At 56.4% G+C, this 115,343-nt stretch carries 98 protein-coding genes and 2 pseudogenes; 65 read left to right on the forward strand and 35 right to left on the reverse strand.

All coding sequences use genetic code 11. The annotated features are described in order from the left end of the window. The first annotated feature begins 119 nt into the window (after positions 1-119). The 5 genes from leuO to cra all read left to right on the forward strand — a co-directional run bounded on the left by leuO (position 120) and on the right by cra (position 7,090). Positions 120-1,067 (forward strand): transcriptional regulator LeuO, encoded by a 948-nt coding sequence (gene leuO / locus ACGS9J_RS18385; RefSeq protein ID WP_442232254.1) that lies wholly within the window; start codon positions 120-122, stop codon positions 1,065-1,067. Between the two features lie 462 nt (positions 1,068-1,529). After that, complete coding sequence (locus tag ACGS9J_RS18390; RefSeq protein ID WP_442232255.1) at positions 1,530-3,332, forward strand: AMP-dependent synthetase/ligase; 1,803 nt, start codon at positions 1,530-1,532, stop codon at positions 3,330-3,332. Between the two features lie 323 nt (positions 3,333-3,655). Continuing rightward, complete coding sequence (gene ilvI / locus ACGS9J_RS18395) at positions 3,656-5,374, forward strand: acetolactate synthase 3 large subunit (protein ID WP_442232256.1); 1,719 nt, start codon at positions 3,656-3,658, stop codon at positions 5,372-5,374. Between the two features lie 2 nt (positions 5,375-5,376). Beyond that, the gene (ilvN, locus tag ACGS9J_RS18400) at positions 5,377-5,868 is read left to right on the forward strand and encodes an acetolactate synthase small subunit (protein ID WP_004932806.1); all 492 of its coding nucleotides are present in this window, start codon (positions 5,377-5,379) and stop codon (positions 5,866-5,868) included. Between the two features lie 217 nt (positions 5,869-6,085). Then, positions 6,086-7,090, forward strand: coding sequence for a catabolite repressor/activator (gene cra, locus ACGS9J_RS18405; RefSeq protein WP_085120221.1), 1,005 nt, complete (start codon positions 6,086-6,088; stop codon positions 7,088-7,090). Positions 7,091-7,134: 44 nt separating this feature from the next. Here cra and ACGS9J_RS18410 read toward each other — a convergent pair whose 3' ends face one another. After that, positions 7,135-7,575: an L-alanine exporter AlaE gene (locus ACGS9J_RS18410; protein WP_442232257.1), complete on the reverse strand. Its 441-nt coding sequence runs from the start codon at positions 7,573-7,575 to the stop codon at positions 7,135-7,137. An 871-nt stretch (positions 7,576-8,446) separates the two neighbouring features. Here ACGS9J_RS18410 and mraZ point away from each other — a divergent pair. The 16 genes from mraZ (at position 8,447) to lpxC (ending at position 26,297) form a co-directional block, all read left to right on the forward strand. Then, positions 8,447-8,905, forward strand: a complete 459-nt coding sequence (mraZ, locus tag ACGS9J_RS18415) for a division/cell wall cluster transcriptional repressor MraZ (RefSeq protein ID WP_041414198.1) — start codon at positions 8,447-8,449, stop codon at positions 8,903-8,905. 2 nt (positions 8,906-8,907) lie between these two features. Then, positions 8,908-9,849 carry a 16S rRNA (cytosine(1402)-N(4))-methyltransferase RsmH gene (gene rsmH / locus ACGS9J_RS18420; RefSeq protein WP_442232258.1) on the forward strand — a complete coding sequence of 314 codons (942 nt, stop codon included), beginning with the start codon at positions 8,908-8,910 and terminating at the stop codon, positions 9,847-9,849. After that, positions 9,846-10,166 carry a cell division protein FtsL gene (gene ftsL / locus ACGS9J_RS18425; protein ID WP_012005204.1) on the forward strand — a complete coding sequence of 107 codons (321 nt, stop codon included), beginning with the start codon at positions 9,846-9,848 and terminating at the stop codon, positions 10,164-10,166. The genes rsmH and ftsL overlap by 4 nt, the downstream gene beginning before the upstream one ends. 42 nt (positions 10,167-10,208) lie before the next feature. Beyond that, on the forward strand, positions 10,209-11,972 hold the full coding sequence (locus tag ACGS9J_RS18430; RefSeq protein ID WP_442232259.1) for a peptidoglycan glycosyltransferase FtsI: 1,764 nt from the start codon (positions 10,209-10,211) through the stop codon (positions 11,970-11,972). Beyond that, positions 11,959-13,446, forward strand: a complete 1,488-nt coding sequence (gene murE / locus ACGS9J_RS18435; RefSeq protein WP_442232260.1) for a UDP-N-acetylmuramoyl-L-alanyl-D-glutamate--2,6-diaminopimelate ligase — start codon at positions 11,959-11,961, stop codon at positions 13,444-13,446. The genes ACGS9J_RS18430 and murE overlap by 14 nt, the downstream gene beginning before the upstream one ends. Beyond that, positions 13,443-14,804, forward strand: coding sequence for a UDP-N-acetylmuramoyl-tripeptide--D-alanyl-D-alanine ligase (gene murF, locus ACGS9J_RS18440; protein WP_442232261.1), 1,362 nt, complete (start codon positions 13,443-13,445; stop codon positions 14,802-14,804). Before murE ends, murF begins: the two co-directional genes overlap by 4 nt. Next, entirely contained in the window at positions 14,798-15,880 is a 1,083-nt protein-coding gene (mraY, locus tag ACGS9J_RS18445; protein ID WP_442232262.1) for a phospho-N-acetylmuramoyl-pentapeptide-transferase, read from the forward strand. Before murF ends, mraY begins: the two co-directional genes overlap by 7 nt. A gap of 2 nt (positions 15,881-15,882) precedes the next feature. After that, positions 15,883-17,202 (forward strand): UDP-N-acetylmuramoyl-L-alanine--D-glutamate ligase, encoded by a 1,320-nt coding sequence (murD, locus tag ACGS9J_RS18450; protein ID WP_442232263.1) that lies wholly within the window; start codon positions 15,883-15,885, stop codon positions 17,200-17,202. Continuing rightward, positions 17,199-18,401, forward strand: a complete 1,203-nt coding sequence (gene ftsW / locus ACGS9J_RS18455) for a cell division protein FtsW (RefSeq protein WP_442232264.1) — start codon at positions 17,199-17,201, stop codon at positions 18,399-18,401. The genes murD and ftsW overlap by 4 nt, the downstream gene beginning before the upstream one ends. A 3-nt stretch (positions 18,402-18,404) precedes the next feature. Continuing rightward, positions 18,405-19,469 carry an undecaprenyldiphospho-muramoylpentapeptide beta-N-acetylglucosaminyltransferase gene (gene murG, locus ACGS9J_RS18460; protein ID WP_442232265.1) on the forward strand — a complete coding sequence of 355 codons (1,065 nt, stop codon included), beginning with the start codon at positions 18,405-18,407 and terminating at the stop codon, positions 19,467-19,469. An 83-nt stretch (positions 19,470-19,552) separates the two neighbouring features. After that, a complete protein-coding gene (murC, locus tag ACGS9J_RS18465) occupies positions 19,553-21,031 on the forward strand; it encodes a UDP-N-acetylmuramate--L-alanine ligase (protein ID WP_442232266.1) in 1,479 nt (492 codons plus the stop codon). Beyond that, complete coding sequence (locus ACGS9J_RS18470) at positions 21,021-21,941, forward strand: D-alanine--D-alanine ligase (RefSeq protein ID WP_442232267.1); 921 nt, start codon at positions 21,021-21,023, stop codon at positions 21,939-21,941. Before murC ends, ACGS9J_RS18470 begins: the two co-directional genes overlap by 11 nt. Position 21,942: 1 nt before the next feature. Next, entirely contained in the window at positions 21,943-22,794 is an 852-nt protein-coding gene (gene ftsQ, locus ACGS9J_RS18475) for a cell division protein FtsQ (protein WP_442232268.1), read from the forward strand. Continuing rightward, positions 22,791-24,047 carry a cell division protein FtsA gene (ftsA, locus tag ACGS9J_RS18480; protein WP_004950148.1) on the forward strand — a complete coding sequence of 419 codons (1,257 nt, stop codon included), beginning with the start codon at positions 22,791-22,793 and terminating at the stop codon, positions 24,045-24,047. Before ftsQ ends, ftsA begins: the two co-directional genes overlap by 4 nt. A 74-nt stretch (positions 24,048-24,121) precedes the next feature. Further along, positions 24,122-25,276 (forward strand): cell division protein FtsZ, encoded by a 1,155-nt coding sequence (gene ftsZ / locus ACGS9J_RS18485; RefSeq protein WP_004950150.1) that lies wholly within the window; start codon positions 24,122-24,124, stop codon positions 25,274-25,276. Positions 25,277-25,379: 103 nt separating this feature from the next. Next, positions 25,380-26,297 carry a UDP-3-O-acyl-N-acetylglucosamine deacetylase gene (gene lpxC, locus ACGS9J_RS18490; RefSeq protein WP_442232269.1) on the forward strand — a complete coding sequence of 306 codons (918 nt, stop codon included), beginning with the start codon at positions 25,380-25,382 and terminating at the stop codon, positions 26,295-26,297. 14 nt (positions 26,298-26,311) lie between these two features. Here the strand turns inward: lpxC and ACGS9J_RS18495 are convergent, their stop codons facing one another. After that, positions 26,312-26,836, reverse strand: coding sequence for a DUF721 domain-containing protein (locus ACGS9J_RS18495; RefSeq protein ID WP_442232270.1), 525 nt, complete (start codon positions 26,834-26,836; stop codon positions 26,312-26,314). Positions 26,837-26,862: 26 nt separating this feature from the next. Here ACGS9J_RS18495 and secM point away from each other — a divergent pair, with 26 nt between their 5' ends. The 3 genes from secM (at position 26,863) to mutT (ending at position 30,701) form a co-directional block, all read left to right on the forward strand. Beyond that, positions 26,863-27,396, forward strand: coding sequence for a secA translation cis-regulator SecM (gene secM / locus ACGS9J_RS18500; protein WP_442232271.1), 534 nt, complete (start codon positions 26,863-26,865; stop codon positions 27,394-27,396). 87 nt (positions 27,397-27,483) lie between these two features. After that, complete coding sequence (secA, locus tag ACGS9J_RS18505; protein ID WP_442232272.1) at positions 27,484-30,195, forward strand: preprotein translocase subunit SecA; 2,712 nt, start codon at positions 27,484-27,486, stop codon at positions 30,193-30,195. Between the two features lie 101 nt (positions 30,196-30,296). After that, positions 30,297-30,701: an 8-oxo-dGTP diphosphatase MutT gene (mutT, locus tag ACGS9J_RS18510; protein ID WP_442232273.1), complete on the forward strand. Its 405-nt coding sequence runs from the start codon at positions 30,297-30,299 to the stop codon at positions 30,699-30,701. Positions 30,702-30,742: 41 nt separating this feature from the next. Here mutT and yacG read toward each other — a convergent pair whose 3' ends face one another. From yacG to coaE, 3 genes are read right to left on the reverse strand one after another with little or no spacing between them, the layout of a single operon-like run. Then, the gene (gene yacG, locus ACGS9J_RS18515) at positions 30,743-30,937 is read right to left on the reverse strand and encodes a DNA gyrase inhibitor YacG (protein ID WP_442232274.1); all 195 of its coding nucleotides are present in this window, start codon (positions 30,935-30,937) and stop codon (positions 30,743-30,745) included. 50 nt (positions 30,938-30,987) lie between these two features. Further along, entirely contained in the window at positions 30,988-31,740 is a 753-nt protein-coding gene (gene zapD / locus ACGS9J_RS18520; protein ID WP_442232275.1) for a cell division protein ZapD, read from the reverse strand. 5 nt (positions 31,741-31,745) lie between these two features. After that, a complete protein-coding gene (coaE, locus tag ACGS9J_RS18525) occupies positions 31,746-32,360 on the reverse strand; it encodes a dephospho-CoA kinase (RefSeq protein WP_442232276.1) in 615 nt (204 codons plus the stop codon). Between the two features lie 374 nt (positions 32,361-32,734). Between coaE and ACGS9J_RS18530 the strand changes: the two genes are divergently transcribed. After that, the gene (locus ACGS9J_RS18530; protein ID WP_442232277.1) at positions 32,735-33,778 is read left to right on the forward strand and encodes a GMP reductase; all 1,044 of its coding nucleotides are present in this window, start codon (positions 32,735-32,737) and stop codon (positions 33,776-33,778) included. 68 nt (positions 33,779-33,846) lie between these two features. Here ACGS9J_RS18530 and hofC read toward each other — a convergent pair whose 3' ends face one another. The 4 genes from hofC to nadC all read right to left on the reverse strand — a co-directional run bounded on the left by hofC (position 33,847) and on the right by nadC (position 38,027). Then, positions 33,847-35,046, reverse strand: a complete 1,200-nt coding sequence (gene hofC, locus ACGS9J_RS18535; protein ID WP_442232278.1) for a protein transport protein HofC — start codon at positions 35,044-35,046, stop codon at positions 33,847-33,849. Beyond that, positions 35,043-36,491 carry a type II secretion system protein GspE gene (gene gspE, locus ACGS9J_RS18540; RefSeq protein ID WP_442232279.1) on the reverse strand — a complete coding sequence of 483 codons (1,449 nt, stop codon included), beginning with the start codon at positions 36,489-36,491 and terminating at the stop codon, positions 35,043-35,045. The genes hofC and gspE overlap by 4 nt, the downstream gene beginning before the upstream one ends. Continuing rightward, entirely contained in the window at positions 36,488-36,937 is a 450-nt protein-coding gene (gene ppdD, locus ACGS9J_RS18545) for a prepilin peptidase-dependent pilin (protein WP_442232280.1), read from the reverse strand. The genes gspE and ppdD overlap by 4 nt, the downstream gene beginning before the upstream one ends. 199 nt (positions 36,938-37,136) lie before the next feature. Continuing rightward, complete coding sequence (gene nadC / locus ACGS9J_RS18550) at positions 37,137-38,027, reverse strand: carboxylating nicotinate-nucleotide diphosphorylase (RefSeq protein ID WP_442232281.1); 891 nt, start codon at positions 38,025-38,027, stop codon at positions 37,137-37,139. 85 nt (positions 38,028-38,112) lie between these two features. Here nadC and ampD point away from each other — a divergent pair, with 85 nt between their 5' ends. After that, on the forward strand, positions 38,113-38,709 hold the full coding sequence (gene ampD / locus ACGS9J_RS18555; RefSeq protein ID WP_442232282.1) for a 1,6-anhydro-N-acetylmuramyl-L-alanine amidase AmpD: 597 nt from the start codon (positions 38,113-38,115) through the stop codon (positions 38,707-38,709). Then, the gene (ampE, locus tag ACGS9J_RS18560) at positions 38,709-39,563 is read left to right on the forward strand and encodes a beta-lactamase regulator AmpE (protein WP_442232283.1); all 855 of its coding nucleotides are present in this window, start codon (positions 38,709-38,711) and stop codon (positions 39,561-39,563) included. The genes ampD and ampE overlap by 1 nt, the downstream gene beginning before the upstream one ends. 60 nt (positions 39,564-39,623) lie before the next feature. On the opposite strand, the gene hemL is transcribed toward ampE, so the two are convergent. Next, complete coding sequence (gene hemL, locus ACGS9J_RS18565) at positions 39,624-40,913, reverse strand: glutamate-1-semialdehyde 2,1-aminomutase (RefSeq protein ID WP_442232284.1); 1,290 nt, start codon at positions 40,911-40,913, stop codon at positions 39,624-39,626. 179 nt (positions 40,914-41,092) lie between these two features. On the opposite strand from hemL, the gene clcA reads away from it, so the two are divergent. After that, the gene (gene clcA / locus ACGS9J_RS18570; RefSeq protein ID WP_442232285.1) at positions 41,093-42,532 is read left to right on the forward strand and encodes a H(+)/Cl(-) exchange transporter ClcA; all 1,440 of its coding nucleotides are present in this window, start codon (positions 41,093-41,095) and stop codon (positions 42,530-42,532) included. A gap of 89 nt (positions 42,533-42,621) precedes the next feature. After that, positions 42,622-42,966 carry an iron-sulfur cluster insertion protein ErpA gene (gene erpA, locus ACGS9J_RS18575; RefSeq protein ID WP_442232286.1) on the forward strand — a complete coding sequence of 115 codons (345 nt, stop codon included), beginning with the start codon at positions 42,622-42,624 and terminating at the stop codon, positions 42,964-42,966. A 162-nt stretch (positions 42,967-43,128) separates the two neighbouring features. Here the strand turns inward: erpA and ACGS9J_RS18580 are convergent, their stop codons facing one another. Genes ACGS9J_RS18580 through mtnN form a run of 3 tightly spaced genes read right to left on the reverse strand, consistent with a single transcriptional unit; the run spans position 43,129 to position 45,252 of the window. Continuing rightward, positions 43,129-43,743: a TRIC cation channel family protein gene (locus tag ACGS9J_RS18580; protein ID WP_442232287.1), complete on the reverse strand. Its 615-nt coding sequence runs from the start codon at positions 43,741-43,743 to the stop codon at positions 43,129-43,131. Then, positions 43,743-44,549 (reverse strand): vitamin B12 ABC transporter substrate-binding protein BtuF, encoded by an 807-nt coding sequence (gene btuF / locus ACGS9J_RS18585; RefSeq protein ID WP_442232288.1) that lies wholly within the window; start codon positions 44,547-44,549, stop codon positions 43,743-43,745. Before btuF ends, ACGS9J_RS18580 begins: the two co-directional genes overlap by 1 nt. Position 44,550: 1 nt before the next feature. After that, on the reverse strand, positions 44,551-45,252 hold the full coding sequence (gene mtnN / locus ACGS9J_RS18590) for a 5'-methylthioadenosine/S-adenosylhomocysteine nucleosidase (protein ID WP_020825234.1): 702 nt from the start codon (positions 45,250-45,252) through the stop codon (positions 44,551-44,553). 129 nt (positions 45,253-45,381) lie between these two features. Between mtnN and dgt the strand changes: the two genes are divergently transcribed. From dgt to ACGS9J_RS18605, 3 genes are all read left to right on the forward strand, one after another. Further along, the gene (gene dgt, locus ACGS9J_RS18595; RefSeq protein ID WP_442232289.1) at positions 45,382-46,899 is read left to right on the forward strand and encodes a dGTPase; all 1,518 of its coding nucleotides are present in this window, start codon (positions 45,382-45,384) and stop codon (positions 46,897-46,899) included. Between the two features lie 191 nt (positions 46,900-47,090). Next, complete coding sequence (gene degP, locus ACGS9J_RS18600; RefSeq protein ID WP_442232290.1) at positions 47,091-48,521, forward strand: serine endoprotease DegP; 1,431 nt, start codon at positions 47,091-47,093, stop codon at positions 48,519-48,521. 185 nt (positions 48,522-48,706) lie between these two features. After that, complete coding sequence (locus ACGS9J_RS18605; RefSeq protein ID WP_442232291.1) at positions 48,707-49,864, forward strand: CdaR family transcriptional regulator; 1,158 nt, start codon at positions 48,707-48,709, stop codon at positions 49,862-49,864. Positions 49,865-49,868: 4 nt separating this feature from the next. Here the strand turns inward: ACGS9J_RS18605 and garD are convergent, their stop codons facing one another. After that, on the reverse strand, positions 49,869-51,434 hold the full coding sequence (gene garD / locus ACGS9J_RS18610; protein ID WP_442232292.1) for a galactarate dehydratase: 1,566 nt from the start codon (positions 51,432-51,434) through the stop codon (positions 49,869-49,871). Between the two features lie 471 nt (positions 51,435-51,905). On the opposite strand from garD, the gene ACGS9J_RS18615 reads away from it, so the two are divergent. The 6 genes from ACGS9J_RS18615 to ACGS9J_RS18640 all read left to right on the forward strand — a co-directional run bounded on the left by ACGS9J_RS18615 (position 51,906) and on the right by ACGS9J_RS18640 (position 58,903). Then, a complete protein-coding gene (locus ACGS9J_RS18615) occupies positions 51,906-53,252 on the forward strand; it encodes an MFS transporter (RefSeq protein ID WP_442232293.1) in 1,347 nt (448 codons plus the stop codon). Between the two features lie 9 nt (positions 53,253-53,261). Next, a complete protein-coding gene (locus ACGS9J_RS18620; RefSeq protein WP_442232294.1) occupies positions 53,262-54,599 on the forward strand; it encodes an enolase C-terminal domain-like protein in 1,338 nt (445 codons plus the stop codon). Between the two features lie 20 nt (positions 54,600-54,619). Then, positions 54,620-55,960: a glucarate dehydratase gene (gudD, locus tag ACGS9J_RS18625; protein ID WP_442232295.1), complete on the forward strand. Its 1,341-nt coding sequence runs from the start codon at positions 54,620-54,622 to the stop codon at positions 55,958-55,960. Between the two features lie 41 nt (positions 55,961-56,001). Then, positions 56,002-56,772: a 2-dehydro-3-deoxyglucarate aldolase gene (gene garL / locus ACGS9J_RS18630; protein ID WP_442232296.1), complete on the forward strand. Its 771-nt coding sequence runs from the start codon at positions 56,002-56,004 to the stop codon at positions 56,770-56,772. Next, positions 56,666-57,688 (forward strand): 2-hydroxy-3-oxopropionate reductase, encoded by a 1,023-nt coding sequence (gene garR, locus ACGS9J_RS18635; protein ID WP_442232297.1) that lies wholly within the window; start codon positions 56,666-56,668, stop codon positions 57,686-57,688. Before garL ends, garR begins: the two co-directional genes overlap by 107 nt. A gap of 75 nt (positions 57,689-57,763) precedes the next feature. Then, the gene (locus tag ACGS9J_RS18640; protein WP_442232298.1) at positions 57,764-58,903 is read left to right on the forward strand and encodes a glycerate kinase; all 1,140 of its coding nucleotides are present in this window, start codon (positions 57,764-57,766) and stop codon (positions 58,901-58,903) included. Between the two features lie 37 nt (positions 58,904-58,940). On the opposite strand, the gene barA is transcribed toward ACGS9J_RS18640, so the two are convergent. Then, positions 58,941-61,676 carry a two-component sensor histidine kinase BarA gene (barA, locus tag ACGS9J_RS18645; RefSeq protein WP_442232299.1) on the reverse strand — a complete coding sequence of 912 codons (2,736 nt, stop codon included), beginning with the start codon at positions 61,674-61,676 and terminating at the stop codon, positions 58,941-58,943. A 200-nt stretch (positions 61,677-61,876) separates the two neighbouring features. Here barA and rlmD point away from each other — a divergent pair. From rlmD to ACGS9J_RS18685, 8 genes and pseudogenes are all read left to right on the forward strand, one after another. After that, a pseudogene (gene rlmD, locus ACGS9J_RS18650) lies at positions 61,877-62,596 on the forward strand (23S rRNA (uracil(1939)-C(5))-methyltransferase RlmD); the annotation flags it as partial. Between the two features lie 12 nt (positions 62,597-62,608). Next, entirely contained in the window at positions 62,609-64,840 is a 2,232-nt protein-coding gene (gene relA, locus ACGS9J_RS18655) for a GTP diphosphokinase (RefSeq protein ID WP_442232300.1), read from the forward strand. A gap of 162 nt (positions 64,841-65,002) precedes the next feature. Beyond that, on the forward strand, positions 65,003-65,797 hold the full coding sequence (gene mazG, locus ACGS9J_RS18660; protein ID WP_442232301.1) for a nucleoside triphosphate pyrophosphohydrolase: 795 nt from the start codon (positions 65,003-65,005) through the stop codon (positions 65,795-65,797). 375 nt (positions 65,798-66,172) lie between these two features. Beyond that, a complete protein-coding gene (gene pyrG, locus ACGS9J_RS18665; protein WP_020825241.1) occupies positions 66,173-67,810 on the forward strand; it encodes a glutamine hydrolyzing CTP synthase in 1,638 nt (545 codons plus the stop codon). A gap of 81 nt (positions 67,811-67,891) precedes the next feature. After that, a complete protein-coding gene (gene eno, locus ACGS9J_RS18670; RefSeq protein WP_442232302.1) occupies positions 67,892-69,187 on the forward strand; it encodes a phosphopyruvate hydratase in 1,296 nt (431 codons plus the stop codon). A 307-nt stretch (positions 69,188-69,494) separates the two neighbouring features. Beyond that, complete coding sequence (locus tag ACGS9J_RS18675; RefSeq protein ID WP_442232303.1) at positions 69,495-70,685, forward strand: NAD(P)/FAD-dependent oxidoreductase; 1,191 nt, start codon at positions 69,495-69,497, stop codon at positions 70,683-70,685. A 10-nt stretch (positions 70,686-70,695) separates the two neighbouring features. Then, positions 70,696-71,076, forward strand: coding sequence for a hypothetical protein (locus ACGS9J_RS18680; RefSeq protein WP_442232304.1), 381 nt, complete (start codon positions 70,696-70,698; stop codon positions 71,074-71,076). Positions 71,077-71,113: 37 nt separating this feature from the next. Further along, positions 71,114-72,304, forward strand: a complete 1,191-nt coding sequence (locus ACGS9J_RS18685; RefSeq protein WP_442232305.1) for a methionine gamma-lyase — start codon at positions 71,114-71,116, stop codon at positions 72,302-72,304. A 36-nt stretch (positions 72,305-72,340) separates the two neighbouring features. Here ACGS9J_RS18685 and ACGS9J_RS18690 read toward each other — a convergent pair whose 3' ends face one another. The 8 genes from ACGS9J_RS18690 to ACGS9J_RS18725 form a co-directional block, all read right to left on the reverse strand. Continuing rightward, entirely contained in the window at positions 72,341-73,864 is a 1,524-nt protein-coding gene (locus ACGS9J_RS18690; protein ID WP_442232306.1) for an HAL/PAL/TAL family ammonia-lyase, read from the reverse strand. Between the two features lie 10 nt (positions 73,865-73,874). After that, on the reverse strand, positions 73,875-74,732 hold the full coding sequence (locus ACGS9J_RS18695; RefSeq protein WP_442232307.1) for a quaternary amine ABC transporter ATP-binding protein: 858 nt from the start codon (positions 74,730-74,732) through the stop codon (positions 73,875-73,877). A gap of 5 nt (positions 74,733-74,737) precedes the next feature. Then, the gene (locus ACGS9J_RS18700; RefSeq protein ID WP_442232308.1) at positions 74,738-75,583 is read right to left on the reverse strand and encodes an ABC transporter permease; all 846 of its coding nucleotides are present in this window, start codon (positions 75,581-75,583) and stop codon (positions 74,738-74,740) included. A gap of 68 nt (positions 75,584-75,651) precedes the next feature. Further along, positions 75,652-76,617, reverse strand: coding sequence for an ABC transporter substrate-binding protein (locus ACGS9J_RS18705; protein ID WP_442232309.1), 966 nt, complete (start codon positions 76,615-76,617; stop codon positions 75,652-75,654). 52 nt (positions 76,618-76,669) lie between these two features. Beyond that, complete coding sequence (locus tag ACGS9J_RS18710; RefSeq protein ID WP_442232310.1) at positions 76,670-78,061, reverse strand: amino acid permease; 1,392 nt, start codon at positions 78,059-78,061, stop codon at positions 76,670-76,672. Between the two features lie 100 nt (positions 78,062-78,161). After that, positions 78,162-79,697 (reverse strand): histidine ammonia-lyase, encoded by a 1,536-nt coding sequence (gene hutH / locus ACGS9J_RS18715; protein WP_442232311.1) that lies wholly within the window; start codon positions 79,695-79,697, stop codon positions 78,162-78,164. Further along, on the reverse strand, positions 79,694-81,385 hold the full coding sequence (hutU, locus tag ACGS9J_RS18720) for a urocanate hydratase (protein WP_442232312.1): 1,692 nt from the start codon (positions 81,383-81,385) through the stop codon (positions 79,694-79,696). The genes hutH and hutU overlap by 4 nt, the downstream gene beginning before the upstream one ends. Positions 81,386-81,848: 463 nt before the next feature. Beyond that, positions 81,849-83,195 (reverse strand): MFS transporter, encoded by a 1,347-nt coding sequence (locus ACGS9J_RS18725; RefSeq protein ID WP_442232313.1) that lies wholly within the window; start codon positions 83,193-83,195, stop codon positions 81,849-81,851. 321 nt (positions 83,196-83,516) lie between these two features. Here ACGS9J_RS18725 and queE point away from each other — a divergent pair, with 321 nt between their 5' ends. Beyond that, positions 83,517-84,188 carry a 7-carboxy-7-deazaguanine synthase QueE gene (queE, locus tag ACGS9J_RS18730; protein ID WP_442232314.1) on the forward strand — a complete coding sequence of 224 codons (672 nt, stop codon included), beginning with the start codon at positions 83,517-83,519 and terminating at the stop codon, positions 84,186-84,188. A gap of 29 nt (positions 84,189-84,217) precedes the next feature. Here the strand turns inward: queE and queD are convergent, their stop codons facing one another. Then, positions 84,218-84,577 (reverse strand): 6-carboxytetrahydropterin synthase QueD, encoded by a 360-nt coding sequence (gene queD / locus ACGS9J_RS18735; protein WP_020825254.1) that lies wholly within the window; start codon positions 84,575-84,577, stop codon positions 84,218-84,220. A 437-nt stretch (positions 84,578-85,014) separates the two neighbouring features. Between queD and cysJ the strand changes: the two genes are divergently transcribed. The 3 genes from cysJ (at position 85,015) to ACGS9J_RS18750 (ending at position 89,334) form a co-directional block, all read left to right on the forward strand. Continuing rightward, positions 85,015-86,814 (forward strand): NADPH-dependent assimilatory sulfite reductase flavoprotein subunit, encoded by a 1,800-nt coding sequence (gene cysJ, locus ACGS9J_RS18740; protein ID WP_442232315.1) that lies wholly within the window; start codon positions 85,015-85,017, stop codon positions 86,812-86,814. After that, on the forward strand, positions 86,814-88,529 hold the full coding sequence (gene cysI, locus ACGS9J_RS18745; protein ID WP_442232316.1) for an assimilatory sulfite reductase (NADPH) hemoprotein subunit: 1,716 nt from the start codon (positions 86,814-86,816) through the stop codon (positions 88,527-88,529). The genes cysJ and cysI overlap by 1 nt, the downstream gene beginning before the upstream one ends. Before the next feature lie 70 nt (positions 88,530-88,599). Continuing rightward, the gene (locus ACGS9J_RS18750) at positions 88,600-89,334 is read left to right on the forward strand and encodes a phosphoadenylyl-sulfate reductase (RefSeq protein WP_020825257.1); all 735 of its coding nucleotides are present in this window, start codon (positions 88,600-88,602) and stop codon (positions 89,332-89,334) included. Between the two features lie 43 nt (positions 89,335-89,377). Here the strand turns inward: ACGS9J_RS18750 and ACGS9J_RS18755 are convergent, their stop codons facing one another. The 3 genes from ACGS9J_RS18755 to ACGS9J_RS18765 form a co-directional block, all read right to left on the reverse strand. After that, positions 89,378-89,707, reverse strand: a complete 330-nt coding sequence (locus ACGS9J_RS18755) for a type II toxin-antitoxin system RelE/ParE family toxin (RefSeq protein WP_442232317.1) — start codon at positions 89,705-89,707, stop codon at positions 89,378-89,380. 11 nt (positions 89,708-89,718) lie between these two features. Then, positions 89,719-89,994: a hypothetical protein gene (locus ACGS9J_RS18760; protein ID WP_442232318.1), complete on the reverse strand. Its 276-nt coding sequence runs from the start codon at positions 89,992-89,994 to the stop codon at positions 89,719-89,721. A 93-nt stretch (positions 89,995-90,087) separates the two neighbouring features. Next, entirely contained in the window at positions 90,088-91,164 is a 1,077-nt protein-coding gene (locus ACGS9J_RS18765) for an aminopeptidase (protein WP_442232319.1), read from the reverse strand. Positions 91,165-91,438: 274 nt separating this feature from the next. Here ACGS9J_RS18765 and ACGS9J_RS18770 point away from each other — a divergent pair, with 274 nt between their 5' ends. The 6 genes from ACGS9J_RS18770 (at position 91,439) to ACGS9J_RS18795 (ending at position 96,741) form a co-directional block, all read left to right on the forward strand. Continuing rightward, on the forward strand, positions 91,439-91,732 hold the full coding sequence (locus ACGS9J_RS18770; RefSeq protein WP_442232320.1) for a hypothetical protein: 294 nt from the start codon (positions 91,439-91,441) through the stop codon (positions 91,730-91,732). Between the two features lie 187 nt (positions 91,733-91,919). Beyond that, positions 91,920-93,350, forward strand: a complete 1,431-nt coding sequence (cysG, locus tag ACGS9J_RS18775) for a siroheme synthase CysG (protein ID WP_442232321.1) — start codon at positions 91,920-91,922, stop codon at positions 93,348-93,350. A 9-nt stretch (positions 93,351-93,359) separates the two neighbouring features. Beyond that, a complete protein-coding gene (gene cysD, locus ACGS9J_RS18780) occupies positions 93,360-94,268 on the forward strand; it encodes a sulfate adenylyltransferase subunit CysD (RefSeq protein ID WP_020825260.1) in 909 nt (302 codons plus the stop codon). Between the two features lie 11 nt (positions 94,269-94,279). Then, a complete protein-coding gene (cysN, locus tag ACGS9J_RS18785) occupies positions 94,280-95,707 on the forward strand; it encodes a sulfate adenylyltransferase subunit CysN (protein ID WP_442232322.1) in 1,428 nt (475 codons plus the stop codon). 1 nt (position 95,708) lies between these two features. Next, entirely contained in the window at positions 95,709-96,338 is a 630-nt protein-coding gene (gene cysC / locus ACGS9J_RS18790; RefSeq protein WP_442232323.1) for an adenylyl-sulfate kinase, read from the forward strand. A gap of 85 nt (positions 96,339-96,423) precedes the next feature. Continuing rightward, complete coding sequence (locus tag ACGS9J_RS18795) at positions 96,424-96,741, forward strand: DUF3561 family protein (RefSeq protein ID WP_037424725.1); 318 nt, start codon at positions 96,424-96,426, stop codon at positions 96,739-96,741. Between the two features lie 53 nt (positions 96,742-96,794). On the opposite strand, the gene ACGS9J_RS18800 is transcribed toward ACGS9J_RS18795, so the two are convergent. The 3 genes from ACGS9J_RS18800 to ACGS9J_RS18810 form a co-directional block, all read right to left on the reverse strand. After that, positions 96,795-97,517: an amino acid ABC transporter ATP-binding protein gene (locus tag ACGS9J_RS18800; protein ID WP_442232324.1), complete on the reverse strand. Its 723-nt coding sequence runs from the start codon at positions 97,515-97,517 to the stop codon at positions 96,795-96,797. Beyond that, on the reverse strand, positions 97,501-98,220 hold the full coding sequence (locus tag ACGS9J_RS18805) for an amino acid ABC transporter permease (protein ID WP_442232347.1): 720 nt from the start codon (positions 98,218-98,220) through the stop codon (positions 97,501-97,503). Before ACGS9J_RS18805 ends, ACGS9J_RS18800 begins: the two co-directional genes overlap by 17 nt. Positions 98,221-98,333: 113 nt before the next feature. Then, a complete protein-coding gene (locus ACGS9J_RS18810) occupies positions 98,334-99,104 on the reverse strand; it encodes a basic amino acid ABC transporter substrate-binding protein (RefSeq protein WP_442232325.1) in 771 nt (256 codons plus the stop codon). Positions 99,105-99,510: 406 nt separating this feature from the next. Here ACGS9J_RS18810 and ftsB point away from each other — a divergent pair, with 406 nt between their 5' ends. The 8 genes from ftsB to rpoS all read left to right on the forward strand — a co-directional run bounded on the left by ftsB (position 99,511) and on the right by rpoS (position 106,080). Further along, complete coding sequence (gene ftsB, locus ACGS9J_RS18815) at positions 99,511-99,831, forward strand: cell division protein FtsB (protein ID WP_442232326.1); 321 nt, start codon at positions 99,511-99,513, stop codon at positions 99,829-99,831. A 3-nt stretch (positions 99,832-99,834) separates the two neighbouring features. Beyond that, entirely contained in the window at positions 99,835-100,542 is a 708-nt protein-coding gene (gene ispD, locus ACGS9J_RS18820) for a 2-C-methyl-D-erythritol 4-phosphate cytidylyltransferase (protein ID WP_442232327.1), read from the forward strand. Between the two features lie 10 nt (positions 100,543-100,552). Further along, entirely contained in the window at positions 100,553-101,026 is a 474-nt protein-coding gene (gene ispF / locus ACGS9J_RS18825; RefSeq protein WP_006317702.1) for a 2-C-methyl-D-erythritol 2,4-cyclodiphosphate synthase, read from the forward strand. A 4-nt stretch (positions 101,027-101,030) separates the two neighbouring features. Continuing rightward, positions 101,031-102,077, forward strand: a complete 1,047-nt coding sequence (gene truD, locus ACGS9J_RS18830) for a tRNA pseudouridine(13) synthase TruD (protein ID WP_442232328.1) — start codon at positions 101,031-101,033, stop codon at positions 102,075-102,077. 256 nt (positions 102,078-102,333) lie between these two features. Next, positions 102,334-103,095: a 5'/3'-nucleotidase SurE gene (gene surE, locus ACGS9J_RS18835; protein WP_442232329.1), complete on the forward strand. Its 762-nt coding sequence runs from the start codon at positions 102,334-102,336 to the stop codon at positions 103,093-103,095. Beyond that, complete coding sequence (locus ACGS9J_RS18840) at positions 103,089-103,715, forward strand: protein-L-isoaspartate(D-aspartate) O-methyltransferase (RefSeq protein ID WP_442232330.1); 627 nt, start codon at positions 103,089-103,091, stop codon at positions 103,713-103,715. Before surE ends, ACGS9J_RS18840 begins: the two co-directional genes overlap by 7 nt. A 325-nt stretch (positions 103,716-104,040) precedes the next feature. Continuing rightward, on the forward strand, positions 104,041-105,027 hold the full coding sequence (nlpD, locus tag ACGS9J_RS18845) for a murein hydrolase activator NlpD (RefSeq protein WP_442232331.1): 987 nt from the start codon (positions 104,041-104,043) through the stop codon (positions 105,025-105,027). Between the two features lie 54 nt (positions 105,028-105,081). Further along, entirely contained in the window at positions 105,082-106,080 is a 999-nt protein-coding gene (rpoS, locus tag ACGS9J_RS18850; protein ID WP_044554227.1) for an RNA polymerase sigma factor RpoS, read from the forward strand. Positions 106,081-106,281: 201 nt separating this feature from the next. Here rpoS and glsA read toward each other — a convergent pair whose 3' ends face one another. Beyond that, positions 106,282-107,286: a glutaminase A gene (gene glsA, locus ACGS9J_RS18855; protein WP_442232332.1), complete on the reverse strand. Its 1,005-nt coding sequence runs from the start codon at positions 107,284-107,286 to the stop codon at positions 106,282-106,284. Between the two features lie 459 nt (positions 107,287-107,745). Beyond that, positions 107,746-110,307 carry a DNA mismatch repair protein MutS gene (gene mutS, locus ACGS9J_RS18860; RefSeq protein ID WP_442232333.1) on the reverse strand — a complete coding sequence of 854 codons (2,562 nt, stop codon included), beginning with the start codon at positions 110,305-110,307 and terminating at the stop codon, positions 107,746-107,748. Between the two features lie 158 nt (positions 110,308-110,465). On the opposite strand from mutS, the pseudogene ACGS9J_RS18865 reads away from it, so the two are divergent. Continuing rightward, positions 110,466-110,825: pseudogene (locus ACGS9J_RS18865) on the forward strand (integrase); the annotation flags it as partial. A gap of 107 nt (positions 110,826-110,932) precedes the next feature. On the opposite strand, the gene ACGS9J_RS18870 reads toward ACGS9J_RS18865, so the two are convergent. From ACGS9J_RS18870 to dalD, 3 genes are all read right to left on the reverse strand, one after another. Further along, entirely contained in the window at positions 110,933-112,228 is a 1,296-nt protein-coding gene (locus ACGS9J_RS18870; RefSeq protein WP_442232334.1) for an MFS transporter, read from the reverse strand. A gap of 83 nt (positions 112,229-112,311) precedes the next feature. Further along, positions 112,312-113,775, reverse strand: a complete 1,464-nt coding sequence (xylB, locus tag ACGS9J_RS18875; protein ID WP_442232335.1) for a xylulokinase — start codon at positions 113,773-113,775, stop codon at positions 112,312-112,314. 11 nt (positions 113,776-113,786) lie between these two features. Beyond that, on the reverse strand, positions 113,787-115,184 hold the full coding sequence (dalD, locus tag ACGS9J_RS18880; RefSeq protein ID WP_442232336.1) for a D-arabinitol 4-dehydrogenase: 1,398 nt from the start codon (positions 115,182-115,184) through the stop codon (positions 113,787-113,789). Positions 115,185-115,343 lie beyond the last annotated feature (159 nt).

Here is a 115,343-nt window from a genome sequence, read left to right on the forward strand (position 1 = left end):
TCCGGTTTTAAAGGAACGGAGTGCGAGATAACTCATTCGGCCCGCACAATTAATACCATGATTTTTGTTTTTTGATTGTGCCTGGCGAATGATCTACACAGGACTCAGTGGAGTGGGATATGTCGGAATACAATTCAGAAGTTGTCATTGATAAAGAGGTCGGTGATATTCATTTGCGCAGTGTCGATCTGAATTTACTCACCGTGTTTGACGCGGTTATGCAGATGCAAAATATTACCCGTGCGGCGGGTTTTTTGGGGATGTCACAACCGGCAGTGAGTAATGCCGTTGCGCGTTTGAAACTGATGTTTAACGATGAGCTGTTCGTACGTTGTGGACGTGGTATTCAGCCTACGACACGAGCCAGGCAGCTGTTTGGGCCGGTCAGACAGGCGCTGCAGTTAGTGCAAAACGAGTTGCCCGGGGCAGAGTTCGAACCCTTTACCAGTGAACGCGTTTTCTCCATCGCCATCTGCAGTCCGCTTGATTTGCGCTTGGGGGCCGAAATAATCAATCACTTGAAAGACATCGCTCCACAGACCCAGTTAAAAATAAAATCCTATATAAGCAATAATATCGATAATCAATTACGCTATCAGGAAGTCGAGTTTGTGATTGGTTATGCCTGCTTTGAGCCGGCAGAGTTTAAAAGCGTACCGCTGTTTGAAGATGATTTGGTATTGGTTGCTGCCAGGAAACATCCTGGAATGGAACAATGCATCACGCTTGAACAAATTATGGCAGAGCAACATGCTGTGGTTTCACTGGAAAGTTTTTACTCTTTTAGTAAACCTTACTATAGAGAAGAAACGATGCAGCGCGTCATTGCTCAGCAATGCACGGATTTATACAGTGTATTGAATATAGTTTCCAATACCAACATGATCGCCATTGTTCCTGCGTGGTTGGCCCGGCAGCAGTCCGAGGTATTACAATTGCAATTCATGCCATTACCCTGGAATGAAAACAAGGCCACCTGTTACCTGTCTTGGCATGAATCGGCAGAACGTGATAAGGGACATCAATGGATGAAAACCCTGCTTGGTCAGTCTGATATGCCAGAATAAAGCAGTCTATTATTACCCCCGTGGTGGTAGTGTCGCATTGGGGGGTAATTTGTACTGCCGATTTATTAGGAATTATCTCGGGGTTATCTAAGGGTTATCTTTATTTAAGCATTCTAAATTAACCCGATTCGAATAAGCCCGACAGTTTCATTAAAAATTGTCGATATGAAATTATATCCTGAAATGTTATTCGTCCCTGGTTTTTATCTCTGTTTTTTAGCCGGCCTCTCTGCCCCCGCATTTTGTGACCTGGGTAAAACCTTTTTCGCCCCCTTCTGTCCAACGGAGAGGCGCGGTGAAATTAACCTGAGTTTTAGCTCACACTTCTACGCTGAAATCTCTTTTCCCGCCGCCGGAGAGTAGGTAGACTGCGCGAAAAAAAGTAAACACGTGTAAGCTGAGATGCGGGAGAGGTTATCCTGCACCTGCTAACTGTTTGATTCATTTCAGGCTTAGAGCGCTATGATCAATAATCTGCTGCAATACCATTTGACTCATCGTATACAGCACCAAATTTCTCACCGTGCCGATCGCACAGCTTTTCGCCAATGGTCTCCCACCGGTGAGACCGAATTGACTTGGCAGCAGGTCGATACGCATATCAATCATATTGCCAGTGCCCTGTTGGCATTGGGTGCCGAGGTGCAGGAACGTATCGCGATCTTTGCCAATAACTGCATGGCCTGGTCGCTGGCGGATTTGGCCATTCTACGATTGCGTGGGGTCAGTGTGCCGCTGTATGCCACCAACACGCCGGCTCAGGCGGCTTTTATCATTAATGATGCCGATATCCGAATTTTGTTCGTGGGTGAGCAGGCCCAGTTGGATGCCGCCATCGCGCTGCGCGGTGTGTGTCCGCAACTGAGCCACATTATTGTGTTTGATGACAGCGTCGACCTGCGTGGCTGTGAGATTGCCCAACACCTCAGCACCTTCGAACGTGAAGCCGATGTGGCTGCGTTTTCATCACTGCTGCAACAACGTATCGCCGATTGCGACCTGCGGGATCTCTTCACGCTGATTTATACCTCCGGCACTACCGGCGAACCCAAGGGCGTGATGCTGGATTACCGTAACCTGGCCGCGCAGCTTTATCTGCATGACGAACGGCTGACGGTGAATGAAGAGGATGTGTCCCTCAGTTTCCTGCCGATGTCACACGTGTTTGAACGTGCCTGGAGTTTCTTCATCATGCACTCAGGCGCGCAAAATGTGTTTTTACCGAATACCGATTGGGTGCGCGAAGCCATGGCGGCGGTACGTCCGACGTTGATGTGTGCGGTACCGCGGTTTTACGAAAAAATCTTCAGCGCGGTGCATGAAAAGGTCGAGCGCGCGCCTTGGCTGCGTCGGGCATTGTTCCATTGGGCGATTGTCTGCGGTGAACGTAAGTTCCTGCAGGAACGCGCGGGTAAGCCATTGGGCAAGCTGTTCGATCTTTCCCATCGCTGGGCCGATAAACTGGTGCTGAGCAAGTTGCGCGGTATCCTCGGCGGACGCGTGCGCTTCTTGCCGGCTGCCGGTGCCAAACTTGACGATAACGTCATCCTGTTCTTCCAGGCGATGGGCATTAACATCAAATATGGCTATGGCATGACCGAGACCTGCGCCACCGTTTCCTGTTGGGAAGAGGGCAATTTCCGCTTTGGCTCAATTGGCAAGCCATTGCCGGGGGTTGAAGTGCGTATTGGTGAGGAGAATGAAATTCAGGTGCGTGGCCCGGTAGTGATGCGCGGCTATTTCAATAAACCGCTGGAAACCGCCGCTTCCTTTACCGAGGATGGCTGGTTGAAGACCGGTGATGCCGGTGCCATTGATGAAGGCGGTAACCTGTTTATTACCGAGCGCCTGAAGGATTTGATGAAAACTTCCGGCGGCAAGTACATCGCTCCGCAGATGCTGGAAGGCACGCTGGCGCAGGATCGCTTTATCGAGCAGGTGGCGATCATCGCCGATGCGCGTAAATTCGTTTCCGCCTTGATTGTACCCAGTTTTGAGTCTCTGGAAGAGTATGCGAAATCCATCAATCTGAAATATCAGGATCGGATCGAACTGTTACGTAACGGCCATATTCTGGAGATGTTTGAAAACCGCCTGCGTGAGATGCAAAAAGAGCTGGCGCGTTTTGAACAGGTAAAAAGGTTTACCCTGTTGCCGGCCGCCTTTTCTATGGAGTTGGGTGAGCTGACGCCCACGCTGAAGTTGCGCCGTAAGGTCATTTCGCAGCGCTATCAGCGTGAAATTGACTCCATGTATCAGGAGTAGGCTTGAGATTTGACGCCGGGCTGATCGTTCGGCGAAAAAAACAGCATAATGCTTGCCTGATATAGTTCTGTAATTCCTTGCCTGATTGAAACAATGCCTAGCCCGAGCCGCTGGCGGCTAGTGCATTGTTTCTGTAAATCCCGGATCCCCAGCCGCTTGCCAATAACCGCTCCGTTGTTAAGCCTTTTTGCCGTTTGCCTGCTCAATATTCTGACGTTATGTTAATCAGTTATAATCAATCCACAAAAACTTTGGGGCAATGCCCCACAGCAGGCGCTACGTTCCGGCGCCAGACAAGAATAAGTAAGCCTGGAGGCAAACCCATGGAGATGTTGTCAGGAGCCGAGATGGTCGTCCGATCGTTGATCGATCAGGGCGTTAAACATGTATTCGGATATCCGGGCGGGGCGGTACTCGATATCTACGACGCCCTGCATACGGTCGGAGGCATCGATCACATATTGGTGCGCCATGAGCAGGGTGCCGTGCATATGGCCGATGGCTATGCGCGCGCCACCGGTGAGGTTGGGGTGGTTCTGGTGACCTCAGGCCCAGGAGCGACCAACGCGATCACCGGCATTGCGACGGCCTATATGGACTCCATCCCGATGGTGGTGCTTTCCGGCCAGGTTCCCAGCTCGCTGATTGGTTACGACGCCTTCCAGGAATGCGATATGGTCGGGATTTCTCGCCCGGTGGTCAAACACAGCTTCCTGGTGAAGCGCACCGAAGATATTCCCGGCATTTTGAAGAAAGCCTTTTACCTGGCCTCTACCGGTCGCCCCGGCCCGGTGGTGATCGACCTGCCGAAAGATATCGTGGGTCCGGCGGTGAGAATGCCTTACGCCTACCCGCAGGAAGTGAGCATGCGCTCCTATAACCCGACGGTGCAGGGGCATCGCGGGCAGATCAAGCGCGCATTGCAAACCATCCTGACGGCCAAGAAACCCGTGATGTACGTCGGCGGCGGGGCGATTAATTCGGCCTGTGACGGCGAACTGCTGGAGCTGGCGGAGAAACTGAATTTACCGGTGACCTGCACCCTGATGGGATTGGGCGCGTTTCCCGGCACGCATCGCCAGAGCGTCGGCATGCTCGGCATGCACGGGACGTATGAAGCCAACAAAACCATGCACCACTCCGACGTGATCTTTGCCGTCGGCGTGCGTTTTGACGATCGTACTACCAACAATCTGGCCAAATATTGTCCGGATGCCACCGTACTGCATATCGACATCGACCCGACTTCGATCTCCAAGACGGTAGATGCCGATATTCCTATCGTCGGCGATGCCAAACAGGTGTTGACCCAGATGCTGGAATTGCTGGCGCAGGAAGACAAGACACAGGATCACGATGCGTTGCGTGATTGGTGGCAGTCTATTGAACAGTGGCGCTCGCGCGACTGTCTGGGCTACGACAAAAACAGCGGTACCATTAAGCCGCAGGCAGTGATCGAAACCCTGCACCGGTTGACCAGGGGCGATGCTTACGTCACCTCCGATGTCGGCCAGCATCAGATGTTTGCGGCACTCTACTACCCGTTCGATAAGCCACGTCGCTGGATCAACTCCGGCGGGCTGGGCACCATGGGCTTTGGTCTGCCGGCTGCACTGGGCGTGAAGCTGGCGTTGCCTGATGAAACCGTGGTGTGCGTGACCGGCGACGGCAGTATCCAGATGAATATTCAGGAGCTGTCCACCGCGTTGCAATACAACCTGCCGGTGATCGTGGTGAACCTGAACAACCGTTATCTGGGGATGGTGAAACAGTGGCAGGACATGATTTACTCCGGCCGTCACTCCCAGTCGTATATGGATTCCCTGCCGGACTTCGTCAAGCTGGCGGAAGCTTATGGCCATGTGGGCATCGCCATTCGCACGCCGGATGAACTGGAAAGCAAACTGGCACAGGCGCTGGCCGAAAAAGAGCGCCTGGTATTTGTCGATGTCACCGTCGATGAGACCGAACATGTTTACCCAATGCAGATCCGCGGTGGAAGCATGGACGAAATGTGGTTAAGCAAAACGGAGAGGACCTGATCATGCGCCGAATTTTATCTGTCTTGCTGGAAAACGAATCCGGTGCGTTATCGCGTGTGGTGGGTTTGTTCTCTCAGCGCGGTTACAACATTGAAAGCCTGACGGTCGCGCCGACCGACGATCCTACGCTGTCGCGCATGACGATCCAAACCGTCGGCGATGAAAAAGTGCTGGAGCAGATCGAAAAGCAACTGCATAAGCTGGTGGACGTGCTTCGCGTCAGCGAACTGGTGCAAGGCGCGCATGTCGAGCGCGAGATCATGCTGGTGAAGCTGCAGGCCAGCGGTTACGGCCGTGAAGAAGTGAAGCGTTGCGCCGACATTTTTCGCGGTCAGATTGTTGACGTTACGGCTACGCTGTACACCGTTCAGCTGGCCGGCACCAGCGACAAGCTGGATGCGTTCCTGAGCGCGGTGCGTGAAGTGGCCGAAATTGTCGAAGTGGCGCGTTCCGGGGTGGTCGGCGTATCGCGCGGCGATAAAATCATGCGCTGAGGCGTGATATTGGCGTAATCTGAGGGCGCGGCCAGGGCTGCGCCCTTTGTTTTTCGGTGTTTTTTGCCCGTTTGCTGGCACCTTTCGGCAAAAGCGGTTGCTCGGCAGAGTTTTCTGCTGTTAGATCGCAGAGGCTGGATTGAATAACCGCACAGGATGCGATGGTTAATCCGAGCATGGCTTTCACTTCTATTTTCAGCGTCATTAAGGGGTTAACGTGAAACTGGATGAAATCGCGCGTCTCGCAGGCGTTTCGCGCACCACGGCCAGTTATGTCATCAACGGCAAGGCGAAGCAGTATCGTGTCAGCGATAAGACCGTCGAAAAAGTGATGGCCGTGGTCAGGGAGCACAATTATCACCCGAATGCGGTCGCGGCAGGGTTGCGCGCTGGGCGAACCCGTTCAATCGGTCTGGTGATACCGGATCTGGAAAACACCAGCTACACCCGGATTGCCAACTATCTGGAGCGTCAGGCGCGTCAACGCGGTTACCAACTGTTGATTGCCTGTTCGGAAGATCAGCCGGATAACGAAATGCGCTGCATTGAGCATCTGCTGCAACGCCAGGTTGATGCGCTTATCGTTTCCACTGCCTTGCCGCCAGAGCACCCATTCTATCAGCGCTGGGCCAACGATCCGTTGCCGATTATCGCGCTGGACCGTGCATTGGATCGCGAGCATTTCATCAGCGTGGTGGGGGCGGATCAAGAGGATTCCTTCGCACTGGCGCAGGAGTTGCGCACATTCCCCGCGGAATCAGTGCTGTATCTGGGCGCATTGCCGGAGCTTTCCGTCAGCTTCCTGCGTGAGCAGGGGTTCCGCGAGGCCTGGCAAGATGACGAACGGCATGTCGATTATCTGTATGCCAACAGTTATGAACGCGAGGCGGCAGGCGTGCTGTTTGCCGAATGGCTGAAAACCCATCCGATGCCGCAGGCGTTGTTCACCACCTCATTCTCTTTGCTGCAAGGGGTGATGGACGTGACGTTGAAACAACGTGGCCGCTTGCCGACCGATCTGGCGATCGCCACCTTCGGCGATCATGAGCTGCTGGATTTCCTCGAGTGTCCGGTACTGGCGGTCGCACAGCGTCACCGTGACGTGGCCGAACGCGTACTGGAACTGGTGCTCGCCAGTCTGGATGAACCGCGCAAACCCAAGCCGGGCCTGACGCGCATTCGCCGCAATCTGTTCCGCCGCGGCAGCTTGAGCCGAAAATAATCCGATAGCAGGAGCGCCATGCCGCGCTCCTGCTAAAACCCGCATTACACGTAGCCTGTCACTCTGAACAACCTTCTGCAGTATTCGAGAAAATACCCGTAGACCACCCCCATCGCCATCGACACCACCGCGTTGCCGGTCACCGCCGTCATGATTTGCTGCCCGTCGGCGCCGACGCTCCACAATATGGCGGCATAAACCGGCGATTGGAAACTGACATAGGCCAGCAGATCGGCAAGGTTACGCCATAAAAAGGGTTGCCCATGACAGCGCCTGGCGATGCGGATAAACAGGTCGCGATAACGCCCATAGGGCCAGGCAATCAGGATATTCACCGGTATCGACAGCAGGCGCGACGAGAGCGATTGTTGAAAGCTCATGCCGGACACCAGGATTTCTATCGCCATACCGGCGATAAAACAATACACCACCAGTGCAAAGGTATCGGCAGCGGCACTGCGCCAGTGAGGGGCAGGCGAAAACATGGTGCAATCTCCGAGTTTATTGGTTAATGCTCTGTTAAAATTTAAGTTATTGGTTGTTAATTCTGGGTTTTTGCTGCCTGTGTAGTTTACCTCGCCACTGTTTAACATCTAAGTAGCTGAATATTTTTATTTAACGGCGTTGGGTAGTTTTTGTGCTGAGTGCAGGCGGTGGAATATGGCGCGAAGGGATTAAAAATGGATGGTTTTTAACTATTCAATATAAAACAATGGGTTGCATGTTTCTTGGTCATTAGGCCCTTTTCCATTACAAAAAATGTGGTCATAAATGGTGTAAGGAAATGAAACCATAATTGTAAACAGGTATTTTGGGAGTAATCTTACTAAATTGATTTGAATCGAAATTAACTCGCCTCGTAATATCCGAGTAATTTATTTTTCCATCTGGCTTATCACCGGCGCTTTAATTGAAGTAAAATAGCGCCCGGCTTGAAGAGGAATATCCGTTGGGCGTTATTAACTCAATGGCTTACGCCGTATTTCGTTAGTAGGGTGAGTTAACGCCGAGCCTTATCTGGTGCGGCTCGCGCTCCGCTACAGCGATGTGATTGCCGAGCTGAAAAATGAGACATCGATTGCAGAAGGAAGTATTGAGTTAATTAATCGCCAATTTGTCAGGTTTTTAATCAGGCTCTTTCCGCTCAGAAAATTCTCCCCGTTTATCATGATGTTAATTTTTAATCATCTAATAAATAGCGTTCCTTTCGCGAGTCAGCTCCCAAAATGACCGAAGAAATATTGCCAAAGCGCTGGCGCTCTGGCTTGACAAGGTTTTCATACCCTCCGTAAACTCCATTATGTGGGAATTTGTGGGGTAAAGTGGTGAAAACGGTCGTGAAGGGGTAACTCAGGTATGTTCCGTGGAGCAACGATGGTTAACCTCGACAGCAAAGGGCGGCTTGCCGTACCCACCCGTTACCGGGATTTGCTGAACGAGCAATCGCAAGGCCAAATGGTTTGTACCATTGACCTCCACCAGCCCTGCCTGCTGCTTTACCCACTGCCCGAATGGGAAGTTATTGAACAAAAGTTATCCCGTCTGTCGAGTATGAATCCCGCCGAGCGCCGCGTTCAGCGCTTGCTGTTGGGGCATGCCAGTGAGTGTCAGATGGACAGCGCCGGTCGTTTGCTGTTAGCCACTACGCTACGTCAGCACGCCGGGCTTACCAAAGAAGTGATGCTGGTCGGGCAGTTCAACAAGTTTGAACTGTGGGATGAACAGACCTGGTATCAACAAGTCAAGGATGATATTGACGCAGAACAGTCGACTCAGGAACCGTTGTCTGAGCGGCTACAGGACTTGTCGCTATAAGCATGTTGGAAAACTATAAACACACTACCGTACTGTTGGATGAGGCGGTTAACGGCCTCAATATTCGCAGTAACGGCATCTATATCGACGGTACTTTTGGCCGCGGTGGCCATTCGCGTCTGATTCTGTCCCAGTTGGGGCCGGAAGGACGTTTGCTGGCAATTGACCGCGACCCACAGGCGATTGCAGCCGCCAAGTCTATTGATGATCCCCGTTTTAGCATCGTACACGGCCCATTTTCAGAGTTGTCGCACTATGTGCGGGAACGCGAATTAGTGGGACGGATTGATGGCATCTTGCTCGATCTGGGCGTTTCTTCACCGCAGTTGGATGACGCCGAACGCGGTTTTTCCTTCATGCGTGACGGGCCGCTGGATATGCGCATGGACTCCTCAAGCGGTCAGTCAGCCTCAGAGTGGCTGATGAAGGCGGAGGCGGACGACATCGCCTGGGTATTGAAAACCTTTGGTGAAGAGCGTTTTGCCAAGCGTATCGCGCGCGCCATCGTGGAAAGAAACCTCGTCGATCCTATGACTCGCACCAAAGAGCTGGCCGATTTGATCGCCAACGCCAGCCCGTTTCGGGATAAGCACAAGCATCCGGCAACCCGCAGTTTCCAGGCGATCCGCATCTACATCAACAGTGAATTGGAAGAGATCGAACGTGCGCTGGACGGCGCGCTGGAAGTGCTGGCCCCGAAGGGCCGCCTGTCGATCATCAGCTTCCATTCGCTGGAAGACCGCATCGTTAAACGCTTCATGCGTCACCATAGCCGCGGTGCTCAGGTGCCGGCCGGTATCCCGCTGACGGAAGAGCAACTGCGCAGTATGGGCGGACGCACGCTGAAAGCGCTGGGCAAGATGATGCCTGGGGATGCCGAGGTGGCGGAAAACCCACGAGCGCGTAGCTCAGTGCTGCGTATTGCCGAGAGGATGCCAGTGTGATTGGCAACGAACGTCACGGTTTGGTCGGAGTGATTGGCGGCGATCTGCTGCGTAACGCCAAGATCCCGCTGATTTTGCTGATTGCCTCGTTGGTGTCTGCGGTGTTCGTCGTGACGACCGCGCACCGCACCCGCTTGCTGACCGCCGAGCGCGAGCAGCTTGTTCTGGAGCGAGATGCTCTGGACATTGAGTGGCGCAACCTGATTCTTGAAGAGAATGCCCTTGGGGATCACAGTCGAGTAGAACGCATCGCAACGGAAAAACTGCAGATGCAACATGTTGATCCATCCCAGGAAAATATCATCGTTAAACAATGAATGGTTTAACTGAAATCATTACACGGAGTAGAAAGGGAACGCATGAAAGCAGCACGCCCCGGTAAGTTGAAACGCCAGGAAGATCAGGCCAGCTTTGTAAGCTGGCGTTTTGCGTTGCTGTGCGGTTGTATTTTGCTGGCGTTGGTGGGGTTGATGCTGCGGGTGGCTTATCTGCAGGTGATTAACCCCGACCGCCTGGTGAAAGAAGGTGACATGCGCTCACTGCGCGTGCAGGAAGTGCCGACCTCGCGCGGCATGATCAGCGATCGCTCAGGACGCCCGCTGGCGGTAAGCGTGCCGGTGAATGCTATCTGGGCCGATCCGAAAGAGCTGAATGAGCGTGGCGGTATCACGCTGGACAGCCGCTGGAAGGCGTTGTCCGATGCACTGAATATCCCGCTGGATCAGCTGTCGACCCGCATTAACGCCAACCCGAAAGGGCGCTTTGTCTACCTGGCGCGCCAGGTGAACCCGGCGATCGGCGACTACATTCGCAAGCTGAAACTGCCGGGGATTTTCCTGCGTCAGGAATCTCGTCGCTATTATCCCTCCGGTCAGGTGACCTCGCACATTATTGGCGTGACCAACATCGACGGCCAGGGGATTGAAGGCGTCGAGAAGAGCTTCGACCGCTGGCTGACCGGGCAACCGGGCGAAAGGACCGTGCGTAAAGACCGCTTTGGCCGGGTGATCGAGGATATCTCCTCGGTGGATAGCCAGGCGGCGCATAACCTGGTGCTGAGCGTCGACGAACGCTTGCAGGCGCTGGTTTACCGCGAACTGAACAACGCCGTGGCCTTCAACAAGGCTGAATCCGGTACTGCGGTGCTGGTGGATGTGAATACCGGCGAAGTGTTGGCGATGGCCAACAGCCCGTCTTACAACCCGAACAATATGGCCGGTACGCCGAAAGAAACCATGCGTAACCGTGCTATCACCGATATTTTTGAGCCTGGTTCCACCGTAAAACCTATGGTGGTCATGACGGCATTGCAGCACGGCATTGTGAGAGAAAACAGCGTGTTGAATACCGTCCCTTACCGTATCAACGGTAAGGAAATCAGGGACGTTGCGCGTTACGCGGAACTCTCCCTGACCGGGATCTTGCAGAAGTCGAGTAACGTCGGCGTTTCACGGCTGGCGTTATCGATGCCGTCCTCAGCGTTAGTAGATACTTACTCTCGTTTTGGATTGGGAAAAGCGACCAATTTGGGGCTGGTCGGAGAAAGCAGTGGCATATACCCAAAAAAACAACGGTGGTCTGACATAGAGAGGGCCACCTTCTCTTTCGGCTATGGGCTAATGGTAACCCCGTTACAGTTAGCGCGAGTCTACGCAACGATCGGCAGCCTGGGCGTTTATCGTCCGCTGTCGATTACCAAAGTTGACCCACCGGTTGCCGGTGAACGCGTCTTCCCCGAACCTTTGGTACGCACCGTCGTACACATGATGGAAAGCGTTGCCTTACCGGGCGGCGGCGGGGTGAAAGCGGCGATCAAGGGCTACCGTATCGCCATCAAAACCGGTACTGCCAAAAAGGTCGGCCCGGACGGCAAATACGTCAACAGATACATCGCTTATACCGCCGGCGTGGCGCCGGCCAGTAATCCTCGTTTTGCTCTGGTGGTGGTGATCAACGACCCGCAGGGCGGGAAATACTACGGTGGTGCGATTTCCGCTCCGGTGTTTGGCGCCATCATGGGCGGCGTATTGCGCACCATGAACGTCGAGCCGGACGCGTTGCCTACCGCTGAGAAAAGCGATTTTGTAAATAACAGAAAAGAGGGTACAGGTGGCAGATCGTAATTTGCGCGATTTACTCGCTCCGTGGGTGCCAACGGCACCCGGGCGCGCGCTGCGGGAAATGACATTAGACAGCCGTATTGCGGCTGCCGGGGATCTGTTTGTCGCCGTTGTCGGCCATCAAACGGATGGACGCCGCTATATTCCGCAGGCGATTGCGCAGGGCGTAGCCGCTGTGATTGCCGAAGCTGAAGGCCAGGCCGAAGACGGCGCGATCACCCAAATGCATGGCGTGCCGGTGATTTATCTGAGCCAGCTCAATCAGCGCCTTTCGGCTCTGGCCGGGCGTTTTTACCACGAACCGGCGGAGCGTCTGCGTCTGGTCGGCGTCACCGGGACCAACGGCAAGACCACCACGACTCAATTGCTGGCCCAATGGGGCCAATTGCTGGGCGAAACCAGCGCCGTGATGGGCACCGTCGGCAATGGTTTATTGGGCCAGGTTTGCCCAACCGAGAATACCACCGGCTCTGCGGTAGATGTTCAACACGTATTAAACGAGCTGGTCGAGCGCGGTGCCACCCTGGCAGCGATGGAAGTGTCTTCCCACGGTCTGGTGCAAAACCGTGTGGCGGCGCTGCCGTTTGCCGCTGCGGTGTTCACCAACCTGAGCCGCGACCACCTGGATTACCACGGTGACATGGCCAGTTACGAAGCGGCCAAATGGTCACTGTTCGCCGGTCATGAAGTGGGCCAGGCGATTATCAATGCCGATGACGAAGTCGGCCAGCGTTGGCTGAGCCAATTGCCTGATGCCGTCGCCGTCACCATGCAGGATAACCTGCAACCAGGCGGCCACGGTCGCTGGCTGAAAACCACCGCGGTCAACTACCACGATAACGGCGCCACTATCCACTTCAGCTCAAGCTGGGGCGGCGGTGAGATTGAAAGCCGCCTGATGGGGGCGTTTAACGTCAGCAACTTGCTGTTGGCGTTGGCGACGCTGCTGTCGCTGGGGTATCCGCTGGACGAACTGGTGGCCACCGGCAATCAATTGCAGCCGGTGTGCGGCCGAATGGAAGTCTTCAACGCGCCGGGCAAACCGACGGTAGTGGTCGATTACGCCCACACCCCGGATGCGCTGGAGAAAGCATTGGAAGCCGCGCGTCTGCACTGCCAGGGGCAGTTGTGGTGCGTGTTTGGCTGCGGTGGCGATCGCGACAAGGGCAAGCGACCGCTGATGGGCGGCATCGCCGAACAGTTCGCCGATCGCGTGGTTGTCACCGACGACAACCCACGCACCGAAGAGCCGCAGGCGATTATCCAAGATATCCTGACCGGCCTGCTGGATGCCGGACGCGCTCTGGTGATCCACGGCCGTGCGGAAGCCGTAACCAGCGCCATTATGCAGGCGAAAGAACAAGATGTGGTACTGGTGGCCGGTAAGGGCCACGAGGATTACCAACTGGTGGGGAATCGCCGTCTGGATTACTCCGATCGCACCACCGTCGCACGTTTGCTGGGGGTAGTGGCATGATCCCTGTCTCCCTTCGGGCACTGGCCGATGTATTGAGCGCTGAGTTGATCGGCGCCGATTGCCAAATCGTTGAGGTGACGACAGATACCCGTCAGGTAACCGCAGGTTGCCTGTTTGTGGCATTGAAAGGTGAGCGTTTCGACGCTCATGATTTTGCTGTTGATGCGGTAGCCGCCGGCGCCGGGGCGTTGCTGGTAAGTAAGCGCTTATTGGTGGATGTTCCTCAGTTGGTGGTGAAAGACACGCGTCTGGCGCTAGGCCAGTTCGCTGCCTGGGTACGCCAACAGGTACCGGCCCGCGTAGTGGCGTTAACCGGTTCATCGGGCAAGACCTCGGTGAAAGAAATGGCCGCCGCTATTTTGCGTGAATGCGGTGAAGTGCTTTATACCGCCGGTAATTTCAATAACGACATCGGCGTGCCGTTGACGCTGTTGCGTTTACAGCCGCAGCATGACTTTGCGGTGATTGAGCTGGGCGCCAACCACATTGGCGAAATTGCTTACACCACCGCATTAACTTGTCCGCAGACTGCTCTGGTCAATAACCTGGCGGCTGCCCACCTGGAAGGCTTTGGCTCTTTGGCCGGCGTTGCTCAGGCGAAAGGCGAAATTTTTGCCGGCCTGCCGGCTGACGGTGTGGCAATCATCAACGCCGACAATAACGACTGGCCGCACTGGCAGAGCATGCTGGACGGCAAGACCGTTTGGCGTTTCTCTCCGCATGCGGCGGAAGGCGTCGATTTCTTCGCCAGCGATGTGCAGATAAACGGTAACGGCACGCAGTTTACGCTGCACAGCCCGTTCGGCACGGCGCCTATCGCGCTGCCACTGCCGGGTCGCCATAACGTGGCCAATGCGTTGGCCGCTGCGGCGTTGGCGATGTCGGCCGGTGCATCGCTCGAGGCCGTGCGTCAGGGGCTGAAACAACTGCAGGCGGTGCCGGGGCGTTTGTTCCCGATCGCACTGACGGCGGGCAAACTGCTGCTGGATGACAGTTACAACGCCAACGTCGGTTCAATGACCGCCGCTGCGCAGGTGCTGGCGGAAATGCCGGGCTACCGCGTGATGGTCGTTGGCGACATGGCAGAATTAGGGACGGAAGCCGAAGAATGTCACCGTCAGGTGGGCGAAGCCGCCCGATTGGCGGGAATCGATAAGGTGCTGGGCGTGGGGCCGTTAAGCCAAACGCTGACTGCCGCTTCCGGTAACGGCGAACATTTTCAGGATAAGGCAGCAGTGATCGCGCGCGTGGCGGAATTACTGTCGGAACATGCGGTAATAACCGTGTTAATCAAGGGTTCACGTAGTGCCGCAATGGAGCAGGTAGTACGCGCGTTACAGGAGAAAGCACCATGTTAGTTTGGCTGGCCGAACATTTGGTCAAATATTATTCCGGCTTCAACGTCTTTTCCTACCTGACGTTCCGAGCCATTGTCAGCCTGCTGACCGCGCTGTTCCTCTCCTTGTGGATGGGGCCGCGGGTGATCAAACGCCTGCAGGAGATGTCCTTCGGTCAGGTGGTGCGTAACGACGGTCCTGAGTCGCATTTCAGCAAGCGCGGCACGCCGACCATGGGCGGCATCATGATCCTGACCTCCATCACCGTTTCGGTGCTGATGTGGGCCTATCCGTCCAACCCTTATGTCTGGTGCGTGCTGTTCGTGCTGGTGGGCTACGGCATCGTCGGCTTCGTTGACGACTACCGCAAGGTGGTGCGCAAAGACACCAAAGGGCTGATCGCCCGCTGGAAATACTTCTGGCAATCGGTGATTGCGCTGGTGGTTGCTTTCGCCATGTATGCCGTAGGAAAAGACACGCCAGCCACCGAGCTGGTTGTGCCGTTCTTTAAGGACATCATGCCGCAGCTCGGCCTGTTGTACGTGGTGCTGGCTTACTTCGTCATCGTGGGTACCAGCAACGCGGTCAACCTGACCGACGGGCTGGATGGCTTGGCGATTATGCCGACGGTGTTCGTGGCCGCAGGCTTTGCGCTGGTAGCTTGGGCGACCGGTAACATGAACTTCGCCAACTACCTGCACATTCCGTATCTGCGCCATGCCGGTGAGCTGGTGATCGTCTGTACCGCCATTGTCGGCGCCGGTCTGGGCTTCCTGTGGTTCAACACCTATCCGGCTCAGGTCTTCATGGGCGATGTCGGTTCGCTGGCACTGGGTGGCGCGTTGGGCACCATCGCGGTGCTGCTGCGCCAAGAGTTTTTACTGTTGATTATGGGCGGCGTGTTCGTGGTTGAAACGCTGTCGGTGATTTTGCAGGTGGGGTCGTTCAAGCTGCGCGGACAACGTATCTTCCGCATGGCACCGATTCACCACCACTATGAATTGAAAGGCTGGCCGGAACCGCGCGTGATCGTGCGCTTCTGGATTATTTCGCTGATGCTGGTGCTGATTGGCCTGGCGACGCTGAAGGTGCGGTAACTATGGCGGATTATCAGGGTAAAAAAGTGGTCATCATCGGGCTGGGCCTCACCGGCCTGTCCTGTGTTGATTTCTTTATGGCGCGCGGCGTGACGCCACGCGTTATGGATACCCGCATTTCACCGCCAGGGCTGGACAAGCTGCCTGAAAGCGTTGAGCGCCACTTGGGTGATTTGAATCAGGACTGGCTGTTGGCGGCGGATTTGATCGTCGCCAGCCCGGGCATGGCGTTGGCGACCCCGGCATTGAGCGCCGCTGCAGAGGCGGGCGTGGAGATTGTCGGCGACATCGAACTGTTCTGCCGTGAAGCCCAGGCGCCGATAGTGGCGATTACCGGCTCCAACGGTAAAAGCACCGTGACTACCCTGGTGGGCGAGATGGCGAAAGCCGCCGGTTGGGCGGTGGGCGTCGGTGGCAATATCGGCCTGCCTGCGCTAAGCCTGCTGCGCCAGGAATGCCAGCTGTACGTGCTGGAGCTGTCGAGCTTCCAACTGGAAACCACTTACAGCCTGCACGCGGCGGCGGCGACCATTTTGAACGTCACCGAAGATCATATGGATCGCTATCCGTTTGGGCTGCAGCAATACCGTGCCGCGAAGCTGAAGGTCTATGAAAATGCCGGCGTGTGCGTGGTCAATGCCGACGACGCATTGACGATGCCGATTCGCGGGGCTGATCAGCGTTGTATCAGCTTCGGGGCGGATGTAGGCGACTATCACCTGAACCGTCAACTGGGTGAAACCTGGCTGCGCGTGCGCGGCGAGAAAATCCTGAATACCCGCGAAATGAAGCTGACTGGCCGCCATAACTACACCAATGCGCTGGCGGCGCTGGCACTGGCCGATGCGGTGAACATCCCGCGGGCTTCCAGCCTGAAAGCGCTGACCACCTATACCGGGTTGGCGCACCGCTTCCAACTGGTCTGGGAACATAACGGCGTTCGCTGGATTAACGATTCTAAAGCCACCAACGTCGGCAGTACCGAAGCGGCGTTGAATGGCCTGCAGGTTGACGGCACCTTGCACCTGCTGCTGGGCGGCGACGGCAAATCTGCCGATTTCTCTCCGCTGGCGCGTTACCTGCAGGGTGATAACGTTCGCCTTTACTGTTTCGGCCGCGACGGCGAACAGCTGGCGCAGCTGCGGCCGGAGGTCGCTACGCTGACCGACACCATGGAACAGGCGATGCAGGCGATTGCCGGCCGGGTGCAGTCCGGCGATATGGTGCTGTTGTCGCCGGCCTGTGCCAGCCTGGATCAGTTCCGTAATTTTGAAGTGCGTGGCGACGAGTTCGCCCGTTTGGCACAGGAGCTTGGCGGATGAGACTACGCTTGCCGAACTTCGGGCTGACCGAAATTTTTAAAAACTGGGTGGCGGGATCGCGCGATAACGATTCGGTCAATATGGTGCTGTACGACCGTACCCTGCTGTGGCTGACCTTCGGGTTGGCCATTATCGGTTTTGTGATGGTGACTTCGGCGTCGATGCCGATTGGCCAGCGTCTGGCGGACGATCCTTTCCTGTTTGCCAAGCGTGATGCGCTGTACCTGGGGCTGGCGTTCGGTCTGTCGATGGTGACCTTACGCATCCCAATGGAAGTCTGGCAGCGCTACAGCAACATTATGCTGCTGTTGTCGATTGTGATGTTGCTGATCGTACTGGTGGTGGGCAGCTCGGTAAACGGGGCATCGCGCTGGATCTCGCTGGGGCCGCTGCGCATTCAGCCGGCAGAGCTGTCCAAGCTGTCGTTGTTCTGTTACCTGGCGAGCTATCTGGTGCGCAAGGTAGAAGAAGTGCGCAGCAACTTCTGGGGTTTCTGCAAGCCGATGGGCGTGATGGTGGTGTTGGCCGTGTTGCTGCTGGCTCAGCCGGACCTCGGTACCGTGGTGGTGCTGTTTATCACTACGCTGGCGATGCTGTTCCTGGCCGGCGCCAAAATGTGGCAATTCCTGGCGATCATCGGCTCCGGGGCCTTCGCGGTGGTGCTGTTGATCATCGCCGAACCTTACCGTATGCGCCGCGTGACATCGTTCTGGAATCCGTGGGCCGATCCGTTCGGCAGCGGCTACCAGTTGACCCAGTCGCTGATGGCTTTTGGCCGCGGTGAATTCTGGGGGCAGGGGCTGGGGAATTCGGTACAGAAACTCGAGTATTTGCCGGAGGCGCACACCGACTTTATCTTCTCGATTTTGGGCGAAGAACTGGGCTATATCGGTGTGGTTTTCGCATTGTTAATGGTATTCTGCGTCGCTTTTCGTGCGATGTCGATCGGCCGCCGCGCGCTGGAGCTTGATCAGCGCTTTTCCGGCTTTTTGGCCTGCTCAATTGGCGTGTGGTTTAGCTTCCAGGCGCTGGTTAACGTCGGCGCTGCAGCCGGCATGCTTCCCACTAAAGGCTTAACGTTGCCACTGATAAGCTACGGCGGCTCGAGCCTGCTGATTATGTCGACGGCGATCGTGCTGTTGCTGCGTATTGATTATGAAACGCGTCTGGCTAAAGCCCAGGCGTTTGTGAAGAGGTAAGGGATGAGCGGGAAACCTAAGCGTTTAATGGTGATGGCAGGCGGTACCGGCGGACACGTGTTCCCCGGGCTGGCGGTCGCACATCATCTGATGGCGCAGGGCTGGCAGGTGCGCTGGCTTGGAACCGCAGACCGAATGGAAGCCGATCTGGTGCCAAAGCACGGGATCGAGATTGATTTCATCCGTATTTCCGGCCTGCGCGGCAAAGGGCTGAAGGCCCAGTTGAGCGCGCCGCTGCGTATCTGGCACGCCGTACGCCAGGCGAAGGCGATTATGCGCAGCTACCAACCGGACGTGGTGCTGGGGATGGGCGGTTACGTTTCCGGCCCAGGCGGTTTGGCCGCGTGGCTGTGCGGTATCCCGGTGGTACTGCACGAGCAAAACGGCATTGCCGGCCTGACCAACCGCTGGTTGGCGCGCATCGCCAAAAAAGTCTTGCAGGCGTTCCCCGGCGCATTCCCGAATGCGGACGTGGTGGGCAACCCGGTACGCACCGACGTACTGGCGCTGCCGCTGCCGGCAGAGCGACTGATCGGGCGTGAAGGGCCGATCCGCGTGCTGGTTATTGGCGGAAGTCAGGGGGCCAGGGTGCTGAATCAGACAGTTCCTGAAGTCGCGGCGAGATTGGGCGATAGAATTACGCTCTGGCATCAGGTGGGCAAAGGTGCACTGGAAAATGTGTTGCGCGACTACGAGAGGGTAGGGCAGACACAACACAAGGTGACCGAGTTTATCGATGACATGGCGGCCGCGTACGCCTGGGCTGACGTTGTGGTGTGTCGTTCCGGTGCGCTGACGGTCAGCGAGATTGCCGCTGCGGGCCTTCCCGCGATATTTGTGCCGTTCATGCACAAGGATCGCCAGCAGTATTGGAATGCCCGTCCGCTGGAAGAAGCCGGTGCGGCGAAGATTATCGAACAACCGCAGTTTAACGCGGATGGGGTGGCGGAGCTGCTGGCAGGTTGGGATCGCCCGACGCTGCTGGCGATGGCCGAAAAGGCCCGCGCAGTAGCCATCCCGGATGCCACCGAACGCGTGGCAGCGGAATTGGTGCGAGTCGCCAAATAATATGCAGGGGTCCGGTACGCCGGGCCTGAATTAAAGAATGTCATGTAGGGGGCCGGTATGCCGGACCCGGATTAGAGAGAGTGATGAATACACAACAACTGGCGAAACTACGTACTATCGTGCCCGAGATGCGACGCGTCCGGCACATTCACTTTGTCGGCATCGGTGGCGCCGGCATGGGTGGTATCGCCGAAGTGTTGGCAAATGAAGGTTATCAAATCAGCGGTTCCGACCTGGCGCCGAATCCGGTAACCCAGCAGTTGAGCGCGCTCGGGGCGACGATTTACTTCCATCACCGTCCGGAGAACGTACTGGATGCCAGCGTAGTGGTGGTTTCTACCGCTATTTCTGCCGACAATCCGGAAATCGTTGCCGCCCGTGAGGCGCGTATTCCGGTGATCCGCCGCGCAGAGATGCTGGCCGAACTGATGCGTTTTCGTCACGGCATCGCCGTTGCCGGTACGCACGGCAAGACCACGACGACGGCGATGGTATCGAGCATTTATGCCGAAGCCGGTCTGGACCCGACCTTTGTTAACGGCGGACTGGTGAAAGCGGCGGGCACCCATGCGCGTCTGGGCTCCAGCCGTTACCTGATTGCGGAAGCGGATGAGAGCGATGCGTCGTTCCTGCATTTGCAGCCGATGGTGGCGATTGTCACCAATATCGAAGCCGACCATATGGAAACCTACCAGGGCGACTTCGAAAACCTGAAGCAGACATTTATTAATTTTTTGCACAACCTGCCGTTCTACGGCCGTGCGGTGATGTGTATTGATGATCCGGTGGTGCGCGAATTGCTGCCACGCGTAGGTCGCCATATCACCACTTACGGTTTCAGTGACGATGCCGACGTTCGCATCGAAAGCTACAGCCAGGTTGGGCCGCAGGGCCACTTTACCCTGAGCCGCCAGGATAAGCCGTTGATGACGGTGACCCTGAACGCGCCGGGCCGTCACAACGCGTTGAACGCGGCGGCGGCAGTGGCGGTGGCGACAGAGGAAGGCATTGACGACGCAGATATTCTGAGCGCGTTGGCCAGCTTCCAGGGAACCGGTCGCCGCTTTGACTTCCTCGGGGAGTTCCCGCTGGAGCCGGTAAACGGCAAAAGCGGCAGCGCAATGCTGGTGGACGACTACGGCCACCACCCGACCGAGGTCGACGCTACGCTGAAAGCCGCGCGTGCCGGTTGGCCGGACAAGCGTCTGGTGATGATTTTCCAGCCGCACCGTTATACGCGTACTCGCGATCTGTATGACGACTTTGCCAACGTGCTGTCGCAGGTGGACGTGCTGCTGATGCTGGACGTGTACTCCGCAGGTGAAACGGCGATCCCGGGGGCGGACAGCCGCTCGCTGTGCCGTACCATCCGCAGCCGCGGCAAGCTGGATCCGATTCTGGTTTCCGATGCGGACACCGTGCCGGAAACCCTGGCGCAGTTGCTGCAAGCAGACGACTTAGTGCTGGTGCAAGGCGCCGGTAACGTGGGCAAAGTGGCTCGCAAACTGGCTGAGCTGAAGCTGCAGCCACAGAAAAAAGAGGAGGAACATCATGGCCGATAAAGTTGCCGTACTGCTGGGTGGCACCTCCGCTGAACGTGAAGTGTCATTGCAATCCGGCGCCGCTGTGCTGGCCGGGCTGCGTGAAGCCGGTATCGACGCTCATGGCATCGATATCCGTGATTTCCCGGTAACCCAGTTAAAAGAACACGGGTTTACCAAAGTGTTTATCGCGCTGCACGGTCGCGGTGGTGAAGACGGCACCCTGCAAGGGATGCTGGAGTTCCTCGAACTGCCTTATACCGGCAGCGGCGTGATGGCTTCGGCGCTGACCATGGACAAGTGGCGCACCAAAATGGTGTGGCAGTCGATGGGCCTGCCGGTGGCGCCTTATGTTGCGCTGAACCGCCAGCAGTTTGCCGGAGCGGAAAAAGAGGCGCTGATTGCCCGCGTTGAGGCCTTGGGTCTGCCGCTGATCGTCAAGCCGAGCCGTGAAGGGTCCAGCGTTGGCATGAGCAAAGTGACCGAACGGGGTGCCCTCGAGGCAGCTGTGGAAGAAGGTTTCCGCCATGACGACGACGTCCTGGTAGAGAAGTGGCTGAGCGGCCCGGAATACACGGTAGCGATGTTGGGCGACCAGGTATTGCCGTCCATCCGCATTCAGCCTGCCGGTGTATTTTACGACTATCAGGCCAAGTACATTTCGGACGATACCCAGTATTTCTGTCCGAGTGGCCTGGGAGCGGAACAGGAAGCCGAAATGGCTGCCCTGGCGTTACGCGCCTACCGTGGGCTGGACTGCAGCGGCTGGGGCCGCGTGGATGTAATGCAGGATAGCGATGGCAGCTTCTATCTGCTTGAGGTGAATACCTCGCCGGGCATGACCAGTCATAGCCTGGTGCCGATGGCAGCGCGCCAATCTGGTTTAAGTTTCTCGCAACTGGTAGCGAGAATTTTGGAATTGGCCGACTGATATGTCGCAAGCTGCCCTGAATGCGCGTGAACGCGAGGTGGACAACAGCCCGCGCCGCAGCAATGGAACCCAGTTGGCGGGAATGATTTTCCTGCTGATGGTGTTGGGAACGGTCCTGTGGAGTGGTTGGGCGGTGATTGGCTGGATGAAAGACGCCAGCCGCCTGCCGCTGTCACGACTGGTGGTGACCGGTGAACGTCACTACACCACCAACGACGATATTCGCCAGGCTATCCTGGCGTTGGGATCGCCGGGGACCTTCATGACGCAGGATGTGGATATCATCCAACAGCAGATTGAACGCCTGCCGTGGATCAAGCAGGCCAGCGTGCGCAAGCAGTGGCCGGATGAGCTGAAGATCCACCTGGTGGAATATGTCCCGGTGGCGCGTTGGAATGATTTGCACATGGTGGACGCCGAAGGCAAATCATTCAGCGTGCCTGCAGAACGAATTGGCAAACAGAAATTGCCGTTGCTTTATGGTCCGGAAGGGAGCGAACAGGACGTTCTTGAAGGTTATCGGACCATGAGCAGCATGTTAGCGGCCAGCAAATATACGCTGAAAATGGCGGCCATGAGCGCCCGCCATTCCTGGCAGCTGGCTTTGGATAATGATGTTCGGCTGGAGCTGGGACGCGACGATCGCACCGGACGCCTGCAGCGCTTTATCGAGCTTTATCCGGTATTGCAGCAGCAGGGCCAGGCAGAAAGCAAGCGAGTCAGTTACGTCGACTTACGCTATGAGGCCGGTGCATCGGTAGGTTGGGCCCCCGTGTTTATCGACCCGCAGGCTGCAGGCGATCGGCAGAACAGTAATCAGCAACAGAATCAGGCACAGGCAAAACAACAATGATCAAGTCGACGGACAGAAAACTGGTAGTTGGACTGGAGATCGGTACTGCAAAAGTCTCCGCATTGGTAGGGGAAGTTCTGCCCGATGGCATGGTCAACATTATCGGGGTGGGCAGTTGCCCGTCTCGCGGTATGGATAAGGGTGGCGTTAACGACCTGGAGTCGGTAGTGAAATGCGTACAGCGCGCTATCGATCAGGCTGAACTGATGGCGGATTGCCAGATTTCTTCGGTTTACCTCGCATTATCGGGTAAACACATCAGTTGCCAGAACGAAATAGGGATGGTTCCTATTTCCGAAGAGGAAGTGACACAGGAAGATGTGGAGAACGTAGTGCATACCGCTAAATCGGTACGCGTACGTGACGAACACCGCATCCTGCACGTCATTCCTCAGGAATACGCCATCGATTATCAGGAAGGCATCAAAAACCCGGTAGGGTTGTCCGGCGTGCGTATGCAAGCCAAGGTGCACCTGATCACCTGCCATAACGACATGGCGAAGAACATCGTTAAGGCAGTAGAACGTTGTGGTCTGAAAGTTGACCAACTTATTTTCGCCGGTCTGGCCGCCAGCTATGCGGTCCTGACCGAAGATGAGCGCGAACTCGGCGTTTGTGTGGTGGATATCGGCGGCGGCACCATGGATATGGCGGTGTACACCGGCGGTGCTCTGCGCCACACCAAAGTGATCCCTTACGCCGGGAACGTGGTCACCAGCGATATCGCTTACGCCTTCGGCACACCGCCGACAGATGCGGAAGCGATCAAAGTTCGACACGGCTGTGCGCTTGGGTCGATTGTTAGCAAGGATGAAAGTGTAGAGGTGCCAAGCGTTGGAGGACGTCCTCCTCGGAGTCTGCAAAGACAGACACTGGCTGAAGTGATTGAGCCACGCTACACCGAACTGTTGAATCTGGTTAACGATGAAATTTTGCAATTGCAGGAGCAACTGCGTCAGCAAGGGGTGAAGCATCATCTGGCAGCGGGTATTGTGCTGACCGGTGGCGCCGCCCAGATTGATGGCCTGGCAGCTTGTGCGCAACGGGTGTTCCACACCCAGGTACGCATCGGCCAACCCTTGAACATCACGGGTCTGACGGATTATGCGCAGGAGCCTTACTACTCTACGGCGGTAGGTCTGCTGCACTATGGAAAAGAGTCTCACCTGAGTGGTGAGGCAGAAGTAGAAAAACGCGCCTCGGTGGGCAATTGGTTTAAACGTATCAATAGCTGGCTGAGAAAAGAGTTTTAATGTTTCAACAAAGAGATCATGCTGAGTAATCTTTTTATGATCTCGCAGCGACAGGCACAAAACGGAGAGAAACTATGTTTGAACCAATGGAACTAACCAATGACGCGGTGATTAAAGTCATCGGCGTCGGCGGTGGCGGTGGCAACGCCGTTGAACACATGGTGCGCGAGCGCATCGAAGGTGTTGAATTCTTTGCCGTGAATACAGACGCTCAGGCGCTTCGTAAAACGGCAGTTGGCCAAACCATCCAGATCGGTAGCGGTATTACCAAAGGTCTGGGTGCAGGCGCGAACCCCGAAGTGGGTCGCAATTCAGCGGAAGAAGACCGTGAAGCCCTGCGCGCCGCACTGGATGGTGCAGACATGGTCTTCATTGCAGCCGGCATGGGCGGCGGTACCGGTACCGGTGCAGCACCCGTCGTGGCTGAAGTTGCTAAAGATCTGGGTATTCTGACAGTGGCCGTGGTTACCAAGCCTTTCAATTTTGAAGGCAAGAAACGCATGGCGTTCGCTGAGCAGGGCATCGCAGAATTGTCCAAACATGTGGACTCACTGATCACCATCCCGAACGACAAGTTGTTGAAAGTTCTGGGTCGCGGCATTTCTCTGTTGGACGCGTTTGGCGCGGCTAACGACGTGCTGAAAGGCGCGGTACAGGGTATTGCCGAACTGATCACCCGTCCGGGCCTGATGAACGTCGACTTCGCCGACGTACGCACCGTAATGTCCGAAATGGGCTACGCGATGATGGGTTCCGGTGTTGCCTGTGGTGAAGACCGTGCTGAAGAAGCAGCGGAAATGGCGATCTCCAGCCCACTGCTGGAAGATATCGACCTGTCCGGCGCTCGCGGCGTTCTGGTCAACATCACCGCCGGCTTCGACCTGCGCCTGGATGAGTTCGAAACCGTGGGTAACACCATTCGTGCTTTCGCTTCCGACAACGCGACCGTGGTAATCGGTACCTCGCTGGATCCGGAAATGAACGACGAACTGCGCGTGACCGTGGTTGCGACCGGTATCGGCATGGACAAACGTCCGGAAATCACTCTGGTTACCAACAAACAGGCCAGCCAGCCAGTGATGGATCATCGCTACCAGCAGCACGGCATGTCGCCGTTGCCGCAGGAAGTGAAACCTGCCGCCAAGGTGGTTAACGATCCGACTGCGCAGCCTAATAAAGAGCCCGACTATCTTGATATTCCAGCCTTCCTGCGCAAGCAGGCAGACTAAGAATATCCTGAGAATTTGGAATCTCCGCTCTTTGTGCTAAACTGTCCCGCCAGCCATGCTGTATGCTTGGCTGGTAGGATTGATAACATTGCGAGATAAAACGATGATCAAACAAAGGACATTAAAACGTATTGTTCAGGCGACTGGTGTCGGTTTACATACCGGCAAGAAAGTCACGCTGACAATGCGACCCGCGGCGGCTAATACCGGGGTCATCTATCGTCGCACTGACTTGAATCCACCGGTTGATTTTCCGGCTGATGCAAAATCCGTGCGTGATACCATGCTCTGTACTTGCCTGGTGAACGAGCATGACGTGCGTATTTCTACCGTTGAGCATCTTAATGCCGCGCTGGCTGGGTTGGGCATCGACAACATCGTTATCGAAGTTGACGCCGCCGAAATCCCAATCATGGACGGCAGTGCCAGTCCGTTCGTCTTCCTGTTGCTGGATGCCGGCATTGAAGAACTGAACTCTGCGAAGAAATTCCTGCGTCTGAAAGACACCGTGCGTGTTGAAGATGGCGACAAGTGGGCCGAGCTGTCCCCGCATAACGGGTTCCGCCTGGATTTCACCATCGACTTCAACCACCCGGCTATCGACGCCAGTACGCAACGCTACCGCCTTGATTTCTCCGCCGACTCGTTCGTGCGCCAAATCAGCCGTGCGCGTACTTTCGGTTTTATGCGTGACATCGAGTATTTACAGTCACGTGGCCTGGCCCTGGGCGGCAGCTTTGACTGCGCCATCGTGGTAGATGACTACCGCGTGCTGAACGAAGACGGCCTGCGCTTTGAAGACGAGTTCGTACGCCATAAAATGCTGGACGCCATCGGCGACCTGTTCATGTGCGGCCATAACATCATTGGCGCGTTTACCGCGTTCAAGTCTGGTCATGCACTGAACAACAAACTGCTGCAAGCAGTGCTGGCGAAACAGGAAGCGTGGGAATACGTCACCTTCCAGGACGAAGCCGAAATGCCGCTGGCATTCAAAGCTCCGTCTACCGTATTGGCATAAGTCGATACCGCTGATTACTTATCACGACTGGTAGCGTTGGCACTCTCTCCGGCCAGCGACGCCAGTCGTTCCAATATCTTGCGCAGTTTTTCCGGGCTGCGGCTCGCCAATCCCCTTAATTCCTCAGCACTTTCCTGACTCAGATGACGCATCGGCACGCTTGACGGCGTATTTCCTGCCGTTTTTGCGGCATCCTGCACAAGGTTGTTCCCTTTTGCCATCAAGGCCGGATTAATCCTGATGTCGATCGACGACAATGATGGTAGAATTTGCGCTCGTAGTGCAGATAATAAAGCCGGTTGTTCGTAGCGTAGGCGCATCATCCAGCTGGCATTTGCCGTTTCTAGCACTAAAATACCCTGTCGGAAATTCGCGACGCGGCACCAGGGATGCAGTGGAACGGGCAACAGGCCTTTCACTGCACGGTTAAGCTTAAGCAACGCGACAGCGCGTTGTTGGACGTTATGCAGCGGCCCTTTGTCTTCTGTGTGAGCGTCGTCGAACAGGGAATCTAATAATTGTGGACGGCTATCGCGCATAATGGGCTCCGGCGGATTATAAACTCGTGATCGGTATTCTAAATCGTTGGCGACAATTTGGCAGACGTTATTTCTGGCCCCATCTCCTGTTAGGGATGGTCGCGGCCACGCTTGGCGTACCTACAAATCTGACTGGCAACCCTGATCAAGCCGCTCTGCCGAGCACCTCGTCCAGCCTGAACCGGCAAAATTCCGCCAGCGGCGCCTTTAATAGCCTGGCGTTACTGCAAGAAGTGCATCGTCGCCCGACCTTCAGCGTCGATTACTGGCACCAGCATGCGCTTCGCACCGTCATTCGTCACCTCTCTTTTGCTCTGGCGCCGCAGGCAGTTTACTCGCGGGTACAGGAAAGCGAAGCGGAAGTTACAGAACCCCCATTGCAGGTGGCGCAACTGGCGCTGCTTTCTACCCTTAACGCGCTGCTGACGCATGAGCCGAAGCCGCCGACCATCATTCGTAATACCCACCACGCCGTGCTGCCTGCTGTTGCGCAGCATCAGGCTGGATTGTGGCTTGCGCAAGTGCAGGGCATTCGCGCCGGGCCTGCGGCCTTAAGCTGATTTTTGCCCTCCGGGCGACAAAAAAACCTAAAAATAACAGTAAATTGACTGCCTGTGTTGGCCGTCATGACAGAGATATCAAACATCATGTTAGTAAAATTATTGACCAAAGTTTTTGGTAGCCGTAACGATCGTACACTGCGCCGCATGCGTAAATCGGTTGAGCTGATCAACCAGATGGAACCGGACATGGAAAAACTGTCCGATGACGAACTGAAAGCCAAAACCAACGAGTTCCGCGCGCGCCTGGAAAAGGGCGAAGTGCTGGAAAACCTGCTGCCGGAAGCCTTCGCCGTAGTACGTGAGGCGAGTAAACGCGTATTCGGCATGCGTCACTTCGACGTGCAGCTGTTGGGGGGGATGGTGCTGAATGATCGTTGTATCGCAGAGATGCGTACCGGTGAAGGTAAAACCCTGACTGCAACCCTGCCTGCCTATCTGAACGCCCTGAGCGGCCGTGGCGTGCACGTGGTGACCGTCAACGACTATCTGGCACAGCGTGACGCCGAAAACAACCGTCCACTGTTCGAGTTCCTTGGCCTGAGCATCGGTATCAACCTGCCGGGTATGCCGGCCCCGGCCAAGCGTGAAGCCTATGCCGCAGACATTACCTACGGTACCAACAACGAATACGGTTTCGACTATCTGCGCGACAACATGGCGTTCAGCCCGGAAGAGCGCGTTCAGCGTAAACTGCACTATGCGTTGGTGGATGAGGTTGACTCCATCCTGATCGATGAAGCGCGTACCCCGTTGATCATCTCTGGCCCGGCTGAAGACAGCTCCGAGATGTACATCAAGGTTAACAAGCTGATCCCTAAACTGATCCGCCAGGAAAAAGAAGATTCCGACTCCTTCCAGGGCGAAGGTCACTTCTCGGTTGACGAAAAAGCGCGTCAGGTTCACCTGACCGAACGCGGCCTGATCCTGATCGAAGAAATGCTGATGGAAGCCGGCATCATGGACGAAGGGGAGTCATTGTACTCACCGACCAACATCATGCTGATGCACCACGTGACCGCTGCGCTGCGTGCCCATGTGCTGTTCACTCGTGACGTTGACTACATCGTAAAAGACGGTGAGGTCATCATCGTTGACGAACACACCGGCCGTACCATGCAGGGCCGTCGCTGGTCCGATGGTCTGCATCAGGCGGTAGAAGCCAAAGAAGGCGTGGAAATCCAGAACGAAAACCAGACGCTGGCATCCATCACCTTCCAGAACTACTTCCGTCTGTACGAAAAGCTGGCCGGGATGACCGGTACCGCCGACACCGAAGCCTTTGAATTCAGCTCTATCTACAAGCTGGATACCATCGTGGTGCCGACCAACCGTCCGATGATCCGCAAAGACATGCCTGATCTGGTCTACATGACCGAGCTGGAGAAAATTGGTGCCATCATCGAAGATATTCGTGAACGTACCGTTAACGGCCAGCCAGTCCTGGTGGGGACTATCTCGATTGAAAAATCCGAAGTGGTTTCCCGCGAACTGACCAAAGCCGGCATCGACCACAAGGTTCTGAATGCCAAATTCCACGCCATGGAAGCGGACATCGTAGCCCAGGCCGGCCAAAGCAGTGCGGTCACTATCGCCACCAACATGGCGGGCCGTGGTACCGATATCGTGTTGGGTGGCAGCTGGCAGGCTGAAATTGAACAGCTGGAAGATCCGACTGAAGAGCAAATCGCGGCGATCAAAGAAGCCTGGAAAATCCGCCATGATGCGGTACTGGCTGCCGGCGGTTTGCACATTATCGGTACCGAGCGTCATGAATCGCGCCGTATCGATAACCAGCTGCGCGGCCGTTCCGGTCGTCAGGGTGACGCCGGTTCATCCCGCTTCTACCTGTCGATGGAAGATGCCCTGATGCGTATTTTCGCCTCGGATCGCGTTTCCAACATGATGCGTAAACTGGGGATGAAAGAGGGTGAGGCCATTGAGCACCCATGGGTCACCAAAGCGATTGCCAACGCACAGCGTAAAGTGGAAAGCCGCAACTTCGACATTCGTAAGCAACTGCTGGAATACGACGATGTGGCTAACGATCAGCGCCGCGCCATCTACAGCCAGCGTAACGAACTGCTGGACGTGTCCGATGTTAGCGAAACCATTTCCAGCATCCGTGACGACGTGTTCAAGACCACTATCGACGGCTACATTCAACCGCAGTCGCTGGAAGAAGAGTGGGATATTGAGGGGCTGACCGAGCGCCTGAAAAACGATTTCGATCTGGATATGCCTATCGCCGAATGGCTGGATAAAGAACCTGAGCTGCACGAAGAAACGCTGCGTGAGCGTATTCTGGAAAAGGCCAAGGAAGAATACCAGCGCAAAGAGGAAGTGGTTGGCACCGAGATGATGCGCAACTTCGAGAAAGGCGTGATGCTGCAGACGCTGGATTCCCTGTGGAAAGAGCATCTGGCGGCCATGGATTACTTGCGTCAGGGCATCCATCTGCGGGGTTATGCGCAGAAAGATCCTAAGCAGGAATACAAGCGCGAATCCTTCAACATGTTTGCCACCATGCTGGAATCACTGAAGCATGAAGTGATCAGCGTGCTGAGCAAGGTGCAGGTGCGGATGCCGGAAGAGGTTGAAGCCCTGGAGCTGCAACGTCGTGAAGAGGCTGAGCGCTTGGCCAAACAGCAACAGCTGAGCCACTATGAAGAAAACGCGTTGGTGACCGAAGATCCTAATGCACCGGCAAGCGCGGAACGTAAAGTGGGCCGTAACGATCCGTGCCCATGCGGTTCCGGTAAAAAATACAAACAGTGCCACGGTCGTCTGCAGAATTAAGCCGACACTGTTTAACGAATAAAACCCAGGGGTTCAGCGTGCTGAGCCCCTGTTTTTTGGGGCCGTATTCCGCAGCCCAATAAATCAATCAGGAGGATGCGATGAAACACTTGAACATCGCCGTCGGCATCATTCGTAACGCCCAGCAGGAAATCTTTATTACCCGGCGTGCCGCCGATTCGCATATGGCCGGTTTTTGGGAGTTCCCAGGTGGCAAGATTGAACAAGGGGAGACGCCGGAACAGGCGCTTAACCGTGAACTGTTGGAAGAGACAGGCATTGAAACCGAGCGTGCAGAGCTGCTGGAAGTGCTTGAGCATCACTTTAGCGATCGCATCGTGACGCTGAATTTTTATCTGGTGGAAGCCTGGGCAGGTGAACCCTTTGGTCGTGAAGGCCAGCCTATGCGCTGGGTGAAGCAGGCCGACTTGCGGGAGGACGAATTCCCGCAGGCCAACGTCAGTATTATCAAACTGCTGGTGGAACAGGCTAACGCTGCGCAGTAACGCGACCGGCCTGGCGCTTGTCAGGCCGATAAGAAAGACGATCAGCGGTCGTCGTCGTTTTCGCTCCACTCTTCGCTTTCAGACAGATCGCTGTTGCTGGGAATACGCTTCTCTTCATCGGCCCATTCGCCCAGATCAATCAACTGACAGCGTTTGCTGCAAAACGGGCGGAACGGGCTTACTTCACCCCAAACCACACCTTTGCCACAGGTTGGGCATTTCACTACGGTAGTCATATCTTTTCCTTACTCCCTTCCAACGCGTGAAAGGTCTTTATTTCATTGGGTCAGCAACAGGCCAACTCAAAGGTGAGTCGTTCCGGCACCACGCCAAGCTCACTGTCCAGCGGCAGGAAGCGGATCGCGTAGCGTGTCTTATGGCCGGAAATCTGTGGGTAAAGCTGGTGCGCCAGGTTAATACGCAAACGCAATAGATCTGCGCCCTCAGCGTTATCCTGAAAGAAACCGTTCAGGCTGATCTGATTGCGAAAAGGCCCGGACTGACGGATCAGGTCCAGTACCATAATCAGCGCCTGGTTCAGCGGCTCCAGCGTTTGCAGCCATTCGGCTACGTCGTTATCCCGCTCTTGCTGAGGCGCATGCATCCACATGTGCAGCGTCGGCAGGTCAAAGCTGCAGCACCCACCGGGGATGCTCAGGCGTTGACGCACCAGGCTAATCAGCCGATCTTCACGCAGCGATTGGCCCAGCCGCGGTGCCGACATCAGTGCAGTGCCGCGTTGTTTCAACTGATTACGTAACTGATCCACCAGCGACATATCGACGCCGGGGACATCGGCCCATGCCAGCAGCTTTTGCTGCTGACGTTCCAGTTCTTTCAATAGGTCGGTGCGAACTTCGCCGCGTTCCAGTACGTCCAGCAGATCGGCGATGGTGCGGAAAAAGGTCAGGGCGATGGCCGTTTCGCTTAATGCACGCTGGCCATGCAGCTGTTGCAATAAAAATTCCATACGCAGCCAGGTGCGCATTTTTTCATTCAACGGATGTTCAAAAAGAACGCTTGGGGAAACATCACTCATTCAGTTTAATCCTGTCGGGTCGCTGATGCCGCCAGCTCAAGGTAACGGCGATGCAGTGCGGCAACCAATGGCTCTATCCCCTGAGCGGTGCCGCTATTATCAATGATGTCATCTGCAGCGGCCAGACGCTGTTCACGCGTGACCTGTGCGGACAGTATATTCTGTGCCTGCTGACGATTGATGCCGTCGCGGGCGATGGTTCTGGCCAACTGAGTCTCGCTGTCGACGTCGACCACCAGCACGCGATCGGCGCGCGCCTGCAGGTTGTTTTCGACTAACAGCGGCACCACCCAGAGTGCATAGGGGCTGGTGACTTGCGCCAGTTGACGTTGGGTTTCCTGATGAATCAGCGGGTGCAGCAGTTGGTTTAACCAACGTTTTTCATCAGGGTTGCTGAAGATACGCTGACGCAATGCGGCACGGTTTAGCGTGCCGTCCGGCTGCAACATTTCATTACCAAAACGTTCGGCGATGGTAGCCAGTGCCGGGGCTCCAGGCTCGACAACCTGCCGGGCGATGACGTCAGCATCGACCACCGTCACCCCGTGGCGGGCGAAGGCGTCTGCCACGGTGGACTTACCGCTGCCGATACCCCCGGTCAACGCAACAATGTAGGCCATGGTAGGGAATGCACCTGATGTTCATAAAAAATAATAGACGAATCATAAAGCGATCGCACAGAAGTGCAAGTAAGCAGGCGGCGCTTGCCGTGTCGCTTGCGCTGTACGGTGATAAAAAACACAGCCGGAAAGGGAAAATGAGCGGGAGGTCACACTGCGGTTTCGCAGGTAAATTTGTCGGATTGTAGCGTAAATAAAGGAGAATTCGCAGTCTTGTCCGGTGATTATTAGCGCGTATGATAGCGTCACTGGAACTGGCATTAATCTATACCCATCATTCTTCAAGCTGGCCACCTGGCTGCAACTTGAAATTCATAGGGTATAGGTTCGAATTATCCTGCGATCCGTCGCCATTAACCAGGAAATCATAAGTCATGCGTATTGAAGAAGATTTGAAGTTAGGCTTTAAAGATGTGCTGATTCGCCCTAAGCGTTCCACGCTGAAAAGCCGCTCAGAAGTTGAACTGGAACGTCAGTTTACCTTCAAACATTCTGGCTGTACCTGGTCCGGCGTGCCGATCATTGCCGCCAACATGGACTCGGTCGGCACCTTCAGCATGGCAGAGGCCCTGGCTTCCTTCGACGTTCTCACCGCCGTACACAAACACTACACCGTTGAACAATGGGCCGCATTCGTGCAGCGCGTACCGGCATCGGTGCTGCGTCACGTGATGGTTTCAACCGGCACGTCAGATGCTGACTTTGTGAAAATGAAACAGATCCTGGCATTGTCGCCGGAGCTGAAGTTGATTTGTATCGACGTAGCCAATGGTTATTCGGAGCATTTTGTCGCCTTCTTGCAGAAAGCGCGCGAAGCTTGCCCGAAACACGTTATCTGCGCCGGTAACGTAGTCACCGGTGAAATGGTGGAAGAGCTCATCCTGTCCGGTGCCGACATTGTTAAAGTCGGTATTGGTCCTGGCTCTGTCTGCACTACCCGAGTGAAAACCGGTGTCGGTTATCCGCAGCTGTCTGCGGTGATCGAATGCGCCGATGCGGCACACGGCCTTGGCGGTCAAATCGTTAGCGATGGCGGCTGTTCTGTGCCGGGCGACGTAGCGAAAGCCTTTGGCGGTGGTGCGGACTTTGTCATGCTGGGGGGCATGCTGGCCGGCCACGACGAGTGTGAAGGCACCGTCGTGGAAGAGAACGGTGAGAAATTTATGCTGTTCTACGGCATGAGCTCCGAGTCGGCGATGAAACGCCACGTCGGCGGCGTTGCCCAGTACCGCGCAGCCGAAGGGAAAACCGTCAAACTGCCATTGCGTGGCGAAGTTGAGTTCACCGTCCGTGATATCCTCGGCGGCCTGCGTTCTGCTTGCACCTACGTCGGCGCGGAGCGTCTGAAAGAGCTGACCAAACGCACCACCTTCATCCGTGTTGCAGAGCAGGAAAACCGCGTCTTCGGCAGCAAGTAACCCGGCCAGCTTCAGCATAGCCAACTCGTGGGCGCAGCCAATGTGAACTGCGCCCAACGGCATACGGATTACCCCAAAACATTCCCCAACTGAAAGATCGGCAGGTACATGGCGATCACCAACGTGCCGACGATCCCACCCACGATTAGCATCAATAGCGGTTCCAACGTTTGCGCCAGAGTATCGGCCAACTCAAAGGTTTGTTGCTCATGCCATACGGCCAGTTTGCCCAATAAAGCCTCTAACGAACCGGACTCTTCGCCCACCCGCACCAATTGCTGACACAACGAAGGGAAAAGCGCTTGCTGCCCCAGAGCGCTGTGGAAAGTCTGCCCTTGGGCTATCTGTTGCCTGACAGTCTCAATCGCCTGGCGATAAAACAGGTTATCCACCGACAACGCCGCCGCATTCAATCCTTCTACCAGGCTGAGTCCGGCCTGCTGGGTCATGGCCAGAATACGGAATATTTGGCTCAGGCAACCGCCTTTGATTAGTTGCGCAATCAGCGGCAGTCGCAACAACGCCGCCTGCTCGCGCCTGCGCCAATGTGGCTGAGGGTGCAGGCGACGTAAATAGGTAAACGCCAAACCACTCAGTATCGCCGCCAGCCAGGGGCCGCTGTGGATCAACAGGGAAGAAAGGTTCAGCAACCCTTGGGTAAACCACGGCAGCGGCGCATTGAATGACTGATAGACGCCGGCAAACTCCGGCAACACCATGACCAGCATCAGAATGCTTACCAACAGCGCCACCGCGCAGATAAATAAGGGATAGCGCAGCGCCTTAACGACTTTTTTCTGCAGCTTCTGTTGGGCTTCCTGTTGTTGGGCCAGTTGCAGACAACACTCATCCAGGTGGCCGGTCAGTTCCCCAATGGCGATCAGTTGGCGGTAGATCAAAGGGAACACGATATGTTGCCCGGCGATAACCTCGGAAAATGGCTGACCCTGCCGAACCTGTTCACCTATTTCCCGTAGCAGGCAGCGCCAGGCTGCGGACGGGTGCTCTGTCGCCAGCAGCTGTAGCCCATTGACCAGCGGTAACCCGGCCTGCAGCAGAGTGGCAAGCTGACGGGTAAACTGGATCAGCGGTTCTCCGCGCCACTGGCCGGGGGCAATGCGTTTTCCGTTGTTGATCTGGCAGGGTTGTAACCCTTGCTCGATAAGCCACTGGCTGACCCCGTTTTTTTCGTTGCTCATCAGCTCGCCCTGGCGCAATTGGCCGTGCGGGTCAATCGCCTGCCAGAGGAAAAGACGCAGCGTTTTCACCGGACTTCACCGCTGTCGCTAACGATACCGACAATACGGTACACCTCTTCCAGCGAAGTGACGCCCTGAGCGGCCAGCATTAACCCGGCTTGCAGCAGCGTCGTTTGCCCCTGCTCTCGGGCGATGTCCGCCAACAGACCGGGAGCGGCACCCTGCTGCAGACCGGATTGGACCTCCGGGGTGATGGTCAGCAGTTCATACACCCCAGTGCGGCCATAGTAGCCGCTGAAACAGTGCTCGCAGCCATCGGCTTTCCAGGGCAGCAGGGGCGTGGCCCAAATCGCGGCGGGGAAGTTTACGGGTTGGCTTTGTTGATAGCGGCAGTGGCTGCACAGTTTGCGCACCAGACGTTGCGCGATAACCAGTTTCAGGCAGGCGGCAACCAAATACCCCGGAATCCCCATATGGGTCAGGCGCGTCAGGGTTTCGCTGGTGGAGTTGGTGTGCAATGTGGAAAGCACCAGGTGGCCGGTTTGGGCGGCTTTAACCGCGATCTCCGCTGTTTCCCGATCGCGGATCTCACCGATCATGATGACGTCCGGATCCTGGCGCAGCAAAGCGCGCAATACGCGGGAAAAATCCAGTTCCGTCTTGGCGTTGGTCTGCGTCTGGTTGACACCGAACAGGGGGATTTCAATGGGATCCTCGACGCTGCATAAATTGCTTTGCGCGTCATTCAGTTGGCGCAGGCCGCTGTACAGCGTGACGGTTTTACCGCTGCCGGTGGGGCCGGTCACCAGGATCATGCCCTGCGGACAAGATAACGCCGAGGAGAACTGCGCCAGTGCGGTCGGATCCATGCCCAACCGATCCAGCGGCAGTTCCTGGCGTTCGGTTTGCAAAATTCGCAGCACCACTTTTTCGCCGTGCAAGGTGGGCAGGGTGGCGATGCGCATGGAGTAGCGAGCGTTATCCAGTTGCACGCTGAGCTGGCCATCCTGCGGCAGGCGACGTTCGGCGATATCCAGTTGCCCCATGATCTTCAGCCGGGCAGTGAGGCGTGCGGCGAGGGTGAAGGGCGGCGAGGTTATCGCCTGCAGCACGCCGTCAATGCGCAGCCGGATACGAAGCCTTTGTTGATAAGGTTCGAAATGAATGTCCGAAGCGCGTCGTTGAATGGCGATGCGCAGTGTCTGATTGATAAATTGCACTACGGGCGCGTCACTGTCGTCGTTTAATGAGGACGTAGCGGGTTGCTCCTCCGGCGCGGCGGGTCCGAGCTTGTCGCCTTGCATTTGTCGGCGATTCAGTTCCAGCTCCAGCCTGGCGGCAGGCCACTGTTCCAGATGAATGCGTTTGCCGGTAGCAAAGCGCAGGGCCGACAGCAGTGCCTGTGGCGCTTGCGCCGTCAAGGCTACGTTCAGGCACTGTTCGTCTTCGCTGAGAGCCAATGCCTGATAACGTTGGCACAGGGTATGGATTTCATCGCTGATTGCCGTACTCATGACGAAGGTGCCGTGGCGGTCGTGTCAAAACGGAAAACATCCTGACAGGTTTCCTGCAGATTGCTGTTGTCGCTGGTGCACAGGCGTGTCCAGCGCGTCAGGCCGCTGGCGTTTTGGGTTGGCGTCAGTGCGACCGTCAGCCCCAGCAGTGTTTGCGTGCCGGTCAGTGTAATCACCCCCTGGCTGACCTGAACCGCGCTGACGTAACGTGAGGCGTCGCCGGTGGGGATACCTTTGCTGCCGGCGTTACAGCCGGTTGGCGCGCCGCTGTCGAGCACGCACAGCTCAACGGCCAGCTTATACGGCGTCATGGTTTGCAGCATGTCGGTCATCGCTGCCTTTTGGATATAGCGCTGGTAGGCAGGAATGCCTATGGCGCTCAGTATGGCGATAATGGCGATCACCACCATCAGTTCGATCAGGGTAAAACCGCGCTGCGTTTCCATCGGTTGTTGCCTCCATGTCTATGTGGCGGCCAGAGTAACCGGGTAAGTTGGGGGCTTCGAGCGGGGGATGACCGTTTTTAGGCGCAGTTCCACGGCAATTTATCGGGGTTGCAGCAGGAACAAAAAATAGGGGGCGAGCTTCGCAATTTTGGTGAAAAAACACCTCCCCGGCGGTTCAGGGAGGTGCGCAGAGAGGCGGTTATTTGAAGCGCATTGACAGATCGAGTGCCGTCACATGTTTGGTCAGTGCTCCCACCGAGATGTAATCCACGCCGGTTTCGGCGAAGGTGCGCAGAGTTTCGCTGGTCACGTTGCCAGACACTTCCAGCTGCGCGCGACCCTGGGTTTGCGCCACTGCGGTGCGCATCATTTCGACGCTGAAGTTGTCCAGCATGACGATGTCTGCACCGGCGTCCAGCGCCTGCTGCAGTTCATCCAGCGACTCGACTTCCACTTCGACCGGCACGTCGGCATGTAGCCAGAATGCCTTCTCGACCGCTTTTTTAATCGAGCCGGAGGCAATGATATGGTTTTCCTTGATCAGGAAGGCGTCGGACAGCCCCAGACGGTGATTGCTGCCGCCGCCGCACAGCACGGCATATTTCAGCGCGGTGCGCAGCCCAGGCAGGGTCTTGCGGGTGTCCAGCAAGCGGGTTTGTGTACCCTGCAACAACGCCACATAGCGGCTGACTTCGGTGGCTACGCCGGAAAGCGTCTGCACAAAGTTCAGCGCGGTGCGTTCACCGGTCAGTAATACCCGCGCCGGGCCGGTCAGTGTGCAAAGCGGTTGGTCGGGCACCAGGCTATCGCCGTCCGCCACCAGCCATTCCACCTTCACCTGGTTGCCCAACTGGATAAAGACTTCGTTCAGCCAGCGCTTGCCGCAAAAGATGCCGGGTTCACGGGTGATAATGGTGGCTTCGGCCTGGGCATCTGCCGGTAACAATTGCGCAGTAATATCGCGCTCGGCATCGACCTCACCGCCCAGGTCTTCACGCAGCGCCTGGGCAACGGCATAGGGGATATCGCTTTCAATTCGTTCAAGAAGCTCGGCGCGGCGAGTGTCGGCACTGTAGCGGCGTGTCGGCATAGAAAACTCCGAAATGGACGGTAAGATCGTAGAGGGAACATGCTACTCTGTTGCCGTGACAAGTACCACCGCCCAGAGGTGTCTGATGCAGTTAGAACAGGGCTGGATTGCCGGGGTGACCCGGGTCGTCTCGCCGCATTGCGATCTTCGCCCGGATGATGAGGCGCCTTCGCTGCTGGTGATCCACAATATCAGCCTGCCGCCCGGCGAATTCGGCGGTCCCTATATCGACCGGCTGTTTATCGGCACTCTCGATCCTGCGGATCACCCCTATTTTTCTGACATTTATCAGCTGCGCGTCTCGGCGCATTGCCTGATCCGTCGCGACGGCGAAATCGTTCAGTATGTGCCTTTTGATCGACGAGCCTGGCACGCCGGTGTTTCGTCGTATCAGGGGCGAGAACGCTGTAACGATTTTTCGATCGGCATTGAATTGGAAGGTACCGATCTGGTGGCGTTCACACCGCAGCAATATCAAAGCCTGAATGCGGTGACCGAACTGCTGATCCGGTATTATCCGATGTTAGCGGCGCACATTGCCGGGCACAGTGACATTGCCCCAGGCCGTAAAACCGATCCGGGCCCGGCGTTTGACTGGGAATTATATCTGGCATCTCTGGAACAACCCGGCAAGCCAGATGACGCTATGCTTGGAACAATGGAAAGGGAGGGGAGTCGCTAATGACGCTGTTTACGCTGTTACTGGTTCTGGCGTGGGAACGTTTGTTCAAGCTGGGTGAGCACTGGCAGTTGGACCATCGGCTGGAGGTGGTCTTTCATCGCTTGCACCGGTTTTCTCTGGCGCAAACGCTGCTGATGACGCTGGCCTGGATGGTGGTGGTCGCAGGGATCCTGTGGCTGGCTCAGGGGCTGTTTTTCGGCGTAGTGACGCTGTTGCTGTGGATCATTATTGATTTGCTGTGCGTGGGGGCGGGGATTAAACGCAAGCACTATCGCGCCTATCTGAAGGCGGCGCGGCAGGGCGATGCGCATGCCAGCGACCAAATGGCGGAAGAGCTGGCGTTGATCCACGGTTTGCCGGTGGATTGCAGCGAAGAACTGCGTTTGCGTGAACTGCAAAATGCGCTGCTGTGGATTAACTTCCGTTATTATCTGGCGCCGTTGTTCTGGTTCGTGGTCTGCGGGCCTTACGGACCGATTGCGCTGGCGGGCTATTCCTTCCTGCGTGCTTATCAAACCTGGCTGGCGCGCCATAACACCCCGCTGGAGCGTTCGCGGTCGGGCATTGATCATCTGCTGAACTGGCTGGACTGGATCCCGGTGCGCTTGGCCGGCGTGGCTTACGCATTGTTTGGGCATGGCGAAAAAGCGCTGCCTGCGTGGTTTGCGTCGCTGGGGGATCTCCACTCTTCGTCGTATCAGGTGCTGACGCGTCTGGCCCAGTTCTCACTGGCGCGCGAACCCCATATGGATCCGGTACAGACGCCTCGGGCGGCGGTCACGCTGGCGCGTAAGGTGACGATGATTATCGTGGTGGTGGTGGCGTTGCTGACCATTTACGGAACCTTGCTTTGACGGCAAAATTTGAAAATAAAAACGGGCGCTCAGCGCCCGTTTTTATTGGATGGTCGAAACTTACAGCTTGGCGAAGCAGCGGCGCGCGGCATCTATGGTGCGCTGAATGTCTTCCTTGCTGTGCGCAACGGACATAAAGCCAGCCTCAAAGGCGGAAGGCGCCAGATAAACCCCTTCCTCCAGCATCAGATGGAAGAAACGCTTGAAGCGTTCTACGTCACACTGCATCACATCCTGGTAGCAGGTCACTGCCGGAGCATCGGTAAAGAACAGGCCGAACATGCCGCCAACGTGGTTAACCACCAGCGCGATGTTTTCTTCTTTAGCCGCGTGCAACAGGCCTGCCGCCAGCATATCGGTCAGTTCGGTCAGGGTCTGGTGGACACCGACCTGAGAAACTTCGGTCAGGCAGGCATAGCCGGCCGCCATCGCAATCGGGTTACCGGACAATGTGCCCGCCTGATAGACCGGGCCGGTTGGCGACAGCGCTGCCATCACTTCACGACGACCGCCGAAGGCACCGACAGGCATGCCGCCGCCGATGATTTTCCCCAGACAGGTCAGGTCAGGCACCACGCCGTAATGGGCCTGAGCCCCAGCCAGCGCCACGCGGAAACCGGTCATGACTTCGTCAATAATCAACAGTGCGCCGTATTTGTCGCACAGTGCGCGCAGGCCCGGCAGGAACTCCGGCAGTGGCGGCACGCAGTTCATGTTGCCGGCGACCGGTTCGACGATGATACAGGCGATCTCGGAAGGGTATTGCTCAAATGCGGCCTGTACCGAATCCAGATCGTTAAAGGTGCAGGTCAGGGTGTGCTTGGCGAAATCGGCCGGTACGCCCGGAGAATTCGGCTGGCCCAGGGTCAGCGCGCCGGAACCGGCTTTGACCAGCAGGCAGTCGGCGTGGCCGTGGTAGCAGCCTTCGAATTTGATGATTTTATCGCGGTTGGTGTAGCCGCGCGCCAAACGGATCGCGCTCATGGTCGCTTCGGTGCCTGAGTTCACCATCCGCACCATATCCATGGTCGGCACCAGTTCGGTGACCAGTTCCGCCATTTTAACTTCCATCTCGGTCGGCGCGCCAAAACTCAGGCCACGCTGCGCCGCTTCGATGACTGCGTCGCGGATTGCCGGGTGGTTGTGCCCCAGTACCATTGGGCCCCAGGAACCGACGTAGTCGATATAACCTTTGCCGTCGACGTCGAACAGGTAAGCCCCGTCCGCCCGTTCGATAAACAGTGGCACACCGCCAACGCCGTTGAATGCACGCACCGGAGAGTTAACCCCGCCTGGGATTACCTGTTTTGCCTGGGCATACAGACTTTCGGACTTGCTGTTTAAGCTCATAGATCGGCTCCTGGATTCTCTTTTGAATGATTTGACCGCGCTATTCTAGTGAAGTGTTCGTCGATATGAAACGATCACAGTCAGATACCTATTTTGAGGGGCGATCGGTCAGCGGGTGCGTTAGAATAATCAACTAGCCTATTTGTATTACATTTAATTCCATTAATGAATAACCCATTATGACCGAATTACAGCAACAGCCGCTGGTGGCGCAGGCTCCACACCTAAAACGCAGTGATGCGGTGCGTCAGCTTTTACGCCGTGATAAAACGCCGGTGGCGATCCTGTTTATGGCGGCGGTGGTGGGCACCCTGGCGGGGTTGCTCGGGGTGGCATTTGATAAGGCGGTGGACTGGGTACAGCAGCAGCGCTTTTCCGCTCTGGCACAGGTCGCCGATTATTGGATCCTGGTTTGGCCGCTGACCTTTATTTTTTCCGCCGCCCTGGCGATGCTGGGGTATTACCTGGTGCGCCGCTTTGCCCCTGAGGCAGGGGGATCGGGCATACCGGAGATCGAAGGGGCGCTGGAAGAGCTGCGTCCGGTGCGCTGGTGGCGAGTGATACCGGTGAAGTTTATCGGCGGTATGGGCACGCTGGGGGCGGGGATGGTGCTGGGGCGTGAAGGGCCCACGGTACAGATGGGCGGCAACGTCGGGCGCATGGTGCTGGATATCTTCCGCATGCGCGGTGCCGAAGCGCGTCATTCGTTGCTGGCCACCGGCGCGGCCGCTGGGCTGTCTGCTGCCTTTAACGCTCCGCTGGCGGGCATTCTGTTTATCATTGAAGAGATGCGACCGCAGTTCCGTTATAACCTGATTTCGATTAAAGCGGTGTTTATCGGCGTCATCATGTCGAGCGTCGTGTTCCAGCTGTTTAATGGCGAAGGATCGGTGATTGCGGTTGGCAAGCTTTCCTCGGCGCCGATCAATACCCTTTGGCTGTATTTGGTGCTGGGGGCGATATTCGGTGCGGTGGGCGTCATGTTCAACGCGCTGGTTTTCCGCACTCAGGACATGTTCGCTCGCCTGCACGGCGGCAAAATGCGCAAGATTTTGCTGATGGGCGGATTGCTCGGCGGTATTTGCGGCATTCTGGGGTTGATCCAGCCAGAAGCGGCCGGCGGCGGTTTCGGCCTGATCCCGATTGCCGCGGCGGGCAATTACAGCGTCGGCATGCTGATGTTTATTTTTATCACCCGGGTGATCACCACGCTGTTGTGCTTTGGTTCCGGTGCGCCGGGGGGGATTTTTGCGCCGATGTTGGCGTTGGGTACGCTGTTTGGCACCGCCTTTGGCTTGGCCGGCGGCCACCTGTTCCCAGAGTACGGCATTGAGGCCGGTACCTTCGCCATTGCCGGTATGGGCGCTCTGTTTGCCGCCACGGTGCGTGCGCCACTGACTGGCATCGTGCTGGTGCTGGAAATGACCGATAACTACCAGCTCATACTGCCAATGATTATTACCTGCCTGGGTGCTACGCTGGTAGCGCAGTTCCTCGGGGGCAAGCCATTGTATTCCTCAATATTAGCCCGCACCTTACAACGGCAGGCAGCGCTGCAGGCGAGTGAGGCGGCAGATAAAACAGGTAAAGAAAATGCAACAAATGCGGTGAATACTTGAACGCAACACTCAGGTATTGGATAATCATTAACATTAATCCGGCCGCCATTGTAGCGGCCTGATGCAGAACAATGTTGGGAGTAAAGAGTATGAGTGATGAAACAGCACTGCCCCTGCAATTTACCGAGGCAGCAGCAAGCAAGGTTAAAGTCCTGATTGCTGACGAAGAAAATCCGAATCTGAAGTTGCGGGTTTACATTACCGGTGGCGGTTGCAGCGGATTCCAGTACGGCTTCACTTTTGACGACAAGGTCAACGATGGCGATATGACCATCGAGAAGCAGGGCGTTGCACTGGTGGTTGACCCGATGAGCCTGCAGTATCTGGTAGGCGGTTCGGTCGATTATACCGAAGGGCTGGAAGGCTCGCGCTTCGTGGTGACTAACCCGAACGCCAAAAGCACCTGTGGCTGTGGATCTTCATTTAGCGTCTGATCCTGCCCGCAGCAGTATAAAACCCGCCAACCTCACCGGTTCGCGGGTTTTTTATTGTTTTCAGCGCGTCTTATCGGCATTGGAGATAGCACTTTGGCTATTAATGGGGCGAAGGTTCGGTGTTCAAATTAAGGCTCCGCCCGAAACCGGACGGAGTTGGGATTAGCGTTCGAGGATAAAAGCGGGCAGTTTCAGGTGCCAGCGAATGGCCGCCAGCCGAATCGCCAGCGTGATGGCCATGCCGAGCATCATCGCCTGTTGCAGCGGCATGCCGAAGGTGGCATAGGCCGTGGCATGCACGATGCCGCCGATAATGCAGGCGGTGGCGTAAATTTCGGTCCGCAGGATCATGGGAATTTCCCGCGCCAGCACGTCGCGGATAATGCCGCCGCCAACCCCGGTGATCACCCCCATGCAGATCGCCACCAGCGGGCTGGCGTCGGCGGCAAAGGCTTTATTCACCCCGATGCCGACGAACACGGCCAACCCCACGGCGTCCAGCACCGGCAGGATCCATTTAGGCAGGCGACGGGGCTGGCGGACCAGCAGCAGCGTCAGCACGCAGGTGATCATCGCCACCACCAGATCGGTGGGGTCTTTCACCCAAAATACCGGCCCGTTGGCTAACGCCATGTCGCGGATGGTGCCACCACCGACGGCAGTGACCACGCCGAGCACCAGCACGCCGAAGGGATCCATCCGCAGCTTGCCGGCCAGCAATACGCCGGAAATGGCGAAAACCGCCGTGCCAAGAATATCCAGCCAAAACACCAGCATTAACGGATCTCCGCCAGTTGGCTGCACAGCTGTTGCGCCGCCAGCATGATACGGGGGCCGGCGCGGTTGAACCAGTCGCCATTCAGCGCAATCACCGGTACCTGCAGCTGTGGCGCCCAAAAGGCTTTCACGCTGGCGATCTCTTTTTGATCACCGGTAATGACGATGGCCTGAGGTTGACGTGCCAACACCTGCTCACGGCTGATTTGTGGCCACGGCATCCGGCTGTCGGCAAAGATGTTTTCCGCACCGCACAACGACAGCAGCTGGCTTTGCAGCGTCGCGCCGGAGCTGGTGAACAGCGGCTGGGTACCGAATTGCAGCAGAACCCGCCGTGGCTGAGTGTGAGGGTATTTGGCTTTCAGGGCGGTAATTTGCTGACGAATAGCCTCTGCGGCCTGATGCGCTTGTTCGGGATGCGGGCTGTATTGGGCCAGTTCATCCAGTGAACGAGGGATATCGTCGATAGTGGTGGCATCGGCATAAAAAATCGGGATGCCGAAAGCCGCGAGCTGATCCAGCACTCGCTGCGGATTGCCGCCGCGCCAGGCCAGGATCAGATCCGGCTTCAACGCCAGCACCCGCTCCAGATTGATGCCTTGCCAGGAGGCCACCTGCTCGAGCTTCTTGGCCGCCGCTGGATAATCCGAATAGGCGCTTACCGCCAGCAGGGTTTCCCCCATGCCAGCCGCATAGGCAAGTTCGGTGGTATTGGGCGCCAGGCTGATCACGCGTTGGGCCGCGCCGACAGGCAGCGCCACCCATAATGCCAGCAGCCACAACAGGGCTGAAAAGCGTCGCGTCACATCAACCGCGCTTAGCCAGGGTTTGCAGCATGGCGTTGACCATCAGCGTGGATTGCTGGGCGGCCACGACCAGGAACTCGTCAAAGCTCATGTGCGATTCGCTGTCGGCAACGTCAGAAATTGCACGCACCACGACAAACGGGGTACCGAACAGGTGGCAGACGTGGCCCACGGCCGCCGCTTCCATTTCTACTGCTGCCACGCTTGGGAAAGTAGCGCGGATGCGGGCCAGTGGCTCTGCGCCGTTAATAAAGGCGTCGCCGCTGCAGATCAGACCGCGTACCGCGTTCAGATCCAGTTGCTTGATGCAGCTTTCCGCCAGTGCAATCAGCGCGTCGTCGGCGACAAATGCCGCCGGGCAACCGGCCATTTGGCCCGGCTCGTAACCGAAGGCGGTCACGTCGGCATCGTGATAGCGCACTTCTTCGGACACCACGATATCGCCGACCTTCAACGTGCTGGCCAGGCCACCGGCGGAACCGGTGTTGATCACCACGTCCGGCTTGCAGTGTTCCAGCAGCAGGGTGGTCCCCATCGCCGCAGAAACCTTACCGATGCCGGACTTCAGCAACGCCACGTCAACGCCGCCGATCTGGCCGGTATAGATTTCACAGCCCGCGCGTTGAATGGTCTGACGGTTTTCGATTTGATCGCGCAGCAGGGTAACTTCCTGCTCCATTGCGCCGATGATGCCTACTTTCATAAATAACACTCGCTGATAGGGTGTGGGAATTGCGGCATAGTCTATCATGGCTCTCATAGAGTGATAATGCGTTGCATATGCCGTCGGGAATTGTTATCACGGGGGCAGGGTGCAACGGCGGAGAAACAGATGTCCGGGATCGACTTTAAGCAAAAAATCAGCTTCCAAAGGCCATTCAGCAAGCCAATTGAAGCCGAAGAAGAATACGATATAGTGCGGCAGTTCGAGAGCGACCGCGGCCGCATTGTCAATTCCGCCGCCATTCGCCGCCTGCAGCAAAAAACCCAGGTGTTTCCTCTCGAGCGTAACGCTGCGGTGCGCAGCCGCCTGACGCACTCGATGGAGGTGCAACAGGTGGGGCGGCATATCGCCAAAGAGATCCTCAACCGGTTCAAACAGGAAGGACGGATCGACGAGCTCGGCCTGACCAAACTGCTAGATCCTTTTGAAAGCATTGTCGAAATGGCTTGCCTGATGCACGACATCGGCAATCCGCCTTTCGGCCATTTTGGCGAGTCGGCGATTAACGACTGGTTTTCGCAGCGGCTCGATCCCGCCAGCTGCGGCAGCGAGCCTGCCAGTAACGATCGCTGTCAGGTCGACGTATTGCTTCTGCACGAAGGCGAGAGCGATCTTAACCGCCTGCGCAGTCGCATTCGCCACGATCTCAGCCACTTCGAAGGCAATGCCCAGGCGATCCGCCTGGTGTATACCCTGCTGAAGCTTAACCTGACCTATGCGCAGGTGGGCTGCATCCTGAAATATACCCGCCCGGCCTATTGGGCCAGTGACATTCCTGCCAGCCACAACTACCTGATGAAAAAACCGGGCTTTTACCTGGCGGAAGAAGCGTTTGTCGATCGGTTGCGGCGTGAGCTGAATATGGGTGAGTTCGACCGTTTCCCATTGACCTATATTATGGAAGCCGCCGACGATATTTCGTACTGCGTAGCCGATCTGGAAGACGCGGTGGAAAAAAACATTTTCACTGTCGAACAACTTTACCAGCATTTAACCCAGGAATGGGGTGAGGTCTCGCCGGGCGATCTGTTTGATAAAACCGTGGCCAGTGCTTTTCGCAAGATCGACCGCGGTGGTGCACGGCGCAGCACCGAAGATCAATTCTTCATGTATTTACGGGTATTCACCGTGGCGCGTTTGGTTCCGCATGCGGCCCAGCGTTTTATTGATAACCTGGATGCGGTTTATCAGGGGAACTTTAATCAGGCGCTGCTGGAAGATTCCAGCCCGGCTTACCAACTGCTGAAAATATTCAAAAATGTTGCCTTCAAGCATGTGTTCAACCACCCGGAAGTCGAACAGCTCGAGCTGCAGGGCTACCGGGTGATCAGCGGCCTGCTGGATATCTACAGCCCGTTGCTGGCGATGTCTCTGGCTGATTTTACCCGGTTGGTGCAGGAAGACAGCCACCGTGCATACCCGATTGAAACGCGCCTGTTCCACAAGCTTTCCACCAAACACCGGCTGGCTTACATCGAGGCGATTGAAGGCTTGCAGCACCTGTCGCCCGAGCAACTGGCGATCCGCGAGTATTATTTCCGCGCGCGTTTGCTGCAAGATTATATCAGTGGCATGACCGATCTTTATGCTTATGACGAATACCGTCGATTAATGGCTGCGGAATAATTCATTAGGCTAATAAATATTATTTTAAGCCGTTTGCTTCGTGCGGCGGGATCTATTTCGAGTTTTGTAAAGACGGACAATATTTGTTTACTATTACCCATAATCTGCGCCGGAACTTCGGGTTATTAATACGTTCTGATTATGCACAAAGACCGTAATACTTTCTGAACGACTTTAAAAGAGACACACAGATGAAAAAAACCGCATTAGTTCTGAGCGCATTGGCATTCAGCATTGGTATGGCGATGGGCCCGATGACGGCCAGCGCCGCAGAAACCGCGTCTTCCAGCACCCAGCAATTGCCAAGCCTGGCGCCGATGCTGGAAAAAGTGATGCCTTCCGTGGTGAGCATTAATGTTGAAGGCAGCACCACGGTCAATACGCCGAAGATGCCGCAGCAGTTCCAGCAATTCTTCGGTGAGGATTCGCCGTTCTGTCAGGACGGTTCGCCGTTCCAGGGTTCGCCAATGTGTCAGGGCGGCGCTGAACAGGGTGGGCCTCAGGGGACTCAGCAAAAATTCCAGGCGCTGGGCGCCGGGGTGGTGATTGACGCCGCCAAAGGCTACGTGGTGACCAACAACCACGTGGTGGATAACGCCAACAAAATTCAGGTCCAACTGAGCGACGGTCGCAAATTTGACGCCAAGGTGATCGGCAAGGATCCGCGTTCCGATATTGCGTTGATCCAACTGAAAGACTTCAAAAACCTGACGGCGATCAAAATGGCCGACTCCGAGCAACTGCGAGTCGGTGACTACACCGTCGCAATCGGCAACCCGTATGGGCTGGGCGAGACCGCCACTTCCGGCATCGTTTCTGCGCTGGGCCGCAGTGGGTTGAATATCGAGAACTACGAGAACTTCATCCAGACCGATGCGGCGATTAACCGCGGTAACTCCGGTGGTGCGCTGGTTAACCTCAACGGCGAACTGATCGGCATTAACACCGCGATCCTGGCGCCGGACGGCGGCAACATCGGTATCGGCTTTGCCATCCCGAGTAACATGGTGAAAAACCTGACCGCGCAAATGGTCGAGTACGGCCAGGTCAAGCGCGGTGAATTGGGCATTATGGGCACCGAGCTGAACTCTGAACTGGCGAAAGCGATGAAAGTGGACGCGCAGCGTGGGGCGTTTGTCAGCCAGGTGATGCCAAAATCCTCTGCCGCCAAGGCGGGTATCAAGGCCGGCGACGTCATTGTCACCATGAACGGCAAGGCCATCTCCAGCTTTGCGTCGTTCCGGGCGGAAATTGGCACGCTGCCGGTCGGCAGCAAAATGTCGCTGGGCATTCTCCGCGACGGCAAGCCTGTTACCCTGGACGTCACGCTGGAACAAAGTGCCCAGACTCAGGTTGAATCCGGCAATATTTACACCGGTATTGAAGGCGCCGAACTGAGCAATGGTCAGGCCGGCAATCAGAAAGGCGTGAAAGTGGATAACGTCAAAGCCGGCAGCGCCGCAGCGCGCATCGGCCTGAAAAAAGGTGATGTGATCCTCGGGGTTAACCAGCAGCCGATCCAGAACCTGGGTGAGCTGCGCAAGATCCTCGACAGCAAACCGTCGGTGCTGGCGCTGAATATCCTGCGTGGCGACACCAGCTTGTATCTGCTGATGCAGTAATGACTGACCGGTTTCCACTGACAAGGCACGCTACGGCGTGCCTTTTTCATTGTATCGACGAGAAACTGTGAACTTTGCCACAACTTCAGTGGCCGCCGCTGAGCTTTGGGCAACTGCACAATGTGCCTGACAATCGCCGTCGCTATGCTGGGCGTTTGGCACCCTTCGGGGCAGGAGAATATGGCATGTCGGAATACCATCTCGATGGCAAGCTGGCACAAGAAATCGTTGCGCGCACCATGAAAATCATTGGCAGTAACGTCAATGTGATGGATGCGCGCGGCAAGATTATCGGCAGTGGTGATCGCGAACGGGTGGGGGAACTGCATGAGGGGGCGTTGCTGGTATTGTCCCAGGCGCGGGTCGTCGATATCGACGAAGGGGTGGCGCGACACCTGCACGGCGTGCGCCCTGGCGTTAATCTGCCGTTGCGCATTGATGGGCGTATCGTGGGCGTTATCGGTTTGACCGGCAACCCGAGCCAATTGCGCCAGTATGGTGAACTGGTCTGCATGACGGCTGAAATGATGCTGGAACAGGCGCGGTTGCTGCACATGCTGGCCCAGGACAGCCGACTGCGAGAGGAACTGGTGTTAAACCTGATCCGCACCGATGAGCTTTCCCCGGCGCTGATGGAATGGGCGCAACGGTTGGGGATTGATCCGAATCAGCCGCGGGTGGCCGCCGTGGTGGAAGTGGACAGCGGCCAACTGGGTGTCGACAGTGCAATGGCTGAACTACAGCAATTGCAAAACCTGCTGACCCTGCCGGAACGCAACAATTTGATTGCCATAGTTTCATTGAGTGAGATGGTGGTGCTGAAACCGGCGCTCAATAGCCACGGACGATGGGATGCTGAAGATCATCGGCGGCGGGTCGATAGCCTGTTATCGAGAATGAATGACAGCAGCAGGCTTCGCGTACGTATTGCGCTGGGCAACTACTTTACCGGCCCGGGCAGCATTGCCAGGTCTTATCGTACCGCGCGCACCACCATGATGGTCGGCAAACAACGCATGGCAGAACAACGCACCTATTATTATCAGGATTTGATGTTGCCAGTCCTGCTGGACAGCTTGCGTGGCGGTTGGCAGGCCGATGAACTGACGCGCCCGCTGGCGCGACTCAAATCGATGGATGGCAATGGTTTACTGCTGCGTACATTGGCTGCCTGGTTCCTGCATAACGTGCAACCCACGGCGACCTCCAAGGCCTTGTACATCCACCGTAATACCCTGGAGTATCGCCTCAACCGCATTGCGGAATTGACCGGGCTTAATTTGGGCAATTTCGACGATCGTCTGCTGTTGTATATCAGCCTGCAATTAGATGCAGACGCCTGACGGCTCAGGTCACCGGAGCCGGGTTAAATACCGCCAGCGCGTTGTGCAGCCCCCAGTGGTCTGCCCAGGTTTTTTTGCGCCCGCTGGCGATATCCAGGATCAGTTCAAACAGCTGCCAACCCACCTGCTCGATGGTGGCTTCGCCGCTGGCAATGGTACCGGCGTCAATATCCATCAGATCGTACCATCTCTGCGCCAGGGCACTGCGGGTCGCCATTTTAATGACGGGCACCGCAGCCAGGCCGTAAGGCGTTCCGCGACCGGTGGTGAACACCTGTAAGGTTATGCCCGAAGCCAGTTGCTGAGTACCGCAGACGAAGTCGCTGGCGGGCGTTGCGGCGAAAATCAGTCCGCGTTTGCTGGGGCGCTGGCCGGGGGAAAGCACCTCTACGATGGCGCTGGTGCCGGATTTGGCGATGGAACCCAGCGCCTTTTCTACCACGTTGGCCAACCCCCCTTTTTTATTGCCCGGTGAAGGATTGGCGCTGCGATCGCTTTGACCGGTCTCGAGATAAGTATCGTACCAAGCCATCTCCTCCAGTAAGCGCTTGCCAACCTGTTCATCTGCCACCCTTGGCGTCAGCAAATGCACGGCGTCGCGTACCTCGGTGACTTCCGAGAACATGACGGTTGCGCCACAGCGTACCAATAAGTCAGAGGTAAAACCCACTGCCGGATTGGCGGTCACACCGGAAAATGCGTCGCTACCGCCGCACTGCATACCCACCACCAGGTCTGAGGCGGGACAAGGCTGACGGCGGCGAGCGTTCAAGCGTTGCAGATGATGTTCGGCAACCGTCAAAATGTCATCGACCATCGATTGGAAACCCAGATATTTTTCATCCTGTAAACGGACAATATGATCCTCATCGAGTGAAATGACCTGCACGTCAGGTGTGCCCTGTAGCAGGCGTTCCGGCTGCAGTTTTTCGCAGCCGAGACCAATCACCATCACTTCACCGCCGAAATTGGGGTTAAGCGCCAGGTTGTGAATGGTGCGAATAGGCACGACTGCGGCCGGCGCGTTGATCGCCACGCCGCAACCGTAGAGATGGTTAAGGCCGACCACGCCATCGACGTTGGGGTAGCGCGGCAGCAGATCGCGTTCGATGATCTTCACTACGTAATCCACCACGCCGGCGACGCAGTGCACGCTGGTGGTGATGCCGAGCAGATTTCGGGTACCCACGCTGCCATCGAGATTGCGGTAACCGTCAAAACAGTAACCTTCAAGCGGCGGCTGTGGTGTGGGCACCTTATTTGCCAGCGGCAGCTGATGCAGCTCTGGGGCCTCGGGCAACGATACCAGCGATTCGTCAATCCAGCCGCCACGTGAAATCGCGCGCAACGCATGGCCGATGATCTCGCCATAGCGGACAATATTTTCGCCCGCAGCAATATCGTACAGCGCCACTTTATGCCCTTGGGGGACATGTTCCAGCAATTGTAATCCACAGGGAAATAACGTGCCTTTTGGCAATCCGTGATTATTGACCACGATAGCGACATTATCCCTGCCATTGACTTTTATATAAAGCGGCGTCTCATTGATGTTATTAATGTCGGACATGCTTTTTACCCCGGAGTTGTTTATTTAGGCGGTGCTGAAAATAGTAACCGGTACTATTGCTCGTCAATCAGTATAGGCATGACGATATCGCAGGGCATTATGCAAATGACCGGGATTGCCTAAGGTTGAGCGCGGATTATTTGGCATCGGAACAGCAGGTTGTGAGGGAGGTCACGTTAACGGGCACCGCCGCCGCTTTTCGTGAGCCAATCGCCATTCCCTTGGGCAGATGCCATAAATTATCTGAAATATTACCGTTATCCTTAGAGTATTGCCTGATGAGGTAGACAACCTGGGCGCATATAATTTTCAGCGTAGTGAAATTCATTGGATAAAAATAGTGCCGCTGACGTATTAACCGCATTGCTCAATGCTGGCCGCAGTTTAATTCAATCGGTTTCATTCTGAGATAATAAATATATCCGCAGTTCAGGATGAATATAGCAATCCGCTATCATTCAGGAGAACATAATGTCGACAATCAGCTCTGCAACGAGTTCGATAAAGAGAACCAATACGCGTTATTGGATTGTGGTGATGTTATTTATCGTTACCTCGTTCAACTACGGCGATCGTGCCACCTTGTCGATTGCAGGATCGGCGATGGCCCAGGATATCGGCCTGGATGCAGTCGGCATGGGATATATCTTCTCCGCCTTCTCATGGGCCTATGTCATCGGGCAGATCCCCGGCGGGTGGCTGCTTGATCGCTTTGGCTCCAAGCGCGTTTATTTCTGGAGCATCTTCATCTGGTCGCTGTTTACTTTACTGCAAGGATTCGTGGATATCTTCAGCGGCTTTGGCATCGTGGTATCGCTGTTTGCCCTGCGTTTTCTGGTTGGCCTTGCCGAGGCGCCCTCCTTCCCCGGTAACAGCCGTATTGTTGCTGCCTGGTTCCCGGCGCATGAACGCGGGACTGCCGTATCAATTTTCAACTCCGCCCAGTATTTCGCCACGGTGATTTTCGCGCCGATCATGGGCTGGTTAACGCAGACGGTTGGCTGGTCACACGTCTTCTTCTTTATGGGTGGGCTGGGGATTGTACTCAGTTTCATCTGGCTGAAGGTGCTGCACAATCCTAAGGATCATCCCGGTATCAATCAGGCTGAACTGGACTATATCGAAGCCGGCGGTGCCTTGACCAATATGGATCAAAAACAGGAGCAACGGGTCAAGGTCAAAGGTGAAAAGTGGCATCAGATTAAACAGTTGCTGCAGTCACGCATGATGGTAGGGGTATATATCGGCCAATACTGCATCAATGCGCTGACCTATTTCTTCATCACCTGGTTCCCGGTCTATCTGGTGCAGGCGCGCGGCATGTCGATCCTCAAGGCGGGTATGGTGGCCTCGGTGCCGGCCATCTGCGGCTTTGTCGGCGGCGTGCTGGGCGGCGTAATTTCCGACTACCTGATGCGTCGAACCCAATCGCTCACTTTTGCCCGCAAAACGCCGATTGTTCTCGGCATGTTGTTATCGATGTCGATGGTGTTCTGCAATTACGTCAGCACTGAATGGATGGTGGTCGCCATCATGGCGCTGGCGTTCTTCGGCAAAGGCGTCGGGGCGCTTGGATGGGCGGTGATGGCAGACACCGCGCCGAAAGAAATCAGTGGTCTGAGCGGCGGGCTGTTCAATATGTTCGGCAACGTTTCCGGCATCGTCACGCCCATCGCCATCGGTTACATCATCGGTACCACGGGGTCATTTAACGGCGCGCTAGTCTACGTAGGCATTCATGCTCTGCTGGCGGTAGTGAGCTACCTATTCATCGTCGGCGAAATCAAACGTATCGAGCTGAAGCCGCTACAGAGTTAAGGGGGGATCATGAGCGACACACAATGCACGCCGATCATTACCGAAATGCGCGTCATCCCGGTTGCCGGGCACGACAGCATGCTGCTGAACATTGGCGGTGCGCATGGGGCCTATTTTACGCGCAATATCGTGGTATTAACCGATAGCGCCGGGCATACCGGCGTGGGGGAGGCTCCCGGTGGCGAGGTTATTTACCGCACGCTGGTCGAGGCGATCCCCCAGGTTACCGGCCAGCAAATCGCACGCATGAACCGGCTGGTGCACGATATCCACAGTGGCAATCAGTCTGCCGATTTCGACGCTTTTGGCCAGGGGGCCTGGACGTTTGAACTGCGGGTTAATGCCGTGGCGGCACTGGAGGCGGCGCTGCTCGATCTGCTGGGCCAGTTCCTTGGCGTGCCGGTCGCGGAGCTGCTGGGGCCGGGCAAGCAGCGCGATGAAGTGGCGGTGCTGGGGTATCTGTTTTATATCGGCGACCGGCAAAAAACCGATTTGGCTTACCAGTCCGGGGAGCAGGGGCGGCACCCTTGGTACCACCTGCGGCATCAGCAGGCGATGGACACCACGGCGATCGTCGAGTTGGCTTCGGCTGCCAGGGATCGTTATGGCTTCCGGGATTTCAAACTCAAGGGCGGCGTTTTACCGGGTGAGCGGGAGATTGAGGCGGTGTGTGCACTGGCGAAAAGCTTCCCCGATGCCCGCATCACGGTCGACCCCAACGGCGCCTGGCTGCTGGATGAGGCGATTGGGCTATGCAAGGACATGCACGGCATTCTTACCTATGCGGAAGATCCCTGCGGCGCCGAGCAAGGATTTTCCGGTCGCGAGGTGATGGCAGAGTTCCGTCGTGCCACCGGGTTGCCGGTCGCCACTAACATGATCGCCACTAACTGGCGCGAGATGAACCACGCGGTAATGCTGCAGGCGGTGGATATCCCGCTGGCGGATCCGCACTTCTGGACTATGCAAGGTGCCGTCCGCGTAGCGCAATTGTGCAATGACTGGGGCCTGACCTGGGGCTGTCATTCCAACAACCACTTTGATATTTCCCTGGCGATGTTCACCCATGTCGGCGCTGCGGCACCGGGTAACCCCACCGCGATCGACACCCATTGGATCTGGCAGGAAGGCCAGCACCTGACAAAAAATCCGCTGCAGATCGTCAACGGACACATTGCCGTGCCGGATCGTCCTGGCCTGGGGATCGAGCTGGACTGGGCCGCGCTGGAGCAGGCACACCGGCTGCATCAGCAATTGCCATCCGGTGCGCGCAATGATGCGGTCGCGATGCAATATCTGGTGCCCGGTTGGCAATTCGATCGTAAACGCCCGGCCTTTGGCCGCTGATTTTCAGAAAGGAGAGCGCAATGACCTCATTCAGTACCGCAGCCAAAATTACCGCCATGCAAGTGGTGCCGGTCGCCGGCCACGACAGCATGTTGCTTAATCTAAGCGGAGCGCATGCCCCGTTTTTTACTCGTAACATTGTGATCCTGAAAGACAACGCCGGCCATACCGGCGTGGGGGAGGTGCCGGGCGGCGAGAAAATCCGCCGCACGCTGGAGGAAGCCTTGCCGCTGGTGGTAGGGAAAACGTTGGGTGAATACAAAAACGTGATGGCAGAGGTACGCAGCCGGTTTGCCGAACGGGATGCCGGGGGGCGCGGCCAGCAGACTTTCGATCTGCGCACTACCATCCATGTCGTCACCGGTATTGAGACGGCGATGCTCGATTTGCTGGGCCAATTTCTTGAGGTGCCGGTGGCGGCATTATTGGGTGACGGCCAGCAGCGTGACTCAGTAGAGATGCTTGGCTACCTGTTTTATGTCGGCGATCGCGGCAAAACGCCGCTGCCTTACCAGAGCCAGCCGGATGAGCGCAGTGACTGGTACCGACTGCGGCATGAGGAGGCGTTGACCCCGGCGGCGGTCGTTCGGCTGGCGGAGGCGGCCTATGAGAAATATGGCTTCAACGATTTCAAGCTCAAGGGCGGGGTACTGTCCGGCAGCGAGGAGGCCGAGGCGGTCACTGCACTGGCGGAACGCTTCCCGCAGGCGCGTATTACGCTGGATCCTAATGGTGCCTGGTCGTTGAATGAAGCTATCTCCCTGGGCAAACAGCTGCGCAACGTACTGGCCTATGCGGAAGATCCTTGCGGCGCGGAGCAGGGGTTTTCGGGGCGTGAAATTATGGCGGAGTTCCGCCGTGCCACCGGTTTGCCGACCGCCACCAATATGATCGCCACTGACTGGCGGCAGATGGGCCATACGCTGCAGTTACAGTCGGTGGACATTCCGCTGGCGGATCCCCACTTCTGGACCTTGCAGGGCTCGGTGCGGGTAGCGCAGATGTGCCATGAGTTCGGTTTGACCTGGGGCTCGCACTCCAACAACCACTTCGATATTTCCCTGGCCATGTTTACTCATGTTGCTGCCGCTGCACCTGGGCGGATCACCGCTATCGATACCCATTGGATTTGGCAAGAGGGCAACCAGCGCCTGACACGCGAACCGCTACAAATTATTGGCGGAAGGGTTGAGGTACCGAAAAAGCCGGGGCTGGGTGTTGAGCTGGATCCTGACCGGCTGATGAAAGCCCATGAGTTGTATAAAACTCATGGGTTGGGGGCTCGCGATGATGCCCAGGGCATGCAGTATCTGGTGCCGAATTGGGCCTTTGATCCCAAACGTCCCTGTCTGGTGCGTTAGCGCCGCCGTCGTTTTTTCATTATGAACCACAAGGAAACGCCATGAAAAGTCGCCTTCTTCCTAACCGCTTTCGCCGCTCGCTGCTGCAAGGGGAAACCCTGATCGGTTGCTGGTCGGCGCTGGGCAGCCCGATCACCACCGAAGTGCTGGGGTTGGCCGGTTTCGACTGGCTGGTGTTGGACGGTGAGCATGCGCCTAACGACATCACCACCTTTGTGCCGCAGTTGATGGCGCTGAAAGACAGCGAGAGTGCCGCCGTGGTGCGCCCGCCCTGTAATGAACCGGTGATCATCAAACGCCTGCTGGATATCGGTTTCGATAACTTCCTGATCCCGTTCGTTGAGAATGCTGCGCAGGCACGATTGGCCGTGGCGGCAACTCGCTATCCACCCGCGGGCATTCGCGGGGTATCGGTTTCCCACCGCAGCAACGGCTACGGTACGGTGCCGGATTACTTCGCCACCATTAACGACAACATCAGCGTGCTGGTGCAAATCGAGAGCCAGGCGGGAGTGGACAATCTGGATGAGATTGCCGCGGTTGAAGGAGTCGACGGTATTTTCGTCGGCCCGGGTGATCTGTCGGCTGCGCTGGGTTATCTCGGTCAGCCGAATCATCCTCAGGTACAGGCCGCCATTCGCCACATCTTCGAACGCGCCAAACTGCATGGCAAACCCAGCGGCATTTTGGCACCGGCCGAGGCCGATGCGTGTCGCTATCTGGATTGGGGCGCCAGCTTTGTTGCGGTCGGCAGCGATCTCGGCGTATTTCGCAACGCCACTCAGGCGTTGTGCGATCGATTTAAAAAATAACCTACTGCAGACGGGAAAGAAGGGTAATCAAATGAAAATTGGATTTATTGGCCTGGGCATCATGGGCAAACCGATGAGTAAAAACCTGCTGAAGGCCGGTTATTCGCTGGTGGTGCTCAATCACCACGCGCAAACCACAGCCGAACTGACCGCTTTGGGGGCGACGGCGGCAGAGACCCCGAAAGAGGTGGCGGCACAGAGCGACATTGTGATCACCATGCTGCCCAATTCGCCGCAGGTGCGGGAGGTGGCGTTGGGAAAAGAGGGCATCATCGAAGGCGCTAAACCCGGCTCAGTGTTGATCGACATGAGTTCGATCGCCCCGATTGCCAGCCGTGAAATCAGCGTTGCGCTGGCTGAAAAACAGATCGCCATGCTGGATGCGCCGGTCAGCGGCGGAGAACCCAAGGCGATCGATGCCACGTTGTCGGTGATGGTAGGGGGCGACCAGGCGGTGTTCGATCGCTGTTTTGAAGTGATGAAAGCGATGGCAGGCTCCGTGGTGCATACCGGGGAGATCGGCGCGGGCAATGTCACCAAGTTGGCCAATCAGGTGATCGTGGCACTGAATATCGCTGCGATGTCTGAGGCGTTGGTGCTGGCGACCAAGGCCGGGGTGGATCCACAGCGGGTGTATCAGGCCATTCGCGGGGGGCTGGCGGGCAGCACCGTGCTGGATGCCAAAGCACCGATGGTGATGGATCGCAATTTCAAACCGGGTTTTCGCATCGAGCTGCATATCAAGGATCTGGCCAATGCTCTGGATACATCTGAGCAGATAGGTGCACCGCTGCCGCTCACGGGGGCCGTCATGGACATGATGCAGGCGCTGCAGGCTGACGGACTGGGTGCAGCAGATCACAGCGCACTGGCCTGTTATTACGAACGGTTGGCGCAGACTGAAGTGACCCGTTAGAAGCGGCGAGCCGGGCAGTAGTGACCGGCTCGCTTTATCCATGAAGGACCTGTGCAGTTGAGGAAACGGGCAGTTATGAAAATAGTGATCGCGCCGGACTCATACAAAGAAAGTTTGTCGGCATTGGAGGTTGCGACCCAAATTGAGGCGGGGTTTCGCGAAATTTTCCCCGATGCCGAATATATCAAATTGCCGCTCGCCGATGGCGGAGAGGGCACGGTGGAAGCGATGGTGACCGCCACCGGCGGACGAAAAGTGGCTGTGGAGGTGACCGGCCCGCTAGGCGACCGGGTTCAGGCCTTTTTCGGGTTGTCCGGCGACGAGCAGAGTGCTTTTATCGAAATGGCGGCGGCAAGCGGCCTCGAACGGGTGCCGTGGCGGGAACGCAATCCACTGAACACCACGTCGTATGGTACTGGAGAGTTAATACGTTCAGCGCTGGATCTGGGGGTGAAACACTGCATTATTGGCATTGGTGGCAGTGCGACCAATGACGGTGGGGCCGGCATGGTACAGGCGTTGGGGGCGAAGCTGCTGGATAAGCAGGGGAACGCCATTGGCTTTGGTGGTGGGCAATTGCGGCAACTGGCGACCATTGATCTCAGTGAGCTGGATGCGCGTATTGCACGGTGCCGCTTTGAGGTCGCCTGCGATGTGACCAATCCCTTGACCGGTCCGCAGGGCGCTTCGGCGATTTTCGGCCCACAGAAAGGGGCAACTCCGCAAATGGTAGGGCAGCTCGACGACTGCCTCAAACACTATGCTCAGGTGATCGGCCGGGATATGCATATTGATGTAGACAAGGTGCCTGGGGCTGGGGCAGCCGGCGGCATGGGGGCCGCGTTGCTGGCATTTTGCCATGCTGAATTGCGGCCCGGGATAGAGATTGTCACCGAAGCATTGGGGTTGGACGCGCTGGTACGCGATGCGACACTGGTGATCACCGGTGAAGGGCGTATCGACAGTCAGAGTATCAACGGCAAGGTGCCGATTGGCGTAGCTCGTGTCGCCAAACGCTATAACAAACCGGTTATCGGCATTGCCGGTAGCTTGACGGCTGACGTGGGCATCGTCCACCAACAGGGTCTGGACGCCGTTTTCAGCGTGCTTTACAGCATAACTACCTTGGAAGAGGCGCTGGAAAACGCGGCTGACAATGTGCGCATGGCCGCGCGCAACATCGCGGCGACCATCAAACTGGCGCAGCAGACTTAATCATACCGCCCTTGGTGAGAAGGGCGGCTTTTTTGGGTCAAGACTGGCGACTGTTCGCCAGATGAGCGAGTGCCGCCTGGCTGACCAGCTCAATCTCATCCAGCAGTTCCAGCCATTCCGGCTCCAGTTCATCGCTGCTGACACCCCGACGCAACTGCTGTTCAAGGTAGAAACACAGTTGTTTCAGGCGCGGCACGCCGCTGTAGCTGCAACTGCCGTGCAGTTTGTGGATCAAATCAAGAATGTCATCGTCCGGTGTGCCGTCGAGCATCGCTTGCACGCGTCCGCTGACCTGCGGCAGGAATTCGAGCAGCATTTGCAACAGGTCACGCGCCAGATCGGGCTTGTTGGCTGCCTGGCGCAGTGCCAGAGCCCAGTCGAGCGACAACAGCGGTTCATTGACCGGCGTTACCGGTTCCGGTTCACTGCTGTGATAGCGCGCCAGCACGCGGGTCAGCATCGCCTCGTCAATCGGTTTGGCCAGATAGTCATCCATGCCTGCCTGCAGCAAATGCTCGCGTTCACCGCTGACCGCATGGGCGGTGACGGCAACAATGGGCGTTGAATTGTGGTGTGGCAGCTGGCGGATCAGTTCGCTGGTTCGAATGCCGTCAATGTTTGGCATCTGGATATCCATCAGGATCAAATCCAGCACGTTGTCGCGCGCCAGCAGCAGCGCTTCTTCTCCGCTTTCGCACAGCAGGGTCTTTTCCACCTGTTCAGCCAACAGCGTGCCGATCAGTTTCAGGTTGGCCGGGTTATCGTCAACCGCCATCACCGTCAGCGGCAGGCGTTTACGCTCCGGCAGCGCAGCAAGGCGCTGCGGTGTTTCCATACGCAGCAGCGGGAACAGACGATTACTGGTGATGGGTTTGATCAGGCAGCCGGCGGCCCCCTGCTGTTTAAGCAATTCGGCGTTGAGCTGCGACTGGCAAGGCAGCGCCAAAATCACCCGATCGGCGATCTTCAAAGCCGCCAGCAGTTTGCTTTCGTGCTGCGCCATATTGTCGCGGAAGGGGATCGGGACGCCCACCAGCAGGAAGTCGTAATTCTTCTTCGGCAACTGGGCCAGCGTTGGCGAATGGGTGATCACCAACTGGGTGACGTTCAGCATGTTGAGCGTCGCCTGCGCCGCCATCGGGTTGGCTTCAATGTACCCCAACGTTTTGCCTTGCAAGTCCGGCAGGCTTGGCGGCAGCGACAGCATGCCCTCATGCAGATCGAGCGTGATGTGGAACCAGAAGGTAGAACCGCGGTTCAACTGGCTGTGGAAGCAGATATCGCCGCCCATTTCTTTCACCAATTTCTGGGTGATCACCAGCCCCAGGCCGGTACCGCCGTGGCGGCGTGAAATGCTGGCATCCGCCTGACGGAACGCCTGGAACAGCTGCGACTGCTGTCGTTCGGAGATGCCAATGCCGGTGTCATGGATTTGCACTTCCAGCTCGATTTGGCGATCTTGCAGGCCACGCAGTTCGACCCGGATATCGATGTTGCCGGTTTCGGTGAACTTGACTGCGTTGCCCAGCAGGTTGGTAATGATCTGCTGCAGCCGCAGAGAATCGCCGATCACCTGCTCCGGCACATCGTTGTGCACGTCCAGCGTCAGTTCCAACCCTTTCTCGTGCGCGCTGGGCGCCAGCAGCACAATCACCTCGTCGAGCGTCTCACGCAGCGAGAACGGAATATGCTCCAGCACCAGCTTGCCGGCTTCCAGTTTGGAGAAGTCCAGTACGTCGTTGATGATGGTCAGCAAGTTGTTGGCCGAGCGCTCGATGGTTTGCAAATAGTCGGTTTGGGTGACGCTCATTTCGGTTTTCAGCATCTGGCGGGTAAATCCGATCACGCCGTTGAGCGGGGTACGCAGCTCGTGCGACATGTTCGCCAGGAATTCGGATTTGATGCGTGCCGCTTCCTGGGCGCGTTTTTTCGCCAGATCCAACTCGACGTTTTGGATCTCCATTTGCTCCAGCGTTTCGCGCAGATCGGAGGTCGCCTGATCGATGTTCTGTTGCATCTCTTCGTGATAGGCGGTGAGCGACATCGCCATCGAGTTGATGCCGTTCTTCAGCATATGCAGTTCGCCGAGCATAAAGCCTTCGACGCGGCTGTCGAGCTGGCCGCGGCGGATGCGGTCGACGGTATTCACCATATTGCGGATCGGGCCGGTGACATCGCGCATCAGGCGGTAAGCGAACAGGATGGCGATGCACATGCACAACAGCAGCAGCAGGGTGGAGACAAACACCTCTTTGTATTGCTGCAGCCGAACCGACTGCAGATCCAGCTCGATCGCCACATAGCCCAGACGGTTGTCCTGCTGAGGATCGCTGCTGGCGGCCTGGTCCGGGTACTGGCTCTCCGCCAGGATCGGGGTGCGCAGGATCAATGAGTCACCGCGCCGGGTCAGCATCAGATCGGTGGGGATCGGTACCCCTTTCGGCAACTGCAACTGGGTAAAGTTGTGATGATAATTGGAGGTGACGAACAGATTATTCTGCGCATCGAATACCGTAATTGAGCGCACAATATCTGAATGACGGCGGTGCAACAGACTGACCAACTGCCTGACCGACTCGCGGCTGCGGAACGTCATGCCGTACTCGCTGGCCACCGCCAGCGGCTCGATAATGCTGGCACCGGCGTCAACCAGTTGTTCTTGCAACTCATTGTAGCGATGCACTACGAAGAAAGTGCTGAGCAACAGACCAATCAACAGCGTTGGGGCCAGAATCAGGATCATCATGCGCGCCCGCAGGCTGTATTTGGTCATGGGATTCCAATGTGGGAGAATTGCCGGACAATCTCTACTTTAAATGAACCAGCACTCAATCGACAAATATGGCGCAATTCTACTCTGCGAAACGCCGCGTGACGACCCGGTAAAATTCAGCCGTGCCAACAGTGACGGTGGACAATCTCGATCCCTTGGCCTAAACAGCCGTAGTTGGTGATGGGGGCGTCTGGTATTCCCCGTTACTGGTACTTCGCCATCTCGCGGCGTTGAAAGAGGATGACCGCCAGGCATTGCAGGCTTTTGCGCGGACAAAAAACGTAACTATTTATTTGGCGCCGGACAGCGATAGCCTCGAAAAACTGTGCGGTGAAACGCCGTATTATCAGGTCGACGGGCTACGCTTAGACTTCACTGCATGTGATTTTATTCAGCTAAATGACACAGTAAATCAGCAAATGGTGCCTCAGACCCTTGAATGGCTCAGTATTCGACCCAATGATCGGGTATTGGATCTGTTCTGCGGCATGGGCCATTTTACCCTGCCGTTGGCGCGACGCGCCGCTGTGGTGGTGGGCATAGAAGGTGTTGCCACACTGGTAGCGAATGGGCAATATAATGCACATAAGAATAGGCTGAATAATGCCAGCTTCTTCCATGAAAATCTGGAAGAAGACATTGAGCAACAACCTTGGGCAGCACAAGGATTTGATAAAGTGATGCTGGACCCTGCCCGTGCGGGTGTGGCCGGAGTGATGTCACATATTGTTAAACTGGCGCCAGAGCGGGGGGTTTACGTTTTCTGTAACCTGACCCTGCTGGCACGCGACAGCACAGTGCCGCTGAGCGCCGGTTATCGTCTTGCACGTGTGCGGATGTTGGATATGTTTCCGCATACGGGGCATCTTGAGTCAATGGCGCTGTTTATTAACGGTTCTGCGCCAGAGGTCGCTGCATAGTAGGGAGAGGTTATGGTTGCGGTAAGAAGTGCACATCTGAACACGGCTGGTGAATTTGCGCTCGACGAGTGGATTGCCAGCTTGGGGCTACCTAACCCGCAGTCATGTGAGCGATTAGCCGCAACCTGGCGTTACTGTGAGCAACAGACCCTGAACCATCCTAACGCGCCGCTGTTGCTGTGGCGCGGGCTGGAAATGGTAGAAATTCTCTCTACTCTGAGCATGGATAACGACAGCATGCGCGCCGCGCTGCTGTTCCCGCTGGTGGATGCCGGCATTGTGCAAGAAGAGACCCTGACCGAAGAGTTCGGCAAGGGCATCACCTATCTGGTGCATGGCGTGCGCGACATGGACGCCATCCGCCAACTGAAAGCCACCCAAAACGATTCGATGGCCTCCGAGCAGGTCGACAACGTGCGCCGCATGCTGTTGGCGATGGTGGAGGATTTCCGCTGCGTGGTCATCAAGCTGGCGGAGCGTATCGCTCACCTGCGCGAAGTGAAGGATGCGCCGGAAGACGAGCGCGTCCTGGCGGCCAAAGAGTGTTCGAATATCTATGCGCCGTTGGCTAACCGTCTGGGCATCGGGCAGCTCAAATGGGAGCTGGAAGATTTCTGCTTCCGCTACCTGCACCCGGACGAGTACAAGCGCATCGCCAAGCTGCTGCACGAACGCCGCATCGATCGCGAACAGTTTATTGATGATTTTGTTGCCTCGCTGCGCAATGCGATGGTCGATGAAGGCGTCAAGGCGGACATCTACGGCCGTCCAAAACATATTTACAGCATCTGGCGCAAGATGCAGAAGAAAGCGCTGGCATTTGACGAGCTGTTTGACGTGCGTGCGGTGCGCGTGGTGGTCGAGCGCTTGCAGGACTGCTATGCGGCGCTGGGGATTGTGCATACCCACTTCCGCCATCTGCCGGATGAGTTCGACGACTACGTCGCCAACCCAAAACCCAACGGCTACCAGTCGATCCACACCGTGGTGCTGGGGCCGCGCGGTAAAACGCTGGAGATTCAGATCCGCACCCGCCAGATGCATGAAGACGCCGAACTGGGCGTGGCCGCGCACTGGAAATACAAAGAGGGTGCGGTCGCGACGGTACGTTCCGGCTATGAGGAACGCATCGCCTGGCTGCGCAAACTGATCGCCTGGCAAGAAGAGATGGCGGACTCCGGCGAAATGCTCGACGAGGTGCGCAGTCAGGTGTTCGACGATCGGGTTTATGTGTTTACCCCGAAAGGGGATGTGGTGGATCTGCCGGCCGGCTCGACGCCGCTCGACTTCGCCTACCATATTCACAGCGACGTCGGCCACCGCTGCATCGGCGCCAAAATTGGCGGCCGCATCGTGCCCTTTACCTACCAACTGCGGATGGGGGACCAGATTGAAATCATCACCCAGAAGCAGCCGAACCCGAGCCGCGACTGGCTGAACCCGAACCTGGGCTATGTCACCACCAGCCGCGGACGCTCCAAGATCCACAACTGGTTCCGCAAACAGGATCGCGATAAAAATATCCTTGCCGGTCGCCAGATGCTGGACAGCGAGCTGGAACACCTCGGCATCAGCCTGAAAGAGGCCGAGAAGCTGCTGATCCCGCGTTACAACATGAATTCGCTGGATGAAATACTGGCGGCGATTGGCGGCGGCGATATTCGCCTCAACCAGATGGTGAATTTCCTGCAGGGCAAGTTCAACAAGCCGAGCGCCGAAGAGCAGGATCGCGAAGCGCTGCGACAGCTGGTTCAGCACAAAGCGCCGCCGGCGACCCGCAGCAAGGACAACGGCCGGGTGGTGGTGGAAGGGGTCGGCAACCTGATGCACCACATTGCCCGCTGCTGTCAGCCGATCCCGGGCGACGATATTATCGGTTTTATCACCCAGGGGCGCGGTATCTCCATCCACCGTGCGGACTGTGACCAGTTGGTGGATCTGCAATCGCACGCGCCGGAACGCATCGTGGACGCGGTGTGGGGCGAAAGCTATTCCAGCGGTTACTCGCTGGTGGTGCGCGTAATGGCTAACGACCGCAGCGGCCTGCTGCGTGACATCACCACCATTTTGGCCAACGAAAAGGTCAACGTGCTGGGCGTAGCCAGCCGGAGCGACACCAAAAAGCAGTTGGCGACCATCGATATGGACATTGAAATCTACAACCAGCAGGTGCTGGGCCGGGTGCTGGCCAAGCTCAATCAACTGCCGGACGTGATCGACGCCAAACGCCTGCACGGCAGTTAAATTTCCTGCGCCTTTCGAGCCGCATCGTTGTTGGCCAAGCTCCGTGGCTTCAGTTATCGTAGGGGGCGAATATATTCGCCCCGATTGACCCGGGCGCAGCATGCGGCGCCCCTGCGTTTCACTTTAATGACTGATGCCCATTCTTTTGTCAGAGACTTTCATATGACCCAATCTTCTCCGCTGCAACGCTTGCTGAACATCATGAAAACGCTGCGCGATCCGCAGGTCGGTTGCCCATGGGACCGTAAGCAAACCTTCGCCACCATCGCCCCTTACACGCTGGAAGAAACCTACGAGGTGCTGGACGCTATCGAACGTCAGGATTACGACGACCTGCGCGACGAACTGGGAGACCTGTTGTTCCAGGTGGTGTTCTACGCCCAGATGGGCCAGGAGCAAGGGCTGTTTGACTTCGACGAAGTGTGCAATGCCATCAGTGACAAGCTGGAACGCCGTCACCCGCATATTTTCGGTGAAGCCGATGCGGCGGACAGCGAGGCCGTTGCGGCACGCTGGGAGCAGTTGAAGGCTGGTGAACGCGCCGAGAAAGAGCTGCATTCGGCACTGGACGACATTCCGCAGGCGCTGCCGGCACTGATGAAAGCGCACAAAATCCAGAAACGCTGCGCTTCGGTCGGTTTTGACTGGCATACATTGGGGCCGGTGCTGGACAAGGTGTATGAAGAGATCGACGAAGTGATGCATGAAGCGCAGCAGGCTGTGGTCGACGAACAGAAACTGGAAGAAGAAATCGGCGATCTGCTGTTCGCCACGGTAAATTTATCGCGCCATCTTGGCCACAAGGCAGAAAACGCGTTACAGGCGGCCAACCGCAAGTTCGAGCGTCGTTTCCGCCAGGTGGAAGAGATTATCAAGCAACGTGGACTGCAGATGGGCGACGCTACCCTGGAGCAAATGGAAGAGGCGTGGCAGCAGGTTAAGAGCCAGGAAAACTAATTTACTGCTCTGGTGTCACAGGATTGTCGCTCTATCCTAATCTTGATCGGCGACAAGGTTCACCCAAGCTGAAACGGTTAAGCTCAGAGCCATAATTTGCTGAACCGTGGCTTACCGACAGCAAAACGCCAACAAACTGAAATCTAAGGCGTTTTATTGTCTCGAAAGGGCGGAAAAATAAATTTTCCTATGCTAACTCCTTGTTTTAAAAAGACAGGCTCTGGCAGCCCGATAGAGTAAACCCTGATGAACCCTTGATGGTGACAGAGATGATGGACAGTAAAACGATCGTTTGTAGGTCTGGAGAGGTTCGGGTATACTACTTTCCCGTCTTGGTTCTTCCATCGTCTTTAAACCTAAACTCTCAGGTTCAGCATGACAACTAATTATATTTTTGTGACCGGCGGGGTCGTATCCTCTCTGGGTAAAGGCATTGCCGCAGCCTCTCTGGCGGCTATTCTTGAAGCCCGTGGCCTCAACGTTACCATCATGAAACTGGACCCGTACATCAACGTGGATCCGGGCACCATGAGCCCGATTCAGCATGGGGAAGTTTTCGTCACCGAAGACGGCGCAGAAACCGATCTGGATTTGGGTCACTACGAGCGCTACATCCGCACCAAAATGTCGCGCCGCAACAACTTCACCACCGGTCGCATTTACTCCGACGTTCTGCGTAAAGAACGCCGTGGCGACTATCTGGGCGCAACCGTACAGGTTATCCCGCACATCACCAACGCGATCAAAGAACGCATCCTCGAAGGCGGCGAAGGCCACGACGTGGTGTTGGTTGAGATCGGCGGTACCGTTGGCGATATCGAATCGCTGCCGTTCCTGGAAGCCATCCGCCAGATGGCCGTGGAAGTGGGTCGTGAGCACACCCTGTACATGCACCTGACGCTGGTGCCGTACATGGCCGCTGCCGGTGAAGTGAAAACCAAACCGACTCAGCATTCCGTAAAAGAACTGCTTTCCATCGGTATTCAGCCAGATGTGCTGATTTGCCGTTCCGATCGCACAGTTCCTGCTAACGAGCGCGCGAAAATCGCACTTTTCTGTAACGTGCCGGAAAAAGCCGTTATCTCCCTGAAAGACGTTGATTCTATTTATAAAATCCCAGGCCTATTGAAATCTCAGGGGCTTGATGATTATATTTGTAAACGATTCAGCCTCAACGCGCCGGAAGCCAACCTGGCCGAATGGGAGCAGGTGATTTACGAAGAAGCCAATCCGGGCGGCGAAGTGACTATCGGTATGGTCGGCAAATATGTCGAACTGCCGGATGCTTATAAGTCGGTGATTGAAGCTCTGAAACACGGCGGCCTGAAAAATCGTCTGACCGTGAACATCAAGCTGATCGACTCGCAGGATGTAGAAACCCGCGGTGTAGAAGTGCTGAAAGGTCTGGATGCGATCCTGATCCCAGGCGGTTTCGGCTACCGTGGCGTTGAAGGCAAGGTGATGACCGCGCGTTATGCGCGTGAGAATAACATCCCTTACCTGGGCATCTGTCTGGGTATGCAGGTGGCACTGATGGAGTTCGCTCGCAACGTTGTGGGCATGGAGAACGCCAACTCAACCGAGTTTGTGCCAGACTGTAAGTACCCGGTGGTGGCGTTGATCACCGAATGGCGCGACGAAGACGGCAACGTCGAAGTGCGTACCGAAGAAAGCGATTTGGGTGGCACGATGCGTGTCGGTGGCCAGCAATGCCACCTGACCGACAATAGCCTGGTGCGCCAGATGTACGGCGAACCGACCATTGTTGAACGTCATCGTCACCGTTATGAAGTTAACAACATGCTGTTGAAGCAAATTGAAGCTGCCGGGCTGTTGGTTGCCGGCCGTTCCGCAGACAACAAGCTGGTTGAGATTATCGAACTGCCGAATCATCCGTGGTTTGTAGCTTGTCAGTTCCACCCGGAATTTACTTCGACGCCGCGTGATGGTCATCCGTTGTTCGCCGGCTTTGTGAAGGCCGCTGGTGAGTATCAGAAGCGCCAGGTGAAATAAAATATTTGGTAGGCGGCGCGCGGTGAGAACCGCGCGCTGTTTGTCTGGAGTTTTAGTTTAACTTGTACTGAGGAAAACCTAATGTCCAAAATCGTTAAAGTCATCGGTCGTGAAATCATCGACTCCCGCGGTAACCCGACTGTTGAAGCCGAAGTGCATCTGGAAGGCGGTTTCGTAGGTCTGGCTGCTGCGCCGTCAGGTGCTTCTACCGGTTCCCGTGAAGCACTGGAACTGCGTGACGGTGACAAGTCTCGTTTCCTGGGTAAAGGCGTACTGAAAGCCGTTGCTGCAGTAAATGGCCCGATCGCTCAGGCAGTACTGGGCAAAGATGCCAAAGACCAGGCTAACATCGACAAGATCATGATCGACCTGGACGGCACTGAAAACAAATCCCAGTTCGGCGCTAACGCCATTCTGGCGGTTTCCCTGGCGGCGGCTAAAGCGGCTGCAGCTTCTAAAGGTATGCCGCTGTATGAGCACATCGCTGAGCTGAACGGCACCCCAGGCAAATTCTCTATGCCACTGCCTATGATGAACATCATCAACGGCGGCGAGCACGCTGACAACAACGTCGACATTCAGGAATTCATGATTCAGCCGGTTGGCGCGAAATCCCTGAAAGAAGCCGTTCGCATCGGTTCTGAAGTTTTCCATCACCTGGCGAAAGTGCTGAAGGCCAAAGGCCTGAACACCGCTGTCGGTGACGAAGGCGGCTACGCACCAAACCTGGGTTCCAACGCCGAAGCCCTGGCTGTTATCGCTGAAGCGGTAAAAGCAGCAGGCTACGAGCTGGGCAAAGACGTGACCCTGGCGATGGACTGTGCGGCTTCCGAGTTCTACAAAGACGGTAAATACGTACTGGCCGGCGAAGGCAACAAAGCCTTCACTTCCGAAGAGTTCACTCACTTCCTGGAAGAGCTGACCAAACAGTACCCAATCGTGTCTATCGAAGACGGCCTGGACGAATCTGACTGGGATGGTTTCGCATACCAGACCAAAGTGCTGGGCGACAAAATCCAGCTGGTGGGCGACGACCTGTTCGTTACCAACACCAAGATCCTGAAAGAAGGCATCGAGAAAGGCATCGCTAACTCCATCCTGATCAAATTCAACCAGATCGGTTCTCTGACCGAAACTCTGGCTGCTATCAAGATGGCGAAAGACGCAGGCTACACCGCGGTGATCTCTCACCGTTCCGGTGAAACCGAAGACGCAACCATCGCCGACCTGGCTGTGGGTACTGCGGCTGGCCAGATCAAAACCGGTTCTATGAGCCGTTCTGACCGCGTTGCCAAATACAACCAACTGATCCGTATCGAAGAAGCGCTGGGCTCTCGCGCTCCGTTCAATGGCCTGAAAGAAGTTAAAGGTCAGTAATAACGGCTTGGTTCGTGACTGAATAAAAACCCGCTGCGGCGGGTTTTTTTATACCTGTTGAATTTTGATGTTTATATGGTAAATATATAATACGTTATTTATTTATCATCCAATTAATTCAATGCGCTCCTGTAACAGCAATATTTAAATGTAATAATAAAAATCCCATTTATAAATTCCTTTTTTAATTGCTTTATTCCTTTTAGTTACTAGACTGCCAATAAGGCAGAAAATTCAGCCTGTATTCCTGCCTCCGTTAGTTTCCCCATCAAATTGCCGACCTGCGGGCCGGCTGGGCGAGGGCTTGATGCGAAACAGGATTGTGATTGTCGGTGGCGGTACGGGAGGCACTATATTGGCCAATTTACTGGCCGCGAAATTACATCGGGAAATATTGAATAATAAAGTTGAGTTATTAATGATTTCGGATTCCCCGGTCCATTATTATAAACCCGCTTTTATGTACGTGGCTTTCAACGCTTTTTTTAAACAGGAATTAATCCGCTCTCAGCAAAGCCTGTTACGCCCGGAAATTCAATTTATTGTGGATAAGGCGGAACGCTTTGATTTACCTCAGCGGGTGATCCATACCCGCAGCGGCAAACAGTATCCCTATGACTTTTTGGTTTTTGCCACCGGTTGCGTGCCTTGGCCAGAGCGTATCGAGGGGCTGGCGCAGGCGGGCGATCATTTTTATCAATATCAGGCCGCCCGGCAACTGGCGCAAAAGCTGTCGAGCATCGAAAAAGGCCGCATTTTTATTACCGTCTCCTTCCCCGAAACGCCCAATGTGCCGCACCAGTGCGGTATTGCACCGATAGAAACTACCCTGATGCTCGATGATTACCTGCGTCGGCGCGGAGTGCGCAAGGCGATTGAAATTGTGTATACCTATCCCAGCGTCTCGCAATTGCTGCGTAACTGCCTGTTTTTACAACGTCCAACGGCGGAAGCCTTGCCCGGTATCTTTGCGGCGCGTGATATCCGCCATCAGCGCGGATTTACTCTCAGCCGGGTGGATGCCCAGCAGAAAATCGCCTATTCCGCCGAGGGTGAGCAGCAGCCGTTCGATATCCTGATGGCCACCCCGCCGATCCGCGCGGTAGAGGCGGTGTGCAACACTGGCCTGAGCGAGGGCCACAACGGTGAAGGCTGGTTGCCGACCGACCACCAGACGCTGCAGGTTTACGGCCAGCAAGGGGTTTATGTCATCGGCGATACGGTCGATTTACCGGTCAGTAAGGCCGGTGGCTCCTGCCACAATCAGGCTCCGGTGATTGCAGACAATATCGTGGCCGAACTGAGGCTGGGTCAGACCGTCAGCCACTATGACGGCAAGGTGCAGGCCATTGCCCAAATGGGGCTGCAAGCCGGAATGCCGCTGGTTTATGACTATCGTCACGATGTGCTGCCGACGCCGCCAACCAAAGTGGGCGGCATGCTGCGCAACGGTTTTAATCGCGGACTCTACTGGGCGACGGTACGCGGGCTGATATAACGGAGGGCCTATGAACGCATCTGAACATGAACCCCTGGCGGCGTTGCTGGACAAGTTGCAGCCGCTACTGGCCGGTGGGCGGCTCGATAACGTGGTCGATCTGCTGTCGCTGCTGTCTGATCTGGTGGATATCGCCGATAACGCACTGGTGGAAAAGTTGGCCGGGGTATTTGAAGGCTTGGTGGCCGCGGGGTGGGAGGGTGGAATGGCGCTGAAAATGGCGCATACCGAGTTGCAGCAGGATCCGTCGCCCGCCAATTTTCGCTCGCTGTACGCCCTGTTACGCCAGCCGGATACCGTATTGGGCCTGATGTTGGTGCTGCGCACCCTGCAAATCATCGGCCAGCGTGTGCGCAGCAGTGCGCTGCCACCGGATGCCGGCTCAAAATAAGCACCCTTGTTTTCCCTCTCTCAGGTAAGGAGTTGTCATGTCTGCCACTTTCAGGCAAGCCTTTGCCACTCGTGCGATCCACCACGGCTACGATCCCCAGCAGCATCTGGGGGCGCTCTGTCCCCCGGTGTATATGAGTTCGACCTTTACCTTCCCGACGGCGGAATACGGCGGTGCCTGCTTTGACGGCAGTGAGCCGGGATATTTTTATTCACGCATCGCCAACCCGACGCTCAACCTGCTGGAACAGCGGATCGCCAATCTGGAAGGTGGAGAAGCCGCGGTGGCATTCTCCTCCGGTATGGGCGCGATTACCGCCTGCTGCTGGACGCTGCTCAATCCGGGGGATGAGCTGATTGTCGATGAGACCATTTACGGCTGCACCTTCAGCTATTTTCATCACGGGTTGGCGCGCTACGGCGTGAAAATCACCCACGTTGACCTGACCCGGCCGGAGCGGCTGACGGCGGCGATAGGCCCACGGACCCGCATGGTGTATTGCGAAACGCCGGCCAACCCGAATATGCGGTTGGTCGACATTGCCGCCGTGGCCGAGATCGCTCATCGCCAACAGGCACTGTTGCTGGTGGATAACACCTATTGCACCCCGTATTTGCAACGGCCGCTGGAACTGGGGGCGGACATCGTGGTGCACTCCGCCACCAAATACATTGGTGGGCACGGTGACCTGCTGGCCGGGCTGGCGGTGACGCGTCAGGATTTGGCGCAGGACATCCGCTTGGTCGGGCTGAAAGATATGAACGGCGCGGTGATGTCTGCTCAAGATGCCGCCTTGCTGCTGCGTGGGTTGAAAACCCTGCCGTTGCGTATGGAACGCCACTGCGATAATGCGCAACGGTTGGCGGAAATGCTGGCACAGCATTCGGCGGTAGAACGTGTCTATTATCCCGGACTGGAGGGTTTTCCCCAGTATGCGTTGGCGCAGCGGCAAATGGCACGACCGGGCGGCATGCTGGCGTTTGAACTGAGGGGAGGGATGGCCGCGGGGATCCGCTTCCTCAATGCGTTGCGTTTGATCTTGCGCGCGGTCAGCCTGGGAGATTGTGAATCGCTGGCGCAACACCCCGCCAGCATGACCCACTCGGCCTACAGCCCTGAGGAACGGCAGCGCCACCATATCAGCGACGGGCTGATACGCTTGTCCGCCGGGCTGGAAGATCTTGGCGACCTGCAGGCGGATATCCGCCAGGCCTTGGTGGCAAGATAGCGTTGATGCCCCTGCCCAGCAGGGCAGGGGCGGGTATTAGCTTAGCCTTGGGGCAATCTCCGCCAGTGCCTGTTCGTCCTGCAACAGTGCGGCGCAGCGGGCAATATCCGGTGCCAACCAGCGATCCTGATGGTAAGGCTCTACCCTTTGGCGCAGCTGTCGCCAGGCGCGCCCGGTGCCGTCGCCAAAGCGCTGCGGTTGCAAAAACTCGAATGCCTGTGCCGCCAGCAGGTACTCAATCGCCAGGATTTGGTTAACGTTGGCCAGCAACTTATGCAGCCGCAACGCGGCACCGGTGCCCAGACTGAGGTGATCTTCCTGTAGCGCCGAAGTGACATAGTTATCCACCACGCAAGGCTGTGCCAGTTGCCGGTTCTCTGCGCACAGCGAGGCCGCCACGTATTGGGCGATCATCATGCCGGAATTGACACCCGGCTCACTGACCAGGAATGGGGGCAGACCGCTGACCAGCGGGTTAATCAGCCGATCGATACGCCGTTCTGCAATGCCGCCGAGTTCGGCGATAGCGATGGCCAGCAGATCGGCGGCCATGGCCACCGATTCACCGTGCGGATTGGCCTGTGACATCACGCGGAAGTTATCCGGGGTGCCGAGCAGCAGCGGATTATCGGAGATGCCGTTCAGTTCGGTTTCAATTTGCCGTTCGGCATGGACAATTTGATCGCGACAGGCGCCGTGCACCTGCGGAATGGAGCGGATGCTCAACGCATCCTGAGTGCGGATCCCTTTGCTGGCGGCTATCACTGCGCTGTCGTTCAGCAGGGCCCGCAGATTCCTGCCCACCCGTTGCATGCCTGGATGCGGTTTCAACGCCAATATTTCTTCGTCGAAGGCGGCGATTTGCCCGCGTAATGCCTCAAAACTCATGGCACCCAACACATCCGCCCAGCGCGCCAGCCGCCAGGCATCGGCTAGCGCCAGACAGCTTAATCCGGTCATGCAAGGCGTGCCGTTGACCAGACACAGGCCATCTTTGGCCCCGAGCGGCGGCAGCGCAATGCCTTCCTCCGCCAGCGCCTGGGCGGCAGCGACGACCTGTCCGCGATAGCTGGCCTCACCCAGCCCGAGCAGGGTTACGCCGACGTGTGCCATATGGGTCAGGTAACCGACCGAACCCTGCGACGGGACCTGTGGAGTGACACCGCGGTTCAGCAACGCCAGCAGCGCTTCAACCACCGGTCGCTGAATGCCGGACTTGCCGTGGCTGTAGTTAACGATGGCGCAGCAAATAATGGCACGGGTTTGCTCATCGCTCAGCGGTGTACCCACCCCGCAGGCGTGGCTCATCAAGGTATTGCGCGATAGCTGTGCCAATTGTTCGCCGTGCAGTGCCTGGTTGCACAACGCGCCCAGACCGGTGTTGACGCCATAGGCGCGTTGTTCGCTGGAGACGATTTGCTGCACGATGGCCTGCGCATTCTCGATACGTGCCCAGGCGGCGTCAGAAAGACTCAGCGGCGCCTGATGTCGCGCTACTGCCACCACATCCTGCCAGCGCAGCGACTGGCGGTCGATCTCTACTGAAGAGGGATAATGCATCTTGGGATCCTCAGGCACGGGCCACCATCATTGGGCGCGGTTTCTGCACGTTTTCATCCAGCGCCAGACGGCGTTGCACAAAGCGGTTAACGTACTCGTCGGCCGGGTTGTTAAGAATGTCCTGCGGCGTGCCGACCTGGATCAGTTTGCCGTCTTTGAGGATCGCGATCCGGTTACCGATGCGAACCGCCTCATCCAGATCGTGGGTGATAAACACCAGCGTCTTGTGCAGTTCTTTTTGCAGTGCCAGCAGTTGATCCTGCATCTCGGCGCGGATCAACGGATCCAGTGCGCTGAAGGCTTCGTCCAGCAAAATGATATCGGTATCGGTAGCCAGCGCACGCGCCAGGCCGACGCGTTGACGCATGCCGCCGGAGAGTTGATGCGGGTATGATTTCTCGTAACCCTGCAGCCCAACGGTATTGATCCAATGCCGCGCGCGTTCCTGATACAGCTCTTTATTCTCGCCGCGCACTTTCAGACCGTAGCCCACGTTGTCCAGCACCGTCTTGTGCGGCAGCAGGCCAAAGCTCTGGAACACCATGCTGATCTTGTGGCGGCGGAAGTGCTCAAGCTGTTTTTCGTCGTAGCGCAGAATATCTTCGCCATCCACCAGGATCTGGCCGCTGGTGGGATCGATCAGGCGGTTGAAGTGACGCACCAGGGTGGATTTTCCCGATCCGGACAGGCCCATGATCACGAAGATCTCACCGGCTTCGATCGACATCGACAGATCGTGCACGCCGATCACGCAGTCTGTCGCGGCCTGCACTTCCTGCTTGGTTTTACCCTGCTGGCTCAACGCCAGCGCCGCTGCCGTCTTGTGGCCGAAGATCTTGTAGACGTTTTTGATTTCTATTTTGTTCATCGGGATTACCTCGCAACGGCGGAGCGGCCGTAAGCCTGAGTGATGCGGTCAATGACCACGGCCAGAATAACGATCGCCAGTCCGGCTTCCAGCCCCAGGCCCACGTTCAGCGTCTGGATACCCACCAGTACGTCTTCGCCCAGCCCACGAGCGCCGATCATCGACGCGACGACCACCATCGACAGCGACATCATGGTGGTCTGGTTGATACCGGCCATGATGCTCGGCAGCGCCAGCGGTAACTGCACGCCGAACAGCTTCTGCCAACGGTTGGCACCAAAGGCGGTGACGGATTCCATCACTTCCTTGTCCACCTGGCGGATGCCCAAATCGGTCAGGCGGATCAACGGTGGCGTGGCGTAGATCACCGTCGCCAGGATCGCCGGCACCTTGCCCAGACCGAACAGCATCAGCACCGGGATCAGGTAGACGAAGCTCGGCATGGTTTGCATCACGTCCATCAGCGGCATCATCACCGCGCGTATGCGATCGTTGCGCGCCGCCAATACGCCCAGCGGAATACCGATAATCACCGCCAGCAGCGTGGCGACCAGCACCAGTGCCAGGGTTTGCATCAATTTGTCCCACATCCCGGCGGTGCCGACCAACAGCAACAGGCCGACGATCACCAGCGTTGGCAACCAGCGGCGGGTAGCGTGCCAGGCCAGTAGCCCCACCACGGCCAACATCAGCCACCATGGAGTGGCGCGCAGCAGGCTTTCGAGGTGGATCACCGCCCACAGCAGCGTGTCGGAGATCTTGCGGAACATATCGCCGTAGTTGGTGACCAGCACATCGACCCAGCGATTGATCCAATCGGCGATGGAGAAGGTAAAGCGTTCTGGAAACATAAGTTTTTCCCCTGTCTGGCCCGAAACCTATCCGGTTGCGGGTGGGTGTTTACTGAATGCCAAAGTGGTTACAAGGAAGCCTGAATTTTTTTCGCTGCGTCTTCGCTGACCCACTGTTTCCAGATATCCGGGTGTTGTTTGAAGAACTCCAGCGCCAGCTTCTGGGAGCTGATGCGTTCCTTGCTCATGCGCGCCAGATTCTGGTTAATCAAATCGAGCGGCAGATTCACTTTTGCCAGCACCTGCACCAGCTCAGGTGCCTGCTGGTTAAACACGCTGGAAATGCCGACCTTGATGTGAATGTTCTTGTCCACGCCCGGTTCTTCCAGTTTCACCAGATCGAGCTGGCCCATGATCGGGGTCGGTGACCAGTAGTAGAAGAGGATAGGTTCGCCGCGGCGGTAGCTGGAAAGGATCGCGGTATCCAGCGCCGGGCCGGTGCCGGGGCGGAAGTTGGTGAACTTGTCGTCCAACTTGAATTTTTTCAGGATCGCGCTGTTGTCCAGTTCGCAGGTCCAGCCGGCAGGGCAGTTGTAGAAGCGGCCTTTGTCCGGCTCTTCCTGATCGCGAAATACCTGCACATATTTGGCCAGATCCGGGATGCTTTTCAGATCCGGCGCCAGCGGTTTCAATTTGCGCTTGGCATCGCCTTCAATCACATAGCGCGGTACGTACCAGCCTTCCACCGCACCGACAATCGGTGCGCCGACGCTGACCGCTTTGCCGGCTTTCTCGGCCTTGTTCCACACTTCACTGCGGCCAATCCACTCTTCGGCGAACACCTGGATATCGTTGGTACCGACCGCCTGCTCCATGGTGATGGAGTTGCCCGGCAGCGCGTCGGTTTTGCAGTCGTAACCCTTTTGCAGCACGTATTGCATGACGTCGGTCAGCAGCATGCCGCTTTCCCAGTTCAGCCCGGCGAACTTGACTGGCTTGCCGGATTCGCACCAGCCTGCTGCGCGTGCGGACAGGCTGCCTGTCATCAGTCCGAGCGCGATCAGCGGTATCCATAATTTATGTCGTGTTTGCATAGTGATACTCCACTTTAATGACGAAGAGCCCGGGAACGGCGGGCTCGTGAGATTAATACTGTGGTGAGGACGTGACGGGTGAACCCCCGCCTTTTTTACGTACCCACAACCAGTAAGCCAGGGTAAGGAAGGCTACCCACACCAGCCCGACGTACAGGGCGATGCGGCTGTCTTCGAAGTAACCGAGCAGGCCGATGACGAACAGCATAAATACCGTCGCCAGCGCAGGTGCGACCGGCCACCACGGCACCGGGAAGCTCAGTTTGCTGACCTCTTGCGGCGTCAGCGTGCGACGCATGGCAATTTGTGACAGCAGGATCATCAGCCATACCCAGACGGTCGCGAAGGTGGCGATCGAGGCAATGATCATAAACACCTGTTTTGGGATCAGGTAGTTGAGCACCACGCCCAACAGCAGGGCGATCGACATGACCAATACCGTCATCCAGGGCACGCCGTTACCGGTCAGCCGGGTGAAGCTTTTTGGCGCCTGGCCTTCCTGCGCCATGCCGTACATCATGCGGCCCGCACCGAAGATGTCGCTGTTGATGGCGGAGATTGCGGCGGTGATCACCACCACATTCAGCACGTTGGCGGCGGAACTGATGCCCAGATTGCTGAAGATCTCGACAAACGGGCTGCCGTTTTGGCCGATGCTGTTCCACGGATAAATCGCCATCAGCACCAGCAGTGTCAGCACGTAGAACAACAGAATGCGAATCGGCACTGCATTGATCGCTTTCGGCAGCACCTTGGCGGGGTCTTTGGCCTCGCTGGCGGTAATACCGATGATCTCAATGCCGCCGAAGGCAAACATCACCACCGCCAGCGAGGCGATCACGCCGCCGATGCCGTTAGGCATAAAGCCGCCGTGCTGCCACAGGTTACTGAGGCCGGTGGCGTGCTGGGTCTGGCCGAAACCAAACAGCATCACCGCCGCGCCGCCGATGATCATGGCGACAATCGCCGCGACCTTGATCAACGACAGCCAGAATTCCATTTCGCCGAACACTTTCACGCTGCACAGGTTGAGCGCGCCGATGAACATGATAATGCTGAGCACCCACACCCATTGGGCGACGTCCGGGAACCACAGCCCCATGTAGATGCCAAAGGCGGTCACGTCCGCCAGGGCGACAATCACCATTTCGAAGGTGTAGGTCCAGCCGGTGAGGAAACCGGCCAACGGACCCAGGTAGTGGCTGGCGTAATGGCCGAAGGAGCCGGAGACCGGCTGGTGTACCGCCATCTCGCCCAGCGCGCGCATCACCATAAAGACCGCCGCACCGCCGACCAGATAAGCCAGCAGCACCGCAGGACCGGCCAGTTGGATCGCCCCTGCGGAACCGTAGAACAGACCGGTGCCGATGGCTGAGCCGAGCGCCATAAAGCGGATATGTCGCGCGTTTAATCCGCGTCTGAGTTGTGTTGTTTCGTTATGCATGTTGCTTCCCGTCGAGTTTTTACGGCAGAACAGGCACGCGCTATCCGCACCGGGTGGAACTCACCCGGTGGGACAGAACAAACTGCGTGGTAGGTATTATTTATGCTTGGCTGGGCAGCAGCGCTGCAGGCATCAGCGAAGTCAGATGACCGGCCGCCAGCAGCAGGCTGGCAGCTTCAATGTCGGGGGCGAAGAAACGATCCTTGTCGTAGTAACTGACTTGCTCGCGCAGCACGCGGCGTGCCTGCTCCAGACTTTCGGTGGTTTTCAGGCCCTTGCGCAAATCCAACCCCTGACAGGCAGCCAGCCATTCGACGGCCAGAATGCCACGCACGTTTTCCGCCATTTCCCACAGACGGCGACCGGCGGCCGGCGCCATGGAAACATGGTCTTCCTGGTTGGCGGAGGTCGGGATGCTGTCGACGCTGGCCGGGTGCGCCAGCGCTTTGTTTTCGCTGGTCAGCGCCGCGGCGGTCACCTGGGCAATCATAAAGCCGGAGTTCACGCCGCCGTTGTCCACCAGGAACGGCGGCAGTTGCGACATGTGCTTATCCATCATCAGCGAGATACGACGCTCGGACAGCGAGCCGATTTCGGCAAACGCCAGCGCCAGATTGTCGGCGGCCATCGCGACCGGCTCAGCGTGGAAGTTGCCGCCGGACAACACGTCGCCCTGCTCCGCGAACACCAACGGGTTATCGGACACGGCGTTGGCTTCGATTTCCAACACTTCACTGGCCTGGCGGATCTGCGTCAGGCAGGCGCCCATCACCTGCGGTTGGCAGCGCAGGGAGTACGGATCCTGCACCTTGTCGCAGTTGCGATGCGAATCAGACACTTCGCTGCGCTCGCCCAGCAGGTGGCGGTAGGCGGCGGCGGCGTCGATCTGGCCGCGCTGACCACGTACGGCATGAATACGCGCATCAAACGGGCTGCGTGAACCCAGAGCGGCTTCCACCGTCAGGCTGCCGGTGACTGTTGCTGCGGCGTACAGGTCTTCTACGTCAAACAGGCCGCGCAGGGCAAAGGCGGCGGAAACCTGGGTGCCGTTCAGCAGCGCCAGGCCTTCTTTGGCTGCCAGCGTCAGCGGTTTCAGACCCGCTTTGGCCAGCGCTTCGGTGGCAGGCAGCCATTCACCCTGATAACGGGCCTTGCCTTCACCCAGCAGCACCAGACTCATGTGCGCCAGCGGTGCCAGGTCGCCGGAAGCGCCTACGGAGCCTTTCAGCGGGATATGCGGGTAAACTTCGGCGTTGACCAAGGCCATCAGCGCCTGGATCACTTCCAGACGGATACCTGAGAAGCCGCGCGACAGGCTGTTGATCTTCAACACCATAATCAGGCGAACCAGACTGTCGTCGGTCGGTGCGCCAACCCCGGCGGCGTGCGACAGCACAATCGAACGTTGCAGGTTTTCCAGATCTTCGCGGGCGATGCGGGTGGATGCCAGCAGGCCGAAACCGGTGTTAATGCCGTAAGTGGTGCGATCTTCTTCAACAATACGTTCAACCAGGGCGACGCTCTGCTGGATAGCGGCGTAGGCGTTGTCATCCAGCTGCAGGGTCACCGGGTGTTGATAAACTTCGCGCAGTTGGGCCAGAGTCAGTTGGCCGGGGCGGATAGTCAGCGCTTTCATGCTTTGTCTCCTTGAGTCGCGGCCACCATCGGCAGGTTCAAACCTTGCTCGCGGGCGCATTCAATAGCGATGTCGTAACCGGCATCGGCGTGACGCATCACGCCAGTGGCAGGGTCATTATGCAATACGCGGGCGATACGTTCGGCGGCTTCATCGGTGCCGTCACAAACGATAACCATGCCGGAGTGCTGGGAGAAACCCATGCCGACACCCCCGCCGTGGTGCAGAGAAACCCAGGTCGCGCCGCTGGCGGTATTGAGCAGGGCGTTGAGCAGCGGCCAGTCGGAAACGGCGTCTGAACCGTCTTGCATCGATTCGGTTTCACGGTTCGGGCTGGCGACGGAGCCGGAGTCCAGATGGTCACGGCCGATGACGATTGGCGCGGACAGTTCGCCGCTGCGGACCATTTCGTTGAACGCCAGACCCAGCTTGGCGCGTTGGCCCAGACCGACCCAGCAGATACGTGCCGGCAGGCCCTGGAAGCTGATGCGCTCGCGGGCCATATCCAGCCAGCGGTGCAGATGTTCGTCATCTGGGATCAGTTCTTTAACCATGGCGTCGGTTTTGTAGATGTCTTGCGGATCGCCGGACAGTGCAGCCCAGCGGAACGGACCGATGCCGCGACAGAACAGAGGACGGATGTAAGCCGGTACGAAGCCAGGGAAATCGAAGGCATTGCTGACGCCCATTTCTTTCGCCATCTGGCGAATGTTGTTGCCGTAGTCGAAGGTCGGCACGCCCATTTTCTGGAAGGCCAGCATGGCTTCGACGTGTTCGGCCATCGACTGTTTGGCGGCGATAACCACCTGAGCCGGTTCGGTCTGCGCGCGCTGACGGTACTCTTCCCAGCTCCAGCCTTTTGGCAGGTAGCCATTCAGCGGATCGTGGGCGCTGGTCTGGTCGGTGACCATGTCCGGGCGAACGCCGCGGCGTACCAGCTCCGGCAGAATGTCTGCCGCATTACCGCACAGGGCGATGGAGATGGCTTTGCCTTCGGCAGTGTATTTCTTGATGCGGGCCAGCGCGTCGTCCAGATCCGTCGCCTGTTCATCGACATAGCGGGTTTTCAGACGGAAATCGATGCGGCTTTGTTGGCATTCGATGTTCAGTGAGCAGGCACCTGCCAGCGTAGCGGCCAGCGGCTGCGCGCCACCCATGCCGCCCAGACCGGCGGTCAGTACCCAGCGGCCCTGCAGGCTGCCGTCGTAGTGCTGGCGACCCGCTTCCACGAAGGTCTCGTAGGTTCCCTGGACGATGCCCTGGCTGCCGATGTAGATCCAGCTGCCGGCGGTCATCTGGCCGTACATGGCCAGGCCTTTGGCGTCCAGTTCGTTAAAGTGTTCCCAGGTCGCCCAGTGTGGCACCAGGTTAGAGTTGGCAATCAGCACGCGTGGCGCGTTGCTGTGGGTTTTGAATACCCCGACCGGCTTGCCGGACTGGACCAGCAGCGTTTCGTCGTCTTCCAGGGTTTTCAGGGTGGCGACAATTTTGTCGTAGCAGTCCCAATCACGTGCGGCGCGGCCGATACCGCCGTATACCACCAGCTCATGCGGGTTTTCCGCCACTTCAGGATCGAGGTTGTTCATCAGCATGCGCAACGGCGCTTCGGTCAGCCAGCTTTTTGCATTTAATTTTGTGCCGCGTGGCGCACGTACATCGACATTGCGAACTTTGTTATTTGCAGTCACAGCATTTTCCTCAAACAGTATCGGTGCAGATCCCATGGTGCGGTGGGGTAAATCACCACGCCATAACAATGCGTAGGGTTTATTAACATATACTTGTATGTACAAGCATATGCAACACTGACCTGTGGGCGGCCTAAATGGCATAAGAGAAAGTTATTTTTGTTTTTAATCAATGATATGTAGCTGTATTTGGCGTCAGGCCCATTAGGTGGACGCTAGAGAACAGTGAGCTATTCAACAAAAATGAATTAAAAACGGGTCATTTTTGAGCGTTAAATCACAATAATTTTACATACCTATTACAAGTTAGGGCGAACGATAAAAAAGTCCTATCGCTGGAGGGGGTGAAGCCGTTGACAGAGTGCTGTGTTGTTTTGTGGTAGGGGCGCCGCATGCTGCGCCCAATAGCATAATCAATGGGTTAAATCGGGTCGAACATGTTCGACCCCTACCGGTTTAGCCCTTATACGGGTTTGTCAGCCGGTTGCAGCACCGCTCTTCGAGTCATTTTGAAAACTGTAGCGATGGCGGCGATCAACGCCGGTACGCACAGGAACATCAAGATACTCTGCACTTCCCACTGCATGGCCAGCAGCTGTGCGCCCATCATGGTCCCAGCCACGCCGCCAAAGCGGCCGATGCCCTGCATCCAGGCAATGCCGGTTGCACGACTGTGGGTCGGGTAGAAGGTGGCCGCCAGCGTTTGCAGACCGGACTGCGCACCGTTCATGGTGATGCCCATCAGGAAGATAAAGGTGCCCAGCAGGACGATGTGGCTGTCCTCGGTCGCCATCGCCACAATCAGCAGGGCGGTAATGACAAAGCCACTCGACACCACTTTATGCGCGTTCCAGCGATCCATCAGCCAGCCGGCCACCAGAATGCCGAGGGTACCGCCGAAGGTGAACAGCGAGGTCAGAATGGCCGACTGCTCCAACTGATAGCCCAGACCCTGCATCAGGATCGGCATCCAGCTCAGCAGCACGTAATAAATCACCAGGCCCATAAAGTACGTCAGCCACAGCATCAGCGTGCCGGTCAGATAAGGGCGGGTGAACAACAGACCGACGCTGGTTTTTGACTGCGCCAGCTTCTCTTCATACAGAAAGAAGCGCGTCACTTTATCGAGATCCTGGCTGACAAAACGTTGGGCGATGCGTTTGATTTTGATCGCATCCTTGCCGCGGTTCACCATGTACTTCACTGATTCCGGCAGGAACAGGATCAACAATACCGTCAGCACTAACGGAGCGATCGCGCCCAGCAGCAGCACGCTGTGCCAGCCATAGGCCGGGATCAGCCACGACGAAATCGCGCCGCCGCCGGCTGCACCCAACGGGAAACCGCAGTACATGGTGTTAATCGCCAGCGAACGGCAGCGCTGCGGCGCATATTCGGAAATCAGCGTGATGGCGTTCGGCATCGCCGCGCCCAGTCCCAGACCGGTGAGGAAGCGCCACAGCGTCAGGCTATTGAGCGAACCGGCATAGGCGGTGGCCAGACTCGACAGCCCGAAGAACAGGCAAGAAAACACCAGTACCCGCTTGCGGCCGATACGGTCCGAGATCGGCCCGGCGACCAGCGCACCGAGTGACAGACCCAGCAACGCGGCGCTCAGCACCGGGCCGAGATCTTGTTTCACAATGCCCCAGTCTTTGGCGACCGAAGGGGCGATATACCCCATTGCCGCAGTGTCAAAGCCATCAATGGCCAGGATCAGAAATCCCAAAATGATCAAGGTCCAGTGAAACAGCGAGAATTTGCTGTCGTCGATGGCCTGCTGAATATTCAACTCGGTGGAATGAGCCATGGCACCCTCTAACGCAGATGTGATTGTGTGGATGAACCGCCGGAACTGATGTCCGACTTGTGCTTGCCTGTATATACATCTGCGCGACGGCGCTTTATGTCAAATATATTTATCTTATGCGTTAAATAAATGTTGTTTTTGCGAAGCAGATTACATCGTCAGTGCAAGGAGACGGCTCAGGAAGCGAATTAAATGAAGCGCATAGCCGGTGAGATCGGCTGGCAAGAGGGCGGAGGATAAAATTTAATACAATTTCGCCGGTTTGGTCGCCGGGCTGGAATCTGCGATAATCTCTTTTTACCTTTCCAGATTGAGAAACCGATGCAGTACCCGATTAATGAAATGTTCCAAACCTTGCAGGGCGAAGGCTTTTTCACCGGCGTTCCGGCCATTTTTATCCGCCTGCAGGGCTGCCCGGTGGGATGCAGCTGGTGCGATACCAAACATACCTGGGAAAAGGAAGCCAATCGGGAAGTGGATATGCAACGGATCCTGGTGAAAACCGAAGAGAGCGACGCCTGGGGTAGCGCCAGCGCCGAGCAGTTGCTGGCGGTGATACGTCAGCAGGGTTATACCGCACGCCACGTGGTGATCACCGGCGGCGAACCCTGCATTTACGATCTGACTCCGCTGACCCAGTTGCTGGAAGACAACGGCTACGGCTGCCAGATTGAAACCAGTGGCACCCACGAGATCCAGTGTTCGGCGAATACCTGGGTGACGGTTTCCCCCAAGGTGAATATGCGCGGTGGCATGAAAGTGTTGAGCCAGGCTTTGCAACGTGCGGATGAAGTGAAGCATCCGGTTGGACGTGAGCGCGATATCGAAGCGTTGGATGCGCTGCTGGCGACGCTGCATGATGAGAAGCCGCGTATTATCGCGCTGCAGCCGATCAGCCAGAAGGAAGAGGCGACCCGCCTGTGCATTGAAACCTGTATTGCCCGCAACTGGCGCCTGTCGATGCAGACCCATAAGTATCTGAACATCGCATAAAATTCAGGGCGCCATCGGGCGCCCTTGCTTTAACCTTTATATACGCATCCCGCGGTACAGGTTTCTTTCACCATCACCGCAGTCAGTTCCGGCAACTGGGGTTTGAGCTGTTGCCAGATCCAGGCGGCAAGTACTTCGCTGGTGGGATTTTCCAATCCTGGAATATCGTTCAGATAATGGTGATCCAGGCGCTCCCAGATAGGGGAGAACACGGCTTTAAGCTCGGCGAAATCCATCACCCAACCGGTGTGGGCATCCACTTCACCGGTCACTTCCAGACGCACCATAAACGAATGCCCGTGCAGACGGCCGCATTTATGGCCCTCAGGTACGTGCGGCAAACGGTGTGCGGCTTCAAACTGAAAATCTTTAAACAGCGTGGTTGCCATTATTACGGCCTCATTGACTCAAAAACCGCCGAAGTTTACCGGAAACGGAGCCTGCTTGCCATTTATACCGCTATGGTCTACCACCGCCGTCGTCCAATCGGTGTTAACACTTTTTTTGTTTGGTGTAGACCGGACCTATCGGTTGGGGTAATGAGTGGTAAATGCGATTCATTCAAATAACGATAAAAAAACAGCTTTATTTTCATTAGGATAAAAATCCTCTCTTAACGCTTTATGCGCTATCCCTTACCAGAAAAACAGCTTAGTCATTTTGGTTATTAATTATTGCTATCCCTTATTTAATCGTTGCTATTGTGCTCGGTAACCTTACAAACTCTCCTGATCTTTTCAGGACCGCAGACTGAACGAAAAGACAGCGACTGACACTGGCGAGCACCTGGCTGGATAGGTGCCAAGTATAGGAAATAAGTACTGCAATGACGACTCAGGCTCCTCCAACATCTATGCTCCCGCTGACACCCGAACAGCTGGCGCGCCTGCAGGCGGCGATTGGTGAATATTCACCGACGCAGCTGGCGTGGCTGTCAGGTTATTTCTGGGGAATGGTTAATCAACAGCCTGGCGCCGTAGCCATTGCGCCGGTGGCTGCCGCCGCCGCCAGCATCACGCTGATTTCCGCTTCGCAGACCGGCAATGCTCGCCGCCTGGCGGAACAATTGCGTGACGATCTGTTGGCTGCCAAGCTGAGCGTCACCCTGGTGAACGCCGGTGACTACAAATTCAAGCAAATTGCCCAAGAGCGTTTGCTGGTGATCGTCGCCTCCACTCAGGGGGAAGGTGAACCGGCGGAAGAGGCGGTTGCGCTGCACAAATTCTTGTTCTCCAAGAAAGCGCCAAAGCTTAACGAGACCGCATTTGCAGTTTTCGGCTTAGGGGACACGTCCTACGAGAACTTCTGTCAGTCAGGTAAAGATTTCGACGGCAAGTTGGCTGAACTGGGTGCTGAACGCCTGGTGGAGCGGGTAGACGCCGACGTGGAATACCAGGAACTGGCTACCGCCTGGCGTAAACAGGTGGTGGAGGTGCTGAAAGCGCGCGCACCGGCTGAAAACGCCGCACCGGGCCAGCTTGCCAGCGGCGCGGTTGACCTGATCGACAGCAGCCCGTACAGCAAAGAGCAGCCGCTGACCGCACAACTGGCGGCGAAGCAAAAAATTACCGGCCGTGCGTCTGATAAAGACGTGCGTCATATTGAAATCGATCTGGGCGATTCGGGCCTGCGTTACCGCCCGGGCGATGCACTCGGCGTGTGGTTCGACAACGCTCCGGCGCTGGTGGACGAACTGGTGCAACTGCTGTGGCTGAAAGGTGACGAACCGGTGGAAGTGGAAGGCAAAACTTTGCCGCTTTCGCAAGCGTTGCGCAGCCATTTCGAACTGACGCAGAACACCACGCTGATCGTCGATAAATACGCGGCTCTGTCGCGCGACGAGAAGCTGGTTGGCCTGCTGGCGGATAAAGCGGCACTGCAGCATTACGCGCACAACACGCCGATTGTCGACATGGTGCGGCAAGCGCCGGCCGATCTTAACGCTGAGCAGTTGATTGGCCTGCTGCGTCCGCTGACGCCACGTTTGTATTCCATTGCCTCGTCGCAAGCCGAGACCGAAAACGAAGTGCACGTTACCGTAGGCGTGGTGCGTTACGACATCGACGGCCGTGCCCGCGCAGGTGGCGCCTCCAGTTTCCTGGCCGATCGCCTGGAAGAGGATGGCGACGTGCGGGTGTTCATCGAGCATAACGACAATTTCCGTCTGCCGGCCAACCCGGAAACCCCGGTGATCATGATTGGGCCAGGCACCGGCATTGCACCGTTCCGCGCCTTTATGCAACAGCGTGATGCTGACGGTGCCGGTGGCAAAAACTGGCTGTTCTTTGGCAACCCGCACTTTACCGAAGATTTTCTGTATCAGGTCGAATGGCAGCGCTATGTGAAAGACGGCCTGTTGACCCGCATCGATCTGGCCTGGTCACGCGACCAGCAGCATAAAGTCTATGTACAAGACAAACTGCGCGAGCAGGGCGCAGAAGTGTGGCGTTGGATCCAGGAAGGCGCGCACATTTACGTCTGTGGCGATGCGAACCGCATGGCGAAAGACGTGGAAAACACATTACTGGAACTGGTGGCCGAGCACGGTGGCATGGATACCGAGCTGGCGGATGAATTTTTAAGTGAGCTGCGCCTTGAGCGCCGTTATCAGCGAGATGTTTACTGATGAGTGATAAACACCCGGGGCCTCTGGTGGTCGAAGGCAAATTGACCGATGCCGAGCGTTTGAAGAAAGACAGTAACTTCCTGCGCGGCACCATCGCCGAAGACCTGAAGGACGGCCTGACCGGCGGTTTTAACGGTGACAACTTCCTGCTGATCCGTTTCCACGGCATGTATCAGCAGGACGACCGTGATATCCGCGCCGAACGCGCCGAACAGAAGCTGGAGCCGCGCCACGCCATGATGCTGCGCTGCCGTCTGCCGGGGGGCATTATTTCCCCGCAGCAGTGGCTGGGCATTGATAAGTTTGCGCAGGAAAGCACGCTGTACGGCAGCATTCGCATCACCAACCGTCAGACCTTCCAGTTCCATGGCATTTTGAAGGGCAATGTTAAGCCGGTTCACCAACTGTTGGGGCGCTTGGGGTTGGACGCGCTGGCCACTGCCAACGACGTAAACCGCAACGTGCTTTGTACCTCTAACCCGGTGGAGTCCGAGCTGCACCAGGAAGCCTACGAGTGGGCGAAGAAGATCTCCGAACATCTGCTGCCGCGAACTCGCGCCTATGCAGAAGTGTGGCTGGATCAGGAAAAAGTGGCGACCACCGACGAAGAACCGATCCTCGGCGCAACCTATCTGCCGCGCAAATTCAAAACCACGGTGGTGATCCCGCCGCAAAACGACGTCGATCTGCACGCCAACGACATGAACTTTGTCGCGATTGCCAAAAACGGCAAACTGGTGGGCTTTAACCTGCTGGTGGGCGGCGGGCTGTCGATTGAACACGGCAACAAGAAAACCTATGCGCGCAAAGCCAGCGAATTCGGCTATATCCCGCTGGAGCATACGTTGGCGGTAGCCGAAGCGGTGGTGACCACCCAGCGTGACTGGGGTAACCGTACCGATCGCAAGAACGCCAAAACCAAATACACGCTGGAGCGTGTCGGGGTGGATACCTTCCGCGCCGAAGTGGAAAAACGCGCCGGCATCACCTTTGAACCGATCCGCCCGTACGAGTTTACCGGCCGCGGCGATCGCATCGGTTGGGTCAAAGGCATCGATAACCAATGGCACCTGACGCTATTTATCGAGAACGGTCGCCTGTTGGATTATCCGGGGCGTCCGCTTAAAACCGGCGTTGCCGAGATCGCCAAGATCCACAAAGGGGATTTCCGCCTGACCGCCAACCAGAACCTGATCGTCGCCGGCGTGCCGGAAAGCGAAAAGGCGAAGATTGAAGCGATCGCACGTGAACATGGGTTGATCGACGACGGGATCAGCGAGCAGCGTCAAAACTCGATGGCCTGCGTATCCTTCCCGACCTGCCCATTGGCGATGGCGGAGGCCGAGCGTTTCCTGCCGGAGTTCGTCACTAAAGTGGAAGGGATCCTGCATCGCCACGGGGTAGGTGACGAGCACATCGTGCTGCGCATCACTGGTTGCCCGAACGGCTGTGGTCGTGCGCTGTTGGCGGAGATTGGCCTGGTAGGTAAAGCGGTTGGCCGCTATAACCTGCATCTGGGCGGCAACCGGGAAGGCACGCGCATTCCACGCATGTACCGCGAAAATATTAACGAAGAAGAGATCCTGCAAGAGATTGACCAACTGGTGGGCCGCTGGGCCACAGAGCGTACCACCGGCGAAGGGTTTGGTGATTTCACCATCCGCGCCGGCGTGGTCAAGCCGGTGATTGATTCGGCGCAGGATTTCTGGGACTGACGCCATTTGGCCCCGCTGCCACAGGGGGCTGAACCGCGCGGTATGATTCAAGTATCAGGAGGCTGGCAACATGGCTGAATTCGATCTGGCGGCGCTGAATGCGCTGCCCAAGTCTGGGCAGGCGTTGGCACTGGCGGTAGTTAATGGTCAGTTGGAAACGCTTTCCGCCGAGCAACGCGTGGAATGGGCGCTGGAACATCTGCCCGGTGAGTTTGTGCTCTCTTCAAGCTTTGGCATTCAGGCGGCGGTGTGTCTGCATCTGGTCACGCGGATCAAACCGGACATTCCGGTGATCCTCACCGATACCGGCTACCTGTTCCCGGAAACCTATCAGTTTATCGATCAGTTGGTCGACAAACTGAAGCTGAACCTGCAGGTATTTCGCGCCGAGCAGTCGCCCGCCTGGCAGGAGGCTCGCTACGGCAAGCTGTGGGAGCAGGGCGTGGAGGGTATCGAGAAATACAACCTGATCAACAAGGTTGAGCCAATGAACCGCGCGCTGGAAACCCTGGGTGGGCAGACCTGGTTTGCCGGCCTGCGCCGTGAGCAATCCGGCAGCCGCGCCAATCTACCGGTGTTGGCGGTACAACGTGGGGTGTTCAAGATCCTGCCGATTATCGACTGGGACAACCGCAAGATTTATCAATACCTGACCGAGCACGGCCTGAGTTATCACCCGCTGTGGGAGCAAGGCTACCTGTCGGTGGGGGATACCCACACCACGCAGAAGTGGGAACCGGGCATGAGCGAAGAAGAAACCCGTTTCTTTGGTCTGAAGCGTGAGTGTGGCCTGCACGAAGGCTAATGACGTATTCACATCGTCAAAGGGCTCAGCATTCGCTGGGCCCTTATTCATTCAGCAACATGTGCCGCCAGAGTGCCGCACCGATATCTTGGCGGGTGTGCAAAAACAGCAAAATATAGACGCGGTTTTCTGTCACTTCATACAGTGTGCGATAGTCGTGGCGATCCAGGCGTTCACGAACGGCCAAACCAAACTCAGCTAATTGGGCATTAAAACGACAGCGTAGAGGATCGGTGCGGAGATTTTCCAGAGTGTCGGCAAACAACGCATCAACGAATCTTGCCGCTCCCAATGGGCCAAGATAGAAGGCTTTATAGGACTCAATATCGCTGAGGCACCTTAGTGCTGTGTCAGTGAGGTGAACATCATACATGGTGGTTATCCTTACCCCCGTGATGCGCGTAACCTTTGTAATGCTTCGTCGGCAGAAATCGTTCTGCCCTCAGTAACATCCTGTTTAGCCTTTAATGTCAGTTTCAGCAGCGCATGCGTTTGGCGTTCTCGTTCCCAGGCGGCGAGTTCTGCTTGCCGTTCTGCTGCTGTTTGTACGAATAATTCAGCGGTTCCATTCTTCGTCACCCAAACACCTCCCTCGAAATTTTTGGGAGAGCCGAGGCTTTCCCGCGTCGCTTTCTGCGACAGGGTCTTGTGCGCGCTCATAAGCTGGGGCTCCTGCTGCGAAATACTGACGACAGTATACTCAGCGGAGCGGGGTAGGTACAAAATTTGTACTAATTTTGTACCTCGATGCGGCTATTTCTTCTGTTTTTTGGCTTTGGGCGGGTGGGCCTGAGCCAGTTCTTTAATCAGCGGCAGCAGGATCTGCACGCTCTCGCGGCTGCGCTTGTCGATACGCCCCGGCAGATTGCGTTCCAGATATTGCAGGTTATCGTACTGCGGGCGGTGCCAACTGATGCCCTGCGGGAAGTGCGGGCTAACGGCGCGTTGCTGGTAGCCGTCTTTATTGCCCAGTGACCAGTTGGTGGCTTCGACGGACAGCACCGGGATACCGGCTTTATCAAACACTTCCTGATCGGAGCAGCAGCCGGTGCCTTTCGGGTGCGCTTTGCTGCCCGGGTTAGTAGCGGCGGCAATGCCGTAGCGGTGGGCGATATCCAATGCGCGATCGCGGCTTTGTTTCGCCAGTTTCGGCGGCGTGTTAAGACCGGCGTTGAAATACAGGCGATCGCCGGTAATCAGGCTGTCGAGGTTAATCACCAGTAGGGTGTTGCGCTTTTCATCCGCGCTCATGCGTTGCAGGTAGTTCTGTGCGCCCTGGGAACCCAGCTCTTCGGCGCTGGTGGCGACAAAGCGCAGGCCGTAAGCGGTGGGGATGTTCTTCAGACGTTCCGCCAGCTCCAGCATCACGCCGACGCCAGAGGCATTGTCATCGACACCCTGCAGCGTCAGGCCGCCGAGATTGTTGTCCAGATCGGCGTCGCTTTGCGGCGTGTAGGTATCAAAATGCGCCACGATCAGAATCTGCTGCGGCTGGCTGCCATTTTTAGCGGCGATCACCGAGCTGGCGGTGATGTTATTCCAGTTCTTCTTGCCGTCTTTGCTGGTGTACAGATAGCGGGTGTTGAAACTGCGGGTATCGCTCTGATACCCCATTTTGCTGAACTGCTGTTTCAGATAGTCTGCGGTGAGCAATTCAGCCGGGCTGCCCGCCATGCGGCCAGGGAAATAGGTGGCGATATGGCGAGTCTGCTCGGCGGCGAATTTGCCCATGGGAGCGTCTTTCGCCGGCAGAGCGGCGGCCGAAACGCTGAAAATACCGCCGAGCGCCGCCACCAGCAGGCCGGTCTTCAGGTAAAAACGGGAAAACATACCGAAAAATCCTTCTTTTTAATGTCGGTAATACCGATTTTTTGCGGCTTTCAGTATGAGACTCGCCGACAGATTAAACAATTTCCTCCGCTCTGAAATTTACGTTACAGAGGCAAAATTTCGGCGCTGTGCGCAACTATTGATAGCGATCCCGGGTCCGTGCGGCATTTTTTGCGAAATGCCGGGCATATTACGGGAATCGGTATTTAACCATGAACATGCTGTGGTTTATGATTCGACGGTAAGGTTCATATGGATAGAAGGAGAAACCCGGGTGTTGAACAAGTGTGATAACAGGTTCGGCCTGATAGAAAAGAAAGCTGAGTATGTGGAGCATACTCTCAATCAGGTCAAAACAGATTTGGCGACGCTGACCCTGCGTTCGGCGGAGTTTGTCACCAAAGGCGATTTGCATAAGGAAGTGGGATTGCTGCACCGAGAGATCGGTTTAGTTCATAAGGAGGTAGCCAGTCAGACCAAATGGATGGTGAGCCAGACCAAATGGATGATTAGCACCATATTGGCTGTCGCTGGACTGTGCATGACCGCCGCGAAGTTTTGGTTCTGATTTCCGCCTCTTTACGCCTGCCTGGGCTGGATGATCGCCGCGGCCCTACCGGATGTGAAACCCTCGCAAACCCTGACGCTGCGCGCCTTATTCCATTATTGCACTAGTCATTCCTTTTCGTCATTTCAGAGGCTAAATCTCAGCCCGTATAGTCACACTATCATTCTGCATCTATGAAAAGGCTGTTGTGGACTATCTACCTATATTTGCCGACCTGAAACAACGCCCGGTGTTGGTCGTTGGCGGCGGCGAAGTGGCTGCGCGCAAAGTTGATCTTCTCCTGCGCGCCGGGGCTGAAATACGGATAGTTGCGCAGTCACTCTCACCCACACTCGAACAATGGCGTCAGCAGGGGCAGATCCACTGGCTGGGGCAGGCTTTTGTCGCCCAGCAACTGGATGAGGTTTTCCTGGTGATTGCCGCAACCGACGACAGCGCGCTGAATGCCGAGGTATTTGCCGAAGCGGATAAACGCCGGGTGCTGGCCAACGTGGTCGACGATCAGCCGCGTTGCTCGTTTATCTTCCCGTCGATTATCGACCGTTCACCGCTGGTGGTGGCCGTCTCTTCTAGCGGTCAGGCGCCGGTGCTGGCCCGTATGCTGCGTGAAAAGCTCGAAGCGTTGTTGCCCGCCAGTCTGGGGCAGATGGCCGAGGTGGCCGGGCGCTGGCGCGGTCAGGTGAAACAGCGACTGAATGCGATCGGCGAACGCCGTCGCTTCTGGGAAAAAACATTCGGCGGCCGTTTTGCCACGCTGGTGGCCAATGGCCAACCCGCAGAGGCCGAACGGCAGTTGGAGCAGGATTTACAGCAGTTTTCCCAGGGCGGCGAAGGCACTCAGGGCGAAATTGCGCTGGTGGGTGCCGGGCCTGGCGATGTGGGACTATTGACCCTGCGCGGGCTGCAGGTGATGCAGCAGGCCGACGTGGTGCTGTACGACCATCTGGTCAGCGATGAAATCCTGGATTTGGTGCGCCGCGACGCCGAACGGATCTGCGTGGGAAAACGCGCCGGTGCACACTCGGTGATCCAGGAAGAAACCAACCGCCTGCTGGTGGAGCTGGCACAGCAGGGTAAACGTGTGGTGCGGTTAAAAGGGGGCGATCCCTTTATCTTTGGCCGCGGCGGCGAAGAACTGCAGGTGGCGGCGGCGGCGGGCATTCCGTTCCAGGTGGTGCCGGGCGTTACCGCGGCGGCCGGAGCGACGGCCTATGCAGGCATTCCGCTGACGCACCGCGACCATGCGCAGAGCGTAACTTTTATTACCGGCCACTGTCGTCCTGACGGCGACGGGCTGGACTGGGCAGATTTGGCGCGTGCGCGTCAGACTCTGGCTATCTACATGGGCACCATGAAGGCGGCGGACATCAGTCAGCGCCTGATAGCCCACGGCCGCGCGGCCACGACGCCGGTAGCGGTGATCAGCCGCGGCACGCGCGCGGACCAGCTGGTGCAAACCGGCACGTTGCAACAGCTTGAAAAATTGGCTCAACAGGCCCCGTTACCGGCGTTGCTGGTGATCGGCGAAGTGGTGGAGTTGCATCATCAAATTGCCTGGTTTGGGCATCAACCGCAGACGGAAGGGGCATCGCGTCCCGCCGTCGTGAATTTGGCTTAAGGATCTGTTATGGACGAAAAACGACTCACTCATTTGCGGCAATTGGAGGCGGAGAGTATCCATATCATCCGTGAAGTCGCCGCTGAATTCGGCAACCCGGTGATGCTCTATTCCATCGGTAAAGACTCTTCCGTGATGCTGCACCTGGCGCGTAAGGCCTTTTTCCCGGGGACGCTGCCGTTCCCGTTGCTGCACGTGGATACCGGTTGGAAATTCCGTGAAATGTACGAATTTCGCGATCGCACCGCCAAAGAATACGGTTTTGAACTGCTGATCCACAAAAATCCGGAAGGCGTGGCGATGGGTATCAACCCGTTCGTTCACGGCAGTGCCAAGCACACCGATATCATGAAAACCGAAGGTCTGAAGCAGGCGCTTAACAAGTACGGTTTCGACGCCGCGTTTGGCGGTGCCCGTCGCGACGAAGAAAAATCACGTGCCAAAGAGCGTATCTATTCTTTCCGCGACCGTTTCCACCGCTGGGATCCGAAAAATCAGCGTCCGGAGCTGTGGCACAACTACAACGGCCAGATCAACAAAGGCGAGAGCATCCGCGTGTTCCCGCTGTCGAACTGGACCGAGCTGGATATCTGGCAATACATTTTCCTGGAAAAGATCGACATCGTGCCGCTGTATCTGGCCAAACCGCGCCCGGTAGTAGAGCGCGACGGTATGCTGTTGATGGTGGACGACGATCGCATCGATCTGCAGCCGGGCGAAGTGATCAGCCAGCGTATGGTTCGTTTCCGCACGCTGGGTTGCTGGCCGCTGACCGGCGCGGTGGATTCCGAAGCGGAAACGCTGCCGGAGATCATCGAGGAGATGTTGGTGTCCACCACCAGTGAGCGCCAGGGACGGATGATCGACCGCGATCAGTCCGGCTCGATGGAGCTGAAAAAGCGTCAAGGGTATTTCTAAGGAGCCGCCGGATGAACAACGCAATTGCACAACAAATCGCTGAGCAGGGCGGGGTCGAGTCTTACCTGCATGCGCAGCAACACAAAAGTCTGTTACGGTTCCTGACCTGCGGCAGCGTCGACGACGGTAAAAGTACCCTGATCGGCCGCTTGCTGCACGATACCCGTCAGATCTACGAAGATCAGCTGTCTACGCTGCACAGTGACAGCAAACGCATCGGTACCCAGGGCGAGAAACTCGATCTGGCGTTGCTGGTCGATGGCCTGCAGGCCGAGCGCGAGCAGGGCATCACCATTGATGTGGCCTATCGCTACTTCTCGACCGAAAAGCGCAAATTTATTATCGCCGATACGCCGGGGCATGAGCAGTACACCCGCAATATGGCGACCGGGGCCTCGACCTGCGACCTGGCGATCTTGTTGATCGATGCGCGCAAAGGGGTACTGGATCAAACCCGCAGACACAGTTTTATCGCGACGCTGCTGGGGATCCGCCATCTGGTGGTGGCAGTCAACAAAATGGACCTGGTGGATTACCAAGAGTCGGTGTTCGAGCAGTTCAAGCAGGACTATCTGACCTTCGCCGAGCAGTTGCCGAACGATTTGGACATCAAGTTTGTGCCGTTGTCGGCATTGGATGGCGACAATGTGGCAAGCGAAAGCGCCCAGATGCCTTGGTATAGCGGCCCGACACTGCTGCAGGTGCTGGAGAGCGTGGACGTGATCAGCGAACGCGAGACGCAGCCGCTGCGTTTCCCGGTGCAATATGTCAACCGCCCGAACCTGGATTTCCGTGGCTATGCGGGCACTCTGTCAGCCGGGGTGGTGCGTGTGGGCCAACGCGTGAAGGTATTGCCTTCCGGCGTGGAATCTACCGTGGCACGCATTGTGACCTTTGATGGCGATTTGCAGGAAGCGGTACCGGGCGAAGCGATCACGCTGGTGCTGGCGGATGAAGTGGACATCAGCCGCGGCGATCTGCTGGTCGATGCCGGGGAAACTCTGCAGGCGGCACAAAGCGCGCTGGTGGACGTGGTGTGGATGGCTGAAAAGCCATTGCTGCCGGGCCAGAGCTACGACATCAAAGTGGCTGGCAAAAAGACCCGGGCGCGTGTGGAGGGCATACGCCACCAGGTGGAGATCAACTCGCTGGCGCAGCATCAGGCGGACACTTTACCGCTCAACGGCATCGGTCTGGTCGAACTGACCTTCGACGAACCGCTGGTGCTGGACAGCTATCAACGCAACCACGATACCGGTGGGCTGATCTTTATCGATCGCCTGAGCAACGTTACCGTGGGGGCCGGTTTGATCCGCGAAACCTTGCATCAGGCTCAGGCATCGGCCGGGGAGTTCAGCGCGTTTGAACTGGAGCTGAATGCTTTGGTACGTAAACACTTCCCACATTGGGGCGCGCGCGACCTGATTGGGGGCCAATAACGTGACCGAAGCTCAACAACGGTCAACCGGGCCGGATGATGACAACGTGGTTTGGCATCCGCATGCGGTAGCGCGTGCGGATCGCGAAGCCCGCAACGGCCATAAAGGCGTAGTGCTGTGGTTTACCGGTCTGTCCGGCTCGGGCAAATCGACCGTCGCCGGTGCGCTGGAACAGGCGCTGCACGCTCATGGCGTCAGCACCTATCTGCTGGATGGCGATAACGTGCGTCACGGCCTGTGCCGCGATTTGGGTTTCTCCGACGATGACCGGCGCGAGAATATCCGCCGCGTGGGCGAAGTGGCGAAACTGATGGTGGACGCGGGTCTGGTGGTACTGACCGCGTTTATTTCTCCGCATCGCGCCGAACGGCAGATGGTGCGTGAACTGCTGGATGAAGATCGCTTTATTGAGGTGTTTGTCGACACGCCATTGGCGGTGTGTGAAGTGCGCGATCCGAAAGGATTGTACAAAAAGGCCCGCGCCGGCGAGCTGCGTAATTTCACCGGAATCGACTCGGTTTACGAGGCGCCGCAACGGCCGGATATTCACCTTGATGGCCAACAATTGGTAACAAATTTGATTGCGCAATTGTTAGACGTGCTGCGTGGTCGGGCTATTATCAAACCCTGAATTCAGAAAAGCGTGTGGCGTTTTTGCGCCATACGCTTTTTACGCTAAGCCCGCCGGAGAGCGCGCCGAATAACCAGGGATCGCTATGCAAAATGTCTCGCCTATCTTGATTGACTCAAACCAGGAAAAAGAGGAGCCCTCTTATTCTTTCCTGGGCGGCGTCTGCGGCTTTGTTTTCTACTGGCTGGCCTTCGCAGTGCCGTTTTTGGTTTATGGCTCCAATACCCTTTTCTTTCTGCTCTATACCTGGCCGTTCTTCCTGGCGCTGATGCCGGTTTCGGTGCTGATTGGCATCACGCTCAGCATGCTATTGCGTGGCCGACTGATCCTGACGCTGCTGCTGACCGGCACTATCGTGCTGTGTCTGTTCTGGCTGGTTTTCAGTTTTCTGACCGGTTGGTGAGGGAAAGGGCGCAGTAAGCTGCGCCCGAAGCATTGCCAAGCCGTTGCCGAAGGTTACAAAACTTTGCTCAGAAAAGCCTGAGTGCGCGGATTGGCCGGCTGGCTGAAGATCTGCTGTGGCGAGCCTTCTTCCTGAATGATCCCCTGATCGATAAACAGCACCCGATCGGCCACTTCGCGGGCAAAGCCCATTTCATGCGTCACCACCACCATCGTCATGCCTTCGTGCGCCAATGACTTCATCACCGCCAGCACTTCGCCAACCAACTCGGGATCCAGCGCTGAGGTGGGTTCGTCGAACAGCATGATTTTCGGTTCCATCGCCAGCGCCCGGGCAATCGCCACGCGCTGTTGCTGACCGCCGGACAGGCTGTTGGGATAGGCGTCAATTTTGTCCAGCAGCCCGACCTTTTGCAGCAGCGCCTCTGCTCGCAGTATGGCATCGGCACGTGACAGCTTTTTCACGCCCATCGGCGCCATGATGATGTTTTCCAACACCGTCATATGCGGGAACAGGTTAAAGCGTTGAAACACCATGCCCACGCTCTCACGCATTTTATTGAGATCGGTTTTCTGGCTGTGTACGGCAAAACCGTTGACCGTGATCTCGCCGCCGGACAGGGTCTCCAGCGCGTTGATGCAGCGCAGGAAAGTGCTTTTGCCGGAGCCGGACGGGCCGATGACGCAGACCACTTCGTTCAACGCGATCTCGCAGGAGATGCCGCGCAGTACGTGACTCTCACCGAATTGTTTTTGCAGGTTATGTACGCGAATCACTTTTCCCGAACCTCTTTTCCATGTGTTGCACCATCAGCGAAAGCAGGAAGGTGAGGACCCAATAGACCAGCGAAATGGTCAGGTAGGGCTCCCAATAGGTGGCATAGGCGCCGGAAACTGTCCGGGCAGCATAGGCCAGATCGGCAAGCCCGATGGCAGAGGCCAGCGAGGAATCCTTGACGATGGCAATGGCATTGTTGCCCAGTGGCGGCAGCATGCGACGGAATGCCTGTGGCAAGATCACTTTGCGCATGGTTTTGCCGTAGCCCATGCCCAGCGAACGTGACGCTTCCATTTGGCCGCGATCGATTGACTGAATACCGGCGCGGAAAATTTCCGAGACGTAGGCGCCTGCGTTGAGCGTAATCGCCACCACGCAGGAGAGAAATGCGCCATAGTCGGAACGCAGCGCACGGGCGAAATCGGTACTCATCAGACCGCTGGTGACCAGCAGGCCGTCACGCGGATTGATAAACAACGGCACCAGCGCAAAGTGCACCACCATAATCTGCACAAACAGCGGCGTGCCGCGGAAGGCGCTGATATAGATGCGCACTGGCCACTGAACGCCGTAATGCAGTATCGGTTTCCAGATGCCGTGCGGTGCCTGCGCCAGACGGCCTAACCCCAGGAGCAGCCCCCAGGTGGTGCCCAGTATTACGCAGATAATGGTGCATTTGATGGTCATCCAGGCGCCTTCCATAAACAGCGGGGCGTACTCCTGGATAATCTCCCAACGGAAATTCAATGAGTGTTCCTTCTTGTATGCTCAGACGTTATTGCTCCGGAGCCCGACGAGCTCCGGTGGTTGGGAACTTATTCGGCAGGCAGCGTCGGGACGTTGCTGTCAAACCAGGTCTGGTAGATTTTGGCGTAGGTGCCGTCGGCAACGATTTTCTTCAGGCCGGCATTGATTTTGCCGCGCAGTTCATCATTGCCTTTAGCCACGGCGATACCGAAATACTGACGTTCGAATTTAGTATCGGACACCAGCTTGAACTCTTTTTCCGGGTGGGTTTTGATGTAAAACTTGGCCACGCCGACGTCGCCCACGGCCGCGCCGATGCCGTCTTCATACAGCTCTTGCAGCATTAACGGGGTGTTGTCGAAACGTTTGATGGCGGTGTTGTTCTTGCCCAATACGTCGGATACCACGATGTCGCCGGTGCTGGAGTTGACTACGCCGACCTTCAGCGCTTTCAATGCGGCGATGGAGTCTACGCTGGAGTCTTTGGGCACCACGATAGCCTGCTCTGCCGGGAAGTAGGGAGCAGAGAAATCAACCATCTGTTTGCGTTTGTCGGTGATGGTGATGCCGGAAATAATGATGTCGCGATCGCCGGAGTTCAGCGTGGCGAAAATGCCTTCCCACGGCGTATTCACCAGTTTCACCTGGAAGTTCTCGGCCTTGGCTACGGCCTTGATGATATCGATATCAAAGCCTTCCAGCTGTTTGCTGCTGTTCTCGAATTCGAACGGACGGTAGGTGCCGCCGGAGCCGACCACGTAGGTAGGTTCCGCTGCCAGGACTGAGGCCGACAGGGTGGCGGCCAGACAGGCGCCAATCACAACTAAAGATTTAAACATTGCTATCCCCGATAATTAAAAGTGAACCATTGGATTTATTTATGCACTATGAGTGCATAAAAATAATCTTTAATGAATAAAAACACAACTCCTACCTGATGATGAAATTTTTAATGGTGTTAAATATTCACTTTTGGCTCATCACTGGCGGAAGCTTTGGTGAAATCAGCAGGCAGGCAGTTTTTCTTACTGCATAACCGGAAAAAACGCTGAAGGGGAATAATCTGGTGGTGTCGGCTGGTTTTTCTGCGGTGAAAGCGGTTTTTTTTGCCGCTTTCGAAGTGAATTTAGGTTATAAACTCAGGAAATTCTCATCCTACTCTGAATTTGGCGGTGAAATGCCGTTCTCAGTGTGGAGTCCAACGAAAAGTTGTGGGATGATTGGTCGGTTTTTCAGGGGGCGGAGATGGGAAAACTTACGCTGCTATTGCTGGCATTGCTCGGTTGGTTACAGTATTCACTGTGGCTGGGCAAAAATGGTGTTCACGATTACGTGCGGGTCAATGAGGATGTTGCGCTCCAACAGGGCAGCAACGCTAAATTGAAAGCGCGTAACGATCAGCTGTTCGCCGAAATCGACGATTTGAACGGCGGTCAGGAAGCGATCGAAGAGCGCGCGCGCAATGAACTGAGCATGATTAAGCCCGGTGAGACTTTCTATCGTCTGGTTCCTGACCAATCCAGACGCAACGCGGCGTCCTCCTCGCAAAATAACCTACAAAAGTAACGCATGAATCACTCCGCAGGAACCTTTCCATCGGTGATTGCCGTCCTGCCCGCTGCCGGTATTGGCAGCCGCATGCAGGCTGATTGCCCGAAGCAGTATCTAACCATCGGCCATCAAACCATTCTCGAACACGCGATCCATGCGCTGCTGCGGCATCCGCGTATTTCGCGGGTGATTGTGGCGATCGGTCCCGATGACCAGCAGTTTTACCAGTTGCCGATTGCGCGGGATCCCCGCGTGCAGGCCACCATTGGCGGGCAGCAACGCGCCGAGTCGGTGATGGCGGGCTTGCAGCTGGCCGGCGAGGCCCAATGGGTGCTGGTGCATGACGCGGCGCGCCCTTGTCTGCATGCTGACGATCTCGACCGCCTGTTGGCGATTACCGAGCACAGTGATGTGGGAGGGATCCTGGCGGCACCGGTGCGTGACACCATGAAGCGCGCAGAACCCGGTCAAAGTGCCATTTCCCATACGGTAGAACGCCAAGATCTGTGGCATGCGTTAACGCCGCAGCTATTCCCGCTGGCGTTGCTCAAGCAGTGCCTGCAGCGCGCGCTGGATGAAGGGGCGACAGTGACCGATGAAGCATCGGCCCTGGAGCATTGCGGCTATCATCCGTTGCTGGTCAATGGGCGTTCGGACAATATTAAGGTCACGCGGCCGGAAGATCTGGCGCTGGCGGCATTCTATTTAACTCAGTTAGACAATTAAGGAGCGCATCATGCGTATCGGCCACGGTTTTGACGTACATAAATTTGGCGGCGAAGGCCCGTTGGTGATCGGTGGCGTTCGTATTCCTTATGAAAAAGGTTTGCTGGCCCATTCCGACGGCGACGTAGCCCTGCACGCGGCAACCGATGCCCTGCTGGGGGCGGCGGCGCTGGGGGATATCGGCAAACTGTTCCCGGATACTGACCCTGCCTTCAAAGGTGCCGACAGTCGTGAGCTGCTGCGTGAAGCCTGGAAACGCATTCGCGCCAAGGGTTATCGTCTGGGGAATCTGGACATCACCATTATTGCTCAGGCCCCTAAAATGGCGCCGCATATTCCGCAAATGCGCGTCTTCCTGGCGGAAGATCTGCAATGCCATATGGACGACGTTAACGTTAAGGCCACCACCACCGAACAACTCGGTTTCACCGGGCGTGGCGAGGGCATTGCCTGCGAAGCGGTTGCCTTGCTGATCAAGGAATAAGCGCATGGACATGGCTAACCTGACCTGGCTGCATGGCCAGCCGCAAAGCACCGGTGTGCTGAAAGCCAACCCGGAAGATTTCGTGGTGGTCGAAGATCTGGGCTTTGAGCCGGATGGCGAAGGCGAACACGTGCTGGTGAACATCCGCAAAAACGGCTGCAACACCCAGTTCGTTGCCGATTATCTGGCGCGCTTTGCCGGCATCCATGCCCGATCAGTCAGCTACGCTGGCCTGAAAGATCGCCACGCGGTGACCGAGCAATGGTTCTGCCTGCATCTGCCTGGCAAAGAGACACCGGATTTTACCCAGTTCTCATTGGAAGGCTGCGAGGTGCTGGCCAGCGCCCGTCATTTGCGCAAAATGCGCATCGGCACGTTAAAAGGCAATGCTTTTACTCTGGTGCTGCGCCAGATCTCCGATCGTCAGGACGTTGAACCCCGTCTGCAGGCGATTGCAGCCGACGGCGTACCGAACTACTTCGGCAGCCAGCGCTTTGGGCGCGGCGGCAACAACCTGGTGATGGCTCGCCGTTGGGCGAATGACGAAATCCGGGTGAAAGAGCGCAGCAAGCGTAGCTTTTATCTTTCCGCCAGTCGCAGTGCGCTGTTTAACCTGATTGCCAGTCGGCGCTTGGCCAATCAACAGCAACGTACCGTGCTGGAAGGGGATGCCCTGCAGCTCAGCGGTCGCGGCAGTTGGTTTGTCGCTAAACCGGACGAGCTGGAAGCGTTGCAACAACGGCTGGACGCCGGCGAACTGATGATTACCGCTCCCTTGCCGGGTGACGGTGAGCCGGGTACCGCCGGGGAAGCGCTGAGTTTCGAACAGCAGTGTCTGCTGGAACAACCGGAACTGATGTCGCTGCTAAAGCGTGAGCGTGTAGATCCCGCCCGTCGGGCCTTGCTGTTACAGCCAAAGAATATGCAGTGGGACTGGTGGGATGACGCCACTCTTGAGCTGCGTTTTTGGCTGCCGGCCGGCAGTTTCGCCACCAGCGTGGTGCGTGAAATTATGCGTCCGGACAGTAGCGATGCGGATATTAGCGAGTAATAAAGAAACCTGCGTAAGCGGGTTTTTTTTCGTCGGAAGAAAACCGGTTTAGGGATCCTCGCCTGATCTGCATTGAGTTTCCTGCCTTTGGCGGTGGGGGAAAGCCGCCTTTTCCCTTGGTGACTGGACATGCCGGGGGGAGTAAACATAATATCTGCTGATTAGGCGCCTCCTTTTGGGCAGTCATACCGAGTATTTAAATCCCAGACCGCGTTAAACGGTGTCTGGTTGAGAGATAAAAAGAAGACAAACTCTTATGCGGATATTGCTGAGTAATGACGACGGTGTAACCGCCCCGGGCATTCAGGTGCTGGCGGCGGCGCTGCGAGAGTTCGCTGAGGTGCAAGTTGTGGCCCCCGATCGTAACCGCAGCGGTTCTTCCAATGCGCTGACGCTGGAATCCCCCTTGCGCACCCTGACGATGCCCAATGGGGATATTGCCGTGCAGCAAGGGACACCGACCGATTGCGTGTACCTGGGGGTGAATGCCCTGATGCAGCCTGCGCCGGATATCGTGGTTTCCGGTATTAATGCCGGCCCCAATCTGGGCGATGACGTAATCTATTCCGGTACCGTGGCGGCCGCCATGGAAGGGCGCCATTTGGGGTTGCCTGCGCTGGCGGTGTCGCTGAATGGCCATCAGCATTATGTGACCGCTGCGGCGATCACCTGCCGGGTGCTGCGTGCCTTGCTGCGTGAGCCGTTGCGCACCGGCAAGATCCTCAATATCAACGTGCCGGATTTACCGTTGGACGAGATCAGGGGCATTCGCGTGACCCGCTGCGGCAGCCGCCATCCGGCGGATAAGGTGTTCTGCCAGCAGGATCCGCGCGGGCAAAACCTTTACTGGATCGGGCCGCCGGGTGATAAGTTTGATGTCGGGCCAGATACGGATTTCGCTGCGGTAGAGCAGGGTTACGTGGCAATCACACCCTTGCAGGTGGATTTAACCGCCTATGCGGCCCAGGACGTGGTAAAAACGTGGTTAACCAAAGCAGGGGTTGGCGGGGAATGGTGAACAAGCGTATGCAAACATTGCTGACGCAACTGCGTCAACAAGGGATCCAGGACGAACGATTGCTGCTGGCCATTGAGGCGGTGCCGCGTGAACGTTTTGTTGATGAAGCACTTGAACACAAGGCTTATGAAAATACCGCGTTGCCCATCGGTTCGGGTCAAACGATCTCCCAGCCTTATATGGTGGCGCGGATGACCGAATTGCTGAACCTGACGCCCACCTCCCGAGTTCTGGAGATTGGCACCGGTTCCGGCTATCAAACCGCTATCCTGGCGCATCTGGTGCAGCATGTGTGTTCCGTTGAGCGTATCAAAGGGCTGCAATGGCAGGCTAAACGCCGCCTGAAGCAGCTCGATCTTCACAATGTTTCCACCCGTCACGGCGACGGCTGGCAGGGATGGGCCTCTCGGGGGCCGTTTGATGCCATTATTGTCACAGCTGCGCCACCGGAGATCCCTCCGGCGCTGATGGAACAGTTGGACGACGGCGGTATTTTGGTGCTGCCGGTCGGTGAGCAGGCTCAAATCCTCAAACGTATTCAGCGCCAGGGGAGTGAATTTGTTATCGATACCGTCGAAGCGGTGCGCTTTGTCCCCCTGGTGAAGGGCGAACTGGCCTAGCGATTGTCTGAATTTTCGACAGGAAATGAAATCTGTTGCACTTTCATCGCCTCCGGTTAAGGTTTTAGCGTTTCAATAAAACTAATTTTCAATACAATTGCCTTTCTGCGCAGTTGTCTTATGGTGCAGCAGCGCTAATGTGGTTAGCATTGGCGCGCTGTTTTGAGGCTCCGGTATGAGGTTTCCTGACGTTCAGGGATCGGCCGCGGGCACCTTTCATTGTAGGAACTTAGAGAATGTTAAAAGCTCAGCTACGATGTAAAGGGTATTTTGGATATATCGCTGATATTGCTGTCATGGGGGAAGCATGAGCACGGGAAGCCCAATGATTACATTACGCCGGGTTGCGGTGTGTACGATGGTAAGTTTGTGGTTGGCGGGTTGTTCGAACAATGCGTCGACATCGGCCCCTATCAGTAGTGTGGACGGTGGCGGAGCCGCTGCATCCGGCAACGCTGGGGCACAGGCCGGTTCTGAAGGACACATTGTTTACAACCGCAGTTACACGTCGATCCCCAAAGGGAGCTACAGCGGTAATACCTACACGGTTAAGCGCGGAGATACGCTGTTTTACATCGCCTGGATCACCGGAAACGATTACCGGGACCTGGCCCAGCGCAACAATATCCCTGAGCCGTATAGCCTGAATGTGGGTCAAAACATTCAGCTTGGTAATGGTTCTGCTTCTGGAAACGGCGGCATGCTGGCGGCAACAGACGCTACCAGCGGCGGCGTACCTAAGCCGCCATCGACCTCCCAGATACAAACTGCAACGGTTGATTCTCAATCAACTAACGCGTATTCTGATAATTCGGGTAAACAGAATGTAGGTAAGATGTTACCTACAGCAGGCGCAGTGGCGGCAACTACCGCAACAGCCCCTGTTACCGCCCCGGTCGTTGCTCCACCTGTGAGCAGCACCGTCAGCAACAGTGCCCCAGTAAGTACCTGGAGATGGCCGACTGACGGTAAGATTATTGATAACTTTTCCTCATCAGAAGGTGGGAATAAAGGTGTCGATATCGCCGGGTCCCGTGGGCAGCCTATCTCCGCTACCGCCGATGGTCGTGTAGTGTATGCAGGCAACGCTTTACGGGGTTACGGTAATCTAATCATCATCAAACACAATGATGATTACCTGAGCGCCTACGCTCACAACGACACAATGCTGGTCCGGGAACAACAAGAAGTGAAGGCGGGTCAAAAAATAGCCACCATGGGTAGCACCGGAACCAGTTCAGTACGTTTGCATTTTGAAATTCGTTACAAGGGGAAATCCGTAAACCCGCTGCGTTATCTTCCGCAGCGATAGATTGGGCAGAATACGCTGTTATTCTGCTCGCGGTATCACGGGTAGGAGCAGCATATGAGCCAAAATACGCTGAAAGTTAACGAGTTACATGATGATGCGGATTTCGACGAGAACGCAACGGAAGCGGAATCATTCGACGAAAAAGCACTGGTTGAAGAAGAGGCCAGTGAGAATGATCTAGCGGAAGAAGAGTTGTTGTCACAAGGCGTGACCCAACGCGTATTGGATGCGACGCAGCTCTATCTGGGCGAAATCGGTTATTCTCCGCTGCTTACCGCAGAGGAAGAAGTTTATTTTGCGCGGCGTGCACTGCGCGGTGACGTGCCGTCCCGCCGCCGAATGATTGAAAGCAACCTGCGGCTGGTGGTGAAAATCGCCCGCCGTTACAGCAACCGCGGCCTGGCGCTGCTGGATCTGATTGAAGAGGGTAACCTCGGTCTGATCCGCGCAGTGGAAAAATTTGACCCAGAACGCGGTTTCCGTTTCTCGACTTACGCTACCTGGTGGATCCGGCAGACGATTGAACGGGCGATCATGAATCAAACCCGAACCATCCGCTTGCCTATCCACATAGTTAAAGAACTGAATGTCTATTTGCGCACTGCGCGCGAGCTTTCTCACAAACTGGATCATGAACCGAGCGCTGAAGAGATTGCAGAGCAACTCGACAAGCCGGTGGATGACGTCAGCCGCATGCTGCGCCTGAACGAACGTATCACTTCTGTGGATACGCCGTTGGGTGGGGATTCGGAGAAAGCGTTGCTGGACATTCTGGCGGACGAGAAAGACAACGGACCGGAAGACACCACGCAAGACGATGACATGAAACAGAGCATCGTTAAATGGCTGTTCGAACTGAACGCCAAACAGCGTGAAGTGCTGGCGCGTCGCTTTGGCCTGTTGGGCTATGAAGCGGCGACGCTCGAAGATGTGGGCCGTGAGATTGGCCTGACTCGCGAGCGAGTACGTCAGATCCAGGTTGAAGGTTTGCGTCGCCTGCGTGAAATTCTGCAGATGCAGGGCCTGAGCATTGAGGCACTGTTCCGCGAATAACGTCGGCAGTTGAAACCGCATCAAATAAAAACGGTGAGCGTGATGCTCACCGTTTTTTTTTCTAACCCATACCACAGATGCGGATAGATAAAAGCCGCGATTAGGCAAAGCCTGCCACCGACCTATTTGCCGAGGGCAAATAAGAGCGAGCGCCCGTCACCCAATAGAACCTTCGCAGAAGCCGCTGATGTGGTAGAACGGTTAATGAGAGCCGTAAAAGTTAGCTTTGGTTGCGTGTGCGACATAGCTGATGGCTTCCTGCGCACGGACACTGTTGCCGGCTTTATCCAAAGGGGGTGAGTAGACTGCAATGGCGTATTGGCCTGGGACTACTGCGACCATACCGCCGCCAACACCGCTTTTGGCCGGGATACCCACGTTGTACAGCCACTGGCCTGAACCGTCATAGAGGCCTGCGATCGCCATTTCTGCCAGTATGTTAGGGACATATTGTTGCTGCAGTAGCTGCTTGCCAGTGAAGGGGGATTGACCCGCGTTAGCCAATACGGCACCCATTTTGGCCAGTTGCTCAGTGGTGGCATTTACCGAACATTGTTTGGTATAGATATCGAGCGCTTCGTCGGCGTTGCTGTACATACGGCCATAAGACGTCATCAGGCGGCTCAGTGCCTGGTTATGCTGGTTAGTCACGGATTCGGAATGATAGACGTTCAGATTAATGCTCAATTTAGCATCGGCATAGGCGTCCATATTATCGATAATCTGTTGCCAACGATCATTGGCATTTTTTGCATTGATGAAACTGACGGTACTAATAGCGCCGGCATTAACCAGTGGGTTCTGTGGGCGCTCTGGACGCAGTTCGATGGCGAGGCCAGAATTAAACGGCAATCCGGTTGAGTTTGCGCCTAACTCGCTCAGTACTTTTTCTGCGCCATGTTGATTTAATGCGATAGATAAAGAGAATATTTTGGTTAATGATTCCAGTGGAAATGTCTTTTGTGTATCCCCGGCGGTATAGAGTTTTCCATCTATGGTCGCAATCGCGATCCCGTAGTTTTTTTCACTGTAAGTGGCTAATTCAGGAATATAATTCGCAACCTCGCCACGATTATCATTTTTAAATTTTTGATAGGCCGATTGCGCAATGGCAGCATAGTCGGGAGAGTCTGCTGCTAAGGCACCGTTACTGGTCAGTGAGATGAGTGGAATAGCAAAAAATAGAGCTAAAAAATCAGCTTTCATAAAATGACTCCTACAGAATGGATAGGTAGTGGTATTAAATAAATAAAATAGCTAACGAGAATGTGCGCAATGGACATTGTGCAAATGACAATGATTGCTTGATTAAAATACAGACGGTTATGGCGGTGCTGTTTTAACGTGGTTTTTGGTCTATTTTACTAACAGAGTGGCGATGAAGAGCGTCGCAGGAAGGATGGTATTCTTTCCAATGCAGTAGCCGTGGGCGATCCCACATTTAATATTGACTAGAAATTAACAGGTATAGTATTCGCGTCAATATGTTTTACGTCCAATTGATTGTTCGAATGAATATAACAAGGGCTAATAGTCATCACTAATCAAAAACAGGATGTGAAACATTTTTCCTTTCACTGTGTAACAATAATGTTGAAGCGAATTAAAATAAAAACGGTGAGCGTTATACTCACCGTTTTTTATGCCTGCCGTTTATACAATGCGCTAGACCATATTCTTCAGGCGGTAAATCCACTCCAGTGCCTGGCGAGGAGACAGTGAATCCGGATCCAGCGCCTCGAGCGCTTCAACCGCCGGAGAGGTTTCCTCATTCAGCAGCGTCATCTGAGTGGCGTCAACGGTGCCGGTGGCAGTATGGTTGGAGATGGCTTCCAGCTCACGTAATTTCTGACGAGCGCGTTTGATCACCTCGCGCGGTACGCCAGCCAGCGCGGCAACGGCCAGACCATAACTTTTGCTGGCGGCACCGTCCTGCACGCTGTGCATAAAGGCGATGGTGTCGCCGTGCTCCAGCGCATCCAGGTGCACGTTAACCACGCCTTCCATTTTCTCCGGCAGGGTAGTCAGCTCAAAGTAATGGGTGGCGAACAACGTCATGGCCTTAATGCGGCTGGCCAGGTTTTCGGCGCAGGCCCAGGCCAGGGATAAGCCGTCGTAGGTCGAGGTACCGCGGCCAATCTCATCCATCAGCACCAGGCTATGCTCGGTGGCGTTATGCAGGATATTGGCGGTTTCGGTCATCTCCACCATAAAGGTAGAGCGGCCGGAGGCCAGATCGTCCGCCGCACCAACGCGGGTAAATATGCGATCGACCGGGCCGATGATCGCCTTGCTCGCCGGCACGTAGCTGCCGATGTGGGCCATCAGTACGATCAGCGCCGTTTGACGCATATAGGTACTTTTACCCCCCATATTGGGGCCAGTAATGATCAACATTCGGCGCTGTGGCGACAGTGACAGCGGGTTGGAAATAAAGGGTTCGCTCAGCACCTGCTCCACCACCGGGTGGCGGCCTTCGGTGATGCGTACGCCGGGTTGCTCGCTCATGGTCGGGCAGGCGTAGTTCAGCGTTTCTGCTCGTTCGGCCAGGTTGGCCAGCACGTCCAGTTCGGCCAACGCCGCGGCGCTTTGCTGCAATTCACCCAGATGCGGCAGCAGCAAATCGAACAGCTCTTCGTACAGACCTTTCTCGATCGCCAGCGCTTTCCCTTTAGAGGTCAGAACCTTGTCTTCATACTCTTTCAGTTCGGGAATGATGTAGCGTTCGGCGTTTTTCAAGGTCTGGCGGCGCACGTAATGGATCGGCACCAGATGGCTCTGCCCGCGACTGACCTGGATGTAATAACCGTGAACGCCGTTAAAGCCGACTTTCAGCGTATCCAGCCCCAGTTTTTCACGTTCGCGGATCTCGAGACGGTCGAGATAGTCGCTGGCGCCATCGGCCAACGCACGCCATTCATCCAGCTCGCTGTTATAGCCGGGAGCGATAACGCCACCGTCACGCACCAGCACCGGCGGGGCTTCCACTACGGCGCGTTCCAGCAAATCCTGCAGGGCATCAAACTGACCCACCTGTGACAGCAGGTGCTGCACATGCGGTGTATCAACGCCCTTTAACAATGCGTGGATATCCGGCAACTGCTGGAAAGCATGACGCATGCGCGCCAGATCTCGTGGCCGGGCGCTGCGCAATGCCAGGCGGGCCAATATGCGCTCCAGATCGCCGACCTGTCGCAATGAAGGCTGTAGATCGGTATACAGATCCTGCAGTGCGCCAATGGCCTGCTGGCGGTTATTCAGCACCGTGATGTCGCGGGTGGGCATATGCAGCCAGCGTTTAAGCATGCGGCTGCCCATGGCCGTTACGCTGTGATCGAGGATCGCCGCCAGCGTATTTTCACTGCCGCCTGACAGGCTCTGGGTCAGCTCGAGATTACGCCGGGTGGCGGCATCCATGATAATGCCGTCCTGCTGACGTTCCATGGTGATGCCACGGATATGCGGCAACGAGGTACGCTGGGTATCTTTGACGTACTGCAACAGACAGCCGGCGGCACGCAGTGCCTGATGCGCCTGTTCAACGCCGAAACCGGTAAGATCGCGGGTGCCGAACTGCAGGTTGAGCTGCTGGCGGGCGGTCTCCGGCTCGAATTCCCACAGCGGGCGACGGCGCAGGCCGTGGCGCTGCTCAATCAGCGACATCTGTTCAAAGGTTTCGGGGTAAAGCAGCTCGGCGGGATTGGTGCGCTGCAGCTCTGCCGCCATGGTTTCGATATCGGCCGGTTCGGCAACGCGGAAGCGGCCGGAGCTGATATCCAGCGTCGCGTAACCAAAACCGCGTGCGTCCTGCCAGATGGCGGCCAGCAGGTTGTCCTGACGTTCTTGCAGCAGGGCTTCGTCGGTGATGGTACCCGGCGTGACGATGCGCACCACTTTGCGCTCAACCGGGCCTTTACTGGTGGCCGGATCGCCGATTTGTTCGCACAGAGCAACGGATTCACCGAGCTGCACCAGTTTGGCTAAATAGTTTTCCACCGCGTGATGGGGCACGCCGGCCATCGGGATAGGCTCACCCGCAGAGGCGCCGCGTTTGGTCAGCGAAATATCCAGCAGTTGAGACGCGCGTTTGGCGTCGTCGTAAAACAGCTCGTAGAAATCGCCCATGCGGTAGAACAGCAGGATCTCGGGATGCTGGGCCTTGAGGCGCAGGTACTGCTGCATCATTGGGGTGTGGCCAGTGAAGTCCTTGTCAATAGACTCTTTCATGTTGATTTTACTCGTTTTATAAGTCTTTTGTATATTCAGGCGGCCCCTCGTGAAGCCCCCTGCAAACTCACAGAAACCCATAAGTTTCTATACCAGAGGTTTTCTAGCGACTCGCTGAAATACCGATGCAGGCTGCTGGTACACCTTTGGGTCAATGTATGAAAATGACACTCAATCAGTCGATGGTAATCAATAAGTTATCTATCGACGTTAAACCAGGTTTCGATCTCGACGGACGAGTAGCCTACTTACCCAACCCTGGACGAAAGCCGTATCTTATCACTGACAACCACAGAGATTCACCCGTAGGTTTCGGTGACAAAATCAGTGCAACCCACCAGACCTGTATCATCCAGTGCGAGTGTCATCATCAGGAAAAACGCCCGCTACCGAAGGTAAAGTACTCTGCGAGATTATCAGATCAAAGATTGGCAATGTGTCTGATTTTTCCAGCCTTGTTCAGGCATCGCGATGCAGCCCGCAATTTTGTTCAGACCATGAGGCTGACGAAAACAAACTCAAGCGTGGGGCGAGCTTATGGGTTGAAAAGTGAGTTCGGTAAAATAAAAAAAGTGGCATCAACTGATGCCACCTCGCCAATCATAAAATAACCCGCCCATCGCCATTATCTGGTCGGCTTCTGCAGTAACGCATTATCAATTGCCTGACTGCGTTTCACCTTCGACGGATGCCCCGGCTGTTCGACTTTGACCATCACCGTTAGCACGGCGGCGACCAGATACAGCGCGGTATATACCCATACCACGCCGACAATATCGAAGAACGGCAAAACGATAGACGCAATCGCCGGTGCGACGAAATTGCTTAAGCCTGCGGAGAGGTTGTAAATCGAAATGGCGGCCCCTTTGTGGTTGGGTTCCAGCACGGGAAAAACGGCGGTCATCGGCACAAATGCGGCGACGGTAATTCCCAGCATGATGGCGGGGATCAGCGCGATCCAGAAGTTATGCCCCGCGTAGACTGGCAGATAATAGAAGGTCAGGCTGGAGATGGCGCAACCGATGCAGCCAAACCAGCGAACTTGCCGCAGCCAGCCAATTTTCTCCCCCAAAATGCCCCACATGACGTTGGTAAAAATGGTGACGAAGAAGAACACCGCCCAGATTTGCAGCCATTCTGACATGGTAAAACCCAGTCGCCCGACAAACAGCATCGGCATGATCACCGCGAAGCCAAACAGGGAAATGGTGTTGATAATACGGATCAGGCAGGAAATGAAAATATCGCGATTGGTGAACAAGATGGTGACCGCACGGCTCAGCTCGCCGAGTTTCTCTTTCGGACTGAGACTGGCTTTGCTGCTCGGTTTTCCGACCTTACGCAGCAGCGTCATCGCCATCACTCCGCCGACCACGACCCATACGATAGCGAACCACAAGGTACCGGTTTCCCCCATATAGGGAATGGTGAAGCTTGGCAAATAGCTACCGATGCAGCCGATACCAATTGAGTACATCGCCCAGAACCAGCCCATCGCCGATGACAGGTTCTGCTTGGGGACAGTTTGCACCACCAGCATCACGAACGAGTAGATAAACAGCGGGTATGCCAACCCACGAATGCCGTAAAACAGCAACATCATCGGGTAGTTTTTCATGCCCAGACCGAACAGCATGAACAACATGTGCATCACCACCCACAGGATGAACCCAATGCGCATGGCTCTTTGTGGCGTAATGATCTCGGCGACCACGCCGGAACTCCACGCTGCCAATGCTGCCGCCAGCCCGTAAACGGTGAACACCACAGCAGATTCTGACGCGGTGAACCCCATGTCGATAATGTGTTTTGAGAGAAATGCCATTTCGAAACCGTCGCCGCTCATAAAGATAGCGATGGCGATATAGCCCCAAAACAGGTTCATCGGTAAACCGAACCAATGAGTGCGTTGTGTTTGCATGTCAGACTCCTGTGCGGAATAACCCGCAACGGGTGATGAGTAGGGAGCACGATGGGGCGCTTGAGTGCCCTCGTTTTGTTGCCTTATGTCACTCGCAGAGCAACCTGTTGTTGATACAGCTGACGATAGGTATTCAGGCGCTCGCTCAGCATGTCGCGAAGGGGAGGAGCAGGTTCGAAGTGACGGGCAATAGCCGGTTTACGACAGACGTCGGCGAAGTTTCCGCCGTGAGCCAGCCAGCCTAATCGTGCCGCGCCTAACGCGCCGCCCGCTTCCCCGCCGGCGTGGGTGACGATCGGCAGGTCAAGGGCGTCACTGATGAGTTGCGCCCAGCGATCGCTGCGTGCGCCGCCGCCAACTAGTGAACATTGCTGCAAGTGAGTCCCCGCCTGTTGCATTACCGCCAGTCCGTCGGCCATGCCAAAAGCCACGCCTTCGAGCACGGCATAGCCGAGCGTGGCACGGTCGCTGCTGTGGGTCATGCCGTGAAATGCGCCAGTGGCGTTCGGGTCGTTATAGGGGGTACGTTCGCCGGAAAGGTAGGGCAGAAACAACGGGGCTTGCCGCTGTTGTGCCGGGCTGAGCTGGGCAATTTCCGCCAGCAGGGTGGTTTCATTGCTGCCTACCAAATTGCAATACCAGCGCAGCGCACTGGCCGCAGTGAGCATCACGCTCATCTGATGCCAGCGCTTCGGCAGGGCATGGCAAAAGGCATGTACGGCGGATTGCGGATTGGGGCGAAAGCGGTCGCTTACTGCAAACAGCACGCCGGACGTGCCGAGTGAAATAAAGGCGTCGCCCGTTTCTACGGCGCCAATGCCGACGGCGCTGGCCGCGTTATCGCCACCCCCTCCGGCGATCACCACGTCATCACGTAAACCCCATGCCCGGGCGATATCATTTTTCAGAGTGGCGCTAATATTGCTGCCTTCTGTCAGTGTTGGCATATGCTCGCGAGTCAGGCCGCAGGCTGCCAGCAGTGAGTCTGACCAGTCGCGTTTGGCTACGTCGAGCCACAGGGTACCGGCGGCGTCTGACATGTCGGAGACTTTCTCTCCGCTCATCATCCAGCGCAGATAATCTTTTGGCAGCAAAACGCTGGCGGTCTGCTCAAAAATTGCCGGTTCATGACGCGCTACCCACAGCAGTTTCGGTGCGGTAAAACCCGGCATGGCCAGATTCCCTGCCACCTGATGCAACTCTGGCGCACTCTGTGTTAACTGCACACACTGTGCCGCGCTGCGGGTGTCGTTCCATAATATGGCCGGCCGGAGGACTCTGCCTTCGCGGCTGAGCAACACTGCGCCGTGCATCTGACCCGACAGCCCGATGGCGCGGATCTCACGCCATTGCTGCGGTAATTTTTGGCGCAGACGAGCAATCACGCGGTGAGTGGTTTGCCACCAGTCATCAGGGTTTTGCTCCGCCCACTGCGGCTGTTGGCGACTGACTTCCAGCGGTTCGCCGGCGCTTGCCAGCCATTTTCCTTCGCTATCGATCACCACCGCTTTTATTTCTGAGGTGCCTAAATCCAGTCCGAGATACATAGATTTTCCCCTTATGCCCGAGTGACGTCAGCTAACCACTGATTGACCCGCAACACAGACTGGCGCATGAGATCGGTGAATTCGGCCTTACTGGCGAGGGAGGCGAATAGCTTGCTGTCACCGGCAAAACGGGCGACAGGATCGGCGCTGTCCAACAGGGCGTGAACCGCCGCGGCATCGAGAATGCCATCTTGATACTCATACGGCAGGCGGTTGAGATGCCATTGCTGCAGGTAGACGAAAAACAGCGCGGGCAACATGGCTGTGGCATGCGGTGTCTGGCCGCGTTGGTAGCATTCTTGCAAAGTTGGCGTGATGAACCCCGGGATTTTAGAGAATCCGTCGGCGGCGACGCGCTGGTTGGTATCTTGTATATGTGGGTTACTGAAACGCTCCAGTACCACGTCGCGATAGGCTTCAAGGTTTAGCGGGCTTGGTGTCAGCGACGGGATCACATCTTCGGTCACATAGTCGTAAGCCATCTGACAAATGGACTGCGTGCGGGTACTTTCATCAATATAGCTTTGCCCGATTAACGTACCGGCCCAGGCAATGCAGCTATGACTGGCATTCAGAATGCGGATTTTAGCTTCTTCATACGGCAAAACGGACTCGACCATTTCGACGCCAACGTGTTCCAGCGCGGGGCGCCCGGCAATGAAATCATCTTCGATAACCCATTGAATAAAGGCTTCACTCATCACCGGTGCGCAATCTTTAAATCCAGTCGCCTGTTCGACACGGTGTGCGATATCTGGCGACGGCCGCGGTGTAATGCGGTCCACCATGGTGTTGGGGCTGCGGGTGTTTTTCTTCACCCAGTCGATCACCTTTTGCTGTTGGCGCAAGGCTAAAAACTGCAACAAACCGCCGTGGAAACGGTCGCCGTTGTGGCGCAGGTTATCGCAGTTGAGCAGGGTGACTGCGCCACCGTTATTGGCGATACGGCGCGCAAGAATATGACTGATGGCACCATAAATCGTGCGGCATCCACCGTTGAGATCGGCCTGTATATCGGCATTGCTTTGATCGAGGTTGAACTGGTTATCGAGGTAATAACCGCCTTCGGTCACGGTAAAGGAGATCACTTTAGTGTGTGGATCTGCGCCTTGTGTGATCAGCGCTGCCAACTCGTTATCCCAAGGAATGATTTTTTGAATCGAGGTGATGGTTTCATATTCGCGCTCCCCTTGCGGAGTGACGGTTTCCAGCACGTATTGACCCTTCTGCGCCTGTAAGACATTCAGCAATGGCACGCCATCCTCACGAATATTCCCCAACGCAATCGACCATTCTTTATTGCCTTTGGCTAACAGCTGGTGCAGATACCACGCCTGGTGTGCACGGTGGAAAGAGCCGCTGCCGATGTGTAACCAGATGGATGGCGTGGCGTGATATGTCTCGTTCATAAGATTCTCCACTAGGGTTGTTTTTTTTGGGCATAAGCTCTTTCATTGGGCTTTTGCTTGATTTTGGCTAGCTTAATAGAACATTTGCCCATCAAATGGGCTTTAGCTCACAAAATTGCGACTTGAGTGAATTTTGACGTCACGGCGTGTGAAGATTGG

The sequence above is a fragment of the Serratia quinivorans genome (assembly GCF_052113645.1).
Taxonomy (GTDB): Bacteria; Pseudomonadota; Gammaproteobacteria; order Enterobacterales; family Enterobacteriaceae; genus Serratia; species Serratia quinivorans_B.

What these genes read in the sequence shown, in the direction of transcription:
- leuO (WP_442232254.1), top strand. Translation starts at nt 120, where the DNA reads ATGTCGGAATACAATTCAGAAGTTGTCATTGATAAAGAGGTCGGTGAT.
- ACGS9J_RS18390 (WP_442232255.1), top strand. Translation starts at nt 1,530, where the DNA reads ATGATCAATAATCTGCTGCAATACCATTTGACTCATCGTATACAGCAC.
- ilvI (WP_442232256.1), top strand. Translation starts at nt 3,656, where the DNA reads ATGGAGATGTTGTCAGGAGCCGAGATGGTCGTCCGATCGTTGATCGAT.
- ilvN (WP_004932806.1), top strand. Translation starts at nt 5,377, where the DNA reads ATGCGCCGAATTTTATCTGTCTTGCTGGAAAACGAATCCGGTGCGTTA.
- ACGS9J_RS18410 (WP_442232257.1), bottom strand. Translation starts at nt 7,575, where the DNA reads ATGTTTTCGCCTGCCCCTCACTGGCGCAGTGCCGCTGCCGATACCTTT.
- mraZ (WP_041414198.1), top strand. Translation starts at nt 8,447, where the DNA reads ATGTTCCGTGGAGCAACGATGGTTAACCTCGACAGCAAAGGGCGGCTT.
- rsmH (WP_442232258.1), top strand. Translation starts at nt 8,908, where the DNA reads ATGTTGGAAAACTATAAACACACTACCGTACTGTTGGATGAGGCGGTT.
- ACGS9J_RS18430 (WP_442232259.1), top strand. Translation starts at nt 10,209, where the DNA reads ATGAAAGCAGCACGCCCCGGTAAGTTGAAACGCCAGGAAGATCAGGCC.
- murF (WP_442232261.1), top strand. Translation starts at nt 13,443, where the DNA reads ATGATCCCTGTCTCCCTTCGGGCACTGGCCGATGTATTGAGCGCTGAG.
- mraY (WP_442232262.1), top strand. Translation starts at nt 14,798, where the DNA reads ATGTTAGTTTGGCTGGCCGAACATTTGGTCAAATATTATTCCGGCTTC.
- murD (WP_442232263.1), top strand. Translation starts at nt 15,883, where the DNA reads ATGGCGGATTATCAGGGTAAAAAAGTGGTCATCATCGGGCTGGGCCTC.
- ftsW (WP_442232264.1), top strand. Translation starts at nt 17,199, where the DNA reads ATGAGACTACGCTTGCCGAACTTCGGGCTGACCGAAATTTTTAAAAAC.
- murG (WP_442232265.1), top strand. Translation starts at nt 18,405, where the DNA reads ATGAGCGGGAAACCTAAGCGTTTAATGGTGATGGCAGGCGGTACCGGC.
- murC (WP_442232266.1), top strand. Translation starts at nt 19,553, where the DNA reads ATGAATACACAACAACTGGCGAAACTACGTACTATCGTGCCCGAGATG.
- ACGS9J_RS18470 (WP_442232267.1), top strand. Translation starts at nt 21,021, where the DNA reads ATGGCCGATAAAGTTGCCGTACTGCTGGGTGGCACCTCCGCTGAACGT.
- ftsQ (WP_442232268.1), top strand. Translation starts at nt 21,943, where the DNA reads ATGTCGCAAGCTGCCCTGAATGCGCGTGAACGCGAGGTGGACAACAGC.
- ftsA (WP_004950148.1), top strand. Translation starts at nt 22,791, where the DNA reads ATGATCAAGTCGACGGACAGAAAACTGGTAGTTGGACTGGAGATCGGT.
- ftsZ (WP_004950150.1), top strand. Translation starts at nt 24,122, where the DNA reads ATGTTTGAACCAATGGAACTAACCAATGACGCGGTGATTAAAGTCATC.
- lpxC (WP_442232269.1), top strand. Translation starts at nt 25,380, where the DNA reads ATGATCAAACAAAGGACATTAAAACGTATTGTTCAGGCGACTGGTGTC.
- ACGS9J_RS18495 (WP_442232270.1), bottom strand. Translation starts at nt 26,836, where the DNA reads ATGCGCGATAGCCGTCCACAATTATTAGATTCCCTGTTCGACGACGCT.
- secA (WP_442232272.1), top strand. Translation starts at nt 27,484, where the DNA reads ATGTTAGTAAAATTATTGACCAAAGTTTTTGGTAGCCGTAACGATCGT.
- mutT (WP_442232273.1), top strand. Translation starts at nt 30,297, where the DNA reads ATGAAACACTTGAACATCGCCGTCGGCATCATTCGTAACGCCCAGCAG.
- yacG (WP_442232274.1), bottom strand. Translation starts at nt 30,937, where the DNA reads ATGACTACCGTAGTGAAATGCCCAACCTGTGGCAAAGGTGTGGTTTGG.
- zapD (WP_442232275.1), bottom strand. Translation starts at nt 31,740, where the DNA reads ATGAGTGATGTTTCCCCAAGCGTTCTTTTTGAACATCCGTTGAATGAA.
- coaE (WP_442232276.1), bottom strand. Translation starts at nt 32,360, where the DNA reads ATGGCCTACATTGTTGCGTTGACCGGGGGTATCGGCAGCGGTAAGTCC.
- ACGS9J_RS18530 (WP_442232277.1), top strand. Translation starts at nt 32,735, where the DNA reads ATGCGTATTGAAGAAGATTTGAAGTTAGGCTTTAAAGATGTGCTGATT.
- gspE (WP_442232279.1), bottom strand. Translation starts at nt 36,491, where the DNA reads ATGAGTACGGCAATCAGCGATGAAATCCATACCCTGTGCCAACGTTAT.
- ppdD (WP_442232280.1), bottom strand. Translation starts at nt 36,937, where the DNA reads ATGGAAACGCAGCGCGGTTTTACCCTGATCGAACTGATGGTGGTGATC.
- nadC (WP_442232281.1), bottom strand. Translation starts at nt 38,027, where the DNA reads ATGCCGACACGCCGCTACAGTGCCGACACTCGCCGCGCCGAGCTTCTT.
- ampD (WP_442232282.1), top strand. Translation starts at nt 38,113, where the DNA reads ATGCAGTTAGAACAGGGCTGGATTGCCGGGGTGACCCGGGTCGTCTCG.
- ampE (WP_442232283.1), top strand. Translation starts at nt 38,709, where the DNA reads ATGACGCTGTTTACGCTGTTACTGGTTCTGGCGTGGGAACGTTTGTTC.
- hemL (WP_442232284.1), bottom strand. Translation starts at nt 40,913, where the DNA reads ATGAGCTTAAACAGCAAGTCCGAAAGTCTGTATGCCCAGGCAAAACAG.
- clcA (WP_442232285.1), top strand. Translation starts at nt 41,093, where the DNA reads ATGACCGAATTACAGCAACAGCCGCTGGTGGCGCAGGCTCCACACCTA.
- erpA (WP_442232286.1), top strand. Translation starts at nt 42,622, where the DNA reads ATGAGTGATGAAACAGCACTGCCCCTGCAATTTACCGAGGCAGCAGCA.
- ACGS9J_RS18580 (WP_442232287.1), bottom strand. Translation starts at nt 43,743, where the DNA reads ATGCTGGTGTTTTGGCTGGATATTCTTGGCACGGCGGTTTTCGCCATT.
- mtnN (WP_020825234.1), bottom strand. Translation starts at nt 45,252, where the DNA reads ATGAAAGTAGGCATCATCGGCGCAATGGAGCAGGAAGTTACCCTGCTG.
- dgt (WP_442232289.1), top strand. Translation starts at nt 45,382, where the DNA reads ATGTCCGGGATCGACTTTAAGCAAAAAATCAGCTTCCAAAGGCCATTC.
- degP (WP_442232290.1), top strand. Translation starts at nt 47,091, where the DNA reads ATGAAAAAAACCGCATTAGTTCTGAGCGCATTGGCATTCAGCATTGGT.
- ACGS9J_RS18605 (WP_442232291.1), top strand. Translation starts at nt 48,707, where the DNA reads ATGTCGGAATACCATCTCGATGGCAAGCTGGCACAAGAAATCGTTGCG.
- garD (WP_442232292.1), bottom strand. Translation starts at nt 51,434, where the DNA reads ATGTCCGACATTAATAACATCAATGAGACGCCGCTTTATATAAAAGTC.
- ACGS9J_RS18615 (WP_442232293.1), top strand. Translation starts at nt 51,906, where the DNA reads ATGTCGACAATCAGCTCTGCAACGAGTTCGATAAAGAGAACCAATACG.
- ACGS9J_RS18620 (WP_442232294.1), top strand. Translation starts at nt 53,262, where the DNA reads ATGAGCGACACACAATGCACGCCGATCATTACCGAAATGCGCGTCATC.
- gudD (WP_442232295.1), top strand. Translation starts at nt 54,620, where the DNA reads ATGACCTCATTCAGTACCGCAGCCAAAATTACCGCCATGCAAGTGGTG.
- garL (WP_442232296.1), top strand. Translation starts at nt 56,002, where the DNA reads ATGAAAAGTCGCCTTCTTCCTAACCGCTTTCGCCGCTCGCTGCTGCAA.
- garR (WP_442232297.1), top strand. Translation starts at nt 56,666, where the DNA reads ATGCGTGTCGCTATCTGGATTGGGGCGCCAGCTTTGTTGCGGTCGGCA.
- ACGS9J_RS18640 (WP_442232298.1), top strand. Translation starts at nt 57,764, where the DNA reads ATGAAAATAGTGATCGCGCCGGACTCATACAAAGAAAGTTTGTCGGCA.
- barA (WP_442232299.1), bottom strand. Translation starts at nt 61,676, where the DNA reads ATGACCAAATACAGCCTGCGGGCGCGCATGATGATCCTGATTCTGGCC.
- relA (WP_442232300.1), top strand. Translation starts at nt 62,609, where the DNA reads ATGGTTGCGGTAAGAAGTGCACATCTGAACACGGCTGGTGAATTTGCG.
- mazG (WP_442232301.1), top strand. Translation starts at nt 65,003, where the DNA reads ATGACCCAATCTTCTCCGCTGCAACGCTTGCTGAACATCATGAAAACG.
- pyrG (WP_020825241.1), top strand. Translation starts at nt 66,173, where the DNA reads ATGACAACTAATTATATTTTTGTGACCGGCGGGGTCGTATCCTCTCTG.
- eno (WP_442232302.1), top strand. Translation starts at nt 67,892, where the DNA reads ATGTCCAAAATCGTTAAAGTCATCGGTCGTGAAATCATCGACTCCCGC.
- ACGS9J_RS18675 (WP_442232303.1), top strand. Translation starts at nt 69,495, where the DNA reads ATGCGAAACAGGATTGTGATTGTCGGTGGCGGTACGGGAGGCACTATA.
- ACGS9J_RS18680 (WP_442232304.1), top strand. Translation starts at nt 70,696, where the DNA reads ATGAACGCATCTGAACATGAACCCCTGGCGGCGTTGCTGGACAAGTTG.
- ACGS9J_RS18685 (WP_442232305.1), top strand. Translation starts at nt 71,114, where the DNA reads ATGTCTGCCACTTTCAGGCAAGCCTTTGCCACTCGTGCGATCCACCAC.
- ACGS9J_RS18690 (WP_442232306.1), bottom strand. Translation starts at nt 73,864, where the DNA reads ATGCATTATCCCTCTTCAGTAGAGATCGACCGCCAGTCGCTGCGCTGG.
- ACGS9J_RS18695 (WP_442232307.1), bottom strand. Translation starts at nt 74,732, where the DNA reads ATGAACAAAATAGAAATCAAAAACGTCTACAAGATCTTCGGCCACAAG.
- ACGS9J_RS18700 (WP_442232308.1), bottom strand. Translation starts at nt 75,583, where the DNA reads ATGTTTCCAGAACGCTTTACCTTCTCCATCGCCGATTGGATCAATCGC.
- ACGS9J_RS18705 (WP_442232309.1), bottom strand. Translation starts at nt 76,617, where the DNA reads ATGCAAACACGACATAAATTATGGATACCGCTGATCGCGCTCGGACTG.
- ACGS9J_RS18710 (WP_442232310.1), bottom strand. Translation starts at nt 78,061, where the DNA reads ATGCATAACGAAACAACACAACTCAGACGCGGATTAAACGCGCGACAT.
- hutH (WP_442232311.1), bottom strand. Translation starts at nt 79,697, where the DNA reads ATGAAAGCGCTGACTATCCGCCCCGGCCAACTGACTCTGGCCCAACTG.
- ACGS9J_RS18725 (WP_442232313.1), bottom strand. Translation starts at nt 83,195, where the DNA reads ATGGCTCATTCCACCGAGTTGAATATTCAGCAGGCCATCGACGACAGC.
- queE (WP_442232314.1), top strand. Translation starts at nt 83,517, where the DNA reads ATGCAGTACCCGATTAATGAAATGTTCCAAACCTTGCAGGGCGAAGGC.
- queD (WP_020825254.1), bottom strand. Translation starts at nt 84,577, where the DNA reads ATGGCAACCACGCTGTTTAAAGATTTTCAGTTTGAAGCCGCACACCGT.
- cysJ (WP_442232315.1), top strand. Translation starts at nt 85,015, where the DNA reads ATGACGACTCAGGCTCCTCCAACATCTATGCTCCCGCTGACACCCGAA.
- cysI (WP_442232316.1), top strand. Translation starts at nt 86,814, where the DNA reads ATGAGTGATAAACACCCGGGGCCTCTGGTGGTCGAAGGCAAATTGACC.
- ACGS9J_RS18750 (WP_020825257.1), top strand. Translation starts at nt 88,600, where the DNA reads ATGGCTGAATTCGATCTGGCGGCGCTGAATGCGCTGCCCAAGTCTGGG.
- ACGS9J_RS18755 (WP_442232317.1), bottom strand. Translation starts at nt 89,707, where the DNA reads ATGTATGATGTTCACCTCACTGACACAGCACTAAGGTGCCTCAGCGAT.
- ACGS9J_RS18760 (WP_442232318.1), bottom strand. Translation starts at nt 89,994, where the DNA reads ATGAGCGCGCACAAGACCCTGTCGCAGAAAGCGACGCGGGAAAGCCTC.
- ACGS9J_RS18765 (WP_442232319.1), bottom strand. Translation starts at nt 91,164, where the DNA reads ATGTTTTCCCGTTTTTACCTGAAGACCGGCCTGCTGGTGGCGGCGCTC.
- cysD (WP_020825260.1), top strand. Translation starts at nt 93,360, where the DNA reads ATGGACGAAAAACGACTCACTCATTTGCGGCAATTGGAGGCGGAGAGT.
- cysN (WP_442232322.1), top strand. Translation starts at nt 94,280, where the DNA reads ATGAACAACGCAATTGCACAACAAATCGCTGAGCAGGGCGGGGTCGAG.
- ACGS9J_RS18795 (WP_037424725.1), top strand. Translation starts at nt 96,424, where the DNA reads ATGCAAAATGTCTCGCCTATCTTGATTGACTCAAACCAGGAAAAAGAG.
- ACGS9J_RS18805 (WP_442232347.1), bottom strand. Translation starts at nt 98,220, where the DNA reads ATGGAAGGCGCCTGGATGACCATCAAATGCACCATTATCTGCGTAATA.
- ACGS9J_RS18810 (WP_442232325.1), bottom strand. Translation starts at nt 99,104, where the DNA reads ATGTTTAAATCTTTAGTTGTGATTGGCGCCTGTCTGGCCGCCACCCTG.
- ftsB (WP_442232326.1), top strand. Translation starts at nt 99,511, where the DNA reads ATGGGAAAACTTACGCTGCTATTGCTGGCATTGCTCGGTTGGTTACAG.
- ispD (WP_442232327.1), top strand. Translation starts at nt 99,835, where the DNA reads ATGAATCACTCCGCAGGAACCTTTCCATCGGTGATTGCCGTCCTGCCC.
- ispF (WP_006317702.1), top strand. Translation starts at nt 100,553, where the DNA reads ATGCGTATCGGCCACGGTTTTGACGTACATAAATTTGGCGGCGAAGGC.
- truD (WP_442232328.1), top strand. Translation starts at nt 101,031, where the DNA reads ATGGACATGGCTAACCTGACCTGGCTGCATGGCCAGCCGCAAAGCACC.
- surE (WP_442232329.1), top strand. Translation starts at nt 102,334, where the DNA reads ATGCGGATATTGCTGAGTAATGACGACGGTGTAACCGCCCCGGGCATT.
- ACGS9J_RS18840 (WP_442232330.1), top strand. Translation starts at nt 103,089, where the DNA reads ATGGTGAACAAGCGTATGCAAACATTGCTGACGCAACTGCGTCAACAA.
- nlpD (WP_442232331.1), top strand. Translation starts at nt 104,041, where the DNA reads ATGATTACATTACGCCGGGTTGCGGTGTGTACGATGGTAAGTTTGTGG.
- rpoS (WP_044554227.1), top strand. Translation starts at nt 105,082, where the DNA reads ATGAGCCAAAATACGCTGAAAGTTAACGAGTTACATGATGATGCGGAT.
- glsA (WP_442232332.1), bottom strand. Translation starts at nt 107,286, where the DNA reads ATGAAAGCTGATTTTTTAGCTCTATTTTTTGCTATTCCACTCATCTCA.
- mutS (WP_442232333.1), bottom strand. Translation starts at nt 110,307, where the DNA reads ATGAAAGAGTCTATTGACAAGGACTTCACTGGCCACACCCCAATGATG.
- ACGS9J_RS18870 (WP_442232334.1), bottom strand. Translation starts at nt 112,228, where the DNA reads ATGCAAACACAACGCACTCATTGGTTCGGTTTACCGATGAACCTGTTT.
- xylB (WP_442232335.1), bottom strand. Translation starts at nt 113,775, where the DNA reads ATGTATCTCGGACTGGATTTAGGCACCTCAGAAATAAAAGCGGTGGTG.
- dalD (WP_442232336.1), bottom strand. Translation starts at nt 115,184, where the DNA reads ATGAACGAGACATATCACGCCACGCCATCCATCTGGTTACACATCGGC.